This is a genomic window from Mesorhizobium sp. CNPSo 4671 (genome assembly GCF_057784245.1).
The window spans coordinates 53,256-163,209 of the sequence record NZ_JBWLUW010000009.1 but is presented as its reverse complement, the minus strand read 5'-3'; the positions used below and the strand labels follow the sequence as shown (position 1 = coordinate 163,209).

Genomic DNA, 109,954 nt, shown 5'->3' with positions numbered 1-109,954 from the left:
GCGCATGATCCAGATGACGATCGGCAGCACCATCAGCGTGTAGAGCAGGATCAGTCCGATGCGCGTGTCGAGCAGGCCGACTTCCCGGTAGAGCACCAGGAAGGGCAGAGCGAGCACGACGGGCGGCAGGATCAGCTGCGACAGGAAGAAGAAGGAAATGTCCTCGTTCTTGAACCAGGCGAACTTGTAGCGGTAGCGCGTGAGGCCATAGGCGGCGAGGCTGCCGATGACGATGGCAAGGCTCGACGCGCCGACCGAGGTGATGACCGAATTCATGAAGCGCTTGAAGAACTCATCGCGCACCGTCGAGGTCTCGAAGATCGAATCCGGCGAGAGGCCGAGCGATCGCCAGCCCTTCCAGTCCGGCTGGAAGTCGACGAAGGGGATCAGATGGCCCTGGGTGACATCGACCGCCGATTTGAACGAGGTCGTTAGCGTCCAGTAGATCGGGAACAGGCAGATGAAAGCCCAGAACACCAGCGCGCCATAGATGAAGACGCGGCTGGTGATGAAGCTGGCCGGAGAGCGGATTTCGGAAATGGTGTATTCGGTGGTTTGAACGCTCATGATTCCACCGCTCAATTGACGTTGCGCACGAAGCGGTTGGCGAATTTCAGCAGCCAGGTCACGAACACGACGATGATGACCAGATAGGCCATCGCCAGCATGGTGCCGTAGCCGACATTCGAGCGGTCGCGGTATTCGCGGTAGATGAAACTGGAGACGGAATCAGTGGCGCCACCAGGTCCGCCCGAGGTCACCGTGATGATGATGTCGGCCAGCTTCAGCTTGAAGATGATGCGCAAGATGACCGCCGTCACCGACACCGGCAGCATCAGCGGAAAGGTGACTTGCCAGAAGGTCTGCCACGCGTTGGCGCCGTCGACCCGTGCTGCTTCGAGGATCTCACGCGACATCGCCTGCAGGCCGGCGAGCAGCATGATCATCATGAACGGGATGAAGGTCCAGGCATCCAGCACCATGATCGAGATGCGGGCGATGATCGGATCCGAGAAGAAGGCCGGGTTTTCCCAGCCGAGATGGCGCGCCAGCGTCGCCGCCGGCCCGAAGCGATATTCCATCAGTGACTTGCCGACCATCCACGACACCGCGACCGGCGACAGCATCAGCGGCATCAGGAAGACGACACGGAAGAATTTACGCGCCCGGATCTGCGCGTTGAGCAGCAGCGCCAGGCCGAAGGCGATGACATATTCGACCAGCACCGCCAGCACATAGAGCACCATGTTGAACAGCGCATTGCGATAGTAGGGATCGCTCAGCATCTGCCAGAAATTGTCGAGCCCGTTGAACCTGCGGCCACTGAAGGAGGAGAGGTTCCAATCGGTCAGAGCGATGTAGAAACCGAACAGCGTCGGGAAGATCACCATGGCGATGGTGAACAGCAGCGCCGGCAGCAGGAACAGCGCGCGCTGGCCGTCCTCGCCGCGCGTCAGCACCTGGCCGACGCCGAGTGCCACGCCCCACAACACATAGGCGTAGACCACGGGACGCCATGTCTCGAAGCCGATCGTGTCGACCTCGCTCTTGTAGAGGATCTGGACAAAGATCGTTGCCAGCAAGCCGAGCGTTGCAGCGGCCATCACCGCCCAGCCCAAGCGTCTGCGGCCTGGCGGTATCAGGTCGGATGGGACGGCGTTTGCCGGCCAATCCTTGGTGGGCAAAATCTGGTCAGCCACGCGTCTCGTCCGTTTGCAGAAGGCACTTCGCGACCGGCGGCGCCGGTCAAGGCAGGGTCCGGCGGCTTTCGTCGCCGGACCCCAGATTCACACGATCAGGCCAGGCCGAGCGAGGCCTTGTAGAGCTTGATCTGCTTTTCGCGCCCGATCTGGTCAGTGAGCTTTTCCCAGGCGGCGGCGATGGCATCGGCGCCTTCCTGCGCCTTCATCTTGCCGGCGAAGGTGTTGGCCAGAATGTCCTCGGCGGCGGAATAGTACTGGAAGATGCCGGGGATGCGTGGCTCGATCGCCGCGTTCGGATGGTTGTAGCTGTCGCCTTCCGACTTGAGGTAGGAGGTGATGAAGGCCTCGTCGTAGCCGGCCGCCACCCACTCCGGAATATCGAAATGCGAGTTGCGGTAGGGCTGGAAGCCGGACGGATACATCGCCGTCCAGATCGACAGGTCCTTGCCGCCGAGATGGGCGGCCGCGGACCAGGCCGCCTTTTTCTTCTTCTCGTCCTTGTCGACGCGGGCCATGACATAGACGCCCCAGCCGAGATAGGCGCAGTTCGGCGAATAGTTCGGCCCGCTGGCGAGCTTTTCCCACTTGCCGGTCTTGGAATTGTAGACATCGTCCGAACCCGGCAGGATCGAGAAGCCGGTGACGTCGCCGATGACCGAGGAATCGTTGGTCTTGACGTTGGAGCCGATGTCGCCCCACCAGGGGATCATCGAACCGGTGCCGGCCAGGAACTGCTGGAAGCCGGTGGTGTTCGGGTCGGCGTTGATCTGGTCGGCCGGTTCGGAGGGCAGCGCGTCGATCACGTCCTGAATGGCGCGCACCCAGGCCGGATTGTTGATGCGCGGTTTCATCGTGTCGGCGTCGAACAGCCATGCCTTGTCATCGGGATGCTTGGCATAGGCGGTGGCGCGGCTGCCGAGGAAGTAGAAGCCGAAACCGCCCCAGGGCTTGGGCGCATCGAGATAGCCATAGACGTCCTGGCCCTTGAATTTCTTGCCCTTGAGGAACTTGGTCACGGCCTGCACCTGCTGCCAGGTCTTGGGCACGCCCCATTCTCCGGCCCCGCCGCCGTCCTTCCACTGCTTGGCGAGGTCGGCATCGGCGAACACGTCGGTGCGGTAGTTGAAGTTGTGCGTGTCGCCGTCGATGGTGACGCGATACTGCTTGCCGTCCCAGGTGCCGACCGGCGGCTTCAGATAGTTGACCAGATCGTCGAAATCGATCTGCTTCTTGACCCAGTCGGGCATTTCGGAGGTCAAGCCCTTGCCGCAGACATCGCCTTCGAAGGGCGCGCCCATCTCGATGATGTCGAAGTCGACCGTGCCGGTGGCGATCGACTGCTGCAGGCGGGCATTGTAGTCGGCCTGCGCCAGGTCGATCCAGCTGATCTTGGCGCCGGTATAGGCCTCCCACGGCTTCAGGAAGCCGCGGAACAGCACATTGTGCAGGTTCTGGTTGTTGAGGCCCATGAAGGTCAGTTCAACGCCGGCGAATTCGCCTTCCTTGACATTGGCCTTAGTCGCCTCGAGGCAGAGCTCGCCGACCTTCTGGAAATCGGCATCGGTCGGCTGGCCTTTGCCAACGCCCGGAATCTGCAGGATCTTCGAGCGCAGTTCGCTTGCGGCGGAAGCCGGGCGCGTGAAGGCGCCGAGCCCGGCGCCGGATGCCGCCGCGATCGCGGCCATGCTGGCCGCACCCTTCAAGACGTCGCGCCGCGTGGCGCCGGCACGGACCAGTTTATCGTAAAGACCTGTTCTCATCGACTATTCCTCCCAGAATCAGTGTGAATGGATGTGACCGCCTGTCGGACGCTGAAGCACAACGATGCTCCCGGCTCGGATACGAATTAGGCAGGACCCCACCCTGCGTCGATTAAAGTCCCGATTGCGGATCGGTGCCGACATTTGGACCAGCGCCTGCCACTATTCTCACAACCAAACGCCGTGTCAACGAGGCCGGGTTTTTATCTATAAGAGACCGACTTGCCCTGACAGGTCGCGTTGGTTAGCTTCTGCGCCTACGGCCAGTTGGAGCCGATGGGGGAGATATGGCTCAAGTCGCAATCAGCAAGGTGGCCAAAGCGTTTGGGACCGTCAAGGTTCTGCACGAAGTCAGCGTCGACATCGCTGACGGACAGTTCGTGGTGCTGGTCGGCCCCTCGGGTTGCGGCAAGTCCACGCTGCTCAGAATGGTGGCCGGGCTGGAGACCGTTTCCGGTGGCACGATCGCCATCGGCGACCGCATCGTCAACCATTTGCCGCCGGCAAAACGCGACATCGCCATGGTGTTCCAGAACTACGCGCTCTACCCGCACAAAACGGTCGAGCAGAACATGGCCTTTGCCCTCAAACTGCGCAAAACCGACCCGGCCGTGGTCGCCGAGCGGGTCAAGCGCGCCGCCGACATCCTCGACCTCAGCCCTTATTTGAAGCGCTATCCCCGGCAGCTCTCCGGCGGCCAGCGCCAGCGCGTGGCCATGGGGCGCGCCATCGTGCGCAACCCGCAGGTGTTCCTGTTCGACGAGCCGCTCTCGAACCTCGATGCCAAGCTGCGCGTGCAGATGCGCACGGAGATCAAGGAACTGCATCAGCGGCTGAAGACCACCACGATCTACGTCACCCACGACCAGATCGAGGCCATGACCATGGCTGACAAGATCGTCGTCATGCGCGACGGCCGCATCGAGCAGGTCGGCGCGCCGCTGGAGCTGTTCGACCGGCCGGCCAATCTGTTCGTCGCCGGCTTTATCGGCTCGCCGTCGATGAACCTGCTCAAGGGCGTCATGCGCAAGGGCGGCAAGCCCGGCGTCGAGTTTGCGGGCACCTTGTTTCCGATTGGCGACAATGCCGCGCAGGACGGACAGGCCGTCGTCTATGGCGTGCGCCCGGAGCATCTGGAAATCCATCCCGATGGCGTGCCGGCGAAGATTTCGGTGGTCGAGCCGACCGGCTCGGAAACGCTGGTGTTCCTGCGCTTCGGCGACGGCGAGATGGTGGCGCTGTTCCGTGAACGCCACGACTTCAAGCCTGGCGATACGCTGACGCTGAAGCCGAGGCTCGACCAGATCCATCTTTTCGACGCCGAGACCGGCCAGCGTCTCTGATCTCAACGACTCTGATCTCAAACGCACTTCACGAGGACTATCATGCTCAAAGGCATCAATCCGCTGCTCAATGCCGACGTGCTGCAGGCATTGCGGGCGATGGGCCACGGCGACGATCTGATCATCGCCGACACCAATTTCCCTTCTGATTCGGTGGCGAAGCAGACCGTGCACGGCAAGCTCTTGCGCATCGATGCGCCGGCGGCGCAGGTGGTAAAGGCCGTGCTGTCGCTCTATCCGCTGGACACGTTCGTCGATGATTCCGCCGCGCGCATGGAAATCGTCGGCAAGCCGGACGAGATCCCAGCGGTGCAGAAGGAAGTGCAAAAGGAGATCGATAAGGCTGAAGGCAAGGCCTGGCCGATGATTTCCGTCGAGCGCTACGCCTTCTACGAGCGTGCAAAAAAAGCCTATTGCGTCATCCAGACCGGCGAGCGCCGCTTCTATGGCTGCTTCGCCTTCCGCAAGGGCGTCATCCCGCCGGATGCGGAGTAGCAGCATGGCCTCCGGCAAGCCTGTCGTCATATTGGGCGTCTTCGTCGCCGACACCGCCTATCGCGCCGACCGCCAGCCGCGCATGGGCGAGACGATCCTCGGCAACTCTTTCAAGCTCGGGCCGGGCGGCAAGGGATCGAACCAGGCCGTGGCCGCCGGCAAGCTCGGCGCCGACACCACATTCCTGACCCGGCTTGGCGTCGATGCCTTCGCCGACATGGCCAAGCGGACCTGGCAGGACGCCGGCGTGAAAAGCGCCGTCATCGACACGCCGGACAGCTATACGGGTGCGGCCTACATCTTCGTCGAGGAGGGCAGCGGCAACAACGCCATCATCGTCAGCCCGGGTGCGGCCATGCTTATCTCGCCAGCCGATATCGAGGCCAATGCCGCCCTGATTCGTGGCGCCGGCGTCTTCGTCACACAGCTCGAACAGCCGATCGATGCCGCGATGCGGGCGCTGGAGATCGCGCGCGGGGCAGGGGTGACAACCATCCTCAATCCCGCTCCCGCGGCAAAGCTTCCCGATCGCATCTACGCGCTCTGCGACTATCTCACGCCGAACGAGACCGAAACGGAGGAATTGACCGGACTGAAAGTCTCCTCGGTCGATGAGGCGCGGGCCGCCGCGGGCAAGCTGCTCGAAAAGGGCGTCGGCACGGTCATCGTCACGCTCGGCGACAAGGGTGCGCTGCTGCACACCAAGAATCGCTCCGAGCATGTCCCCGCCATCAGCGCCGGACCAGTGGTCGAAACCACCGGCGCGGGAGACGCCTTCAACGGCGGCTTCGCCGCAGCCCTGTCGCGAGGCGTGGAGCCGCTGCAAGCGGTGCGCTTTGCCTGCGCGGTGGCTGGTATCTCGGTGACGCGCCCGGGTACTGCGCCGTCGATGCCGACGCTGCAGGAGGTCGAGGCGCTGCTGGCCAGGGGTTGAGCGCGACAGCATCCCTTATGGCTTCACCAGTCTCGGTTGTTGTCGAGCCAATATGGCATCACGGCAACCGATTTGGCGTGGGATGCCGAGCCGCGTTTAGCGTCGAATGCCATTTCTGAACGAGTCCACCGTGAGTTGCCCTCGGTCGCGCTGGGCACGATGGTGTGCCCATCTGCGATCAACTGCAGCCGCATTTCCTCGAAGTGCCTTTTGAAACCATTCTCTATGCGACTTTGCAGGTAGCGCCGTCCATGCAGGCATTCCTGGCCCAGAATGCCAGAATACATCTGTGCGCTGATCATTCTGAGCGCGTCTTCGGAGATCTGCCTATCGGTGTCGTTAGACCCGCATCGGCCTGCCGACGCTTCCAGCGTCGCGGACAACAACTCTGCCAAAAACCTCGCCACCGCTGGTCCTTCTGGGTGGCACATTAGCAACAGATAATGTTAATCGGCAATCCGGCCTTGCGCAATTGGCGAAGGTGTCCCGTAATGGGTCATTGCATTTGGCGCGGCAATTGCATTGCCAGCAATGCCGCGGTCAACCATCAACTCGGCAATCGGGGGGCAAATTGGGGGCCCCGCCGCTCCGTTCGCGGAGCGGCGGGTCTTTAACGGCCGAAAATCGCCAAACCGTCAAAACGTGGTGCTACGCATATGTATTTTCCGCAATTTTTGGTGGGCATGTTCGCGGCGTCGTTCACCGTGGCGATCTGGGCTGAGATAGAAACCGGCTCCATCTGGAAAGCGCTCGGTTGGGCTATTCTTGCGCTCATCATTCTTCAGGTGGGATACATCGGCCTGGTCCTCGGCCAGATCTTCAGACGGGGATCTAAGGGCGCAGCGGCGGACCTGGCATCGGCAAATTCCACGCGACCGCTCCGTGGCGAGTTGGGAAAAGTTCGGCAGGGATGGAATCGAGCGCGTCCGCGATAGTCGGTTCGAGCTCGCGCCGCAACGTGCCGGCCGGGGTACACCTGCCCCGCACATGCCAGAAGTGATTTTTGACATTCAACGTCGACATTTCTCCGAAGCCAAGGGTTTGAAACCCTTGAGAGAAATGGCGCGAGTGACGGGGCTCGAACCCGCGACCTCCGGCGTGACAGGCCGGCACTCTAACCAACTGAGCTACACCCGCGCATTGACGAGCACGTGTCAGCCGTGTTCGTCGTTGGGCCGCTGGATAAGGGGTTCGCCACCGGGTGTCAAGCGCACCAAACCATCATAACAGCAAACTGGAGAAGGTTTTTTGACAGCCGGCGTTTTGTGCACAAATCCGGCCGGCGAACAGGGCGTCGCCTGTTCATTTGGCCTTGCGAAGCCGGTCCCGACCGCTTAAAGGTCCGCGCCGGAGCGGGCGATTAGCTCAGTTGGTAGAGCGCTTCGTTTACACCGAAGATGTCGGCGGTTCGAGTCCGTCATCGCCCACCATTCCAGCGTCGTCTTGAAAATGCGATTGGCCGTTCCGGGAGGCAGGACGATGACCAGGCATCCAGGGCGCTTGCTGCTGCTGCTGCTGGTGATTGCGTTGGCAATCAGCGGTTCCGGACGCCTCGCCCATGCAGGCGATGCCAGCGACGGCGTGGACCAGCCGGCCGCCAAGGCCGCTTTGCTCAAGGCCTATCCCGGGCTGTTCACCATCTCGGGCAATGTCCTGACCTGGACCGACGGCACCACGATGGTGTGGGACGACGGCAAGACGCGCGACGCCGACGCGCTGCTGGAGAGCCCGGACATCGAGGACATGTTTCGCTACGTCTATCCCAAGGCAAGCGCCGGTGCGCTGGTCCCGGCGGAGGATTTCGATCCCGGCCGTATCCGCAACGAAGCCTTCTTCGAGAAGCTCTACGGCGCAAGTGCCGCGGAAGTCGGCAAGCACATCGCCAACGTCAAATGGCTGCCGAAACTCGGCAAGAAGACTGCGCAGGTCACCAGGGTTTTCGGCATCGACGACCGGCTGAGCAAGGTCTCTGACGCCCTGGAGGCGATGCCCGCGGATTTGACCCGCTACGGACTGAAGCTTGGAGGCGGCTTCGTCTGGCGACCCATCGCCGGCACGGACCGGTTGAGCGTCCACTCTTTCGGCGCAGCCTTCGATATCAATGTCGGCTTCTCCGATTACTGGTACAACAACAGAAACAAAGCCAACCCCAAGGCACACATTCCCTTCAAGAATCGCATTCCGCTGTCGATCGTCGAACTGTTCGAGAAAAACGGCTTCATCTGGGGCGGCCGCTGGTATCACTATGACACCATGCATTTCGAATACCGGCCGGAATTGCTGTTGTACAAGACATCTGGCTGATCGGCGTCGGCGGCCGCCAGCCGTGAGGCGCGTTTGGTCGGCCGAACATGCCGAAATTCGCGATGCCGTGCTATGAGCGTCAATAACCAAGCCCCAGATCTGTGGTGCCTTGCTGGCCGCTAGCCGTCGCCGCACTACAAACCCTGCGAAGGTCGGCCCGGATGTTTTCGGAGTTCAACAACTCGGCCGCTTCCGGATAACCCTCAGCCAGCAACGCTGCAACGATCTCGGCTGGAGACTGGTGAATACCACCCTCCGCCAAAGCATGAGCCCGCTGGTAGATATGATCGGTTCTAATTTCGTCGGCCATTCTCAGGTCCCTCCCTTGATTAGCACTTTACAAACAACCCTTGAGGGGCGTTTACGTTGCATGCAACCTATAAGGGAGTGTTTGCCGGCCGATCTGCGGAGCGCCGGATCAGCCTGTTCGTGGCCGTGAAGCAAGGATCAAGGCGGCACCATCCGGAAGTCCTTGCCCTCGGGCAGCAATTGGCCGCCATCGACGACGATGGTCGTGCCGGTGATGTAGCTCGCGTCGTCCGAGGCGAGGAACAGGAAGGCATTGGCGACGTCGCGCGGGCTGCCGAGCCGGCCGAGCGGGATTGAATCCTCCATGTTCTTGATATAGGCGGCGCCGCGATGCTGCTGGATGGCTTCGGTCAGGATGTTGCCGGGCTCGACGCCGTTGACGGTGATGCCGTAGCCGGAGAATTCAAGCGCGGCCGAACGGATGAAGCCGTTGATGCCGGCCTTGGTCGCCGAATAGTGGCCGTGGCCGGGACTTGTGACATGCGGGCCGGTGATGGAGGAGGTGTAGAGCATGCGCCCGAAGCGCTGCGCCTTCATCGGCACCAGGGCGGCGCGGGTGGCATTGAAGGTGCCGCGCAGATTGACCGCCATGACGCGGTCCCAGTCGTCGGTGCTGGTGTTTTCGATCAGCTGCCAGGGATAGATGCCGGCATTCTGCACGATGATGTCGAGGCGGCCGTGATGCTTCAGCGCCAGTGCCACCGCGGCCTCCGCGTCGCGCATTTGCGAGATGTCGGTGCCGATGAAGGGGACGCCGAGTTCGTCGGCGGTCGCTTGCCCGGCCTCGGTATCGGTGTCGGCGAGCACCAGCCTTGCGCCTTCTTCGGCGAAGCGCAGAGCGGTGCCTTTGCCGATGCCGCTTGCGCTGCCGATGATCAGCGCGACCTTGTCGTTCAGCCTGTCGGTCATGCCTGCCGTCCTGTCATGCGAGTCTTTGGCGAATGGTTTGCTTGAATGCGTCGAGCAGCACCGCGGCCAGCACCAGCAGGCCGTGGATGACCTGGGTGAAGTTGGCGGGCAGGCCCATCAGATTGATCGCCGTGTTGATGGCCGAGAGCAGAAGCACGCCGGCATAGACGCCGGGCAGGGTGCCGACGCCGCCCTTCAGGCTGACGCCGCCGATGACGACCGCGGCAAAGGCATTGAACAGCAGGCCGACGCCGAGATTGGCGGTGGCGCCGGAGGTGCGGATCGCCAGCAGCCAGCCGGCGAGGCCAGCGATGGCGCCGGCAAGCACGAAGGCGATGATGAGGTTGCGGTTGACCCGGATACCGGCGCGGAAGGTCGCGGTCTCGTTGCCGCCGATCATCACTAGGTGCCGGCCAAACGGCGTCTTGGCCATGATCAGCGAGAAGACGACGAAACAGGCGATGGCGATCCAGGCGGTGAGCGGCAGGCCGATCAGCCGCTGGATGCCGAACCAGCGGATCGCTGGCGCCAGATCCTGCGCCGAGCGGCCGCCCGAAATCACCAGCACCAGGCCGCGCACCCAGATGTAGGACGCCAGCGTGATGATGAAGGCGCTCATCTTGACCTTGACGACCAGGAACCCGTTGAAGGCGCCGATGAGGCCGCCGACGGCCAGCGCCAGCAGTAGCGACACTGGAACCATCAGCCATTCCGGATGCAATTGCAGGCCGAGGCCGATGCCCGACGAGCAGAACAGGATGCCGACCGCCATGGCGCTGAGCGCCGCCACCGATTCGACCGACAGGTCCATGTGGCCGGCGATGATGACCAGCGCCAGGCCGATCGACATGACGCCGAGCACGCTCGACGCCTCGATGATGTTGGCGAAGATGCCGAGCTGGAAATAGTTGGGGATGAAGATGGAAAAGACCACCAGCACAAAGACCAGCATGAACCAGACGAGGTTGTCGAGGACGAACTCCAGGGCTTGGCGGGTGCGGGGGGTCATGAGCTGATCCGGCTGGCGCATGCCCCGGCGAAGGGTTCTCGCAGGGATCAAGCGCGGATTGGAATTGCGGAGGATCGGCTCCGGGCCGAGAAGGCCCGGAGCGTTTCAGGCGACGTGCCTATTCGACGGATTTGACGGTATCCGTCGGTGCCTTCTGGTTGCCCCAGAAGGCCGGATTGTCGACGTTTTCCTTGGTGATGGCCGCACCCGGGATCTTGATGTTCGGACCCCAGGCTTCCTTGGTCACGGTCGATTTCAGACCAAGCACGTCATAGTCGCCGGGTTTGATCTCCTGCTTCTTGACGATCTTGTCCATGAACATGGCGACGGCCGCGGCCTGTGCGTAGAGCGGCTGCTCGACTTCGACATTGAGCCAGCCCTTGCGGATCAGGTCGAGGCCGACCGGCGCGCCGTTCGAGCTCATCAGCATGACGTCGCCCGGCTTCTTGCCGGCGGCCTCGAGCGAGGCGACGGCGGCGACTGAGAGGTGCGCGGCATGGCTGAAGATCAGGTCGATGTCGGGGTTGGCCAGCATCTGGTCGGCAACGATGGTGCCGGCATTGCTCGCTTCCCACTGCATGGCCGGAAGCGAGATGATCTTGACGTCCGGGAACGCCTTCATCTTCTCCTCAAAACCCTTCTGGATGTCGAGCGTGTAAGGGTCGCCGGGATCGCCGAGCACCTGCAGCACCTTGCCCTTCACCGAGCCGTTCTTGGCTTTCAGCAGCTTCTCCGCCTGGTCGGCGGCGATGTGGCCGATCTCGACGGTGCCAGCGACCGAGGTGAAGTCGGAAGGTGTCGAGGTGATCTGGCGGTCGAACTCGACCACCGGAATGCCTGCAGCGCGCGCGGCCTCGATCGACGGCTTCAGTGCATTGAAGTCGACCGCCGCCAGGATGATCGCCGCCGGCTTCAGCGCGATGACGTCGTTCATCTGCGACTGCTGGGCATCGGTCTTGTTGTCGGCGTTCAGCGTCTTTATGTCGTAGCCGACCTGCTTCAGGAACAGCTCCAGTGCGGTCACCGAGCCGGTCTGGAACTCGTCCAGTAGTGTCGGCACCATATAGTAGACGGTCCCCTTGGACTGGGCGAATGCCGGCGTGAGCGTGGCAAAGGCCAGTGCAAGGATACCGAAGACAGCAAGAAGTATTCGCTTCATGTCGTTGGCTCCCTGTTAAGCCGGACCCCTCTTGTCCCTCAACCCGCCGGTCCGGCACCGGCAAGCGTCTCCCCGGTGATCATGTTGATCACCGCATCGGGACTTGTTTTGTTGCGCGCGACATCACCCGCCACCACGCCTTGCCGGATCACCACGATCCGGTCGGCGACCTGAAAGGCCTGCTGCATGATGTGGGTGATGATGACGACGCCGATGCCCTGGCTCGCCACCTGGCGGATCATATCGAGACCGCGCCGCGTCTGCTCGACGCCAAGTGCGGCGAACGGCTCGTCGAGCAGCACCAGCTTGCCGCCCCAGTGCACGAAGCGGTTGAGTTCGATGGCTTGCCGCTGGCCGCCCGAGAGATGCTCGACATTGGTGCGCAGTGACGGAATGCGAGTGCCGGCGCTGGCCAGCGCTTTCTCGACGACGGCCTCCATGGCGCGCTCGTCGAGCACCGGAATGCCGAGCACCTTCCTGGTGATCTCGCGCCCCATGAAGAAATTGGCGACCACGTCGACATTGGTGCAGAGCGACAGGTCCTGGTAGACGGTTTCGATGCCCGCCGCCTTGGCCTCGGCCGGCGACCTCGCCAGAAACTCCTTGCCCTCGAACAGCATACGACCCGAAGTCGGCTCCAGCCCGCCGGCGATGATCTTGACCAGCGTGGATTTGCCGGCGCCGTTGTCGCCCAGCAATGCCACGACCTCGCCCTTGCCGATGGAAAAACTGATCCCTTTCAGCGCTTCGATCGCGCCATAGTTCTTGGTGACGTTTTCCAGCACCAGCAGCGGTTCGCTCATGCCGCAATCTCCTTGGCTGTCAGAAGATCGCGGCCGCGTTCGCGCTCGGCGGCGAACATCTGGCCGAAACGCGGCGACAGCACGCCCGAAACCGCAAGGGCGGCGGCGCCGCGCAACACCGAATGTTGCCCGCCGCGCGCGACCAGGACCCGGGGCGTCGTTCGATCCTTGCGCGCCGAGACGGAGTTGTGCAGGCCGCCGGTCGAACCGGCCAGCCGTTCGAGCAGGTCGGTGGACGCCAGCCCGCCGAGGATGACCGTTTCAGGGTCGAACAGGTTTTCGATGACGGCGATGGCATTGTGAAAGATCGGCGCGACTTCCGCGACCCAATCGGCCTCTGTGCCGTTCCAGCGCCGGAGCGCCTCGAGCGAGAGATATCTTTCGAGGCATCCTCTGTTGCCGCAGGGACAGGCCTCGCCGCCGGGGACGACAGGGATGTGCCCGACCTCGCCGGCATTGCCCCAGGCGCCGCGCTGCACGCTGCCGTCATGAACCATGACGCCGCCGAGGCCGACGCCGAAATAGAGATAGTAATATTCGGAGAATTGAGCGCCGAGGCCGTAGAGCCGCTCGCCCATGGCCGCTGCCGCCATGTCGGTCTCGAAGAAGGCCGGCAATCCGGTCGAGGCCGCCAGCCGCTCGCGAAGCGCCACATCCTTCCAGCCGGTCATGGTGGTCGGGCCGACGAAACTCATGGATTCGACACCGAACGGCCCGGGCAGGGCCAAGCCAACCCCGAGAACCCGCCCGCCGGCCCGCAATCCGGTCAATTCAGACACCATGGCCCCGATCACGTCGAAGGCGTGGTCGGGCGTTGCGTTCGGGGCCTCACGGTAAGTGCTCTCGATCACGTCGCCGCTCAAATTGATCAGGGCGGCATTGATGCCGAGCGGGGTGATGTGGATGCCGACGGCATAGCCGCCCGCGGGATTGATGCGCAGCGTCGCCGGCGGCAGGCCGCGGCCCTTGGGCTCTTCGCGCACGGAGAGGATGTAGCCCTGTTCCTCCAGTTCGCGAACGATGGTCGATACGGTCTGGACGGTGAGGCCGACGCGGCTGGCGATCTCGCCGCGGGCGATCGGCCCATGCAGGCGGATGGACTCAAGCACGATGCGCCGGTTGTACGGCCGCCCGAACTCCTGATTGGTCCCCCGCAATGCCATGCCTTGCGCCCCCAGTTGACGCAAGGTTCGCATCAAAGATTTATTCAGTCAAATGGAATTCAAAAATAAAATCGAACGCGGCACCCCAGTCCAGAAAGGCCGAGCTATTCGGCTTAGGACCTGCTCACGTGCCGGCCTTGGCCGATTGCCGCCATGGCGAAACCGCTTCAATGGTGGCAAGCCTCGCAACCGTTGAACCAAGCATGGAGCAAAGATGATCGAATTGCCGTTTGCCCGCGACGAGTACCAGCAGCGGCTTGCCAAGATCCGCGCCGAGATGGCGAAGTGCGGTCTCGAACTCCTTGTCGTCAACGACGTTGCCAACCAGCACTACATCACCGGCTATGATGGCTGGTCCTTCTATACGCCGCAGGTGGTGCTGGTGCCCCTGGAGGAGGTCGAGCCGGTCTGGATCGGCCGCGCCATGGATGCCGCCGGCGGTCTGCTGACAGCCTGGATGAAGCCTGAGAACGTCGTTGGCTTCCCGGAAGATCACGTTCAGCGTGCCGATCGTCACCCCATGGACTGGATCGCGAGCTGGATCGTCGCCAAGGGATGGGGGAACAGGCATATCGGCATCGAGCTCGAAGCCTATTACTTCTCGCCGAAGGCTCACGCCCGGCTCGTCGCCGGACTCCCCAACGCGAAATGGCATGACGCCGATCTGCTGGTGAATTGGATCCGCGCGGTCAAATCGGCGCCCGAGATCGCCTATCTGCGCAAGGCGTCGACCTTGGCCGAAGCGGCGGTGACACGGGCCTTCGAGGTGATCGCGCCCGGCGTGCGCGAGTGCGATGCGATTGCCGCGATCCAGGCGACACAGATCGCCGGCAGCCCGGATTTCGCCGGTGACATCACGGCGCTCCCGCCGACCATCCTCGGCGGTGAGAATGCGTCGGCCCCGCACATCATGTGGAGCGACCGGCGGTTCGGAGACAACGAAACGATTGCACTGGAACTCGCCGGTGTCTGCCGCCGCTATGCCGCCGGACTGGCCAGGACGATGCAGCTCGGCAAGACGCCGACGCGGGTCGCGGACACGGCAAAGGCAGTGATCGAGGGCATGGACGCGGTGCTCGACGCGGTCAGGCCGGGAACGACTGCCGAAGCCGTTGAAGCTGCATGGCGCAAGGTCATCCAGCGTTATGGGCTGAAGAAGGAGTCGCGCATCGGCTATTCCATTGGCGTCGCCTATCCGCCGGATTGGGGCGAACACACGATCAGCCTGCGGCCGGGTGACAAGACGGTGCTCCAGCCCGGCAACGTCGTTCATTCCATCCTCGGCATGTGGATGGACGGCTGGGGCATCGAGATCAGCGAGACCATTTTGGTTACCGAAACCGGTAACGAGACCCTGACGAAGTTCCCGCGAGAGATCCATGTCAAATCCTGAGGGGGCGGCCATGGCAGGCGGTGCTGAGGTTTCCGACACGGTCAACATCGACGCCGGAATTCTCAACCAGATGATCGAGATACGCCGCCATCTGCACCGCAATCCGGAATTGTCGAACAGCGAAGCCAACACGCAGCGCTATCTCACGCAGATGCTGGCCGGCGAGGGAATCTCGGATATTCGTGACGTCGCGGGCTTTGGCCTGGCCGTCGATATTGCCGGCACCGGCAAGCCGTCAAATCGAAAGATTGCCATTCGCGCCGACATCGATGCCTTGCCCATCGAAGAAGAGTCCGGCGTCGACTATGCTTCGACCAATCCCGGCGTCATGCATGCCTGCGGTCACGACGCCCACGCATCGATGGGCTTCGCGGTTGCCGCGCATCTGCACAGATCAAGGGCCGATTTTGGCGGGACGGTCCGACTTATCTTCCAGCCGGCCGAAGAGGACTCGCCCTCAGGCGGCAAACGTGTGGTGGAAGAGGGGCTGCTCGACGATGTCGACGCCGCGATCTGCCTTCATGTCGATCCGTACACGCCATCCGGCAAGATCGCGGTCAGTTCAGGTCCCTATACGCTGGCGTGCGATACGTTCGATGCAATTGTCATTGGTGAGGCGGCGCACGCGGCCAAGCCCTACGAAGGCGTCGATGCGATTGCCGTGGCCTGCTCCATGGTCGGCGAGTTGCAGAAGATCGTGTCGCGCGAAATCGACCCCTACGATCCCCTGGTCATCTCCGTCACCGGCATCAATGGCGGCAGCGCCTACAATGTCATTGCCGGCAAGGTCACCTTGAAAGGCACCATCCGCAGCGGTAGCGACGCAACCCGCGAGCGGGCCTGGCGGCGCGTTCGTGAAATCCTGGAGGGCATGGCGGCCAGCCACGGCGCCAATGTGGAGCTCGCCATCCACAAGGGCGAGCCGGGGGTCGTCAACGATGGCGAGATGGCGGAGCTGATTGCCGCCAGCGGTAGAGCCTGCATCGGCGCCGACAATGTGCTCAACACACCCGGATGGACCATTGCCGACGACTTTGGCTACTACAGCGAGAAGCGCCCATCGGTCTATTTCCGGCTCGGAATCCGCAACGAGGCGGTCGGCTCGGTCTATCCGCTTCATCATCCCAAATTTCGCGTCGATGAGGCCGCCTTGAAAATTGGCGCGGCCACCCTGGTTGCGGCGGCGACCAGATTTCTGTCCGCGCAGCCGGAAAAGGCCGACTGATCAAAGCGATGCAAAGCCCGGCTCGTGCAAGCTTGCACGAGCCGGCGAAATGCCTGTTCAGTATTTGATGACCCGGCGCTCGACCAGCACCACGGCACAGAACAGAACGATCGACAGGCAAGACGACAGTACGATCGCCGCGTAGAGCCGGTCCGATTGGTAGTTGAAGCTCGCCTGGATGATCAGCGCGCCGAGCCCCTTGTCCGAGCCGATCCATTCGCCGACGATGGCGCCGATCACCGCCGTCGCCGAGGCGATGCGGAGAGAGGAGAACAGCATCGGCAGCGCGCGCGGCAGCCGCAGGCTCCAGAAAATCTCGGAACGCGTCGCCGACAGCACGCGGAACAGTTCGTGCTCGTTGTCGCTGGCCGAGTCCAGGCCGCGGATCATGTTCACCAGCGTCGGGAAGAAGCAGATCACCGCCGCGATGACGATCTTCGGCGTCATGCCGAGCCCGAAGATCAGGATGATGATCGGCGACAGCGCCAGGATCGGAATGGTATTGAAGAACAGCACGATCGGAAAATAGGCGGCCTGCAGGATGCGGTTGTGCACGAACAGGACCGCCAGCAGCACGGCGGCCAGATTGCCGATGACGAACCCGGCCAGCGCCTCGATCAGCGTTGGCCTCAAATTGTCCATGAGCAGCGCGAAATTCTTCTGGAAGACGCCCGATATGGCGGTCGGGGTCGGCACGATATAGGCCGGCACGCCGAGCAGGGGCAGCAGATACTGCCAGGCAAGCACCAGCGACGCCGCGCCGAGAACGGGCAGGGCGATGGATAATTGCGGCGAGAGCGGCGCCGGCCTCATGATGCCTGCTCCAGCGCGGTTCGCAGCTCGGCCATGGCCGCGACGATCGCCGGGTCTTCGCGCGAACAGCGGTTGCCGTCCTGTTTGAGCGGCCGCATGTGCAAATCCTTGACCAGCCGCCCCGGATTGGCGGCGAGAACGATCACCCGCTCGCCGAGATAGGCGGCTTCGGCGATCGAATGGGTGACGAACAGGATCGTCGTGCCCGTGCGCCGCCACAGATTGAGAAGTTCGTCGTTGAGGCGATCGCGGGTGATTTCGTCGAGCGCCCCGAACGGTTCGTCCATCAAAAGCAGCTTGGGCTGGCCAAGCAAGGCGCGGGCGATCGCCACACGCTGGCGCTGGCCGCCGGACAGCTGGTGCGGCAGGCGTTCGCCGAAGCCGGCCAACCCCATCAGCTCCAGCAGCTCCTCGCTGCGGTCTTCGATCTTGCGTGTCAGGCTGCCTTGCCCGACGCCAAGCGGCAAGCGGACATTGTCGCGCACCGTGCGCCAGGGCAGCAGGGTCGAATCCTGGAAGACGAAGCCGACATCCCTGCGCGAGCGCACCGCATGCGGCGTGTCGCCGAGCACGCTGATCGTGCCGCCGAGAGGGTCGAGCAGGTCGGCAACCACGCGCAGCAAGGTCGACTTGCCGCAGCCGGACGGCCCGAGGATCGACAGGAAGGATCCGGCCTCGACGCTGAGGTCGAGGCCGGAAAGCACCTTGACGGCCGCCTGGCGGCCGCCATAGCCGACATCCAGCCTGCTGGCTTCGATCGCGTTCGCCATCAAGCGGCGGGCGCGTCGAGCTTCGGCCGGTCGGCAGCCGAGAGTTCGAGGATCTTGGTGGTGTAGACGTCGGCCGCCTTGGGCCGGCCGTTCGGGTATTGGCCGACCTTGTCGAGCAGCGCCAGCTGTTCTTCGATCGAGGCGGGATCGAACGTGCCCCAGCCGTCCTTGGCCGTCGCGCCGTCGAAGGAGAGTTTCAACACGAGGTTGACGGTCTTCTCTTCCCAGCCGAGGTCCATTTCGGGATAGGCGGCGACCATCTTCTTCACCGCTTCCTGCGGGTTGGCATGCACCCAGCCCCAGCCCTTGGCGACCGCACCGATGAATTTGGCCAGCGTGTCCGGGTCCTTTTCGATCGCCGCGTCGGTGGCGAAATAGACATCGGCGTAGGAATTCAAGCCGAGGTCGCGCACCAGAAGGTCGATACGGTCGTCGCCGACGACGCTCAGCGCCTGCGTGTTGGTGATCCAGCCGCCAATGGCATCGACATCGCCGCGCACCAGCGGTCCCTTGTCGAAGCCGACATTGATGACGGTGAGGTCGGACGCGCTCATGCCGTTCTTGGCCAGGATCTCGTCCATGACGAAACGCGCCGTCGGCTGGATGCCGATCTTCTTGCCCTTCAGGTCGGCCACGCCCTTGATCGGGTTAGAGGCCTTCGAAGTGAGTGCATAGGGGCCGGTGCGGAAGCCGCAGGCGATGATCTTCACCGGCACGCCGCTGGCGCGCGCCGAAAACAGCTGCGGCGTTTCGGAGAATTGGCCAAGTTGTGCCGCGCCCGAGATCACCGGCGGCACGGTCGAGGCGTTCGGGCCGCCCGGGCTGAATTCCACCTCGAGCCCGGCATCCTTGAAGTAGCCGTTGGCGACGGCGGCGATATCGCCCATCTGGCCGTTGGACATCAGCCAGTCATACTGGATGACGACCTTTCCGGCGGCCTTCGCGCCAGGGGTCAAAACCAGTTGCATGCCGCCCGATGCCGCGGCAATAGCCGCCAGGCCGGACTTCATGAAGCCGCGGCGGTTCATGTCGTAATTCCCATTCATTTTTCGCTCCTGTTGCAAGACTGTCTCGTCTCTTCATTGCGCGCCGTTCCCTTGGCGCGGGTGGTCTACGGCTGTTCGTCGTGATAGTCGCCGGGGCCGCCGTCGAGCCAGGCGTAGAGTTCCCAAAGCGTGTCGTCCGGGTCGGTGAAATAGGCGCAGCGCGCGTTCCAGACATAGTTCTCCGGCGGGCCATAGAACGGCACGCCCTTCGCCGTCAGCTCGGCATGCAGCCGGTCGATTTCGCCGGGCGCGTCGAGCTGGACGGCGACGCAGACCTTGTGCGCATGGCGCGGCGAGCGCAGTTTCGAGACGCCGGTATGCTGGCTGATATGGTCGATCTCCCAAGCGGCCAGCGTCACGCCCTCGCCATGGAAATCGGCGAAACCCTCGGCGCGGCGGCGCAGGCGAAAGCCGAGCTTGTCGACATAGAACTCTACTGTCCGCTCAATATTCTCGACCAGGAGGCAGACATCGGAGATGCGGGTAATGCTGGCGACAGCCATGCTCATTTCCCTCCTCCCGTGCGTTCGCCGCGCGCGGACGGCAGCTTGACGCCGACACGGTTGGCCGCGCCGATGATGTGCGCGCGCATCGCGGCCTCGGCTTTTGCCGGGTCGCCGGCGACCAGCGCCTCATAGATGCGCACATGTTCGCCGACATTGACCTCCACCAGATCGTGCAAAGGATTGGTCTGCCGCGCGTAATAGATCGAACGGCGGATCTGTTCGCAGACGAAGGAAATGAAGGTGTGGATGTAGCTGTTGCCGGTCGCCCGGGCGATCTCGCGATGGAACAAAAGATCAGCGTCGATGCTGCCGTCCTCCCAGCGCTCCTCGCCGCTCATCCGGTCGAGCGCGGCCTTGATGGCGTCGAGATGCTCTTGCTCGCGCCGTTCGGCGGCGAGGGCCGCGGATTCCGCCTCGAGGATGCAGCGCAGCTCGAACAGCCGCTCCATGTTCTGCCCCTCTTTCAGCGTCTCGCGGTCGATGCGGATCGCCGCGCGCTGTTCCGGCGCCAGGACGAAGGAGCCGATGCCTTGCCGCGCCTCGACCATGCCGTCGGCACGCAATTGCGCGATCGCCTCGCGCACCACATTGCGGCTGACGCCGAATTTTTCGGAGAGCTGTTGTTCCGTCGGCAGCAGGGCGCCCGGGTTGAGATCGCCGGACTCGATCTCGCGGCTGAGAAACGCCGCGACCCGATGCGGCAGCGCCTCGACAGTGCCGATGGCAGCCAGTCTTTGTTTCATGAAAAAGTCTCCGTCGCGGGAAAGAGGCAGCCGGGGTTCATGCGTCGGTCCGGATCGAGCGCATCTTTGAGCGTGCTGACGAGCCGGCGGTGGACAGCGGACATTCCCGCCCAGTAGACGCTTTGGCGGGTGCGCCCGATGCCATGCTCGGCGCTGATCGAGCCGCCGAGGGCGTTGGTGATCTCGTACAGCCCGGCGGTGATGGCGGTGCCCCTGGAGCGGGCGTCGGACTCGGCAAGGTCGGGCGGCGGCAGGACGTTGAAATGGATGTTGCCGTCTCCAGCGTGCCCATAGGCCTGTGAAATCCAGCCCGGATGCTCCAGCGCGATAAAATCGCGAGCCTGGGCGATGAGGGTGGGGATGTCGGAGATACGCACCGAAAGATCGGTGCGCACGTGGTAGCCGCGCTTGGCCTGGCCCTCGACCAGCCCCTCGCGAATGGCCCAGAACGTTTTGGTCTGTGCACCGCTCTCGGCCAGAACGGCATCGGTGACCAGTTCTTCTTCCATCGTGCCGGCAAGGAAATTCACCAGCAGGCTGCGCAAATCGATCGCGGCACTCGATGACAATTCGATCAGCACATGGACAGGGGCCGCGACCGGCGCGACGATGCCCGGGTCGACGAGACGCGCCAGTTCCATGCATTCCGCGCCGATGATCTCGAAGGCGGATATCAGGTCGGAGCATCCGCGTCGGGCTTGCCTGAACAGAGTGATTGCCGCTTCGAATGAAGGGAGCCCCAGATAAGCCGTTTCGACACGGCCGGGTTTCGGAAACAGTTTGACCTCGACGCCGGTGATGATGCCCAGCGTGCCCTCGGCGCCGATGAAAAGCTGCTTCAGGTCGTAACCACGGTTGTCCTTGCGCAAGCCGGAAAAGCCGTTCCACAACTCGCCGTCCGGCAGCACCACCTCCAGGCCGACAACGAGGTCGCGGGCCATGCCGTAGCGCAACACGTTGACGCCGCCGGCATTGCTGGCGGCATTGCCGCCGATCTGGCAGCTGCCTTGCGCGCCAAGCGCCAGCGGAAACAGGCAGTCCTGTTCCTCTGCCGCATCCTTGATGTGCTGCAGGATGCAGCCGGCGTCGGCTTGCACGATGAAATTGTCGGCGTCGACGAGGCGGATATTGTTCAGCCGCTCCAGGCTTATGATCACCGTGCCGCGGGCCGTGCCGATGTCGATCGCACCTGCCACAAGCCCGGTGTTGCCGCCTTGTGGGATCATCGCCAGCCCAAGCCTGCCGCACAGCCGAACCGCGGCCTGGACCTCGGCGACCGACGCCGGTTTCAGCACGGCAAGCGCTGCGCCATGATGATCGCCGGACCAGTCCACGAGGTATTTCGCCATATTGGCCGGATCGGCAGCCACGCCGCCTTGTCCCAGGAGATGCTCCAGGGCGGCGAGAACGTCAGTCGAAATGCCGTGAATGGTCATTATTGGAGTGGCGCTGGTGTTGTGGCGTATGGTTATACATATCATCCTACAACTGGAATTGTGTCAACACCGGCAGGCCGAACGGCCGTGGACAAGTCGCTTGCCAGCGCGTTGGGATGAGGTGCCGGCCAGGTCGCTGTTCAGGCAAGAACCGAAACCACCGGTGGGCAGTCGAGGCCGGCACGGACAGCGTCACCCAGATCCGGATTGCTTACAAAGCGGGACAGATTTGGTTTGAGAGGTATTGAGTGCCAATCAGGTCAGTGCCGGCGCAGCTCAGAGATACTGGGCGACCTTCTTGCCGACGGTGAGGAAGCGCAAGGGATCGATGGCTTCGCCATTGTGGCGCACTTCATAATGCAGATGCGGGCCGGTCGAGCGGCCGCTGCTGCCGGTCTTGCCGATGACGGCGCCGGCGTCCAGCTTCTCGCCCACGGTCACGTCGATTTCGCTGAGATGTCCGTAACGGGTAGCAAAGCCGTTGCCGTGGTCGACTTCCACCATGCGGCCATAGCCGCCATTCCAGCCGGCCTTGGTGACGATTCCGGGCGCCGTGACTTTTGCGTCCATGCCGATGGGCGCCCTGAAATCCATGCCCGAATGCAGCGCGGCGGTGCCGAGGATAGGATCGGTGCGCACGCCGAACGGACTGGTGACGGAGTGGCCGGGGGCAGGGTTCGCCAGCGGCAGCTGGCGCGCTTCCTTCTTCAACTGGTCGAGCGTGTCCAGAGCCTCGTCCAACTCCTTGACCTTGCTGTCGAACATCAAAGAACTGTTGAGCGGGATCAGCGGGCCGCCGACATCGCTTTCGTTCTTGCCAAAATCGCTGTCGACCGGCAGTCCGGCCGCCTGCAGCGCCTGCTGGATGGCATCGGCGCTCTTATAGGCATTGTCCGCGAGCGTGCTGATGCGGGTGAGTTGTTCGTTCTCGATGGATTTCAGCGACTGGTTGATCGAGACGAACAGCCTGTCGGCACGATCTGCGGCAGAGTCGCTAGGCAGCGGATCGGTGCGGGTCGACCACAAGGAGAATGGCCTTGTGTCGGCAGCACCCAGATCGGTGCCCAGGCTGGCGACCGCGTAGTTCTGTGCGGGCTGGCTGATACTGCCGGTCACCTCTGCGTGCTTGTCAGGCTTGGCAGCCGCCGGATCCTCGGCGGGGGCTGCTCCGACCCCGTTCTCGGCGCGCTCGAGCAGCGGTCCGAGACGGCCGTGCCGCTGGCTGAGCTGCGTCTGGCGTTCAATCAGTTCGCTGACCTTGTTTTCCATCAATTGCTGGTCGAGCAACTGGCGGCTGGTGATGCGGTCGACCTGGGCGCGAAGCGCCGAGATGCGGTCTTCGTAGGCCTGCTGCATGCGCGCCTGGCGCGCGGTGGTGGCGCCGATCAGGTCGTCGCGCAAAACGAGATAGGACGTGGCCAGGAGGTAGCCGATGGCAATGGCGGCGAGCGCTGAACCGATGAATGCCGCGAGCCAGGGCCGGATCGTGAAGTGCCTGATCTCATTGCCTCGGGCGATGATGACCGTGTGGGGTTCCTTACGCCTGCCGAAGACTGCGGACTGACCGGTTGCGTTCACGGGACCAAGCTTTCGTTTACGACACCACGACAGCTTGATTACACATTATTAGGGTTAACAAAGGCTTTCTGGGCCGATTGCGCGGGCGTGGAATGCACGCGGCGCGGACAAGGGGTTGCATGAAAACCGCCAAGGGAGCGGCCTTCATGGCCGCTAAGCCATTGGCGAAAAGCACCAATCTGCTGCCCGCCATACGGCCGGTCGCTCGCGGATCGAGGTCTAGAGTTCCTTAACTGTCTTCGATTGCATTTACTTGACGGTTTTCGAGTAAAAGCGTGATGGGTTTGGGATTCTATCGAAGATGGCGGTCCAAGGGATGCTGAGCGATCTGGTTGGCAAGATCCTCGACAAGGTGTCGGGCACCAGTCTGCTGGCGACCGGGCTCTTGCTGCTGACGGCCCTTGTCAGCGCGCTCGTAGCCTATTGGCGCACGGTCGAGGAGAAGAGCTGGAAGGAGTTCTTTGAGTTCGTCGTCCCCCATGAGGTCATCGCCCACCCCTCGGCGAAGGCCGACCTGATGTTCTGGGTCACGAAGAAGGCCTTGATGCCCTTCCTGATGCTGCCCGCCGGAATTGTCTTCGTTTCGGCGGTGGGCTACGCGACCAACTGGCTGTTTTCGACACTGTTCCAGTTCCAGCCGCCGCTGATCGAGGGACCGGCAGGCCCGGTGACGGTGCTGATCTTCACCATCACCATGCTGCTCGCCTACGACATTTCCTATTATCTCTATCACGTCGCCCAGCATCGCTACCCCGTGCTTTGGGAATTGCACAAGGTGCATCACTCGGCCGAGGTGATGGTCGGGATCACCAAGGACCGGGTCCATCCGCTCGACGAGCTGATGAACCGGGCCTGGGACGGCGTCATCGTCGGCGTCTGCTTCGGCATCTGGTCGCTGATTTCGCTGAACCTCGTCGAGCTGACCGTCTTTGGCGTCAACGTCTATGTCATGCGCAACATCCTGATGATGGATTTCGTCAGGCACACGCATTTCAAGATCTCGTTCGGGCCGCTCAACAATGTGATCCTGTGTCCTCATTGGCACCAGCTGCATCACAGCACCGATCCACGCCACTATGACAAGAATTTCGGCCTGCTCTTCTCGTTCTGGGACCGGCTCTTCGGAACATTGTGCGTGCCGAGGCCCGACGAGGACTTCAAGTTCGGATTGGTCGATCGCGATGTGCGCGACTACCAGTCGCTCGCCGGCCTCTATGTCATGCCGCTTAAGCGGATGTGGGGACATATCGCCAGGCGCATCCGGCGTGCAAAGCCACGGACCACGCAATCATCGGAAGAAGGGACACGGCCATGAACGCCCCCTTCGTGCTCGCGATCCCGCGGACACGCACCTTTGAAGTCGTCACATCGGTGGAACGCCTGGCCGAGATCGCACCGGCCTGGAGCGCGCTCTGGCAGCGGGCCGGCGGGCTTGTCTTCCAGCACCCGGACTGGATCGCGGCCTGGTGGCGCACCACTCCACACCAGGAGCGGCGCACGCTCAGGATCGGGCTTGCCTGGAACGGCGACCGGCTCGATGGCGTGATAGCGCTCGCTACTTTCAAGCGCTCCGGCATCCGCATACTCGAATGGGCGGCGAAGGATCACAGTGACTATGGCGACGCGCTGTTTGCCCCCGACAGCGATCCGCAGGCGATCGCCCGCCTCTGGCAGCATGTTTTTGACCAGGGCGGCTTTGACCTGATTTATCTCAATCGTCTTCTGCCGGATGCCAGTGTTCGTGGCCTGCTGGACCCGGCCTCGCGCCATGACAAGGCGCTTCGGCCCAACCACCGCACTGAAATCAGCTACCGTGTCGCGGGTCCCTGGCAAAGTGGTGCGGAATGGTTCGAGACGCTGTCCAAGAAGGCCCGGCAGAACTACCGTCGTGGCCGCAAGTTCATGGAGGAAGGCGGTGCGTTGCGTTTCCGCCTGATGGATGCGGACGAACCGCGTGAGCCGGTGCTCGGTCGGGTCGCGGCGCTGAAGCGCCTCTGGCTCGTCCGGCATGGCCGCGTTTCGGACCTGTTCGACAAGGACTCGCCCGTTCTCACCGCGCTTATTTCCGTGCTGGCCGAGCTCGGCCTGTTGCGCATCTTCGTGCTGGAGCTTGACGACACGATCGTCGCCGTCTCGATCAATTTCGAGCAGCACGGCACGATGATGGCTTTCATCACCACCTATGATCCCGAATATGAGCGCGCCTCACCGGGCATGGTGCTGATGATGGACTATATCCAGTGGTCGCTCGACCGTGGCCTTGCCAAGGTCGATTTTCTCTGTGGTGGCGAGGATTTCAAGCGGCGCTTCGCCACGCAATCAGTCACGCTGTCGTCGATGATCGGCGCGCGTGGCTTGCTCGGCCACCTCGCCGCGCTGGCCGATCACGTGAACCATGTTGCGAAAACTTGGCGGGCGCCGCGGTCGCCGAAGGCGGAAACATCAGACGAGTAAGGGCGCCTCATTTCGGCACGATCAAAATAGGCGATTGCATTCGTGGGCCTTCGCCGGGCTCAGAGCGCGCGAACGGCCTCCAACACCTCTTCGGCATGGCCCTTGACCCGGACCTTGCGCCAAATCCTGACGATCCGTCCGTCGCGGCCGATCAGGAACGTCGCGCGTTCGACGCCCATATATTTGCGGCCATACATCGATTTCTCGACCCACAGATGATAGGCCTCGATCACCTTGCGCTCCTCGTCGGCGGCGAGGTCGATGGTGAGATTGTACTTTGATTTGAACTTGTCGTGCTTTTTGACGTTGTCGGGTGACAGACCGATCACGACGGCGCCTGCCTTCGCGAATTCAGGTTTCAGCTGCGAAAAACTGATTGCCTCTTGCGTACAACTCGTCGTGTCGTCCTGCGGATAGAAATAGAGGACGACGGGTTTACCGGACGAGGCCGAAAGGCTTAGAGACCCGCCGCCATCCCGCGGCAGGTCGAATTGCGGCGCAAGATCGCCCACGTCGAGGTCAGCCATATCGATGCCCTTGTTTGAGGTTACGCGCGAAGCCACACCGATATAGTGTCGACCGGGGATTCGTCCACGAGCGAATTTGTACAACGGAAGATTGCGTGGATCAGGAGCAACCGCAGCACGAAAAGATCAGGTTCAGGCGTGACGAGATCACCGACCTGGGGGCTTTGCCGTCCGCGTGCCGCGTTCCGCCGCTTGGTCAGGCGTCGATCGGCCGCGGCTTCCGCATCCTGTCGCGCGTGTTTGCCGGCGTGGTCGCGCTCATGCTGCTGGCGGCGATGGCCGTCTATCTCATCGGCCTTTCCGGTATCGGGTCGGACCGGCTGCGCATCGAGGCGGAAACCGCCATCGAGAAACTCGCCGGCGTCGATGTCCATGTCGCGGTCGGCCCGGTGCGCATCACGCTGGACAGTTCGAGCTTCGTCGCGCTCCAGGTGAGCGATGTCAGTCTGGAGACCAGCGACGGCAAGCCCATGGCCGATGCCGGCCGTGTGCGCTTCGGCGTCCGCCTGATACCTCTGCTTTGGGGGGAGGTGCGGCTGACCAGCGCCAGGATCTCCGACGCCCACATCGTCACAGCGGCGATGCCATCCGGCGGCGACTGGACAGCGCAATTGCGCAATGAGGACGGCCTCGTCGATCCGGAGAAACTGTCCGCCGCAGTGTTCGGCAACATTCATCGCGCGCTCGACGCCGTGCGGGAAGATTCGCTGCGCCGGATCGATCTCAGCAATGTCGAGTTCGTGCTGCCCGAAACCGGAGCCATCAAACGGATCAAGATCGCCGACGCCAGCGTCGTACAGTCGGGGCCGGGCGGCATGGCGTTTTCCTCCGAGGCGGATGTCGATGGCAGAAAGGTCACCCTTGCCGCTTCCGCGACCCGCGATATCGCGGCGCACCGCGTGACGGCGCTGAAGGCAAGCGTCGACCTGGTGGCTGCCGACGAAACCGCGGCCGGCGCTGGGAAGCTTGGTGCGGTCGCATTGAAGCTGACAGGATCGGAAGGAGCCGGCACCACGGCGTCGCGGCTGACGGCCGCCCTGTCGTCGACGGGTTCCGTCCTTGATCTTGGCACGCGCGGCCTGCTGCCAGCCGACGTTGATGTCGATGCGACGCTTGTCGACGGCAGCAACAAGATCCAGGTGGACAGGCTGCTGCTGAAAACCGGCCGGTCTTCTTTCGATTTCGGCGGCTCGATAGGGCCAAAGCCCGCGACCGGGGCGGCGGGCGACGAACCCTCCTACCGTTATGACCTGACCAGCGACGGTTCGACGCTGGCGCCGTCGGAATCGCCCGAGCCCGCGCTGACCTTTCTCGCCCGCATTGCCGGCGTCTATCAGACCAAAAGCCATAAATTGGTGGCCGAGCAGATCGCGGTTCGGTCCGCCTCTTCCGGCGAGGTGCTTGGCACCGCGGCCGTCACGTTCGTTGACGGCAAGGCCCCCGGCATCAATCTGGCGCTCAACGTCCATGACATGCCGGTCTCGCACGTCAAGCAGTTGTGGCCGTGGTTTTCGGCCCGCAATGCGCGGCTCTGGGTTCTCGACAATCTGTTCGGCGGCCGCGTTGTCGACGCCAACCTGCAATTCCAGGTCGTGCCGGATCGCCTCGGCAACGGCGTGCCTCTTTCGGCCGACGAGGTGTTCGGCCGCTTTCAGATCGAAGGGTCGCGTTTTGACACCGCCGGCCGCATTCCGCCGATACGCGACGCGGTCGGCGTCGTCGCTTTCCACGGCAATGACGTCGATGTTTCGCTCTCCTCGGGCACCGTCTTCATGCCCAGTGGCCGCACCGTAGCGGCCAGCAACGGCACACTGACGGTCGAGGCGGCAAACCGCCCGCCGGTCATCGGCGCACTCGACATCGACGTGGAAGGGGAGGCGCCGGCTGTCGCCGAACTCGCCTCCTACGAACCGATCAATGCCATGCGCCATGTCGGCTTCCTGCCGGAGGAACTGTCCGGCAACGTTACCGGCCATGTCAGGGCTGACATTCCCTTGCAGTCCGGCGTCGACACCTCCAAGCTCGACTGGCTGGTGTCGCTCGACTACACCGGCCTGTCGCTGGCCAAGCCATTCGATGGACAGACCGTGACCGACGCCGACGGTTCGATCACCGTCGATCCCGAAAAGGCGGTGATTTCGGCCAAGGCATCGCTGAACGGCATTCCGGCCGAACTCGACCTTGTCGAACCGCTGGCGGATGACGGGCCGGCGCCCAGCCGCAAGGTGGCCCTGGTGCTCGACGACAAGATCCGTGCGGCCGCCATGCCCGGCCTGACGCCGTTGCTGGGCGGAACGGTGAAGGTCGCGATCGACAAGAGCGGCGGCGGCAACCAGAAAGTCTCGGCCGACCTGACCAATGCCAGGCTGGACATTCCCTGGGCCGGCTGGAGCAAGGGGGCAGGGGTTCCCGCCAGCGTCACCTTCGTCATGACCAAGTCCGGCGACACCACGACGCTGTCCGACTTCAACCTCGACGGCAAAACCTTCTCCATCGACGGCAGCATCGTGCTGGTCAACGGCTCCCTGTCGTCGGCCAAGTTCAGCAAGGTCACCCTGAACCGGGGGGACGATGTCGCGATTTCGGTGAAGCGCTCGGGCAAGGGTTACTCCGTCGACATCAATGGCAACGCGCTCGACGCTCGCTCGCTCATCAAGCAGTTCACGTCCGATGTGGACACCGCAACCAAGACGACCGGAACAGACAACATTTCCCTCAGCGCCGACGTCGAGCAGCTCACCGGCTTTCACGACGAGCAACTGTCCAACCTGAAGCTCGATTACAGCGCTGCCGGTTCACGGGTGAACGGACTGAAGGTCAGTGCCACGGCAAGTTCGGGCGCGGCCATCACCATCAGCAACACCACCGGCGGTGGCCAGCGTTCGCTCAACGTCCAGTCGGCGGATGCCGGCGCGATCCTGAGGTTCCTCAACGTTTACGAGCATATGGAAGGCGGGTCGATCACGCTGGCGCTGACCGGGGCCGGCGACGGGCCGATGAAGGGCAAGGTCGACACCAGCAACTTCTTCATCGTCAACGAACCGAAACTCGCCTCCATCGTCTCGACCACGCCGGCCGGCGACAACCGCAGCCTCAACCAGGCGGTCAAGGGCAATCTCGACACGTCGCGGGTGAAGTTCGAGCGCGGCTATGCCGAGATCGAGAAAGGCAGCGGCTACCTGAAGCTGGCCAATGGTGTGCTGCGCGGCCCGCGCATCGGCACGACGTTCCAGGGCATCCTCTACGACCAGAACAACAATATGGATATGACCGGCACCTTCATGCCGGTCTATGGCCTCAACCGTATCTTCGGCGAACTGCCCATCGTCGGCGCGCTTCTTGGCAACGGCCGCGACCGCGGCCTGATCGGCGTCACCTATCGGCTCAGAGGCAATGCCAACAAGCCGGTGCTCGACGTCAACCCGCTGTCGGTGATCGCACCGGGCATATTCCGGTCGATCTTCGAGTACCGATGAACCGCCTCAGGCCGGCCGCACCAGAACGTGTTTTTTCTTGCCCAGTGAAAGCTTTACGACGTTTTTCGGACTCAGATCCTGAAGCGTGACCATGCGGCGGTCGTCATTGACCAACTGGTCGTTGATACGCACCGCGCCGCCCTGGATGTGCCGCCGTGCCTCGCCATTGGACGAGGCCAGCCCGGCCGTGACCAGCAGCGACAGAATGCCGACGCCGGCTTCGAGTGCTGCCTTGTCGGCCCCGACAGTCGGCAATGTATCGGCGAGCGCGCCTTCCTCGAAGGTCTTGCGCGCGGTTTCCTCGGCCTGGTTTGCCGCTTCACGGCCATGGACGATCGCCGTCGTCTCCGTGGCCAGGATCTTCTTGGCTTCGTTGATCTCGGAGCCGCCGAGTGCGGACAGCCGCGCGATCTCATCGAGGGGCAGGCGGGTGAATATCTTCAGGAAGCGCTCGACATCGGCGTCCTCGGTGTTGCGCCAGTACTGCCAGAAATCATAGGGCGAGAAGAGGTCGCCGTTGAGCCACACCGCACCCTTTGCCGATTTACCCATCTTGGCGCCGGACGATGTCGTCAGCAGCGGCGTGGTCAGGGCGTAAAGCTGCTGCGTGCCCATGCGATGGCCGAGATCGACGCCATTGATGATGTTGCCCCACTGGTCCGACCCGCCCATCTGCAGGCGGCAGTTCTGGCGTCGGGCAAGTTCGACGAAATCATAGCCCTGCAGGATCATGTAGTTGAATTCGAGGAACGACAGCGACTGCTCGCGGTCGAGCCTGAGTTTGACGCTGTCGAAGGTCAGCATGCGGTTGACGGAGAAATGCCGGCCGACATCGCGCAGGAACTCGACATAGTTGAGCTTCATCAGCCAGTCGGCATTGTTGACCATGATGGCGTCGCTCGGGCCGTCGCCGAAACGCAGGATGCGGCCGAAGATGCGCTTGATGCCTTCGATGTTGGTGGCGATCGCTTCGGGCGTCAAAAGGCTGCGCTGGTCGTCGCGGAAGGACGGGTCGCCGATCATCGACGTGCCGCCGCCCATCAGCGCGATCGGCCGGTGTCCGGTTTCCTGCAGCCAGTAAAGCATGGTCGCGGAGATCAAATTGCCGATATGCAGGCTGGTGGCGGTGGCGTCGTAGCCGACATAGGCGGTGACCGTTTCCTTGGCGAAAAGCTGGTCGAGGCCGGTCTCATCCGAAATCTGGTGGATGAAGCCGCGCTCGCTCATCGTGCGCAGGAAATCGGATTTGAAGGCAGGCATATTCTGTTTCCCGAAAGCGTCCAGCCGGTCTGATGCGGCCTATGTGAAGGCGCGCGTTTAGCATCCAAGCGCGATCAGCAAAAGTGGAATCCGGTTTTGCGGCAGATCGCGCTTCAATCAGCAACTCGCGATCAACAAAAGTGGTTTCCGGTTTTGCGTCGGGTTGTCATGCGCCAAGGGTCACAAGATATCAGGGTGATCACCCGTTGTTGAAACGGTGCGACGAGCCGTCCGGCACGAATGCTTGCTTCATCGTTTCGGCTGGCGTAATGAGGCGCCGCGCCAAAGGTTCTTGCAGCCCACGACCTCGAGCGGCACCGCACGGCATCCATTAATGCCATATCCGACGACAGAGCCCCGACGCGACATGCCGGACGCATTGATATCCATCGTCATTCCTTGCAGGAACGAGGCGGCAAACCTGCCGCTGCTGATCGACGAAATCGAGGCGGCGATGGCCGGGCGCGACTTCGAACTGATCATCGTCAATGACGGCTCGACCGACGAGACCGCGACCGTCCTGGCCGAGCAGACGGCACTTCGCCCGTTTCCGGTGCGGGAATTGCGGCATCAGAAATCCGCCGGTCAGAGCCTTTCTGTGCGCTCTGGCGCCTGGGCAGCACGCGGCAGCATCGTCGCCACGATCGACGGCGACGGCCAGAACGATCCGCAATATATTCCTGTGCTGGTCGACGCCTTGCGGCAGGCCGGGCCCGATTTCGGCGCCGCCCAGGGGCAGCGCCTCAAGCGCCGTGACAGCAAGGTCAAGCAACTGGCGTCGCGCTTCGCCAACTGGCTGAGAAACGCCATCCTGCACGACGAGACTCGTGATACCGGCTGCGGCCTGAAGGCGGTCCACACCGACATCCTGCGCAAACTGCCGTTCTTCGACGGCACCCACCGCTTCGTCCCGGCCCTGGTCATGCAGGAAGGCTATCGCGTCGTGCATTGCGACGTCGTCGACCGCTCGCGCCGGCACGGCAAGTCGAACTACGGCATTTTCGACCGCGGCCTGCAGGGCGCGCTCGATCTCGGTGGTGTCTGGTGGCTGCGCCGCCGGCGCCGCAGAATGCCAAAAGTAGAGGAAATCAAGCGTGTTTAACGTGCTTCAGGAACTGGGAACCTGGCTTCATCAGGTCTTCATCAAGCAATTCGATGCGTGGATCCTGCTCGGCTTCGTTGCGCAGTTCTTCTTCACCATGCGCTTTGTCGTGCAGTGGCTCGCCTCGGAAAAGGCCAAGCGCAGCGTCGTGCCGGTGGCCTTCTGGTTCTTCTCGCTGTTCGGCGGTGGCCTGCTTCTGATCTACGCCATCCAGCGCCAGGATCCGGTGTTTATCGCCGGCCAGGCCATGGGCATGTTCATCTACATCAGGAATCTCTGGCTGATCGCCAATGAGCGCAAGGCGGCGATGACCAAGGTCGATTGAACGGCCTGTCGAATGATCTTTTGCATGTCGTCTTCCCAAAACCGCGGCACACTTTTGGGCGACATGCCGGTGAGAATGATTACAGAGGCTAATGCATGGCGTTGAACAGGAACTACATTCTTCTCTTCCTGTTCAGCCTGGTGATGACGGTTTCGGGGCTGGCATCGCTGCCGCCGATCGACCGCGACGAGTCGCGCTTCGTCCAGGCAACCAAGCAGATGGCCGAGAGCGGCGACTATGTCGACATCCGCTTCCAGGACGCCTCGCGCTACCAGAAGCCGGTCGGCATCTACTGGCTGCAATCGGCGGCCGTGACGCTGAGCGGCAAGGGCGCCGAAGCGCCGATCTGGGTCTACCGCACGATCTCGGCGCTGGGCATTGCCATTGCGGTGCTGGCGATCGCCTGGACGGGAACCAATCTTTTCGGCGCCAATGCCGGCATCGCCGCCGGTCTGGTGATGGCAGCGATCTTCGCCACCGCCTTCGAGGGCCGCGACGCCAAGACCGATGCGATGCTGCTGGCCTGCTGCGTGGCGGCGCAAGGCGCGCTGGCGCAGATCTATCTGGCGTCGCGCCGCAACGAACCGATCGCCGGCCATCTCTGGTGGATTTTCTGGATCGCGCAAGGCGCGGCGATCCTGATCAAGGGGCCGATCGCGCCGCTGCTGTCGGCGTTGACCATCGCGGTGCTGTTCGCCTTCGAGCGCGACGGGCGCTGGCTGTCGAAGCTCAGGGTTGGGCGCGGCCTGCTGCTGGTCGTGGTGATTGCACTACCCTGGCTTGCCGCGATCACCTGGAAGAGCCACGGCGCCTTTCTGCAGCAGGCGGTCGGCAAGGACATGCTTGGCAAGGTCGCGTCGGGCGAGGAATCGCACGGCCTGCCGCCTGGCTTCTACATGCTGACCTATTCGCTGTTCATGTGGCCGTTCGGGCTGATCGCGGTCGGCGCCGGTCTCCAGGCCCTCAACCGGCTGCGCGACGATGTCAGGCTGCGCTTCTGCCTCGCCTGGTATATCCCGTTCTGGCTGGTGTTCGAGCTCATCCCGACCAAGCTGCCGCATTATGTCCTGCCGGCCTATCCCGGCATGGCGCTGCTGATCGGCTGGCTGCTGACGTTGCAGCCGGAGGATGCCAATGCGCCGCTGAAGCGTTGGCAGCAATGGCTATGGTGGTCGACCGCATTCGGCCTGGTCGTGGTCAGCCTTGGCCTGGCGGCGGTCTGCATCGGAGCGCCGATCTACCTCACCCACACTTTCTCCTGGTGGAGCATTCCGGCCGCCGCCGCCGCACTCGGGACGGGCTACTTCGCTTTTTCGCGGCAGTTGCAGGTACCGCTGCCTCGCATCGGCGCCACCGCCGCCTGTGCCGGCATCACCTATGCCTTGCTGTTCGGCGTCATCGCGCCGTCGCTGAAGCCGATCTGGCTGAGCCCGGCGATCAAGCAGGCGGTGCTTGCCAACAAGCCTTGCGACACGACGGTGCTGGCTTCGGCACGGTATCAGGAGCCGAGCCTCGTCTTTTTGGTCGGCACCAAAACGGTGCTGACCGATGTCGGCGGCGTGGCGCAACATCTGCTCGCCGATCCCGCCTGTGCCTTGGGCCTGGTGCCGATCGAGGATGAGCAGAAGCTGAACGGCATGCTGTCGGTGCGTGGCAAATCGGCGAACCGTGTCGCCGAGATCGACGGCCTCAACTATTCGTCGGGAGACAAACTATCGCTCGGCCTCTATCGTGTGGCCCCGTGACGGCTCGTCCATGACAGGGTCGAATTCCCAATGCTCGTGAAATCGCGCCCTTCTGTTTCCAGTCGGCTCCTTAGGGTAGGGCGCCGATCCCTGAGCAATTTTGGCGACACAATGCAGATCGTCAGAAGGCGCTTCGCCGTTCGTCCCGCGCGTTACCCCAACATCGCATGGCCGGTTTGGCTCGTCGTTTGGGTGTTGCTGACTGCGGTGGCATTTGTTCGCCTCGACACACCGGCAGGGTTGCTGCATGGCCAATGGTCGGGAGCCAGGCTTGCCGAATTCCTGACCCAGTTCGCTCTCGGCGGCTGGTACCTGATCCCGTCGGCGCTTTTGCTCGTCGCGGCCAATCTGATCGATTGGCGCAGCCTTTCACGGCGGCGGCTGATGCTTGCCTACAACTGGACTTGCCTGGCTTTCCTGGTGCTGAGTTCCGTCGGCCTGTCAGGCCTGCTGGTCAATGTCCTGAAATACGCGATCGGCCGGGCCCGCCCGCTCTACTTCCAGGATTTCGGCGTGCTCGCCCTGCATCCCCTTGCCTTTGACGCGCGCTTTGCCGGTTTTCCGTCCGGCCATGCCACGACGATGGGGGCGGTGTTCGGCGTTCTCCTGCTTCTGTTTCCGAGGCGTTGGTACATCGCCCTGGTGATCACCGCCTTTCTCGCCTCGACCAGGGTCTTCGTCGGCGCGCATTATCCGAGCGATACGGTGGCCGGATTCGGCCTCGGCTGCGTCTTCGCGCTGGCTTGCGGGCTGGTGTTTGCGCGTCTCGGCTTCATCTTCCGTCCGACGCCGTCAGGATTGCCGATCCGCAAGGCATCGTTCCGGCTGATTGCTCGAAAAGATAGCTTAATGCTGGATTAATTGCCGTCCAGGCCGCCGTAGGATCTCACCAGGCGCGCCATGTCGGATGCGTTGGCGACTTCGTTTTCAAGGCCCTGGGCGACGCCGGCACGGTCGGCGACCGGACGATTCTGGCTGACCTTCCACTTGCCGTGGATCTCGCTGATTTCGATCTCCAGGCCGATGATGCCCTTGATCTGTGACTGGATGAAGGGTGGCGGCGCATCGGTCACCGCCCAGGGCGCCTCACGCGCACCTTCCTGGGAGGCGGTCAGATCGGCGATCTGCTGCGCCAGCCAGTCCTGGTCGTCGATCACTTTGGCCGTGCCGCGCACCTGCACGATGGCATAGTTCCAGGTCGGCACCACCTTGCCGGTCTCGCGCTTGGTCTCGTACCAGGACGGCGTCACGTAGGCATCGGTGCCCTGGAAGACAATTAGCACGGGCGACACAGGATTGTCGGCGATGAGACGCCAGTGCGGGTTGGCCTTGGCCACGTGAGCCCGCAGCTTGCCGTTCGGCGCTGCTTCCGCGTCGAGCAGGAAGGGAATGGCGTTGGCGACCGGGCCGTCAGGCCCGTTCGAGATCAGCATTCCGAGCGGGTGCGCCCTGATCAGTCCGTGCAGGACATCGGGCCGCGTTTCCTGGAAATGGGGAGGCTCGTACATCGGCGCTGGCGCCCTTCTTCGCTTATCTCAGCCGCTTCGGCCGCGGATCGGACAATTCGCCCGCCAGTCGGCGGTCAAGATAGTCGGCGCATTCCTCGATCAGCAGGTCGGCGTCGTTGGCGAAAAAGTGGTTGGCGCCGGGCAAGGTCTTCTGCGTGATGGTGATGCCCTTTTGCGTATGCAGCTTGTCGACCAGGCCCTGCACATCCTTCGGCGGCGCCACCTTGTCGGCATCGCCATGGATGATCAGGCCCGATGACGGGCAGGGCGCCAGGAAAGAGAAATCATAGGTGTTGGGCTGCGGCGCGATCGAGATGAAGCCCTCGATCTCGGGCCGGCGCATCAGCAGCTGCATGCCGATCCACGAGCCGAAGGAATAGCCGGCGACCCAGCAGCTCTTGGAATCCGGGTGCAGCGACTGCACCCAGTCGAGGGCAGCGGCGGCATCCGACAATTCACCGGTGCCGTGATCGAATTCGCCCTGGCTGCGGCCGATGCCGCGGAAATTGAAGCGCAGCGTGGTGAAATCGCGCTTCTGGAACATGTAGAAGAGGTCGTAGACGATCTTATTGTTCATCGTGCCGCCGAACTGCGGGTGCGGATGCAAGACGATGGCAATTGGCGCGCTCTTTTCCTTGGAGGGCTGGTAGCGTCCCTCCAGGCGACCGGCCGGACCGGTGAAAATGACCTCAGGCATGAAATACTCCACTTGGGTAATACGAATGCGCGGCGCCCGGAACGTGTCTTCCTCTGGCCTTGACGCAGCGCGAGCGTCTTCTTAGAAGCTAGTTTAGAACTGTTCAAAACTGAGTGGTCAGACGTCGAGCCCGGCCACCCGCGCCGCAAGCCGCGTAAATAGGACGGCTCGCCTTGGAATTTCAAGGAAATAACGCCATACGACAACCGAATGGCGTCTGACGGGACCAACTGGACGAAAATGGCCGCAAAACGCGCCTATCTCGACTACAATGCCAGTGCGCCGCTGCTCCCAGCGGCACGCGAGGCTATGGTCGCGGCGCTCGACGTGACCGCCAACCCGTCTTCGGTCCATGCCGAAGGTCGCGCCGCGCGGCGCCTGATCGAGACCGCAAGGCGCGAGGTCGCGGCTCTGGTGAATGCAAGGCCCGAACATGTCGTCTTCACCTCCGGTGCGACGGAGGCCGCCTCGACGCTGCTCTCCCCCGATTGGCAGATGGGGCGCGGCTGCGTGCGCATGAGCCGGCTCTACGTCAGCGAGGCCGATCATCCTTGTCTGTTGAATGGCGGCCGCTTCCCGGCGGCGCAGGTGACGCGCATCGGCGTTGACGCCAATGGCATTGCCGACCTCGACGCCTTGGCTGCGGCACTTGGCGATCATGACAAGGCCGATGGCCTGCCGCTGGTGGCGATCCATGCCGCCAACAACGAGACCGGCGTCATCCAGCCGATCGATCGGATCGCGCCGATCGTCAAGGCCGCGGGCGGTATCCTTGTCGTCGATGCGGTTCAGGCCGCGGGCCGCGTTTCCATCGACATGTCAGCGGGTTACGCCGACTATTTGATTCTGTCTTCGCACAAGATCGGTGGCCCCAAGGGCGTCGGTGCCATCGTTGCTGCTGCCGATCTGATGATGCCGAAGCCGCTGATCAATGGCGGCGGCCAGGAAAAGGGCCATCGCGGCGGCACCGAAAACCTCGCCGCCATTGCGGGCTTTGGGGCTGCCGCACGCGAAGCGCTGGCCGGGCTGCCGGCAATCGATGCGGTGCGCAAGCGCCGCGACGAGATCGAGACAATCGTGAAAATGCTGGTCCCGGACGCGGAAATCTTTGGAACCGGCGCGCCAAGGCTTGCCAACACGACATTCTTCGCTATTGCGGGCGTCAAGGCCGAAACCGCGCAGATCGCCTTTGATCTCGCCGGTGTGGCCCTGTCGGCCGGCTCTGCCTGTTCGTCGGGTAAGGTCGGACCGAGCCACGTGCTGAAAGCCATGGGCTACGGCGACAGTCTCGGCGCCTTGCGTGTGTCGATCGGTCCGGCGACGGGTGCCGAGGACATAGAACTGTTCCGCACCGCGCTGGCGGGCATTGCCGCACGGCAAGCCGCCAGGGAAAAGGCGGATAGAGAAGAAGCCGCGTAGCGGTTGGACGATTTTGGGCCTTTTGGCCTGGTAGAGCCGTGCGTTTGATGCTGGCCGGGTGAATTTCCGGTCGAGGCGCACTATATGGAACTTACGCTGCCGCGAGCGCTTCTTCGGCGTTCATTTCGGCGGTGCCATAGTTTGAAAACTGTCGGGCCTTGACCCCGGCGTGGATGGAGAACGCATATGCCTGCTGTGCAGGACACGATCGATCGGGTCCGAAAGATCGACGTCGACCAATACAAATACGGATTCCAGACGGAAATCGCTGTCGACAAGGCCCCCAAGGGTCTGAGCGAAGACATCATCCGTTTCATTTCGGCCAAGAAGGACGAACCGTCCTGGATGCTCGAATGGCGCCTGGAAGCCTATCGGCGCTGGCTGACGCTGGAAGAGCCGACCTGGGCGCGCGTCCACTATCCGAAGATCGACTTCCAGGACATCTATTATTACGCGGCGCCCAAGAGCACGCCTGGCCCGTCCTCGCTCAGCGATGTCGATCCCGAACTCTTGAAGGTCTACGAGAAGCTCGGCATTCCGCTGCGCGAGCAGGAGATCCTCGCCGGCGTGCAGAAGACGGATGCGTCCGATCTCGAGGAGCCTAGCGACAATGTCTACAAATCGGGCCGTGTAGCCGTCGACGCGGTGTTCGATTCCGTCTCCGTCGTCACCACCTTCAAGAAGGAGCTGGCGCAGGCCGGCGTCATCTTCTGCTCGATCTCGGAAGCCATCCGCGAGCATCCGGAACTGGTGCAGAAATATCTCGGCTCGGTCGTGCCGACCTCGGACAATTTCTACGCCACGCTGAATTCGGCTGTCTTCACCGACGGCTCGTTCGTCTTCGTGCCCAAGGGCGTGCGTTGCCCGATGGAGCTGTCGACCTATTTCCGCATGAACGAGAAGAACACCGGCCAGTTCGAGCGCACGCTGATCATCGCCGAGGAAGGGGCTTACGTCTCCTATCTCGAGGGCTGCACGGCGCCGCAGCGCGACGAGAACCAGCTGCATGCCGCGGTCGTCGAACTGGTGGCGCTCGACGATGCCGAGATCAAATATTCGACGGTGCAGAACTGGTACCCCGGCGACGCCGAGGGCAAGGGCGGCATCTACAATTTCGTCACCAAGCGTGGCGACTGCCGTGGCGACCGTTCGAAGATCTCGTGGACGCAGGTCGAAACCGGCTCGGCGATCACTTGGAAGTACCCAAGCTGCATCCTGCGTGGCGACGACTCTTCCGGCGAGTTCTATTCGATCGCCGTCTCGAACGGCTATCAGCAGGTCGACTCGGGCACCAAGATGATCCATCTCGGCAAGAACACGTCGAGCCGCATCATCTCCAAGGGCATCGCCGCCGGTTTCTCGCAGAATACCTATCGCGGCCAGGTCTCGGCGCACCGCAAGGCGACCAACGCCCGCAACTTCACCAACTGTGACTCGCTGCTGATCGGCGACCAGTGCGGCGCACACACCGTGCCCTACATGGAAGCCAAGAACTCGACGGCGCAGTTCGAGCACGAGGCGACGACGTCCAAGATTTCCGAAGATCAGAAATTCTACGTCATGCAGCGTGGCATTCCCGAGGAGGAAGCGATCGCGCTGATCGTCAATGGCTTCGTCAAGGATGTCATCCAGCAGCTGCCGATGGAGTTCGCCGTCGAAGCGCAGAAGCTGATTGGCATCAGCCTCGAGGGAAGCGTGGGGTGACAGAGGCGCGCAAACGCGAACCCGCAGAAAAACATGTCTACCTGCGGGATCGAGTGGATAACTGGGAAGCGGGCCTGGGCCTCGCATTCTGGCTGTGCGCGATAGGAATAGCGCTGCTCGCCGCGGCCTACTCGCCGGATGCCTTTTGGCAGGGGCTTTTGGAAGCCTTGAAGCAGTTGATGAATCGAGTTTAGCCAGGCAGACGGCTACTGATAGGACGAATGGAAATGCTTGAAATCAGAAACCTCCATGCCCGCATCGTCGATGACGGCACCGAAATCATCCGCGGCTTGAACCTGACGGTGAAAGCCGGCGAGGTTGCCGCGATCATGGGTCCGAACGGCTCCGGCAAATCGACGCTGTCCTACATCCTCGCAGGCCGCGAGGACTATGAGGTCACCGAGGGCGACATCCTCTACAACGGCCAGTCGATCCTCGAAATGGATCCGGCCGAGCGCGCTACTTCCGGCATTTTCCTCGCTTTTCAGTATCCGATGGAGATACCCGGCGTCGCGACGATGGAATTCCTGAAAGTGGCGATGAACGAGCAGCGCAAGGCGCGCGGCGAGGAGCCGCTGAAGATCCCGGAATTCCTGAAGCGGGTGAAGGAAGCCGCGGCGTCACTCAGCATGGACATGGCGATGCTGAAGCGGCCGCTCAATGTCGGCTTCTCCGGCGGCGAGAAGAAGCGCGCCGAGATCCTGCAGATGAAGCTCTTGGAGCCGAAATTGTGCGTGCTCGACGAGACCGATTCCGGCCTCGACATCGATGCGCTGAAGATCGTTTCCGACGGCGTCAACGCCCTGCGCGCGCCGGACCGGGCCTTCCTGGTCATCACCCACTACCAGCGCCTGCTCGAACACATCGTGCCCGATAGCGTGCACGTGCTCTACAAGGGCCAGGTCATCAAATCCGGCGACAAGTCGCTGGCGCTCGACCTCGAAGCCAATGGCTATGCCGGCGTGATCGGCGAAGCCGCGTGAGATGCCAGAAGGCAAGGTCAAACTGATGAATATGCACACACAACCGCAGCGGACACCGGCCGAAACGGCGTTGATCGACGCGTTCGGCGACCGGCTGTCGCTGCTGCCGGGCGACGGCGCTGTGATGCTGAAGCGCGACGACGCTATCGAGGCGATCAAGCACGGCCTGCCGACGCGGCGCATCGAATCCTGGCACTACACCGACCTGCGCCGGCTGTTGAACGTGGTGCCGGACTTCGATCCGGCTGCAGCGGCCAAGGCCGTTGCGCCGATCGTCGAGGGCTCCGCTGTTCTGTCGATCCTGAATGGCACGTCGGGTGCGAAGACGCCTGCTGTTGAAGGCGTTACCGTGCAGCGCCTGTCGGAGAAGCTGATCGACGGCAGCATCGCGCCGGGCCTTGATCCCTATGGCAGCGATGATGCTATCGGCGCGCTGAACGCGGCTTTCGTCGCTGATGGTTACTTTGTCGACATCGCCGATGGCACGGAACTCGAAAAGCCGATCGAGCTGCAGAATGTGCAGGCCGGCGGCCAGACCCATGTACGCCTGCCGGTGCGCGTCGGCGTGGGCGCCAAGGCCGTCATCGTCGAGCGTCAGGCAGGTGATGGCGCTGCTCTGGTCAGCTCGGTCAGCCAGCTCGTGCTCGGCGAGGGCGCCGAGGTGACGTGGCTGATCGTCCAGGAGCAGCCGGAGACGGCGACGCATCTGGCGCAGTTCAAGGCCCATATCGGCAAGAACGCGAAACTGACGCTGTTCGTCATGAACGCCGGCGGCAAGCTGGTGCGCCAGGAGATCATGGTCAGGACGACGGGCGAAGGCGCCGACTTCAAGCTGCGCGGCATCAATCTTCTGGCCGGCGACACCCACTCCGACGTGACCATGGTGCTCGACCACGCCGTGCCGCACACGACCTCGACCGAGATCATCCGCAACGTGGTGACGGGCAAGGCGCGCGGCGTTTTCCAGGGCCGCATCAACGTCCACCAATATGCGCAGAAGACCAACGCCAAGATGGCCTGCAATACGCTGCTGTTGTCGGACGATGGCGAGTTCTCGACCAAGCCGGAGCTCGAAATCTTCGCAGACGACGTCGTTTGCGGCCACGGCGCGACGGTGACCGAGATCGACCACGACCATCTGTTCTACCTGATGGCGCGCGGTGTCGACGAGAAGAGCGCGCGGGGGTTGCTCGTCAAGGCGTTCGTCGCCGAGGTGATCGAGGAACTGGACGACGAGACGATTGTCGAGGCGCTGGAAGCGCGGCTCGACGAATGGTTTGTGACGCACGGGTGAAAGCGGTCGAGGCTTTGCCTCGACCGTACCCCTCATCCGGCCGCTTCGCGGCCACCTTCTCCCACAAGGGGAGAAGGTCTGGCGCTCTTCCTTCTCCCCTTGTGGGAGAAGGTGGATTGGCGCAGAGCGCCAAGACGGATGAGGGGTGGGTGACGGAATGAGGCTTTGAATTTGTGATGGACCAGAAACTCGAAACCACCCCCTACGACGTCGAGGCGATCCGCCGCGACTTTCCGATCCTGTCGCGCGAAGTCTACGGCAAGCCGTTGGTCTATCTCGACAATGGCGCCTCGGCACAGAAACCGCAGGTGGTGCTGGATACGATCCAGCACGCCTATTCCCAGGAATATGCCAACGTCCATCGCGGCCTGCATTTCCTGTCCAACGCCGCGACCGACGCCTATGAAAAGGCGCGTGAGACGGTGCGCCGTTTCCTCAATGCGCCGAGCACCGACAACATCGTCTTCACCTCCAACACCACCTCGGCGATCAACACGGTCGCCTATGGCTACGGCATGCCGCGGATCGGCGAGGGCGACGAGATCGTGCTGTCGATCATGGAGCACCACTCCAACATCGTGCCCTGGCATTTCATCCGCGAGCGGCAGGGCGCCAAACTTGTCTGGGTGCCGGTCGACGATCTCGGCGTCTTCCATATCGAGGAATTCGAGAAGCGGCTGACCGAGCGCACCAAGCTTGTCGCCATCACCCAGATGTCGAATGCGCTCGGCACGGTGACGCCGATCAAGGAGATCGTGCGCATCGCACATGCGCGTGGCATTCCCGTGCTGGTCGACGGCAGCCAGAGCGCCGTGCACATGCCGATCGACGTCCAGGATCTCGACTGCGACTTCTTCGTCTTCACCGGCCACAAGGTTTACGGGCCTTCGGGCATCGGCGTGCTCTACGGCAAGAAGGACATTCTCCAGGGCATGCGCCCCTTCATGGGTGGCGGCGAGATGATCGAGGAGGTGACGGAAGACATCGTCACCTACAACGAGCCGCCGCATCGTTTTGAAGCCGGCACGCCGCCGATCGTCCAGGCGATCGGGCTGGGTGCTGCGCTCGACTATATGGAAAAGATCGGCCGCGACCGCATCGCCGCGCATGAGGAAGACCTCAAGACCTACGCGCATGAACGGCTGCGGGCCATCAACTCGCTGCGCATCTTCGGCGCTGCGCCGGGCAAGGGCGCCATCATCTCCTTCGAACTGCAAGGCATTCATGCCCATGACGTGTCGATGGTGATAGACAGGCAGGGCGTGGCAGTGCGGGCCGGCACCCATTGTGCCCAGCCGCTGTTGAAACGCTTTGGCGTAACCTCCACATGCAGGGCATCGTTCGGCATGTATAATACCAGGGCCGAAGTCGACGCTTTGGCCGAGGCGCTTGAAAAAGCGCGCAAATTCTTCGGGTGAAGATTTTTTTGGGTGACGACCATGGATGATGCGAGCATCGCTGCCGAGACCGCTCCGGAACCCGCCGCCAACAGCGTCGTTTCCGCTTCGGCCATTCCCGCCGACGAACTGGCGCGGCTGACCGACGACATCGTCTCGGCGCTGAAGACTGTCTACGACCCGGAAATTCCGGCCGACATCTACGAGCTTGGCCTCGTGTACAAGATCGACATCGAGGACGACCGCTCGGTCAAGATCGACATGACGCTGACTGCGCCGGGCTGTCCGGTGGCCGGCGAAATGCCTGGCTGGGTGGAAAACGCCGTCGGCGCCGTTGAAGGCGTTTCCGGCGTCGAGGTCAACATGACCTTCGACCCGCCCTGGTCGCCCGACCGCATGTCGGAAGAGGCGCAGGTGGCGGTGGGCTGGTACTAGGCAGGCAAAGGCTGGCGCACTTGCGCCAAGGGTAAAACTTCACCATTTTAGGTGAGGAATCATTCGGCAGGCCTTGAACCTGCATGGAATGGAGAAGGAAAAAGAATGGGACGCTTCGCCGTCATCACGATGACCGAAAAGGCCGCCGACCGGGTGCGCGAGATCGTTGCCACCCGCGACAACGCGCACGGCATCCGCCTCGGCATAAAGAAGGGCGGTTGCGCCGGCATGGAATACACGGTCGACCTGGTGACCGAGCCCAACACCAAGGATGACCATATCGAGCGCGACGGCGCCCATGTCTATGTCGCGCCTGAGGCCGCGCTTTTCCTGTTCGGCACCGAGATGGATTTCGAGCAGACGACGCTGCGCACCGGCTTCACCTTCCACAACCCGAACCAGAGTTCGGCCTGCGGTTGCGGTGAATCCGTCGAACTGAAGCCGGCCGACCTCAAGGCGCTGGCAGAGGCACGCGCCTCGGCCTGATCTTTCCTTCGCCCTGCTTACAGGGCGAAGAACACTACTCCACCCACATACCCGTCCGCCTGTGCCAGTCGGCGATCGACTCTTCCGGATAGACATCGAACACCTTGTCGCGCTTGCCGATCACGGGTTCGATCCAGTTCGCCTTGTATTTCAGCATCAGATGCACCTTTTCCGGCGGCTTCGGCAGGTCGCTGTCTATCGCCGAGGCGAAGGGATGCACCAGCTCCGGCCAGGTCGGGTCGTAGAGCCAGAGCGCCGACCCGCATTTGCGGCAGAAATTGCGCTCGCCGGTCGAGACCTCGCAATGGGGATGTTCATCGTCCTCGATCTCGGCACGGTAGACGCCAAGGCTCCTCTTGCCCCTGATGTTCAGCGTTTCGTAGTCGGCGCCGAGATTGATGGCGAAACCGCCGCCGCCCTGCTGCTTGCGGCAGATCGAGCAGTAACACAGCATGAATGGCACCGGCGTGTGGCTTTCCACCTCGAAACGCACGGCGTTGCAGCGGCAGGATCCCTTGAGCAGAAGCGGCATGACAAAAACTCCGACGGAATGGTCTCAACCTGTCAGCATGATCTTGGTTGCGCGATGACAATGTCAAATGCCGGTGACATGATCGCGGCATGGACAATGAGCGCATCGCCGAACTGTTCGCCGGCCTCGGCCCGGTCAGCATCCGCAGGCTGTTCGGCGGCAAGGGCATCTATTTCGACGGCGTCATCGTCGCCATCGTGCTGCGCGGCGAATTGCTGCTGAAGGCCGACGAGCAAAGCGCCCCCGACTTCGAAGCCGCGGGCTGCAAGCAATGGGCCTATACCGGCTCGCGCCACGGCAAGCTGGTCGCCATGCCCTATTGGAGCATTCCCGACAGCGCCTTCGACGATCCCGACGAGATGACGGTCTGGGCACGCCGGGCGTATGAGGCGGGGCGAAGGGCTGGGAAGTGACTGGCCGCTACCGAGGGGGCACGTCGAGGCCGCCCCCCATCCGGCCGCTTCTCGGCCACCTTCTCCCCAAGGGGAGAAGAGGAAGCGTCGGCGTTGCAAGCTCCTCTCCCCCGGGGAGAGGTCGGATTGCCCCGAATTGCTCTAGGCAATTCGGTCTTGGCAATCGGGGTGAGGGGGCCTTTGCCGCGTGAACCTACAGCGCCTTCGCAACCTCTGCCGCCAGCCGCGCATTGTTTTCGACAAGCGCAATGTTGGTCTTGAGACTCCGGCCGCCGGTCAGCTCCAGGATTTTTCCCAGCAGGAATGGCGTCACCGCCTTGCCGGTCACGTTGAGCGCCTCGGCAGCCTTTTGCGCCGCTTCGATGTAGCCCGCCATCTCCTCGGCCGGGATTTCGTGGTTTTCCGGCACCGGATTGGCGACCAGTACACCGCCGCCGAGACCCAGCGCTTGCCGTGTCTGGTAGAAATGCGCGATCTCTTCAGGCTTATGCAATGTGAGCGGCGCGCGGAACGGCGACTGCCGCGACCAGAAGGCCGGCATGGTCTCGCAGCCATGGCCGATCACCGGCACGCCGCGCGTTTCCAGAACCTCCAGCGTCTTTTCGATGTCGAGGATCGCCTTGGCGCCGGCCGAGACGACGATGACTGGCGTGCGCGCCAGTTCGTCGAGGTCGGCCGATATGTCAAAGCTCTTTTCGGCGCCTTTGTGCACGCCGCCAATGCCGCCGGTGGCGAACACTTTTATTCCGACCATATGCGCAGCGATCATCGTGGCGGCGACCGTGGTGCCGCCGGTGCGGCCTTGCGCCACGGCGAATCCAAGGTCGGCACGCGACAGCTTCATGGCGTCGCCGGTCATCGCCAGCGACTCCCGCTCGCCGTCGGACAGACCGATCTTGATGCGGCCGCCGACCACGGCGATCGTCGCCGGTACGGCGCCGCCATCGCTGATGATCTTCTCGACATTGGCCGCCATGGCGCCATTGTCGGGGTAGGGCATGCCATGGGTGATGATGGTGCTTTCCAGCGCCACCACCGCCCGCCCGGCGGCTAGCGCCTGCGCCACCGGCGCGTGGATGTCGATGAAGGGGCGGGCGGTCTCAGGGGTCATCTCGAATCTCCAATCCGCAGTGTGTCGCATCCACAAGGACACGTAGCCTGCACTGCGGCGTTATGAATTTGCCGGTCTCATGCCACTTCCCGGGCTTCCGGCACAAGAGCCAGAGCATCCGCAAAGGCCGCAGCGGTGAAGTCGGGAACTGCGTCGGCGCTTTCTATGGCCAGCGTCGCCGCGGCAACGCCTTCGCGCAAGGCCTGGCGCAATGGCAGGCCGCGCAGCAGCGCTGCGATCGTCGCGCCCGCCAGCGCGTCGCCGGCGCCGGTGACATCAGCGACTCTTCTCGGAGCAGGCGGCAGGATCGTAAAGGCGCCTGTGTCATCGAAGCCCAGCACCGGCGCGCTGCCCGCCGTCACCACGCCGCTGGCAAGGCCGCTGCATCGCAAACCGTCGATGACATCCCGCTCGGCGGCATTTGCGTTGACGCCGGCCAGCACGACGGCCTCGCGCCGGTTCATGAAGACCAGTGCCAGCGCGCCGAGCACCGGTATCAGCCGCACCACCTTGGCCGGCGAAATGGCAATGGCATACACCGGCTTGTCGGCGGCAAGCGAAACCAGCCGTTCCAATGCCGAGGACGGCAGATTGGCGTCGCACAGGACGGCATCGGCGGCGGCGATCGCTTCGCGGACCTTGGATCGCCTCATCTGCTTGGGGAACGCCAGATCGTACAGCGCCATGTCGGCGAAGCCGACGATCAACTCGCCCTCGCGGTCGATCAACGCCGTATAGCTCGGTGTCGTGCGATCGAGGAACACCGCCGACAGATCGGCGATCCCTGACTCGGCGATAGCGCGTGAAACGGTATCGCCGGCCGCATCGCCGCCCCGCATCGAAAGCAGTGAAGCCGAGACGCCGCGCCGCACTGTGCTGCGCAGCGCGTTGAAGACGCCGCCGCCGACATCCTCGCGCATCGTGCCGGGATTGGACGCGGCCGGCACGTAAGCGCCGGACACCTGGCCGCGCCGGTCGATATGGGCGCCGCCCACGGCCAGTATCTCTATGGATTTCACCATGCCAGCGATATGCCCTTTGTTATTGCAACTGCACAAGCGCTAGACTGCGTCGTAGACCTTCGCCAGCAAGATGGCGATTCGGCGGATCGATACAATCGAGCAGTCTGGCCCAATGCGGGGTGCATTCCTGTTCGATCTCTTGGTACGAAAAAAGAACAAATCCGGATATGACTTGTTTTTCAGATATTTGATCCCTCTTGCCAAACGAGAACAAAAAAGGTACAAAATGGCAGGGATTACGGATTGTCCGGCCTTCATTGACGACCAAGGGGTGATGTATCATGGCTCAGAATTCTTTGCGGCTTGTAGAGGATAAGGCAGTGGACAAATCAAAGGCTCTGGATGCGGCGCTGTCGCAAATCGAGCGGGCTTTCGGCAAGGGCTCGATCATGCGGCTCGGCGCGAACGAGCAGGTCGTCGAGATCGAAACGGTGCCGACCGGCTCGCTCGGCCTCGACATCGCGCTTGGCGTCGGCGGCCTGCCGCGCGGCCGCATCATCGAGATCTACGGGCCGGAAAGCTCGGGCAAGACGACGCTGGCGCTGCACACGGTGGCCGAAGCCCAGAAGAAGGGCGGCATCTGCGCCTTCGTCGACGCCGAACACGCGCTCGATCCGGTCTATGCCCGCAAACTTGGCGTCGATCTTGAAAACCTGCTGATCTCGCAGCCCGACACCGGCGAGCAGGCGCTGGAGATCTGCGATACGCTGGTGCGTTCCGGCGCCATCGACGTGCTGGTGGTCGATTCGGTCGCGGCACTGACGCCGCGCGCCGAAATCGAGGGTGAGATGGGCGATTCACTGCCGGGTCTTCAAGCTCGTTTGATGAGCCAGGCGCTGCGCAAGCTCACCGCCTCGATCTCGCGTTCCAACACCATGGTCATCTTCATCAACCAGATCCGCATGAAGATCGGCGTCATGTTCGGCTCGCCCGAGACCACGACCGGTGGCAACGCGCTGAAATTCTACGCGTCGGTGCGTCTCGACATCCGCCGCATCGGCTCGGTCAAGGACCGTGACGAGGTCGTCGGCAACCAGACCCGCGTCAAGGTGGTCAAGAACAAGCTGGCGCCGCCCTTCAAGGTGGTCGAATTCGACATCATGTATGGCGAGGGCGTGTCCAAGACCGGCGAGCTGGTCGACCTCGGCGTCAAGGCCGGCGTGGTCGAGAAGTCGGGCGCCTGGTTCTCCTATAATTCGCAGCGTCTTGGCCAGGGCCGCGAAAACGCCAAGCTGTTCCTGCGCGACAATCCCGATACCGCACGCGAGATCGAATTGGCGCTGAGGCAGAATGCCGGGCTGATCGCCGAGAAATTCCTCGAGAATGGTGGCTCTGAGGGCAATGGCGACGACGGTTTTGAGGACGAAGCCGGCGCGATGTAGGCGACGGCCAGAGTTCGGCCATAAAGTCGGCCTATGACCTGATGCTTAAGTAACCGAGTTCTTTAGTACCGCGTCCAAACCGCCGGCCTTCGAGCCGGCGGTTTTGTTTTTGGGCAGCGTCGAGCCAGCCTGGCAGCTCCTTGATTGGCCCAATTCCGTGTTTCTGGACAGGCTGGGGCGTGCCCGCTAAAAGGCCAAATCTATTTCTGCAAAGCAGAGACCAGTTTCCGCCGGCCGCGCCGGCGGTTTTCGCGAAAAGGCAGCAGTCATGAGTGGCGTGAACGAGATCCGGTCGACCTTTCTCGACTATTTCCGCAAGGAGGGCCACGAGGTCGTGGCCTCGAGCCCGCTCGTGCCGCGCAACGATCCGACATTGATGTTCACCAATGCCGGCATGGTGCAGTTCAAGAACGTCTTCACCGGTCTGGAGAAGCGGTCCTATTCGCGCGCCACCACTGCGCAGAAGAGCGTACGCGCCGGCGGCAAGCACAACGACCTCGACAATGTCGGCTACACCGCGCGCCATTTGACCTTCTTCGAGATGCTCGGCAATTTCTCCTTCGGCGATTATTTCAAGGAGCGTGCCATCGAGCTTGCCTGGAACCTGATCACCAAGGAGTTCGGGCTGAAGAAGGACAAGCTGCTGGTCACCGTCTACCACACGGACGACGAGGCGGCCGGCTTCTGGAAGAAGATCGCGGGTTTCTCGGACGATCGCATCATCCGCATCGCGACCTCGGACAATTTCTGGGCAATGGGCGACACCGGTCCTTGCGGGCCGTGCTCGGAAATCTTCATCGATCGCGGCGAGCACATCTGGGGCGGTCCTCCCGGCAGCCCCGAGGAGGATGGCGACCGCTTCCTCGAATTCTGGAACCTGGTGTTCATGCAGTATGAACAGGTGACGAAGGAGGAGCGCATCGACTTGCCGCGCCCGTCGATCGACACCGGCATGGGCCTGGAGCGCATGGCCTCCATCCTGCAAGGCGTGGAAAGCGTCTTCGAGACCGACCTGTTCCGGCACCTGATCGATGCGGCGTCTTCCGCGCTCGGCCGCGCTCCCGATACGGAAACGGTGGCGTCCTACCGCGTCATTGCCGATCATCTGCGCTCGTCCTCCTTCCTGGTCGCCGACGGCGTGCTGCCGTCGAACGAGGGCCGCGGCTACGTGCTGCGCCGCATCATGCGCCGCGCCATGCGCCACGCGCAGCTGCTTGGCGCAAACGAGCCGCTGATGTGGAAGCTGGTGCCGGCGTTGGTGCGCGAGATGGGCCAGGCCTATCCCGAACTGCTGCGCGGCGAACAGTTGATCACCGAGACGCTGAAGCTCGAGGAAACGCGCTTCCGCAAGACGCTGGTGCGCGGCCTCGGCCTGCTCTCCGAGGCAACAGAAACGCTTCATGCCGGCGACATGCTGGATGGCGAGACGGCGTTCAAGCTCTACGACACCTACGGCTTCCCGCTCGACCTGACGCAGGACGCGCTGCGTCAGCGCAACATCTCGGTCGATCTGGCCGGCTTCACCAATGCGATGGAGCAGCAGAAGGCCGAGGCGCGCAAACATTGGACCGGGTCCGGCGAGGCCGCCACCGAGACGGTGTGGTTCTCCGTGCGCGAAAAGACCGGCGCCACCGAGTTCCTCGGTTACGAGACTGAAGCTGCGGAAGGCCTCATTCAGGCGCTGGTCAAGGACGGTAAGAACGTCGACAGCGCCAACAAGGGCGATGCCATTGCGGTGGTCGTCAACCAGACGCCGTTCTATGGCGAGTCCGGTGGCCAGATGGGCGATACCGGCATCATCTCGGGCGAAGGATTCTCGATCGAGATTTCCGACACGCAGAAAAAGGCCGACGGGCTGTTCGTGCATCTTGGCAAGGTGGCGAGCGGCACCGTCAAGACGGGCGCTGCCGTCGAGCTCAAGGTGGACCATGCGCGCCGCACCAGGCTGCGTGCCAACCACTCCGCCACGCACCTGATCCACGAGGCGCTGCGCGAGGTGCTGGGCACCCATGTCGCGCAGAAGGGCTCGCTGGTCGCGCCGGAGCGGCTGCGCTTCGACATCTCGCACAACAAACCGATCTCGGCCGAAGAGCTCGAAGAGGTCGAGCGCATGGCCAACGAAATCGTCGTGCAGAACAGCCCGGTGACGACGCGCCTGATGTCGGTCGACGACGCCATCGCCGAGGGCGCCATGGCGCTGTTCGGCGAGAAGTATGGCGATGAGGTGCGCGTCGTGTCGATGGGCACGGGGCTGCACGGCGCCAAGGCCAACCGGCCCTATTCGGTCGAACTCTGCGGCGGCACACATGTCAGGGCGACCGGCGATATCGGCCTGGTCCGCGTCGTCTCCGACAGTGCGGTCGCTGCCGGCGTGCGCCGTATCGAGGCGCTGACCGGCGAGGCGGCCAGAAAACATCTCGACGAACAGGACAGGCGCCTGAAGGCGGCGGCAGCCGTGCTGAAGATCTCGCCTGCCGACGTGCCGGCGCGTGTCGAGACGCTGCTCGAAGAGCGCAAGAAGCTCGAGAAGGAACTGAGCGAAGCGCGCAAGAAGCTGGCGCTGGGCGGCGGTGCCGCGTCGGGTGGGCCCTCGGAGAATGAGACGGTTGCGGGCGTCGGCTTCCTCGGCAAGGCGGTCTCCGGCGTGTCGCCCAAGGATCTGAAGCCGCTCGCCGATGCCGGCAAGACCTCGCTTGGCTCTGGCGTCGTCGTCTTCGTCGGTGCCGGTGAGGACAACAAGGCCAGCGTCGTCGTCGCCGTCACCGACGACCTCGTCGGCCGCTTCAGCGCCGTCGACCTGGTGCGCGTGGCCTCCGCCGCACTCGGCGGGCAGGGCGGCGGCGGACGGCCCGACATGGCCCAGGCCGGTGGTCCGGATGCCTCGAAGGCCAATGATGCGATCGCGGCTGTGAGGGCGGCACTCGAAGCCGCCTGAAAGCCGCGACATGAAAATTCTCGTCCTCGGCGGCTATGGGTTGATCGGGGACGCCGTCATCGGCCGCTTGCTTCGCGACGGTCATCAGGTGACCGGCCTCGGCCGCGATATTCGGGATGCCGGGCGCCGCCGGCCGTCGGTTCGCTGGATCGCGGCGGACATGTCGAAATTGCTTGCCGCTGAAGACTGGCTGCCGGTGGTCGCAGGCATGGACGCGGTGGTCAATGCGGCAGGCGCTTTGCAGGACGGCCCGCGCGACCGCCTCGACGCCGTTCACCGGGGCTCGGTGGTGGCACTCGTCACGGCCTGCGAAAGGGCCGGCGTGCGGTGCTTTGCACAGATCTCCGCGATCGGCGCCGATCTCTCCTCGGCAAATCCTTTCTTCCGCACCAAGGCGCAAGGCGACAAGGCCGTCGCAAGCTCCTCGCTGGAATGGACGATCCTGCGGCCCGGCCTGGTGATCTCGCCTGCCGCCTATGGCGGCACAGCACTTCTGCGCGCCCTTGCGGCATTTCCCGGTTTTGTCCCGGCCGTCATGCCACGCCAATTGATCCAGACCGTTTCGGTCACCGACGTTGCCGAAGCGGTGTCATTGGCAGTCGCCGGATCGCTGCCGCCCAGACTTGCCGTCGATCTCGTCGAAGGCAATGCCAGACCGCTCGCCGATGTCTTGCTGACCCTGCGTGCGTGGCTTGGTCTGCCGCCGGCGAGGGTGGTGCCGATGCCGGCGATTCTCGGCCGACTTGCGGGCGCCGTTGCCGATATGCTTGGCATGTTTGGCTGGCGGTCTCCATTGCGCAGTGCAGCCCTTGCCGCGGTGGCGCGCGGCGTGACAGGCGATGCCACGGCCTGGAACCAGGCCTCCGACCGTCCGCTTCAGCCGCTGGAAGCAACGCTGGCCGACATGCCCACAAATGTCCAGGAACGATGGTTTGCCCGGCTCTGGCTGGCGAAGCCTGTCATCTTCGCTGGTCTGTCCCTGTTCTGGCTCGTTTCGGGCATCATCGGCCTGATCCGGCAAGAGGCAGCGTCGGATATCCTTGTTTCGCACGGCGTGTCGGCGAGCCTCGCCCATCTGTCGGTTCTTGGCGGAGGTGTGGCGGATATCCTGGTCGGCGCGGCTGTCGTGGTCCGATCCCTGGCCCGGCGCGCGCTGCTGGCGATGATGGCGATCACGCTGTCCTATCTAGCTGCGGCGACGCTTCTTGTCCCCGGTCTATGGCTTGATCCGCTGGGACCGCTGGTCAAGACGATCCCCGAGCTTTGCCTGGTGCTGGTGGCGCTCGCGGTGCTCGACGAGCGATGAGCCTCTGGGCTGACATATTGCGCTGGGCGCATGTCATCGGCGCCACGGTTCTGTTCGGCACCGGCGCCGGCATTGCCTTCTTCATGCTGATGGCGCAGCGCACCGGCCGCGCCGATATCGTCGCCCATGTCGCCGGCACGGTCGTCGTCGCCGACACGATTTTTACGGCGACCGCCGTCATCGTCCAGCCGATCACGGGCGTGTTGCTGGCGCGGGCGGTGGGCTGGCCGCTCTCCGAAGGCTGGATCGTGCTGTCTTTGCTGCTCTATATCCTGACTGGTCTGTTCTGGCTGCCGGTGGTGTGGATTCAGATTCGGATCCGGAATCTGGCGCGGCAGGCGGTCCTCGAAAACGCGCCGCTACCCACTGAGGAGAAGCGCCTGTTTCGCATCTGGTTTGCTTGCGGCTTCCCGGCCTTTGGCGCGGTGCTTGCGATCCTCTGGCTGATGGTGACCCGGCCAGAAATCAGTTTCTAATGCGCTGGTGCCGCCCGGATATTCAAAGGCCGATCGGGAGAAAGATGTGCCAACACTGATCATGTATCAGGCCGATGCTTTCGCCGATCGGGTTTTTCAGGGCAACCCGGCGGCCGTCCTCATTCTGGAGGACTGGCTTCCGGAAGAGGTCATGCAGGCCGTTGCCAATGAGAACAATTTGGCTGAGACCGCCTTCGCGCGACCGAACGGCGCGGGTTGGGATTTGCGCTGGTTCACGCCGGTGCATGAGGCCGAGTTCTGCGGCCACGCGACGCTCGCCACGGCGCATGTACTTGCTGAAGCTTACAACGTATCGGGCGACATGGCCTTTGCGACGCGAGTCGGCGAGATCAGGGTTTCGCAACATGACGGTGCCTATCAACTTGACCTGCCATGCTTCCCGCCACAGCCGCTCGATGTCGAATTAACGCACGCGCTTCAGGACAGCGTCTCGGCCCGGCCGGTCGCGTGCTTTCGCAATTTCGAGAACCTGTTCGTCGAGCTTGCCGATGAAGCCGCCGTGCGATTTTTCGTTCCCGATCTATTCAAGATCGCGGCCTTCGACCCGCTCGGTGTCGTTGTCACCGCGCGGGGCGGCGGCCATGATTTCGTGTCGCGCTACTTCGCTCCGGCAGCGGGCATTCCCGAGGACCCAGTGACCGGTTCGATCCATGCGACGCTGGTGCCGTACTGGGCTGAAAAGCTTGGCAAGACCCATCTGTCGGCGTTCCAATGCTCGCAGCGCGGCGGCCATTTGCTGTGCGAGCTTGCGGATGACCGCGTGCTGATCAGCGGTCGCGCCAAAACCTTCATGAAGGCGGAAATCTATCTTCCCGATTGATGCGCTATTCGGCTTTCTCGGTGCGGGCAAAGCTCGCACGAGCGGCAATGCGGGTATACCAGCCTTGTATGTCGGCGAACTGCGCCAGCAGCTTTTGGCCTTCGGCAACCTTGACGAAATAGCCGACGATCGGAGCCGCATGCAGGTCGGCGAGCGTCAACTGGTCACCCAGCAACCACGGCCCCGGCGCCTTGAGTGAGGTGAGCACCCTGAGCACCGTCTCCGCCTGCCGCAGCCCGCCGGCGATCAGGACCTCATTCGGCTGCGCCTTTTCCAGCCGTTCGACGGCAACGTCCCAGACCATGGCGCGGTAGCCATAGGCGTCGAGCATGCCAATGATTTGGCTCATCCTGGCGCGGCCGCGCGCATCGGCGGGCTGCAGCGCCGGGCCGTCGAAGGCCTCGTCGACATAGCGCGCGATCGCATTGGTCTCGAACAGCCGGAATCCGTCATGCTCGAAGGCCGGGATGCGGCCGAACGGGTGATGCTCCAGATACCAGGCCGGGATGCCTTCGGCGGCAAAGATATCGAGCGGCACCAACTCGTAGTCGATGCTCTTTTCCTCCAGCGCCATCCGCGCGATCCGCACGTAAACGCTGTAGTCCGCGCCGTAGAGGATCGGCTTGGTCATGCTGTCAGCCCTTCGCCTTCGCTGGCCCAAAAAACGAAGGCTCCTTTCGGAGCCTTCGGCATGTGGAAATTTGGGTTCTTACGCCATCGCCTTCTGCAAATTCTCGTCGATCTTGTCGAGGAAGCCGGTGGTCGACAGCCAGGGCTGGTCGGGACCGATCAGCAGCGACAGGTCCTTGGTCATGAAGCCGCTCTCGACCGTCTGGATGCAGACCTTTTCCAGTGTCTCGGCGAACCGCTTCAGCTCGGCATTGTCGTCGAGCTTGGCGCGGTGGGCGAGGCCGCGCGTCCAGGCGAAGATCGAGGCGATGGAATTAGTCGAGGTTTCCTCGCCCTTCTGGTGCTGGCGGTAATGGCGGGTGACGGTGCCGTGCGCGGCTTCCGCTTCCACCGTCTTGCCGTCCGGCGTCATCAGCACCGAGGTCATCAGGCCGAGCGAGCCAAAGCCCTGAGCCACAGTGTCGGACTGCACGTCGCCGTCATAGTTCTTGCAGGCCCAGACATAGCCGCCCGACCATTTCAGGCTCGACGCCACCATGTCGTCGATCAGGCGGTGCTCGTACCACAGCTTCTTCGCCTTGAACTCCGCCTCGAATTCAGCCTCGTAGACTTCCTGGAAAATGTCCTTGAAGCGTCCGTCATAGGCCTTGAGGATGGTGTTCTTGGTCGACAGATAGACCGGGTAGTTGCGCAGCAGGCCGTAGTTCAGCGAGGCGCGGGCGAATTCGCGGATCGACTCGTCGAGATTGTACATGGCCATGGCGACACCGGCGCCGGGCGCATCGAACACGTCATGCTCGATTACCTGGCCATCTTCGCCGACGAACTTGATGGTCAGCTTGCCTTTGCCCGGAAAGCGGAAGTCGGTGGCGCGGTACTGGTCGCCGAAGGCGTGGCGGCCGACGATGATCGGCTTGGTCCAGCCGGGCACCAGGCGCGGCACGTTCTTCATGATGATCGGCTCGCGAAAGATGGTGCCGCCGAGGATGTTGCGGATGGTGCCGTTCGGCGACTTCCACATCTTCTTCAGCTTGAACTCCTCGACGCGCTGCTCGTCGGGGGTGATCGTCGCGCATTTCACGCCAACGCCGTATTTCTTGATGGCGTTGGCCGAATCGATCGTCACCTGGTCGTTGGTTGCGTCGCGATGCTCGATGCCGAGGTCGTAATATTCGAGCTTCAGGTCGAGATAAGGATGGATCAGCTTGTCCTTGATGAACTGCCAGATGATGCGGGTCATCTCGTCGCCGTCGAGTTCGACGACCGGGTTCGCCACCTTGATCTTCGCCATGAAAGAATGCCTCGTTGCTGGGATATGGGACGGCCTTGCCCGCGTGGCGTTCGGCCGGGAGATGCCGCCCGTATATCAAAGCGTTTTTGGCCGCGCAAACGGCGATCGGTCACGAATGCGGGCTGTCGACGCAATCATTTGCGAATGCTTCATTTTCGCGGCCGAATATGGCAGGGGACGCTGAAATGCCGCAAACAGCAGTTCTTTGACAATCATGCCCGTCACCAAAGATCCCGATAACGCTCCAGCCGCTGGTCCGGCCATCATTCTCGTCGAGCCGCAGCTCGGCGAAAACATCGGCATGGTCGCCCGCGCCATGGCCAATTTCGGTCTGTCGGAGTTGCGCCTGGTCAACCCGCGCGACGGCTGGCCGAGCGAGAAAGCGCGCGCCGCCGCCAGCCGTGCCGACCATGTCATCGACGCCGTGAAGGTGTTTGACGACCTGACCTCGGCGCTTGCCGACCTGAACTTCGTCTTCGCCACCACCGCCAGGCAGCGCGACGGCTTCAAGGCCGTGCGCGGTCCGGTGGAAGCGGGCAGGGTGCTGCGCGCCCGTCATGGCATGGGGCAGCGCACCGGCATCCTGTTCGGCCGCGAGCGCTTCGGTCTCTACAATGACGAGGTCGGGCTTGCCGACGAGATTGTCACTTTTCCCGTCGATCCTGATTTCTCCTCGCTCAACATCGCCCAGGCGGCCTTGCTGATGTCCTATGAGTGGATGAAGTCGGGCCTGGAGGACGAGACCAAGACCAACTTCACCGGGCCGGAGATGAAACCGGCAAGCAAGGAAGAATTGCACGGCTTGTTCGCCTATCTCGAAGGCGCGTTGGAAGCGCGCGGCTATTTCCGGCCGGCGCCGAAGAAGCCGAAAATGGTCGACAATCTGCGTGCCGTGCTGACGCGTGCCGGCTTTGCCGAGCCGGAGCTCAAGGTGCTGCGCGGCATCATCTCGTCCCTCGACAGGTTCTCGCCGGCAATGCCGCGTGGCGATGGCTCGCCGGGCGATGATCCAAGGCGGCTTCCGGCCGCCGCGCGCGCCGGCAAGGCAGAATCCGATCGCCCGGCGCACCGGCCTGCCGGTGACGATGAGGACGCACCGCCGCTGGGCGGCAAGGGAACCGACAATGACTGACCAGCCGATCCTGATGTTCGATTCCGGCGTCGGCGGGTTGACCGTTTTGCGCGAGGCGCGCGTGCTGATGCCGGACCGGCGCTTCATCTATGTCGCGGACGATGCCGCCTTTCCGTTTGGCGCCTGGGAGGAACCTGCGCTGCGGACACACATATTGGAACTGTTCGCCAAGCTGCTTGACAGGTTCACGCCGGCGATTTCCGTCATCGCCTGCAACACCGCCTCGACGCTGGTGATCGATGCGCTGCGCGACAGATTTCCGGGCCATCCCTTCGTTGGCACCGTGCCGGCGGTCAAGCCGGCGGCGGAGCGCACCCGCTCGGGTCTGGTCTCGGTGCTGGCGACGCCGGGCACGGTGAAGCGGCAATATACGCGCGACCTGATCAGCAAATGGGCGCAGAAATGCCATGTCCGCCTGGTTGGCAGCGACAGGCTGGCGGGGCTTGCCGAAGTCTATATGCGCGAGGGTTTTGTCGACGAGGAAGCCGTGCGCGCGGAGATCTCGCCCTGCTTCATGGAGCATGAGGGGCTCAGGACCGACATCGTCGTGCTGGCCTGCACGCACTATCCCTTCCTGGTCAACCGCATGCGCAAGACCGCACCCTGGCCGGTCGACTGGATCGATCCGGCCGAAGCGATCGCCCGGCGGGCGCTCTCACTGCTGCCGCCCGTCGATGGGCCGCTACCACAAGGCGAGCCCGATATCGCGGTCTTCACGTCAGGCAAGGCGGATTTCGCCGTCAGCCGGCTGATGCAGGGCTTTGGATTGGTAGCGGAAACGTCTGCCGCCTAAACGGGTTCGAAGGCGATGCTACGTTGATCCGCATCGGCCAACACCAGCCTTAGTGTCACGCCGTCACCCTGTCTGAATCCGGTGGCCTTCACGGTGGCAACGACAGGCATGTCGGCAAGCTGAACGCGCACGCCATGGTCGACGAAGTCGGTGACGACGGCTTTGAACGTTTCCCCCACTCGTCCCCTGAGCATGACCGCCTCGGCAAGGTCGATGGCCGCATGGTTGATCTGCGAGGCGCGGGCATCCGCACGTCCCATCACCTTCGGCAATCCAGCGAACGCATCGCTGACGGCCTGCGGCACGGGCTGACCGTTGGCGATTGCCAGCGCGCAGCGCACGACGTAGCGGTCGGCCAGCCGCCTGAGCGGTGCGGTGGCGTGGGCATAGGTGGCGGCCATCGCTTCATGCCAGGGGACAACGCCCTCCACATAGGGCTGGTAGGACGCGCCGTTGCCTGCACGGCGGATTTCCAGCATCAACGCCGCCTGTTTCGGGTCGGCCGGGTCAAGCGTGCGCTGGTAGTCGCGCAGGCCGGTAGAGGCCGGCCAGGACAGACCGAGGGCCTGTGCGGCGTTGCGCAGTCTTTGCACCTTGGAAGCGTCCGGCCCGGACATGACCCTGAACAGCCCGGTCTTGTGCGCCAGCATGGCGTCGGCAATCGCCATATTGGCGGCCAGCGAAAGTGCTGCATTGTCCTGCTCGGATTGCAGGAGCGGTCTGAAGGCAAGCCGGAAGGTGCCGTCGGCGAGCCTTTCCACCTCCTGCTCGGGCGGGTCGACGCGGGAAGCGCCGCGACGCTCTTCGTTTGCCGCAATGCGCCGCGCCAATTCGGCGAAGTCGGACGGAACGTCGGAGGCCCTCACGCTGTCATAGGCGAGCTTCGCGCGGCTTTGAATGATTGCCCGTTCCACACCGTCCAGCTTCACCGCGCCGTCTTCGGCGACCCGAACCGTGAAGATGACAGCCGGACGCGGTCCATCCGGCAACAAGCTCGCCGCAGCCTCGGCAAGCACCGGGGGATAGAGCCCGGCCTTGCTGTCCGGCAGGTAAAGCGTTTGGCCCCGGTTCCAGGCTTCGACATCCACCGCGTCGCCGTCCTCGACGAACCAGGCCACGTCGGCAATGGCATAATGCAGCAGAAGATCACGGCTGCTCGCCTCGATCGAGAACGCCTGGTCAAGATCGGTGGAGGCCGCCGGATCGAGCGTGACGAAGGGCATATCAGTTCGATCGGCATGCTGGTTCGGCACACGTCTGGCCGCCGCTTCCGCGGCTGCCACGACGTCTGCCGGAAATCCATCCGGCACGTGGAATTCGGTGCGGATTTTCGCCAGGCCGGTGGAGAGAGCTTGTGAGGGGTCTGTCAGCGACTTCATTCAGCCGTCCTACACCAGGGCTTTGGAGACGGGAAGGCTGCCGGCGAATCGCCAAAGCCGGCCGCCTGATGGGCTGGCACAGCCGGCCGAGGAACCGGACAGCTGGCGCTGGAACCGCCGCCACAACGCGGCGTTTCTCCTGACAGCAAAGGAGAAACCGCCATGCCAGCCACTTCGAAAGCCCAGCAGAAAGCCGCAGGCGCCGCGCTCTCCGCCAAGCGCGGCGAGACGAAAAAGAGCGAGCTCAAAGGCGCTTCCAAGGGAATGTACGAATCCATGAGCGAAAAGCAGCTCGAGGAATTCGCCGAGACCAAGCGCAAGGGGCTGCCGGAAAGGAAGTCGAAAGACTGAGTATCGCTCGCGAAACATTGACCAAACACACAAGGCCCGCAGCGGAACTGCGGGCCTTGCTTCTTCAAGCAAAATCTCTGGAAATGTTTGCCTTACCAGCGGTGGCAGCGCCTTACCTTTGTCACGATCACCTTGCGATGGCCGTGCCGCCACACCACCCTCTTCTTGACGATGACGCGGCACACTTGTTTGTGGCCGTGCCAATGTCGCGCCATGGCCGGTTCCGGCGCCACCGCCATCGAACCTGCAAGCACCGCTGCTCCTGCCAAGGTAAGGAAGAACTTCTTCATGTTAATTGGACTCCTCAAGCTCCAGATCCCTTCCTGGTGCCGTTGGCGCAAAACCTCCCGCCACATCCGGCATCGCATAACGCCTCGAACGCTAGAGGGTTGCGTTGCGCCGTTCCACTCACAAGCTTGACACCGGTTAACTCTCGGTTTAATCAGCCGCCAACGCCGGGCAGCGATGTCCGGTGTTTGTTTTGTATGCGCAAGACCGGTTGCCTTGGTTTCTGGTTTTGTTTGAACTGACGTGTCCCGTGGGTTTTCCGCCGCGTTGCGTGGGAAAACCCTGTCAGGTCTCGAAAACGGAGGCCAGAGGAGGGCGCGTTTCCTTCACCCGGACCATGAGGTGCCGGGTGTGTTGTTTTGAAAAGGGAATGCGATGAGCAAGCGCGAATCCGCGAAATACAAGATCGACCGCCGTCTCGGCGAAAACATCTGGGGCCGCCCGAAGTCCCCGGTCAACAAGCGCGAATACGGCCCCGGCCAACACGGCCAGCGCCGCAAGGGCAAGCTTTCCGATTTCGGCCTGCAGCTGCGCGCCAAGCAGAAGCTGAAGGGTCACTATGGCGACGTTTCGGAAAAGCAGTTCCGCAAGGTCTATGAAGAGGCCGATCGCCGCAAGGGCGACACCTCGGAGAACCTGATCGGCCTGCTCGAGTCGCGTCTCGACGCGGTCGTCTACCGCGCCAAGTTCGTGCCGACCATTTTCGCCGCCCGTCAGTTCGTCAACCACGGCCACGTCAACGTCAACGGCAAGCGCGTCAACATTGGCTCGTACCGCTGCAAGCCGGGCGACGTCGTCGAAGTGCGCGAAAAGTCGAAGCAGCTGGTCATCGTGCTGGAATCGGTCGGCCTCGCCGAGCGCGACGTGCCGGACTATATCGAAGCCGATCACAACAAGATGGTCGCGACCTTCTCGCGCATCCCCGGCCTGGCGGACGTTCCGTTCGCCGTCCAGATGGAACCGAACCTGGTCGTCGAATTCTACTCGCGCTGAGCGAACGCATTTCCGCGATACCGAAAGGCCGCCCTCGAGGCGGCCTTTTTGTTTTGGCACATCCGCTTTGCGGTTTCGATTCTCCGGCCGATGCGCTAATCCGGGCGGACGTCACATCCGGGGCCGCCGCGCCATGAACATGCAACCAGACATAGAGACGCTTGAACCGGCCGCCGAAGGCGGCTCCCATCCGCTGTTCGCCGATGTGCCGTCCTCGGTCGAGTTCAACAAATTGCGCAAGCGGCTGCTGCGGCTGACCCGCCAGGCGATCGAGGATTTCTCGATGGTGGAGCCGGGCCAGCGCTGGCTGGTCGCGCTGTCGGGCGGCAAGGATTCCTACGGCTTGCTTGCCACGCTGCTCGACCTCAAATGGCGCGGGCTGCTACCGGTCGAATTGCTAGCCTGCAATCTCGATCAGGGCCAGCCGAATTTCCCCAAGCACATTCTGCCCGATTACCTCGACACCAACGGCATTGCCCACCGCATCGAGTACCAGGACACCTATTCGGTGGTCACCGACAAGCTGCCTGAGGGCAGCACCTATTGCTCGCTCTGCTCGCGGCTGCGGCGCGGTCATCTCTATCGCATCGCGCGCGAGGAGGGGTGTTCGGCGCTGGTGCTCGGCCATCACCGCGAGGACATTCTCGAAACCTTCTTCATGAACCTGTTCCATGGCGGCCGTCTTGCCGCAATGCCGCCAAAGCTGCTCAACGACGAAGGCGACGTCATGGTGCTGCGGCCGCTGAGCTATTGCGCAGAAATCGACCTCGAGAAATTCGCCGCGGCGATGCGGTTCCCGATCATCCCTTGCGACCTCTGCGGCAGCCAGGAAGGCCTCCAGCGCAACGCCATGAAGGCGATGCTGGAGGACATTGAAAAGCGCATGCCCGGCCGCAAGGACACGATGATCCGCGCGCTGTCCAACACCAGGCCCTCGCATCTGCTCGACCGGAAACTGTTCGATTTCGCCGCTCTGAACCAGACCCTCATCACAGGACAAGACGCTTCCGATGACATTTGACGACAATGCGATCGACTGGCTGGCCAGCCTGCTGGCCGAGGCCGCCGACACCGAAATCATGCCTCGTTTTCGCCGGCTGGGCGATGGCGACGTCAGGCAGAAGACCTCCGCCGCCGATCTGGTGACGGAAGCCGATGTCAACGCCGAGCGGCTGATCACCGCCAAGCTGCGCCAGCGCTATCCTTCGGCCATGGTTGTCGGCGAGGAAGCCTGTTCCGACGATCCGGCGCTGCTCGATGGTCTGGGCGACGCCGATCTGGCCTTCGTCATCGACCCGGTCGACGGCACCTTCAATTTCGCCTCCGGCGTGCCGCTGTTCGGCGTCATGCTTGGCGTCGTGGTCAAGGGTGAGACGGTCGCCGGCATCATCCACGATCCGGTCGGCAAGGACTGGCTGATCGGCGCCAAGGGTGCCGGCAGCCATATCCGCCACGCGCATGGCAGCCTGGAGACAGTGCGGGTTGCCGCAAGCGCGCCGATCTCAGGGATGACCGGGGCGGTCTCCTGGCAATATATGGCCGAGCCCGACCGCACGCGGCTGGCCTGCAACCAGACCAAGACGCTGTCGCAGTTCAATTACCGCTGCGCCGCCCACGAATACCGCTTGCTGGCCAGTGGCCATGGCCATTTCGTCGTCTATAACAAGCTGATGCCCTGGGACCATCTCGCCGGCGTGCTGATCCACGCAGAGGCCGGCGGCCATGCCGCGCGCTTCGACGGCACAGCCTACCTGCCGTCGCATGTCGGCGGCGGCCTGCTGGTCGCGCCCGACCGGGAAAGCTGGCAGGAGTTGCGCCGCGAACTGTGGGCTGGGTAGGATCAATTCCTGCGGCCAGCGGTTTGCGCGGCCGAAGAATTGGTGCTTCGCTGGGGGCTCTTGAATGAAATCTCGGTTCGCAATGTTTGCGGCGGCTCTCGTCTTGTCTGCCAACGCCAATGCGGCAATCGCGCAAGAGCGCCCCTGCCACAGTCCCGATCCCGTCGACACCCTCAAGGAGATGTCGGACGCCATCTACGCCTGTTGGAGGCCGCCGGCGGGAACCGCGGGCATGTCGCTGACGCTGCAGTTCTCGCTTCGCCGCAACGGCACGCTGATCGGCAAGCCCCGCGCCACCTATTCGGATCTCGGGACCGATCCGCAACTCAGCCGGGCCTTCGTCGCATCAATCCTCAAGGCACTCGACGAGGCTCTGCCCTTGCCCTTTTCGGACAGTATGGGCGGAGCAATCGCAGGGCGTTTGCTTGCGCCTCGCTTCACGGCGGCGATTCAAGGTGCATCCTGAGGTGCCTCACCTAGAGCAATTCCAGGAAAAGTGTGGGCGCTTTCCCTTGGGAATTGCGTTAAAACAAGGAGTTAGAGCGGTTCGCCGTTTCCGCGAAACGGTGAACCGTTCTAATGCAGGTCGGTGATATGCCCTGAAACGGGCGGGTTGTGCGGCTGGAACATCTTGCCGCGCTCGGCGATGAGGATCATCAGCAGCGCCGCGACCGAGACGCTGCAGAAGCCAGCGGCAAGCGGCGTCACCGTGCCGTTGAAGGCCTGGCCGATCAGCGTGCCGAGAATGCCGCCGAGAAACGTCTGCATGAAACCCAGGATGGACGACGCCGTGCCGGCCAGTTGGCCGAGCGGCTCCATGGCCAATGCGTTGAAATTGGCGCCAAGCGCGCCGAAGGGAAGCATGGCGCTGGCAAAGAAGGTGACGAACAGCCAGAGCGGCATCTTGATTTCCAGCGAAACGACCAGCCAGGCCAGGCTGATGACCAGAAACAGCAGCAGCGCGCTCTGCGACAGCCGGCGCATGCCGATGCGGCCGACGAGGCGTGAATTCAGAAAATTGGAGAAGGCGAGAACGCCTGCGACCCCGGCGAAGATGACGGGGAACATCTCGCCGACATTGAAGATGTCGACATAGATCTGCTGCGCCGAGGCGATGAAGCCGAACATGGCGGCAAAGACGAAGGTGCTGGCAAAGGCGTAGCAGAGCGCGATGCGGTTGGTGAGCACGATGCGGAATCCACCGACGACGGAGGAGACCGTCAGGGACCGGCGATATTCGGGGCGCAGCGTCTCAGGCAGGCGCAGCAGCGACCACGCCGATACGATCAGGGCGCCGACGGCCATGGTGACGAAGATGTAGTGCCAGGTCGCGAACAGCATGATGAACTGGCCGATGCCGGGCGCGATGACCGGTATCGCCATAAACACCATGAAGATCAGCGACATGACCTCGGCCATGCGCCGGCCTTCGAACGTATCGCGTACGATCGAGACCGCGATGACGCGTGTGGCGGCCGCCCCAATGCCTTGCACGGCGCGGCATATCAGCAGCGTTTCAAAGCTTGGCGCGATGGCTGCTGCGGCCGCTGCCGCCACATAGATGATCAGACCCGCGACAAGCGGTGAGCGGCGGCCGAAACGGTCCGAGATCGGCCCGAAGAACAGCTGGCCGCCGCCAAAACCCAGAATATAGGCGGTGACCACATATTGCCGGTGGTTTTCATTTTCGACGCCGAGCGAGGCACCGATCTGCTGCAGTGCCGGCAGCATGATGTCGATGGCCAGCGAATTCAGCGCCATCAGCGCCGCGCACAGCGCAATGAACTCCCAGCGCGCAATAGGCAGTTTGCTTGCCGATTGCGGCGCTGATGATTGCTGGTCCACGGCAAGTCCGATCTCTCAAACGAAAATGCGCCGGCGGGCCGGCGCATTGGCTCGTCTTGGTCCCGATATCGGGACATAATAAATTGCCGAGGTTGGGCTGCCCCGGCGTTCAGTGCAGTCGCTACGACCTGCCCGAAACCGAATCAGGCAGTGGCTTTGACGCTCACGCCCTTCTCGACGAGGAACGTCTGCAACTCGCCCGCCTGGAACATCTCGCGGATGATGTCGCAGCCGCCGACGAACTCGCCCTTGACGTAGAGCTGGGGGATCGTCGGCCAGTTGGAATAGTCCTTGATGCCCTGGCGCAGCTCTGCAGAGTCCAGGACATTCACGCCTTTATAATCGGCGCCGATATAGTCGAGGATCTGGACGACCTGGCCGGAAAAACCGCACTGCGGGAACCCGGGCGTGCCCTTCATGAAAAGCACGACGTCGTTGCCCTTCACTTCATTGTCGATGTAGTCGTTGATACCGCTCATGGAATATCCTTTCACGCCTGTGGGAGACAGGCTCGAAGCATGTCCTTCAAATAAACCCATAGGTTGCCCGAAACAAGACATTAGCCGCGCCTGGGCCGAAATGGCGCAAAGGATGGGCGGGTTTGGGCCAAGCGGGTTGGTGGGAACTGCCTCAGTCGGGAACACTGGTCTGCAGCGCCAGTGCGTGCAGCACGCCGCCCATATTGCCCTTCAGCGCGTCATAGACCATCTGGTGCTGCTGGACGCGGCTCTTGCCCCGAAAGCTCTCGGCGACGACTTCCGCTGCATAGTGGTCGCCGTCGCCGGCGAGGTCGCGGATCGTCACCTTGGCGTCCGGAATGCCGTCCTTGATCAGTTTTTCGATGTCGTGGGCATCCATTGCCATGGCACAATTCCTGTTTCGGGCGGACGGCAACGTTGCCGCCCGTGCGATGAGAGTCGGATAAACCTAAAGCCTTTCCGGCCGCGATTGAAGCCGTTCCGTCCTGCACCAGCGCGATTGTCGCCTAGGACGCATTCCTGTCCGGATGGACCGCATCGGTCGCAAGGTCGTCTTCGCGCATCGAGAAGGCGCGACCAAGGCTGAAGACCAGCACATAGAGCGGGATGTTGACCGCCAGATCGGCGATCGGCAGGTAGCTGGTCATTTGCCAGGCTGGCGAGAAGAACGGCTGGCCGTAACCATCGCAGACAAGCGAAGAGCCATATTCCCACAATGCGCCCAGGACGGCTGCGACAGCGAAAAGCTTGATGCAGGTGACGACCCGGCTTGCCCTCGCGGGTTCCGGCAAAAGCCGGCTCCAAAGCACGAGGCAGATGATCGGAACCGCATAGATGAGGTTCTGCAGCACCAGCATGGGCAGCGTGCCATTGGCCGAAGCCAGGAACTGCTCGCGCCTTTCCAGCAGCGGACAAACCTCGCTCGAGGTCGTCGACAGCAGGAAGAAGACGAACGGCCCGAGGAACCAGAAGAAGAACAGCGACGGCCAGAAGACGACTGCAAGCAGCGCCCGGACGGCCAGTGTGCTCAACTGGCCTGGTCCATGAAGCGGGGGAACCAGCCTTCATGCGCGGCCTTCAAGTCGCTGACCGGGATCGCCCTGGCGTCACCGAGCTTCAGCGTGTTGCCGCCGGTCGAGCCGATCCACGGCGCGAAAATGCCGAGCTCGCCCTGCTGCTTGCGGATGGCGTCCCATTCGTCGCCATGCGGATCGATCGACAGTGTCAGCAGATAGCGGCCCTGATCCTCCCCGAACCAGACCGGGATCGGATCGGTGCCGACAAGCCCGGGAACCGTCGCGCCGATGCCCGACGCCATCGCCATTTCGGCCAGCGCCACCGCGATGCCGCCATCGGAAACATCATGCGCAGCGGTGACGATGCCTGACGCGATCAGCGAACGCACATGGTCGCCGACGCGCTTCTCATGCGCGAGGTCCACCGGCGGCGGCGGGCCGTCCGTGCGGCCATGGATGTCTCTGAAATAGACGGACTGGCCAAGATGCGTACCCCAGGAGGGGGGCGCACCGACCAGCAGGATCATCTGGCCCTCAGCGGCAAAGCCGGCGCGCACCATCTTCGACCAGTCGGCGATGAGGCCGACGCCGCCGATGGTCGGTGTCGGCAGGATGCCCTGGCCGTTGGTCTCGTTGTAGAGCGAGACGTTGCCCGACACGATCGGGAAGCCGAGCGCGCGGCAGGCATCGCCGATGCCTTTCACCGCACCGACCAGCTGGCCCATCATCTCAGGCCGTTCCGGATTGCCGAAATTGAGGTTGTCGGTGGCGGCCAGCGGCAGCGCGCCGGTGGCGGTGAGGTTGCGCCAGCATTCGGCCACGGCCTGCTTGCCGCCTTCATAGGGATCGGCCTCGCAATAGCGCGGCGTCACGTCGGACGAGAAGGCGAGCGCCTTGGTCGCATGGCCTTCCACCCGCACCACACCGGCATCGCCGCCGGGAAGCTGCAGCGAATTGCCCTGGATCAGCGTATCGTACTGCTCCCACACCCAGCGGCGCGAGGACAGGTCCGGTCCGCCGAGCAGCTTCAGCAGCGCGTCCGCGACATCGGCCTGCGGGATGTCATTGGCGGCGAGCGGCGCCGGCTTTTTCGGCTCGACCCAGGGGCGGTCATATTCCGGCGCCTTGTCGCCGAGGTCCTTGATCGGCAGATCAGCGACCTGGTCGCCCTGGTGCAGCACGCGAAAACGCAGATCGTCGGTGGTCTTGCCGACAATGGCGAAGTCGAGACCCCATTTGTGGAAGATCGCCTCGGCTTCCTTTTCCTTCTCGGGGCGCAGCACCATCAGCATGCGCTCCTGGCTTTCCGACAGCATCATCTCATAGGCGCTCATGCGCTCCTCGCGCACCGGCACCTTGTCGAGGTCGAGCTCGATGCCGAGATCGCCCTTGGCGCCCATCTCGACCGCCGAACAGGTGAGGCCGGCCGCACCCATGTCCTGGATGGCGATGACGGCGCCCGAGGCCATCAGTTCGAGGCAGGCCTCGAGCAGGCATTTTTCGGTGAAGGGATCGCCGACCTGCACGGTCGGACGCTTCTCGTCGATCTTGTCGTCGAACTCGGCCGACGCCATGGTGGCGCCGCCGACCCCGTCGCGGCCGGTCTTGGCACCGAGATAGACGACCGGCAGGCCGACGCCCTTGGCTTCCGACAGGAAGATGGCATTGGTCTTCGCGAGGCCCGCGGCAAAAGCGTTGACCAGGATGTTGCCGTTATAGCGGGCGTCGAAATTGACCTCGCCGCCGACCGTCGGCACGCCGAAGGAATTGCCGTAGCCGCCAACGCCCGACACCACACCCGCGACGAGATGCCTGGTCTTGGGGTGATCGGGAGCGCCAAAGCGCAGCGCGTTCATCGCCGCGATCGGCCGCGCGCCCATGGTGAACACGTCGCGCAAAATGCCGCCGACGCCGGTCGCCGCACCCTGGTAGGGCTCGATGAAGGAAGGGTGGTTGTGGCTTTCCATCTTGAAGACGACGCAGTCACCGTCACCGATGTCGACGACGCCGGCATTCTCGCCTGGTCCCTGGATGACCTGCGGCCCGGTGGTGGGCAGCGTGCGCAGCCACTTCTTCGAGGATTTGTAGGAACAGTGCTCGTTCCACATCGCCGAGAAGATGCCGAGCTCAGTGAAGCTCGGCTCGCGGCCGACGAGATCGAGGATGCGCTGATACTCGTCTGGCTTCAGCCCATGCGCGGCAATGAGCTCGGGGGTGATCGGCACGGAATTGGAAATGGTCATGGGCGGCGATGTATGTCCATGGAGCGGGGATTTTGAGTCCCCTCTTATCGCAAGCTTTGCGGCCGATACACCCGTCGATGAACGAAAAAAGACAGAAAGCAACAAGGTGATGCCCGGGGCAGGCCCGCACCGGGGCTTGCAGGCGCCCGAGATCACTGTGAGGGATGCAAAGCCGAATGGGGAACGCTATGGCGTCCCGGCCGTTGGGTCTGCGACCATTCAGGAGACCGGACCATGGCTAGCAAGCAAGGCAAGAAAGACAATCGCCTCTCCGACAAGGAGGCCATGCATATTGCCGAGACCACCGACGTTTCGCCCGGGCAGGCCAAGGAACTGGCCGAAAAGCACGGCAAGGACAAGGCCAAGGAGGAAGCCAGAAACTTCAAGGCTGAGGGTTGATCCATTCAGCTCTCTCAGGAGAAGCTGTCATAGCCGGCGCGGCCTTCGTCGAGGAGGCGCCGGATGACGGCAACGCCGTTGGCGACATCGCCGCGCTGTCTCGGCTGCGAGGTGCCGAAGCGGACGCCGTGAAAGACCTGTTCGGATCGGCCGGCCTTGAACTCGTCCTCGTCGTCGATCAGCACGCCGTGTTCCAGACAGGCATTCTTGAAGGTGCCGGAAAGCCAGGGATCGGGCAAAGTCAGCCAGACGAAGGGCACCTTGTCGTGTGACTTGAACGCGACGCCGGCCAGCGTCTCGCGCACGATCGCGATGCGGGCGCTGATTTCGGCGATGCAGCGCTTACGGATATCGCTGGCCTGACCGGAAAGCACCAGCCTTGTATTCACCTCCGCCAGCAGGAAGGGCATGCCGCCGGTCATCATCTTGTGGGCGACACGGATCCGGTGGCGATAGGCAGGAGGGCAGGAGAGCCAGCCGCCGCGGATTCCGGCCGCCACCGATTTCGACAGGCCGCCGGCGACGATGGTTCTTTCCGGGGCATATTCGGCAAGCAACGGTGTCGGATCGTCGGTCAGGTGGCCGTAGAGGTCATCCTCGATCAGGATGACGTTGTATTCGCGCGCGACACGCGCGATCGCCACGCGCCGCGCAGCGGACAATGTCGTCAGGGTCGGATTCTGCGCCGTCGGCATCAGGAAGATCATCCTCGGATGCTTTTGCGCGCAGACGCGCTCGAAATCGGCCGGGTCGAGACCTTCGTCGTCGGACGCCACCAGCGCGGTGCGCCGGCCAATCAGCCCGGCACTACGGGATATCTGCGAATAGGTGAGGTGTTCGAAGGCGACATAATCGCCGGGCGTGGTGAGTGCGGCGATCGCCGCCATCACCGCGGCATGGGTGCCGAGCGTTGGAACAATGCTGTCGGCGGTCGGGCGGAAGGAGTTTCTCGCCAGCCAGCGGGCGCCAGCTTCGTACCAGCGGCCTGGAAAATCGCGCGTATAGCTCGAGATTTCATGGGGATGATCCTGCGCCGTGCGCGACAGCACATCTGCGACGTCAGTGCCCTGGCCGACATCGGGCGCCGCCGTGCTGTCGAAACGCAGCTTGCCCTGCGGCGCATCGACGGTGCGCGTGCCTTCCACTGTGACGTCGGGCGCCTCCGGTTTCACGCCGTCGGCGCGCCGGCCAAGCACATAGGTTCCACGCCCCACTTCGCCGCTCACGAGCCCGCGCTCGCGCAGCAATTGATAGGCCCGGCCGACCGTACCGACGGTGGTGCCGATGTCATAGGCGAGGTCGCGCTGCGGCGGCAGTTTTGTTCCAGCACCGATCACGCCCTGGTCGATGCCCGCTTCAACGGACTCGGCAAGGCGTTGATAGAGCGGCCCGGTGCCGGAGGTCAGATCTGGGAGCCAATTTGTCATGGTGACAATTTTCTATATTGCACCGGAATATGAGTCAATACATATCAATCACGCACAAAAAAGGGTGCAATTGAGAGTTTTGGCAGAAAGAAAATGGATACAATCGCGACAATCCGTCATTCAAGAGCCGCGTTTCCGAGCGAGTCGCTGCAGCCATCCGGCCAGCGAGGCTTTGTCGGCCGTCTGGTGCGCGTGGTCATGTCGCTGGCACGATGGATCGACCATTTGCTGGAGCGCCGGCGCGGCCGGCTGGCATTGCTGGAGATGACCGACGATCAGCTCAAGGACATCGGTATCTCCCGTTGTGATGCTCACCGCGAGGGCATCAGGCGTTTCTGGGATTAGAGGCCAAGCTTAGCGGACCCGTTTGGCTCCGCGATGGCCGATGCCGCGATCGATAAAAACGGCGACGACGCAGATCACCAGGAACAGCGCGGTGATGGCCAATGCCGCCATGGCGACACTGGCTGCGCCGTTCTTGGCGACATCAAGGAAGGGGTAGGGCACCTCGGCGGCAAACGGCGCCCGCGCCAGCGCATAGGCCAGATAGGCGATGGGATAGAGTACCCACCAGGAAATGTCGCTCCATCTTGTCCTGCCGTCGGCGCCCGCGATCAGCCACCACAGCACGAACAGCACCGGCGTTACGTAGTGCAGCAGCACATCGCAGAGCAGGAACAGTCCTTGCGGCTGCCAGAGCCGCGCCAGGACCGTGGCATAGACGATGAAGACCAGGGTGATCGAAACCGCGACGCCCGCCCGCATTCGTGACCCGGCGAAGGCCGGCAGCCAGGCATAGCCGGTGGATGACAGCAAGGACGTGTGCACCAGCACGGCGCCGATGTTGGTCAGGATGGTGAAGAAGCTGAACAGGAAGACGATCGAGCCGAGCAGGCTGCGCCCGGCGTCCATCGACGCTGGAATGCTGATGCAGAACTGCAGGACGAGGCTAGCCAGACCAATGGCCAGACCCGTCACCTGCAGGAAGCGGCCCATGATCAGGCCGTTGCGGCGCAAGCCGGATTACCGGCCTGCCAGCGGGCAATGTCAGAGCCGATGCGCGCGCCGAGCGGATCGTTCATCAGCGGTCCGAACGCGTCGACGCGGCTCGAATTGCCTTGCGCCTGCACGACCAGCAACGGTTTGCCGCCGTAGTGCTTGGCCGGCACCAGAAGGAAGCGCGGCGTGCCGCTGAACGAGTTCAACTCATTGGCCATCTGATATTGCTTGAAGGCCGGGTCCTTGCTGGCGATCCAGCATTTGTGGGCAGCGATCGCAACCTGTTCCATGGCCAGCAGCGCCGCGCTCTTGCCTGAGGGCACAGGCGTGCTCTTCGGGGTCGATTGGCACGACGCCAGGGCAAAGCCTGCCGCGGCGACGAGAACGATCGTCTTGCTCCTGATCAAGCGGCACCCATCTCGAGTTCGGACAGAAAGATCTTCAGGCCGTCGGTCATCTCGCCCCAGACCCGCGACAAGGCCGGATGCTGCGAGGCGATCTGTTCGTAGGCATCGAATTTGGGATAGGCGTCGAGCAAGGCGTGGCGGCCCGTCATGGCGCGGAAATTGTTGAAGATGAACCGCGTCGGCGTCAGCCAGGCGTCGGCGAAGCTGATGTCGTTGCCGAGTGCGAAGGGGCCTTGCACCATGCGCGCCTCGATCACCGCCAGCCCGTGATGCAGGCGGGCGAATTGGGCGTCGATCTCGGCATTGTTGCGCTTCGGTACGAAATGCAGCTCGAAAAGCTTCATTGTCGGCGTCAGCACGTCGAGATCGGTGATGCGGGCGAACATGCGCACCAGCGCGCGATCCTTGGAATCGGGTGGCAGCAGCGCCGGTTCCGGAAACCGCTCCTCGAGATATTCGGCGATGACCACCGATTCGACGATGGTTTCGCCCGAGCCGGTGATCAGCACTGGAATCCGGTTCATCGGCGAGACGGCGCGAAACTCCTCGGGGATCGGAAAACCCGGCGGTGGCGCGATGATCTTGAGCGGCACGTCCTTGATATAGGCCAGCGCCCGCACGATCGACGAGTAGGGCGACAACGGCCGCGAATAGAGTTTCATGACCGTCTCTCTCCCCTCAAAGCGGACTTGCCCAATGGATGGACTGAACTGTCCGGCTGTTTTTCAAGGCATTTTGCCTTGTTGATGTCACGCGGCGATGCCGAGCGCGCCTTCGAAAAGGGCACGGCCGTCGCTGCCGCCATGGGCGGCTTCGATCAGGTTTTCGGGATGCGGCATCAGGCCGAGCACATTGCCTTGTTCGTTGATGATGCCGGCAATGTCATTGATCGAGCCATTGGGGTTGGTACCCTCGGCATAGCGGAACACGACCTGGCCTTCACCTTCGAGGCGGGCAAGAGTTTCGGCGTCGGCGAAGTAATTGCCGTCGTGGTGCGCCACCGGCGAGCGGATGATCTGGCCCGGCTGATAGCGGCGGGTGAACATGGTGTTGGCGTTGGTGATTTCGAGCTTGACCTGCCGGCAGACGAACTTCAGCGACGTGTTGCGCATGAGCGCCCCCGGAAGCAGGCCGGCCTCGACCAGGATCTGAAAACCGTTGCAGACGCCGATGACTGTGACGCCCTTGGCGGCCTTTTCGGCAACCGCCCGCATCACCGGCATGCGCGCCGCGATCGCGCCGCAACGCAAATAGTCGCCGAAAGAGAAGCCGCCTGGGATGGCGATCAGGTCGACATCCGGGATTTCGGTGTCGGTCTGCCAGACGGTAGTCGGCGCATGTCCGGAAATCTTGGTCAGCGCTGCGATCATGTCGCGGTCGCGGTTGAGGCCAGGCAGAAGGACGACGGCGGATTTCATGGCAATTCCCGTTCGAGCATCTGAGTGAGATACCGGGGTGGAACGTGGTTGGTCAACCAGACACCGTTATCGGAGAGAAAGAATGACACCCCATCCTTGGTCATGGCTGCCGAGTCGACTTGCAGGATAACACTTTTTCCGGCGCGGCGCCGAGCGACGATCAGAGCCGTTTCGACATCTTTTGACAAGTGAACATGCTGGCGTGACTGGCTGGTCAGGCCCTCACGCAAAATGGCGGGTAGAAACTCTTCCTTGGTGCCGTGGAAGAGGACATCGGGCGGAACCGACGGCGGCAGGCCGAGATCGACATCGACACTGTGACCCTGCACGGCACGGATGCGATCGCCGTCGACGGCAAAGCGCTTTTTCGGATTTTCTTCGACGATGCGCAAAACATCGGCGGCCGATGCGCCGAATTTTGTCTGGATGACCGCGCAAAGCGCGCCGAAATCAGCCCAGCCGTTCTCGCCGAGCGATAATCCCGCGTCCTGCGGCGCGTGCCGCAGGACCAGGCTCATGAATTTCGAGATTTGCGTGTCGTTTGGCATTTAAGAAGCGGTCGCGCCACTGTGCTTGGGCGGCTTTATTTCAGTCCGTTCATTTGAGATATCGCGTGCCGGTCTAGCGAGTGGGAGCCCGCCGGTCAAACCGCCCATACCAAGATTTCTTGCTGAAGAGCGTCCACGAAGGTTTCAGGCGGTTACTGTTGATTAAGTCTACGCCCACGTCTGTGGGCTTCGAGAGACCTTATCGAGGATTTTCTACAGTACGAATCCCGAAATTAACATCTCTACTCGCAAGATGAATTTGCATACGAATGACTGAGGCTCGAGTGGACAGCGACAAGATCAAAGAGCGCGAAAATGTTCGACGCAGCATGTGGGTCTCGGCAACGATCATAGCATCGCTTTGCGCGTTTGCGTTCATGCTTGTGTGGGATGCTAGCCCCTCTACCGGAACGCTTTTTTCAACCTGGCTTTCCCTCGATACGGACCTGGGAGCATGCGCTGTCTCGTTCACGCGCCTGCTGCTGGCGACCACGATCATTTCGGTCGGCCTGGGCGTGATGTCCGCGGGGCTGGTCGTCTCGGATCTGATTGATGTCTTCAGCTACAAGAGAAGCTTTCGCGTTTACCGCAGGCTTTTCCTAGTCGGGACGGTCCTTACGGCATTGTTGCTGCTGCCGCTCATTTCGAAAGACGGTGGGTGGTACGCGGGCGGCCGTCACGGCATGTCGCGGATCGACCTCGCGAATGCCTGTATCGCCAGCCACTACACCACTTTCTATAGACTATACTGGAGCCTTCTCGTCGTCGTCATCCTGAGCTGGGCCAGCATGATGGTGTTGACGATCCTGCGGCGCGCAATCATTGACGGGCGTGATCCGAACGAGCTTTCCGACGATCCGCAAGTGAGGGAAATCCAGCTGCGAGCCCTGAAATGGTCTCAGCGCCGCATGGCAATTGGACGAATCACGTTCAAGCTCGCGGCGACCATTCTGGCAGCGGCGCTTTTTTTTGTTGGCGCGTCGTCCATGAAGCCCGCCATTGCCCGGTTCATTCATACATTCACCTGGGAACGGCAAAAAGTGAATGTGGTCGAGACCGGCATGCAATGTGTGCTGGAGGTCAAAGTCAGGCGCGAATGGGTGGAGCAGTCCCGTGCCGATTGCTCTCCTGACGCCGACATGATCCCGTCAACGCCGACGCCGGGCACCGGTGTCTGGCGCATCACGAAAGTCCCGACCGCAAAGCTTGCCTATCGTTCTCCGGACGGTGGCCAATACTCGTTCGACGTGGTCGGAGATTTTTATGTGAATTTCCCGACATCGGTTGGCGCCGAGATCGAGGTGCTGCGCAATCCGGCCAGCCCGGAGGGGATCGACAAGGTGTTCGATAATGGCGACATCCAGCGAATGGCCTACAAGCTGCTCATGATCGTCATCGGCGCCGTTGCGATCTACTTTTTGTGGATTCGCAGACAACAGAACCAGCGCCCCGTCTAAAGCAGATTATTGCTTGTGGGCAGGGGTTGGCCGTTGTTTCCAGCCCCGGCGAGGGCCAACTCGCAATCCATTAGCGGGAAGGCAGCTTCAGCCCAGCGTCACGCTATAATTCTCGATCACCGTATTCGCCAGCAGCTTGTCGCACATGGCTTTCAGATCGGCCTCGGCCTTGGCCTTGTCGCTTTCCGCCAGTTCGACGTCGAACACCTTGCCTTGCCGTACCGCGCCGACGCCATCAAAACCCAGGCCGGACAAAGCGTGTTCGATCGCCTTACCCTGGGGGTCGAGAACGCCGTTCTTGAGGGTGACGGTAATGCGGGCCTTAATCACGCTGGACATGCTCCTGTTCTAATATCGGTCTTGGTTCAGTGCGGCTTGCCTTTGAGGCCGTCGGTCGACGCGACAAGCACCGGACCGGTCGGGCGCGGTGGCTCATTCTCGTTCATGATGCCGAGGCGGCGGGCGACTTCCTGGTAGGCTTCGACGAGTCCGCCCATGTCGCGGCGGAAACGGTCCTTGTCGAGCTTGTCCTGCGTCGCCACGTCCCACAGGCGGCAGGAGTCGGGCGAAATCTCGTCGGCAACGACGATGCGCATCATGTCGCCTTCGAACAGTCGACCACACTCGATCTTGAAGTCGACGAGCTGGATGCCGACGCCCATGAACAGGCCGGAGAGGAAATCGTTGACGCGGATGGCCAGCGCCATGACGTCGTCGATCTCCTGCGGGCTTGCCCAGCCGAAGGCGGTGATGTGCTCTTCCGACACCATCGGATCATCGAGCGCGTCTGCCTTGTAATAGAATTCGATGATCGAGCGCGGCAAAACGGTGCCTTCCTCGATGCCGAGGCGCTTCGACAGCGAGCCGGCGGCGACATTGCGCACCACCACTTCGAGCGGAATGATCTCGACTTCCTTGATCAACTGCTCGCGCATGTTGAGCCGGCGGATGAAGTGGGTGGGAATGCCCATGCGGTTCAGATGGTTGAAGATGTACTCGGAAATACGGTTGTTGAGCACGCCCTTGCCGTCGATGACCTCGTGTTTCTTCTTGTTGAACGCGGTTGCATCGTCCTTGAAGAACTGGATCAGCGTGCCCGGTTCCGGTCCCTCATAGAGGATCTTGGCCTTGCCTTCATAAATGCGGCGGCGATTTTTCATCTGATTTTTTCTCTGGATTTGCGGGCAGGCGGCAAGCGACCAGTTCCTGTCCGTCTGCCTAAATTAGTGTGGCGACGGTTGGGTTCAATGCCGGGTCTATCCCAATCACATCGTTTGCTCAATCGGCAAATCCGTCCAACCAACCGCTTTCGGGACTGAAATGCCGCAGCGCAGCATATGACGAAGCGTATTGACCGGCCCGCGACCTTTTGGTTTGTGCTTTGGCAACACACATATCACTTGCCAACGAATCGGATTTGACCCGGAGGGACGCCATGAGCAGCATGAAAGACCGCGAAGAGGGCTTCGAGCGCAAATTTGCATTCGACGAGGAGCTTCGGTTCAAGGCCTCGGCACGCCGCAACAAGGCGCTCGGCCTGTGGGCCGCCGAAAAGCTCGGAAAATCGGGCACTGATGCCGATGCCTACGCCAAGGAAGTCGTTGTTTCCGACATCGAGGAAGCCGGCGATCACGACGTGTTCCGCAAGATCCGCAAGGATTTCGACGCCGCCGGCGTCGAGCAGTCGGACCATCAGATCCGCCGCACCATGGACGAACTGATGGCGCAGGCGATCGAGCAGATCAAGAACACCTGATACCCGGCCGGAGCAGGTTCCGCAAAAGTGTCCCACGGTTTTTGCGACGGGATCTGCGGCGAAAAGGATGACTGGACCAATCGACCGCCCGGCCAAGCCGGGCGGTTTTTCTTTGCCTTTGCCGCGGTTTCCGGCTGAAACTGTGATCCTTAACAAGGAAAGAGATAGATGTCCCTGAAGTCCCGTCTTGCCGCCGATGAAACGCTGGTCACCGCCTGGTCGGGCGTGCCGGACGCCTTGACCGTCGAGATTCTTGCCAAACAGGGCTTCGATGCCATCACGCTCGACATGCAGCATGGCGGTCATCACGAGGACAGCGTGCTGCGCGGTCTCATGCCCGTGCTTGCCGCCAACAAGCCGGCGCTGGTGCGCATTCCCGTTGGTCGTTTCGACATGGCAAGCCGGGCGCTCGATTTCGGCGCCGAGGCGGTCATCGCGCCGATGGTGAACTCGGTGGCCGACGCAAAGCTGTTCGCAGCGGCGATGAAATATCCGCCGCTCGGCGAGCGCTCGTGGGGCCCGACCTATGCCTTCCCGCGCCATGGCAAGGGCGACTATGCCGAATGGCTGCGCGACACCAACCAGCGCACGATCGCTTTTGCCATGGTCGAGACGCGCGCCGCGCTCGATGCGCTCGACGGCATTCTCGACACGCCGGGCATCGACGGCATTTTCCTCGGGCCATCGGATTTCTCGATCGCCTGGAGCAACGGTACGATCGTCAATTCGACGCTGGAAAGCATGATGGAGACGATAGCATCGGTCGCCGAACGCACCCGCAAGGCCGGAAAACATGCGGCGATCTATGTCGTCGAACCGGCAATTGCCGGCCGTGTCGTGTCGATGGGCTACCGCTTGCTCGCCACGGGATCCGAGCATGCGCTGATTTCGCTGGGGGCAAAGACCCTGCTCAAGGGCATCAAGGATTCGATTGACGCCTGATCCGCCTCGTCAAAGTCGGCGGGTTATCAGCCGACCGGTCGGGATGAGACATGAGCAGCATCGCGCGCTGTGGCCATCGCGCTACGGTGGCGGAACCTACTGAACAGGCTGGCGATTAGAGCAACCCACCAATTGTTGAATGCCATCAGCGGTAGCGCCGCCACGATTGAACCCAGCATGGCCACGGCTGCGCCCAGCGCAACCGAACCGCTGGCCAGGGCTACCCATGATCCAAGCGAGCCGATAACAGGAATATGCACCAGATAGAGTGGAAAAGATAAGTCGCCGAGGAAACGCGCCGCTTTGCCAGTCAACCATAGCGGCGGCTTTTCCAAGGTCAGCACGGCATAGACGAGCATGAGACTGCCCAGCGTAGCGACATAGGCCTGTCGTCTATATTCGGAGAGCCCGTCGATCTCCAGCACGGCCAAGGGTCGGTAAATACCGACGCCATTCCCCGCATAGCCCAGCATCACGAGTGAGACCGCGATGATCGCGATCCTTGACCATGTGGTCGGACGAAATTTCCAGCCGAGCAGGAGATAGAGCGAGAGGCCGATTGGAAAGGCGATAAAAATGAAGTTCACCAGCAATGCTATGAAAACGCCGGAGAGTAGGACGAACCAGGAAAGCAGTGGTATGCGGTCTTGGAAGGAGAAAATGGCCGGCGCAAGGGCAAACACCATGAGGCTGCCCCAGAACTCGTACCACATGGTCCATAGGCTGCCGTCATAATAATAGTCGCCAAGGATGAATGTCCGCCACGCGCCCTGATTAAAGGCATCCAGAAAGCTGGCTGCATCGGGTGACAACACTTTTGAGGCAGAGGCGAAACTCGTCAGCCAGGGCGACCCTGACAACGCGCCTGCATCAAGGAAAAAATAAAGATCGAGCTTGAAGAGGAGGCAGGAGAAAAGAACCGTGACGAGTACCGGGCCGGCCAGTCGCGGCAACCGTTTGAGTGCTCCAACCAGCAGGTCTCGCGGCTCGCGGCTGGTATAATAGCGCTTCACCAGCACGAAGGATGAAAGCACGAAGAACAGAAACACGGCTGATTTGCCATTCAACACGACGAAGAGGAGGCTCGTCTGCAAGGAATCGGCAGGGCCATTTGCAAAGATGCCGCTTTGCGACGGCGCAAAGGCAAGCATCACGTGCCAGAACATCACCACAATTGAAGCGACGCCCCGCACGAATTCCAGTGACTCATCCTTGTTCAAGTCTGTGCCTTTGCCTCACAACAGCCCGGGCCTGCGCGACACGTTGCCTGCTGCGAAGCCGGGCTGCTGGCCAGTGTTGCGGCAGCTATAGCCGCAAAACACTGCATTCCGGTGAATGCTTGATTGGCTAAAGGTCCGTCAGGAACTTGGCGAAGGTCATGGATCCCTCAGGCCAGGGGCCGAAGCCCGAATCCTGGTTGAGATGGCCGGTCTCGCCGGCATCGATGAACAGCGAGCCCCAGGCACCGGCAATGTCCTCGGCGACATTGAAGGCGCAGAACGGGTCATTGCGGCTGGCAATCACGATCGACGGAAAAGGCAGCGGTTCGCGCGGGTAGGGGCCGAAGGTCATCAGGTGCTTCGGCTTGATCTTGGGATTGGCGACATCGGGCGGCGCCACGAAGAAGGCGCCGGCGACCGGCTTGACGAAGTGCGGGATGGCTTGCACCGCCGCCGCGACGCCAAGCGAATGGGCGACGATGACGACCGGCCGCTCGGCCTCGTTGACGGCTTTGGCCACGCTCGCCGTCCAGTCCTCGCGCACCGGTTTCGACCACTCCGCCTGATCGACGCGCCGCGCCGTCGACAGTTTCGACTGCCAGCGGGTCTGCCAATGCTCAGGTCCGGAATTGGTGTAGCCCGGAACGATCAGGATATCTGCATCTTTGACTTTCATGGCGCTGAGATAGCGAGCGCGATTGTCTCATGCAACCGTCGATGGACAAGCTCTCGATCACAATGGTGAACACCATGTTCGCTTTTCGCGGTCTTGTGTGAACGATCACGATAGACGATCTCTCATCAGGAGAGAAACAGCCGTGAAGGACCGGATTTTGGCGCTGACACGACGTACAATGATCGGCGGCGCCGGGTTCCTGGCTTTGGGAGCTTCATCAAGCGTGGCCGCAACGGAGACAATGATGAGCGAACTGCCATTTGCCGCCACCACGCCGGTGAGCGTTGCCCGCGTCGGGCTGAAGGCGCGCGATGCCGAAAACCTCGCTGCCTATTACCGCCGGGTTGTCGGCCTGCAGGAGTTGAGCCGTGCCGATGGCGCGATCACGCTCGGCGCCGGCAGCCGTCCGTTGCTGGTGCTCGAGCCGGATGCCTCCGCCAAGCCGGACGATCCGCGCAGCGCCGGCCTGTTCCACACGGCCTTCCTGTTGCCCAGCCGCGCCGATCTCGGCCGCTGGATCAACCACGCCATATCAGACAAGATCGCCATCGAGGGTGCTTCGGACCATCTGGTCAGCGAAGCGCTGTACCTGACCGACCCCGAAGGCAACGGCATCGAGATCTATGCCGACCGCCGCCCCCAGGACTGGAAATGGAACGGCGACAAGATCGCCATGGCGACCGAGCGGCTGAATATTCCGTCCATTGTCGCCGAAGTCCCGGCAGGCGATGCCGGCTGGCAAGGCGCGCCGGAAAACAGCATTGTCGGCCATGTCCATCTGCGTGTCGGCAGGCCGGAAGAGGCCGAAGCCTGGTGGAACCAGGAATTCGGCTTCGACACGGTGGCCAAATATGGCGGCCAGGCCGTGTTCCTGTCGTCAGGGCATTACCACCATCATATCGGCGCCAATGCCTGGCAGAGCTCAGGCGCCGGCCGCCGCGACGCGTCGCGCTCAGGCCTCGCCTGGGTCGAGATGCGGTCCGACAATGTGGCCAGCGAAACGACCCGCGAGGATCCCTGGGGCACGGTGATCAGGACTGTTCCTGGAAAGGCTTGAGCGGCGTCGCGACAGCCTCTTTCTCCCCGTTTACGGGGAGAAAGAAAGCTCAGGCTTCCCCAAACACCCGCCTGAAAATCGTGTCGACGTGCTTGGTGTGGTAGCCGAGGTCGAATTTCTCGCGGATTTCCGCCTCGGGGAGCGCGGCGGTGACTTCCTTGTCGGCCAGAAGTTCCTCAAGAAAATCAGCGCCTTGCTCCCATACCTTCATGGCGTTGCGCTGCACCAGCCGGTAGGAGTCCTCGCGCGACAGGCCGGCCTGCGTCAGGGCCAGCATGACGCGCTGCGAATGCACCAGGCCGCGGAACTTGTTCATGTTCTTCAGCATGTTCTCGGGATAGACGACCAGCTTGTCGACGACGCCGGTCAGCCGCGACAGCGCGAAATCGAGCGTCACCGTGGCGTCCGGACCGATCATGCGCTCGACTGAGGAGTGCGAGATATCGCGCTCGTGCCAGAGCGCCACATCCTCCATCGCCGGCAGCGCCATGGAGCGCACCATGCGGGCGAGGCCGGTGAGGTTTTCCGTCAGCACCGGATTGCGCTTGTGCGGCATGGCCGACGAGCCTTTCTGGCCTGGCGAAAAATATTCTTCCGCTTCCAGCACCTCGGTGCGCTGCAGATGCCTGATCTCCGTCGCCAGCCGTTCCATCGACGAGGCGATGACGCCGAGCGTGGCAAAGAACATGGCATGGCGGTCGCGCGGGATCACTTGCGTCGAAACCGGCTCCGGCTTCAGCCCGAGCTTTGCCGCGACATGTTCCTCGACATAAGGTTCGATGTTGGCGAAGGTGCCGACCGCCCCGGAAATGGCGCAGGTGGCGATGTCCTCCCGCGCATGCACCAGCCGCTCGCGGCAGCGCGAGAACTCGGCATAGGCCTGGGCCAGCTTGATGCCGAAAGTTGTCGGTTCGGCGTGGATGCCGTGGCTGCGGCCGATGGTGACGGTGTCCTTGTGCTCGAAGGCGCGGCGCTTGAGCGCGGCAAGCAGGCCGTCAATGTCGGCGAGCAGAATGTCGCTGGCGCGGGTAAGCTGGACGGCAAAGCAGGTGTCGAGAACATCCGAGGAGGTCATGCCCTGGTGGATGAAGCGCGCGTCCGGCCCGACGAATTCGGCGAGATGGGTCAGGAAGGCGATGACGTCATGCTTGGTGACGCGCTCGATCTCGTCGATCTTCTCGACATCGAATTTCGCGGCACCGCCCTTTTCCCAGATGGTTTTCGCCGCTTCCTTCGGGATGACGCCGAGTTCGGCCAGCGCGTCGCAGGCATGGGCCTCGATTTCGAACCAGATGCGAAACCGGGTTTCGGGCGACCAGATGGCGACCATTTCCGGCCGGGAATAGCGAGGGATCATCGGTCAGTCCTGATGTGTCTAGAGCAATTCCAGGAAAAGTGTGCAGCGGTTTTCCGTCCGGAATTGCGAAAAGAAGGAGTTAGAGCAGGTCGGCGGTTTTACCAAACGCTAAACCGCTCTGGGTTCGCCCGCGTCCTAACAGAGGCGGACACAATGCTCAACGCCGCTGCCGTGCAAACCAGAGGCTCACGGCAAACAAGGCGACGAAACCCAGTGGAAAATAGAGCCTGATGCCCAGCACCACGAACTGGTAGGACGCCACCGCCATCGTGAAGGCGAGTTGAAAGCCCCAGGTGAGTGTGAAGGCGGGCGCATGCCATTCGGCATAGTAGGACCGGTACTGCAAGGCATAGAGCCCGGCGGCCAGCCCGATCGTCGCGGCGGCAAGGCACACCATTGCCGCTGCGAAGGCGACCTCCCGGCCTCTTCCCAGCGAGACCAGCCGTGCCGCGAACAGGCCAAGCGGAAAGGCCAGCGCGCCGCCGCCCGCAAACAGCAGCGACACGGTACGGATTTTCTCCGGCGTCACCCAATTGTCCAGCAGCAGGTTGATCAGCGCGCTGGCGCCCATGGTCGCGCCCCACAAGAGCGAGCCGAAAAGCGTCGCGCGCCAGCCGGGCAGTGCGCGGCGGACGTGGTTCACATTGCGGCTGAGTGTGGCGGCGTGCTGTATCACAGGCGGCCGGTCACGGCGATCCAGCGGAAGTCCGGTCCCTCGAAGCCATACTGGCGCACCGTGATCAGCACTGCATAGGCGCTGAGGCTGTCCATGGAGAATGTCTGGACCGCGCCGATGCGGTAGCCGTTCGGGCAGCCGCGGCTCTTGGGGATCGATTTGTCCTCATGCAGCACTTTGGTGGTACCGCCATCCTGCGCCTCGATGCGCAGCAGCCGGAAGCCATTGATCTCGCCCTGGCTATCACAGCCTTCGGTGTTGTTCATGCCGATCTCGTCCAGCCGGAACTCGAGCGGTTGGTCGACCGGAGAGAAGATCGGCCGTGGATTGACCACTATCCGATGCGGATCGGCCGAAAGCTCGGTCACCGGGTTGAAACCCGCGGTGATGCCGCGATTGGCGCTCAACTTGGCCTGGCTGACAATGGCCTCGCCCTTTTGCCGGGCCTGAAGGCGCGCTGTGTCGAGCGCGGCATTCTCGTCGTCGAGCCGGACCCGGATCGGCGTGCCCTTGAGAAAGCTGTCATTGCTCGTGTCGATGTAATAGCGGTTGGCATAGGGAAAGCCCGACCCGTCCTGGACACCGTATTCCTCGAAGGCGAACACGCTGCCGTCCTTGGTGAAGCCAAGGATCTCAAGCTCGGCGACATCGCCAGCACGGGCGATTGACGCCGCAAACTGTATGGCCAGGGAAACGGCAAACAAAATAAGCATTCGCATCGGTTCTTCCCCCAGCAGTCTCGATCCAAGCAATCCCTAGCACGGCCGAATCAAAACGTCGTGCGGCTGGAAAGCCGATGCATCCAATCGGCTCGTCGTTTGTTATTGTCGGCAGTCCCAATGGAGAACCACCATGACCGACACCAGCAAAATTCGTGAGCATATGGAAGTCGTCGGCGCCGATGGCGTGCATGTCGGCACTGTCGACAAGGTCGACGGCCAGCGCATCAAGCTGACCAAGGCCGACAGCGGCGAGGGCGCTCACAAGGGTCATCACCACTACATTCCTCTGGCCCTGGTTGCCGAGGTCGACGGCAAGAAGGTGTGGCTGTCGGCGAACTCCGATGTCGCGGTAACGTTCGAGGAAGAAAAATCCGATCCGGTCTGATCGACCGATTCAGCCCAAACGCGATGACCAGACGGGAAACAGGTCGTTGTCGGCCGGCGTCGCGGCAAACACGCCGCGGCTGATGGCGCGCGCCATGGTGGCGCCGGCCGCGGCATAGAGGTCGATTGCCGCATCGGCTTCGAGCACAATACCGCTCGTTCCCGTCGCCAGTGCGAACACCAGATCGCCATCCGCCGGCGTGTGCGTCGGCCAGATGGCGCGCACGAAGCCATCATGCGCCGACATCGCCAGGCGTTTTGCTGCGGCCTTGGTGAGGGCCGCATCCGTGGCAATGACGGCGATGGTGGTGTTGCCGCCCGTTTCCATCTGCCTGCCTGCCTGCCTGTCGCGGTATTTCAGCAGGATGCGCTTGGCGTCGTCGGGCATCGGCGAGGGATAACCGAGCCCGCCGAATTCATCGCTGATTTCAAACGGTGCCGCCCAAAAATGGCGGGTGCGGCTGACGGTCACCGAGCCGGTCGGGTTGACGGCGGCCAGCGCACCGATGGTGACGCCATTGTCCAGCAGCGTCGAGGCGGAACCCAGGCCGCCCTTCAGCCCCGCGGTCAGCGCACCGGTCCCGGCACCCGCCGTGCCAAGCTGGAAATCGCTGGCGGCGGATTGCGCTGCCTCATAGCCGAGGTCGCGGTAGGGTGGATAACGCCCCCAGTCCTTGTCGCCGCCATTGCGCAGGTCGAACAGGATCGCCGCCGGCACGATCGGCACGCGAAAGCCGCCCACTTCGAAGCCGATGCCGCGTTCGCGCAGCGCCGCCTGTACGCCGGACGCGGCGTCGAGGCCGAAAGCCGAACCGCCCGACAGCACCACCGCATGCACCGCCTCGACCGAATTGTGCGGTTCGAGCAGATCCGTCTCGCGCGTGCCCGGCGCGCCGCCGAGGATCTGGACACCGGCCACCGCCGGTTCGTCGCACAGCACGGTCGTCACGCCGGACTTCAGCTTGGCGTCGGCAGCGTTGCCGACGCGCAGCCCGGCAACGTCGGTGATCAGATTGCGCGGACCGGTGCGGAACATCAGTTGCTTTCCAAGGGCACGAAGCGCGTGCCGTCGAAGCGGAAGACACGGTAAGGGCTCTGGCTGAGGTCGCCCTTGGCATCGAAGCGGATCGGCCCGATCGCCGTGATGAAGTCATGCCCGGTCAGTGCGTCGGCCAGCGGCTTGTCCGAGGACAAGGCCGACGCCGCCTTGGCGATCTCGACCGCCGCATAGGCCGGCAGCGTGTAGCCGTCCGGCACGATTTTCTGCGCGGAGAAGCTTTCCAGCACCTTTGGGTCGGCGACATCGGCCCATTCGGGCGGCGCGATCATCAGCGTGCCCGTCGCATAAGGCACGTCGCCGGGCGGTGCGCGCAGGTTTTCGCCGCCGGCAAAGACGATGCCGGCCTGGAGCTGTGCTGTATCGCGGCCCATTATGGCAATGTCGTCGCCGTCACCGCCGGCAAAGACATGCGTGGCGCCGGCTTTCTTCAGCCGCCCGACCAGGCCGATCTGGTTGTCGAGCTGCGGCCGGAACGTGTCGACAAACACCGGCTTCAGCGCCGCTTGCTCGGCCGCCGCGCGAAATGTCTCGGCCATCTCGCGGCCATAGATGGTGCCGTCATCGATGATGGCGAACAGCTCGTTCTGCCACAGGCGGGTGAGGGTGGAGGCAACGGCGTTGCGCTCATCGTCGCCGCGCGGCCCGAGGCGATAGACCGGCCAGCTAGTCTTGGCGCGGCGATCGGTCAGGCTTTCGGTGCGCACGCCGACAGTGATGACCGGAATGTTGGCGTCCTTGAGGATCGGCATCGCCGCCTCGATCGCATCGGTGCAGAGGAAGCCGACCACGACACTGACCTTGGCGGCTGCAAAATCCCTGGCCGCGGCTGCACCGCCATCGGCGGTGCAGGCATCGTCCACGGTCTTGAGTTCGATACCGTTTGCTAGCGCTGCCAACCCGGCCCCGGCCTCGATCTGCTTGCCGAGGATGGCCGACGGTCCCGACAGGGGCGCGGCGACGCCGATCGTGAGCGTCTGGGCGCTGGCGGCGCCGGCCAGGAACAGCCAGGCCAGCGCGGCGGATATCGTTGCCCCGGGTCGCATCCTGCCGAAGAGTTCCTCCCAAGCCCGCGACAACAGCGCAGGCGCCAATTCCCGCCAAGACCTAAAGGCTGCCCGGCCCTGGTGCAACACGCGAATTTGGGGATATGGGCCAAGCACTTCGCTTGTGGCGTGTCCTGTCTGGCCATATATGTCAGGACGATACTGGCCATGGAATATTCCCGGTGCTGAAGAAGAACGATATTGGGCCGCAGGCCTATCGCGACGCGATGAGCCATTTTGCTGGCCACGTCCATGTGGTTACAACAGACGGGCCCGCCGGAAAGCGCGGCACGACGGTGATTGCCGCCTGTTCGGTATCGGACACGCCGCCGACCATCCTGGTCTGTCTCAACCGCGAAAATGCCAAGAATGAGCTGTTCGTGAAAAACGGCCGGTTTGCCCTGAACACGCTGGCCTCGCACCAGGAGCCGCTGTCGGTTGGCTTTTCCGGCATCACCGGCCTGCCGGTCGAGGAGCGTTTCGCGCTCGGTGAGTGGGATGTGATCTCCACCGGCGCGCCGACGCTGAAGGGCGCACTCGCCGTGTTCGATTGTGAACTGATCGACACCAAGGACCTTGCCACCCATCGTGTGCTTTTTGGCAAGGTGACAGGCCTGCGCATGGGCGATAATTTGCGGCCGCTGATCTATCACGCCCGCGGCTACCATGTCCTGGATAGCGGAGCGGCGGCGTTCACGGAGAAAGAATGACCGAACTGAAACCGCGCCCCGTACCGCGGACGATCGACGAGACGCTCGATCTCCTGACCGGCGCGGATTATGTGGCCGACCGGTCGCTGGCGACCGTGCTTTTCCTGTCGTTGCGCATGAACCGGCCCTTGTTCCTCGAGGGCGAGGCCGGCGTCGGCAAGACAGAGATCGCCAAGGTGTTGGCCGGCGCGCTCGGCCGCAGGCTGATCCGCTTGCAGTGCTATGAGGGGCTCGACGTCTCCTCGGCCGTCTACGAGTGGAATTACGCCGCGCAGATGATCGAAATCCGCATGGAGGAGGCGGCCGGCAAGGTCGACCGCTCCGCCATGGAGCGCAACGTCTTCTCCGAAAAATACCTGATCCGCCGCCCCGTGCTCGATGCGCTGACCGGCAAGACGGGGGCGGCCCCGGTTTTCCTGATCGACGAACTCGACCGCACCGACGAAGCCTTCGAAGCGTTCCTGCTCGAAATCCTGTCCGACTACCAGGTGACGGTGCCCGAACTCGGCACCATCAAGGCCGAAGAGCCGCCGATCGTCATCATCACCACCAACCGTACCCGCGAGATTCACGACGCGCTGAAGCGGCGGTGCCTTTACCACTGGGTCGATTATCCCAATGCCGAGCGCGAATTGGAGATCGTGCGCCGCAAGGTGCCGCGAGCCAACCAGCGGCTTTCGGCGGAGGTGGTCTCCTTCATCCAGAAGCTGCGCCGGATCGAGCTGTTCAAAGTGCCGGGCGTTGCCGAAACCATTGACTGGGCCGGCGCGCTGACCGAACTCGACAAGGTGGCGCTCGACCCGGAGACGGTGTCCGACACGATCGGCGTGCTGTTGAAATACCAGGACGACATTGCCCGCATCGGCGCGGGCGAGGGCCGGCGCATCCTCGACGAGGTCAAGGCCGAGCTCGCGGCGGCGGAGTAGCGCGATGACGGCATCGCGTCCCGACCCCAGACAGGCGACGGCGGACGGACGCATCGCTGACAACATCGTCTATTTCGCCCGCACCTTGCGCAAGGCAGGCATGCGGGTCGGGCCGGCCTCCGTCAAGGATGCCATCGAGGCGGTGCTGGCCGCCGGCATCGGCTCGCGCGATGATTTCTACTGGACGCTGCATGCGGTGCTGGTGTCCAGGCACGAGGATCACCCGGTCTTCGACGAAGCCTTTAGACTCTTCTGGAAATCGCGCGAACTGATCGAGAAACTGCTGGCGATGTTTTCGCCGGTGGCGCCTGATGTCCGGGAGAAGCAGAAGCCGCGCGCGGCCGAGAACCGCGTCAGCCAGGCGATGTTCGAAGGCCATCAGAAGAATCAGCCACCGCAGGAAGTCCCCGAGATCGAAGTCGATGCCCGCTTCACCTTCTCCGGCAACGAGGTGTTGCGCGGCAAGGACTTTGCCCAGATGAATGCAACCGAAATGGCGGACGCGAAGAAAGCTATCGCCGAGCTGCGGCTGCCCTTCGACCTGGTGCGGACCCGGCGTTTCAAGGCCGATGCGCATGGCCGCCGCATCGACCCGCGCGCCATGATGCGCTCTGCCGCGCGCACTGGCGGCGAATTGATCCTGCCGAAATTCCGCTCGGCCCGCGAAGTCCATCCGCCGCTGGTGGTGCTGGCCGATATTTCCGGTTCGATGAGCCAGTACACCCGCATCTTCCTGCATTTCCTGCATGCATTGACGGAAAAGCGCCGCCGCGTTCACACCTTCGTCTTCGGCACGCGGCTGACCAACCTGACCCGGCAGATGCGCCACCGCGATCCCGATGCGGCCCTGGCCGACTGCTCGGCGGCGGTCAAGGACTGGTCGGGCGGCACGCGCATCGGCGATACGCTGGCCGAGTTCAACCTGATCTGGTCGCGGCGTGTGTTGGGGCAGGGCGCGGTCGTGCTTCTGATCACCGACGGGCTGGAGCGCGACGATGTCGCCGGCCTCTCGCAGGAGATGGAGCGCCTGCACAAATCCTGCCGGCGGCTGATCTGGCTCAATCCGCTGCTGCGCTTCGACGGCTTTCAGGCTCGCGCCCGCGGTGTCAAGGCGATGCTGCCGCATGTCGACGAATTCCGTTCGGTGCACAATCTCGATGCGCTCGCTGACCTCTGCGCCTCGCTCGACAAGAAGTCGGCACAGTCCGTCGACCCGCGGCGATGGATGGATGCTGGCGCGAAGCACGCCGCGTAGCCATATGTTTAGCCACCGGAAAAACAGACTCTGAGAGAAGCGATCATGGACGACAGCATCTATCTCGATGAGGCCCGCGACCCGCTGATCATCGCGGAAGGCTGGATGAAGGACGGCAAGGATGTCGCCATTGCCACAGTGGTCGAGACCTGGGGTTCGGCGCCGAGGCCGGTCGGTAGCCATCTGGTCATCGATGCCGAAGGCAATTTCCACGGCTCGGTCTCGGGCGGCTGCGTCGAAGGGGCGGTGGTGAGCGAGGCGATCGACGTCATTGGCTCAGGGAAAGCCAAGATGCTCGAATTCGGCGTCGCCGATGAAACGGCCTGGCAGGTCGGCCTGTCCTGCGGCGGCCGTATCAAGGTTTATGTTGAGAGACTAGGCTGATCCAATGGATCCTTATGCGCTGAAAACGCTCAACGCCGAACGACGCGCCCGCCGCGCGGCGATCCTGGTCACCGATCTCGGTGATGGCCGCGACCGCATCGTGCGTGAGGGCGACCAGGTTGCCGGTGATCTCGGAGCCGCGATCGCCAAGGCATTTCGGTCGGGCAATTCCGGTTCCGTCGAGGCGGAAGGGCGAACCTTCTTTCTCAACGCGCATCTGCCGCAGCCGCGCCTCGTGGTGATTGGCGCCGTCCATATCAGCCAGGCGCTGGCGCCGATGGCCAGGATATCAGGCTATCCCCTGGAAATCATCGATCCGCGCACCGCCTTTGCCACGCCGGACCGCTTTCCCGATGTCGCCTTGTATGCCGAATGGCCGGAAGATGTGCTGAAGCGCCAGCCGCTCGACAGCTACACCGCACTTGCGGCCGTCACCCATGACCCGAAGATCGACGATTTTGCGCTGAAGGCAGCCCTTGACGCCAACTGCTTCTATGTCGGCGCGCTCGGCAGCCGCAAGACGCATGCCAAGCGTGTCGAACGCCTGCTGGCGCTGGGCGCGAGTGCCGACCAGATCGCCCGCATCCATGCGCCGATCGGGCTCGACATCGGCGCGGCCAGCCCAGCTGAGATCGCCGTGGCGGTGCTGGCGCAGGCCATCCACGCCTTCCGCTCGCGCGGCCTAGACGCCAAGGATGCCGTGGCGTGAAATTTGGTCCCGTTGCCATTGAAGAGGCCGAAGGCGCGGTGCTGGCGCATGCCACCACTGCTGGCGAAAAGCGCTTTCGCAAGGCGCACAGGCTGAGCGCCGAAGACGTCTCCATACTCAAGCGGGCAGGGGTCTCGCAGGTCGTTGCGGCCGTGCTGGCCCCGGATGATCTCGGCGAGGACGCCGCGGCGCAAAGAATTGCCGAGAGCATGAGGTTCAGCGGCATCGAAGTGAGGCCTGCCGCCACCGGCCGGGTCAATCTCCACGCCGAGGCATCAGGCATCTTCACGGTAGATGCTGCCATGATCGACGCCATCAATGCCGTCGATCCCGCCATCACCATTGCGACGCTGGCGCAGCATGCTCCGGTCGAGAAGGGTCAGATGGTGGCGACGGTGAAGATCATTCCTTTCGCGGTCGCCTCCACCCTGGTCGATACTGTTACGAAAATCTGTGCCGACGGCGAGATCTTTGCCGTCAACGCCTATCAGCCGGTGCGCGTCGGTGTCATCCAGACGGTTCTGCCGGGCATCAAGCCCAGCGTGCTGGACAAGACATTGCGCGTCACCGAAGCGCGGCTGGCGCGCTCGGGCGGCAGGCTGACGGCGGAACGCCGCACGCCGCACGAGATCGCTCCGGTAGCACAAGCCGCCGCCTCGCTGGCGCGCGACAACGACATGGTGGTGATCTTCGGCGCCTCCGCTATGAGCGATTTCGCCGACGTCGTTCCGGCGGCGATCGAAATGGCGGGTGGAACAGTTATCCGCGCCGGCATGCCGGTCGATCCCGGCAATCTGCTTGTGCTCGGAACGCTTGCCGGCAAGCGGGTCATCGGTGCGCCCGGCTGCGCCCGCAGTCCCAAGGAAAACGGCTTCGACTGGGTGCTGGACCGTCTGGTTGCCGGCCTCGATGTCACCGCGAAGGACATCGCCGGCATGGGGGTCGGCGGGCTGTTGATGGAAATCCCGACGCGGCCGCAGCCGCGCGAACCGCTGCTGGCCAGGAACCGGCTCAAGGTCGCCATCGTGCTGCTGGCGGCTGGCCGGTCGAGCCGCATGGGCGGACCGAACAAGCTCATGGCGCTGTTCGACGGCAAGCCGCTGGTGCACCGCACCGCCGAGCGCGCGCTCGGCTCGAAGGCGTCGGGCACGATCGTCGTCATCGGCCATCAGCGCGAACGGGTGCGCGCGGCGCTGGCGGGGCTGAATGTGACCTTCGCCGACAATCCCGATTTCGCCGATGGCCTGTCCACCTCGCTGAAGGCCGGCATTGCCTATCTGCCCGAAGACATCGCCGGCGCGATGATCGTTCTGGCCGACATGCCTGGCGTTGTGTCAGACGATCTCGACCGGCTAATCGATGCCTTCCGCAAGGCCGGAGGCAATTCCGTGGTCCGAGCCTCGCATCAGGGCAAACGCGGCAACCCGGTGCTTTTGCCACGCTTGCTGTTTCCGGCCATCGCCCATCTCGAAGGCGACACCGGTGCGCGCCACCTGGTCGAGGTCGAAGGGCTCGATGTCATCGATGTCGAGATCGGCGAGGGCGCGTCTGTCGATGTCGACACCCGCGAGGCGCTCGAAGGCGCCGGCGGCGTGCTGCAGGATTGACAAACCTAGGCCGAATTACGCAAGCCTGCGATATGTTTTTCAATTCACCAGCGTTTGCGCCTCTACCCCCCTCTGGCCTGCCGGCCATCTCCCCCTCAAGGGGGGGAATCAGCAGTTTCGATGGCGGCTCCCACCTTTCAGCCATGGAGGTTGGCGAAAGCCGAATGCGCATCCAATCTCCCCCCTTGAGGGGGAGATGGCCGGCAGGCCAGAGGGGGGCGGCCACGCTCCAAGCCCTTCTGATTTCGCTGTTTTTCCTGTTTTCTGCCGGCCAAGCCAATGCGCTCGAGCTAAAGCCCTTCAAGGACGATCTCTTCGCCTACCCGGCCACGCTCTCGTCCGACAGCAACGGCGCCTACATGGTCATCGACTATCGCGAGATGCGCGACATCAACCAGCGCGACGAGGTGCCGGAAAAGCGCGTGCACCCGCAATACACCGACACCAGCGTGCGCAAGGTGCAGCAGGATCTGATGCTGAAGACGGACGCCGGCGATGTCCGGCATGTCGCCGTCGGCAAGACGCAAGGGGCCGGCATCATCGTGCTTTACCTGCACGGGCAGGGCGGCAGCCGCAAACAGGGCGTCGACGACTTCACCTTCGGCGGCAATTTCAACCGCATCAAGAATTTAATGGCCGGCAATAGCGGGCTCTATCTGTCTCCGGATTTTCCCGATTTCGGCGACAAGGGCGCCGCGCAGGTCGCGGCCTTGATCGATCACTACGCCGAACAGTCGCCGGGCGCGAAAATCTTCGTCGCCTGCGGCTCGATGGGCGGCGCGCTGTGCTGGAAGCTTGCCGCCCGCAACGACACCGGCCGGCGCATCAACGGGCTGCTGCTGCTCGGATCTTTGTGGGACGATAGTTTTCTCGCCAGTCCCGCCTTCAGGCGTCATATCCCGGTCTTCTTCGGCCAGGGCAGCCATGACGTGGTCTTTCCCATTGCGAACCAGGAAGCCTTCTTTCGTTCCATCATCGCCAGCTCGAAAGCCTATCCCTATCCGACCCGCTTCGTTCGCTTCGAGACCGGTACGCATGGCACGCCGATCCGCATGGTCGACTGGCGTGGCACGCTGAACTGGATGCTGTCGAAGGCGCCTTGACCGGCGCTGTCTGGAAGCCCCAGTGCTCAAGGCGCGGTGTTGTAGTCGACCACCGTCTGTGGGTTTTCCTCGCCATCATAGGACGCATCGACGTCATACTGGACCAGCGAGAAATTGCCATTGCGAAACAGATAGGTACCCGAGTCCGAGGCATCGCCGACACCGCGCCACTTGTTGAAGGTGGTGATCGTATGGGCGTCCGGGTCATAGTCGGAATTGACGGCCCAACCGGTCGTCTCGAAGCCGACGATGCTCATGCCCAACAGCTTACCGTCGCTGTCATTGTTCTCGTAGCGGATGTCCATCTTGGGTTCGGCGAACTGCAATTGCTGTACTTCGGACAACTCGTCGCTCATGTAGTAGATCGAACTTTCATTGTAGGCCGCGGCCGAACAGGAGAAATGGAACAGCCGTGTTTCCTTGTCGGGATCGCCGGGCTGCGCATTCTTGTCCTTGTACTTGATCGAAAAGACTTCCGGCTCAGTAGCCAGTAGGTCCTTGTCGCACTGGTCGCCATAGGTCGCCAGAAAGGCCTTCTTGGCCTGTTCCAGCACGGTATCCTTCTTCGGCGGCGGCGGTCCGTCGCCACAGCTTGGCGGCACAGCCTTCTCGAAATCGGCCGTCGAAGGTTTGAGCGCGCCTTTTTCTATGTGGATCGGATCGAAGGGCGGCGCTGCCTGGGCCTGCGCATTCACCTGGCGCAGCGTATAGCAGCCGGCAAAGACCTTTTCGCCGCCGCTCTTGTCGGTGGCACGGATGGCGACCGGGACATTGTAGAAGATGCTGCCGGCGGCACCCTCGTCTGAAATGGCGCCCGTCGCGACCTCAACCTTGTCTGTACCGTCATAACCCTTAACGAAACTGTCGAAGTCTTTAGCCGGCTTTGCATCGCCATAATAACCCCAGGCCCGGGCGAATTCATGCCGATTGATGGCGCTGTAGAGCGAGCGGATGACCGCCTCGGCGCTCGAACGGTCATCGACATAGGGCGCTTCAGGGGTGTCGTCGGCGGCGACCGCCGCTTGGCCAGATATGGCAAGGGAGAAAAGGGCAGTCGCTGCGAGAAGGACGCGTCTCATCGGGAATCTCCGCTCGATAACGGAAATTCTACCATAGCGATTGCGGCGCCGTGGTGACGCGGAGCCCACGGCGCTTGAAGAATCGTGTGGGGAGGCGCTACGTCCCCTGCGCCGGCGTTCCGACCGGACAGGAGATCTGACGTGACCATATCGATGTATGAGGCATCCGTGCCCGTGTTTTCAGCCAGGCTGAAAGCACTTTCCAGTGTACTGGCGGCCGCCGAACAAAATGCGCTTGACCGCAAGATCGACCCGCAGGTGTTTTTGACGGCGCGGCTTGCGCCGGACATGTTCGCCTTGACCCGGCAGGTGCAGATCGCCACCGATCATGCCAAGGGCGCACCCTCGCGGTTGGCCGGCCGCGAAGTGCCGAAATACGAGGACAATGAGGCAAGCTTTGCCGATCTGGAAGCACGGATCGCCAAGACGCTGGCGCTTCTGGCGACGTTCTCGGCCGCCGATATAGACGGTTCCGACGACAAGGTGATCGAGTTGAAGCTCGGTGGGCGCGAAACGACGTTGGGTGGCATGCAGTATCTGCTGCATGTGGCCATGCCCAATTTCTACTTCCACCTCACCACCGCTTACGACATCCTGCGCCACAATGGCGTGCCGCTGGGCAAGGCGACATTCCTGGGATCGCGTTGAGCGGCTGACGTTTCGAGATGTCCCGGATCGGTCCGGGACATCTCGCGAGATGCATTCAGCGGATGGACATTTCGCGGGCGATGCGCGGAAAATCGGCGGGCTTGATGCCGATATCGGCGCGATCGGCACTGCTCATCGAATGAAGCAGCGCGAGCGCCGCGCGGTATCTCAGATGTTCCTGCGGGCGCGGCCGGGCGAACATTTCCGTGAAGAAACCCATGATTCAGGCTCCTGGTTGGTCCTCCACGCCAGCCAATATAGGTGAATCGTGACAATTGTGCAGTGCAGCATTTGCATGCCTGCTATGTCCGGATGATTTTCATAAGACTTTTTTTGCGGCCTACTGAAACTTCCGCGCCGCACGAACCGTAGGCTTCGACGCTGGCACATGGCCAGTTTTTCCTCGCCACTCCTGGCGAATTTCCGGACTGCATGAAAATGCAGTCCGGCTTTTTGTTTGCGGGCGGGACGCGATCCCTCGAAAAAACTAAATTCATTACGATCGGAGGTATGTATTTTTAACGAGCCGGTTCTATGGTCTGGAAACCTGACAGTCAGGCAAGCGGGAGGCTGACATCGCTACCAGCGCCAAGCGGGATTTCGCTTCGCTGCTCGACGACCTCTTCGTCGCCTCCGACAAGGGCGACGGCATAGAGGGCGACGAGGCCGGCGCGCGTCCGTCCATTCCGTTCGACTATCTCTCGGTCGCCGATGAACTCCATTCCGGACGCATCAAGGTATCCGCTGCCGAATACCGTGAGGCCGGTGCCGATCTGGCGAGCGAATTCGCCGCTCTGCTCGAACACGCCAAGCTGGCCCTTGCTGCCGAGGACCCGAAGCCCGAGGAAAAGCTGCCGCCGATCGACCCTGAATCGATCGCGGCCGAACTGGGGTTGAACCTGCCCAAGAGTTCCGCCGATTTCAGCCGCATGCGCCGCAGCTTTGCTTTCAGCAACCATCCCGACCGCGTCGCTCCGCATCTGCGCCAGCGCGCCATGATCCGCATGCAGGTCGCCAACATGCTGATTGACGAGGCCAAGCGCCGCGCCGTGGCCGGTGTTCGCCGCTAGCCAACCTGCTGGTTCACGCAAAAGTCGGCCTGGTGAGGCTTGGAGAGCGCCGTAGCTTTCCCTATACATGCAGCCTCCCTCCCGCGCAGACTTTCCCTCCGGAGCAGAATTCCATGGACAAACGCCGTCTCGGTCGGACCGATCTTCTTGTTACCCAGATCTGCCTTGGTTCGATGACCTGGGGCCAGCAGAACACCGAGGCCGAAGGCCACGCGCAGATGGACCTGGCGTTTTCGCGCGGCGTCAATTTCATCGACACCGCCGAACTCTACCCGATCCCGCCCAAGGCGGAGACGCAGGGGCGGACGGAAAAGATCATCGGCAGCTGGATGAAGGCCAAGGGCAACCGCGACCAGGTGATCCTCGCCTCCAAGGTCGTCGGCCGCACGGCCAACGCCTGGTTTCGCGGCGACAGGCCGTCGCAACTGGTGCGCGCCGATATTTTTGACGCCGTCGACAAATCTCTGGCCAAGCTCGGCACGGACTATCTCGACCTCTATCAGATCCACTGGCCGGAGCGGGACATCCCCTGGGGCGCCAATCCGACGCGGGTCGGGGCGATGGCGCGGCGCGCCGATGCAGACGGCGCACCGGCCAACGAGACGTCGATCGCCGAGACGCTTGGCGTCTTCGACGAACTGGTCAAAGCGGGAAAGATCCGTCATTTCGGCCTGTCGAACGAGAGTTCCTGGGGCCTCATGCGTTACCTCTCAGAGGCCGAGAAAGGGATCGGCCCGCGGGTCGCGTCGATCCAGAACGCTTACAATCTCGTCAACCGCACCTTCGAGGTGAACCTTGCGGAGGTCTGCGAGCGCGAAGAAGTGTCGTTGCTGCCTTATTCGCCGCTGGCGCAGGGCTATCTCTCAGGCAAATACGACCATGGCGCGCGTCCGCAGGGCTCGCGCTCGCAACTGTTCAACCGCGGCCAGCGCTACGAGACGCCCAATGCAGCCGAAGTGCTGCTCGAATACAATGAACTGGCGCGCTCCTTTGGCCTGGAGCCGGCCTTGTTCGCCAATGCCTATGTGTCGAGCCGGCCCTTCGTGACCTCCAATATCATCGGTGCCACGACCCTCTCACAACTCGAAATGGCGCTGTCCTCGGTCGATGTCGTCTGGACAGAAGAAATGCAGAAGGCGGTGGACGCGATCCACCAGCGGGTCGGCAATCCTTGTCCTTGATCGGTCGAGGGAAATTATCAGGGAATAACAAAGGGGTGGAGACGATGGTGGATTTTCCGATCGAGGCTGTGCGTGGAAAATTTCCAGCGCTTTCGCTGGCCGACAAGGGCCGCCGCCGCATCTATCTCGACAATCCCGCCGGCACGCAGGTGCCGCAGGCCGTCGCCGACGCGGTGTCGCGTTGCCTGCTCACCACCAATGCCAATCTCGGCGGCTATTTCGAAACGACCATCGCCGCCCAGTCCGTCGTCGACGAAGCGCATCAGGCGATGGCCGATTTCCTCGGTGCGCCGAGCCCTGAAGAAATCATCATCGGCGCCAACATGACGACGCTGACCTATCACATGTCGCGCACACTCGGCCGCACGCTGAAGCCCGGCGACGAGATTATCCTCACCCGCATGGACCATGAGGGCAATGTCTCGCCCTGGCTGCAACTGGCCGAGGACCTTGGCCTCGTCGTGCGCTGGCTGCCGTTCGATGAAAAGAGCTGGCAGGTCGAAGAGGCGACGTTGGCTGGGCTGCTGTCCGACAAGACACGGCTGGTCGCGTTGAATTATGCCTCGAACCTGACCGGTTCGATCAACCGGGTTAAGGCCCTGACCGTCATCGCAAAACAGGCCGGCGCCCTGGTCTATGTCGACGCTGTCCAGTTCGCGCCGCATGGCCTGATCGATGTGCGGGAGCTCGGCTGCGATTTCCTGATCTGCTCGGCCTACAAATTCTTCGGTCCGCATATGGGCATCTTGTGGGGACGGCGCGAAATCATCGATGGCCTGAAACCCTACAAATGCCGCTGTTCGTCCAACGACCTGCCGGAACGCTTCGAGCTTGGCACGCCGCAGATCGAGTTGATGGCCGGCCTCACGGCGGCGGTCGACTATTTTGCTGACCTTGGTGCAGCGGCGGGTGAGGGCGGCTCGCGCAGGCAGAAGATCGCCAGGGCGTTTGAAGTCTCCATCGCCTATGAAAACGCGCTGGCGCAAAGGCTGATCGACGGCCTGTCCGACGTTGCGGGCCTGACCATCCACGGCATCACCGATCACAAGCGGCTTGGCGATCGCGTGCCGACTGTTTCCTTCACGGTGGATGGCATCGTTCCGGAGACGATCGTGCGGCAGATGAACGCCGAAAACATCTTCCTGTGGTCCGGCCACAACTACGCCTGGGAAATCGTCCACCAGCTCGGCATTCCAGCCGAACAGGGCGTCGTGCGCATCGGCATCGCGCACTACAACACGGCGGCTGAGATCGACGAGACGCTGGAGAGCGTGCACCGGGTCATTGCCATGCTCAGACAGCAGCGCTCCTGACTCCTGATTGAATCTCTACCTCGCCTTGCCGCCGAACCCGGTGAGGAAGGCGGTGAGATTGTCGCCGAGTTCGTCGCAGAGATAGCCGCCTTCCTGGACGATCACCGTCGGCAGGCCGAGTTTGGCGATCGCCTCGCCAATGCGCGAAAACCCCGGCGTCGTCACCGAAAGCCCGCCGAACGGATCGCCTTGGAAGGCGTCGAGGCCGAGCGCCACGACCAGCGCATCCGGCGCAAAGGACCTGATACGCTGGAACGCCACCTCGAGTGCTTCCAGAAACGTCGCGTCCGCGGATTTGCGCGGCAGTGGCAGGTTGAAATTGTAGCCGAGGCCCGGGCCTTCGCCACGCTCGGCGGCGTGACCCCAGAAAAATGGGTAGAAGCGCACTGGATCGGCATGCAGCGAAACGGTGAGCACGTCAGGCCGTGCATAGAAGATACCTTGGGTGCCGTTGCCATGATGCAGGTCGACATCGAGGATTGCCACGCGCGCCGCCTGCTTGCGCAGCACCTGCGCCGCAACGGCCGAATTGTTGATGAAGCAGAAGCCGCCGGCGACATCGGCAAAAGCGTGGTGACCGGGCGGGCGGCACAGCGCATAGGCGGCCGTCGCGCCAGCCATCACCGTTTCAGCGGCCTCGACCGCGCTCCAGGCGCTCCACAGCGCGCTTTGCCAGGTTTCGCCCGAGATCGGGCAAGCCGTATCGGCCATATGGTAGCCGGCCTGGCCGACCGCCGATGCCGGATAGGAGCCGCTGCGCGCGATCGGGTGGATGTTGGGGATCACTTCGGCCGAGGCGCCCTCGATGCGCTGCCAGCGCTCGAAAATGTGCTCGAGGAAGTCGAGATATTCGGGCGTGTGCACCGCGGAGACCGGGCCGAGGCCATGATTGCGCGGCTGTTCGATCGTGCAACCGGCGGATTTTGCGCCGGCTAACAATCTCTCGACACGCTCGGGCTTTTCCGGATTGGGCTGCGCGGCGCCGCTGGAAAGAAAGGCCTTTGGGTCGTGCCGCTTCTGCTCCTCGGCGTAAAAGGCTTTCATTCCTGCTCCTCCGGCGCGTCTGCGAAAGCGAAAAACGCCTCGCCGATGATCTTCTGCGTCTGTTCGTAACTCGACCAGGCGATGCCCAGCCTCTCGTAAAAGGCCTTGGCGCCTTCATTGTCGGTATCCACCGACAGCCTGAGATAGACGCCGCCATCCTTCCGGCAGTCTGCCGCGACACGCCGCAGCAGCCGCTCGCCGATCTTGCGGCCACGGAACCGGTCCTCGACATAGAGATCCTGCACATAGACGCCGGGCCGCCCCATCCAGGTCGAAAAGATCGGGAAATGCAGGCAAAGGCCGGCGAATTCGCCGTCGACCTCGGCGATCAGGGTCGAGAAGGCGGGCTTTTCGCCGAAGCCGTAGCGGCGCAAGTCATCTGACGTGGACGTGATCTCCTGATGCGCGCCTATATGGGTGCCGAGTTTGAGAAGCGCGGCGTGGATGGTGTCGACGTCATCGACTGTGCCGGGGCGGATGAGGGTATCGCTGGTCGCGGTCTGGTTCTTGTCTGCCATGGATCAGGCCGTGGTCTCGGCTGAGCCGGGCTTGTTCAGGAGATCGTCAAGGTCGCCGATACTGTCTTCCGAAAAGACGCGAATGCCGTTGGCTTCCAGGAGGGCGGTGGTCGTGCCGCGACCAGCTACGCGCTTGCCAGAAAAACTGCCGTCAAAGACGAAGCTGCTGCCGCAGGACGGGCTGCCATCGGTAAGAACCGCATAGCGGCATCCTGTTTCTCGGGCGAGTTCGAGCGCAAGCTGCCCGGCTTCGAGATAAAGTGCGGTCACATCGCTTCCCGTCTGCTCGACCACTCGACCCTGGCCGTTGAGCACGGCGTCGGCTGTGCCGTGAATTTCTGCGGGAGGACGCGGCGTGGAGAAGCCTGCGGCAACCTCTGGACAGATTTGCACGACCCGTCCTTCCGCCTGCCACCGTGTCAGTACGGGATGGTCGTTCAGCCTGTAGGAGCCGTTATAACGGACGTGGCTGCCGAGCAGGCAGGCGGAGACGAGAACCCTTTCCATATCAGCTCCTCCCTCGCCTCTAGAAAGCCACCCTGTCGCCACCCTTCAGCGCCAGCATGTCGCGCGCCTCGGCCGGCGTGGCAACCTCCAGTGACAGGCCATCGAGAATGCCACGGATGCGGCGCACCTGGTCGGCATTGGATTTCGCCAGCTGGCGGCCGTCATAGAGGCTGTCCTCCAGCCCGACACGGACATTGCCGCCCATCGCCGCGGCGATCGAGATCAGCGGTATCTGCTGGCGGCCGGCGGCCAGCACCGAGAACTGGTAGCTGTCGCCGAACAATTTGTCGGCGATCCGCTTCATGTGGATGAGATTGTCCGGATCGGCGCCGATCCCGCCCAGAATGCCCAGCACGAACTGGATGAACAGTGGCCCCGACACCAGGCCACGGTCGCGGAAATGCGCGAGAGAATAGAGATGGCCGACATCGTAGCATTCGAATTCGAAGCGCGTGCCGCACCCCTTGCCCAGCCTTTCAAGCACGCCTTCCATATCGGCGAAAGTGTTCTTGAAGATGGTGTCGCGGGTGGCTTCGAGCAGCTTCGGCTCCCACTCGTGCTGCCACTCGCGTGGCTTGTCGAGCATCGGGAACAGCGCGAAATTCATCGAGCCCATGTTGAGCGAGCACATTTCGGGCTCGGCGCGCAATGGGGCTGCCAGCCGCTGGTCAAGCGTCATCAGCGAGGAACCGCCGGTGGTGATGTTGATCACCGCATCGGTCGCCTGCTTGATGCGCGGCAGGAACTGCATGAAGACATCAGGATCGGCGGTCGGCCGGCCATCCCTGGGGTCCCGTGCATGCAGATGCAGGATCGAGGCGCCGGCTTCGGCCGCGGCGATGGCATCCGAAGCGATCTGGTCCGGCGCCACCGGCAGATAGGGCGACATCGATGGCGTGTGTACCGAGCCGGTGACGGCGCAGGTGATGATGACTTTGCGCGGCACCATTCTGTTAGCCCCGGCCTTCGACCGGCAGGTCGAGTTCGGCGGCCAGGACCTCCAGCGAGTCGCCAATGATGGATATGATCTCGCCGACCTGTTCGCTGGTGACGATCATCGGCGGCGCGACCATGAAATTGTCGCCGTCGACACCGCCCTTGACGCGGCGGCCATAGATGATCAGCCCGCGCTCATAGGCAAGGTCAAGCAGCCGTTGCGTGGCTTTCTTGCCTTGCTCGATCGGCCGCAGCGTCTCGGGGTCGGCAACCATCTCGGCACCGGTCAGCAGGCCCTTGCCGCGCACATCGGCGATGAAGGGAAAGCGTTTCGCCAGCCCCTTCAGCCCATCCATCAGCACGTCGCCCATGGCGGCGGCATTGGTTATCAGGTCGAGCCGGTCCATTTCGCCAAGCACCGCGAGGCCGGCGGCGCAGGCCAGCGGGTTGCCGGCATAGGTGTGGCCATGCTGGAAGCCACCGGAGGCGAGCAGCGGCTGCACCAGCCGCATCGGGGCCGCCAGCGCGCCGAGCGGCGCATAGCCGGAGCCCAGCCCCTTCGACAGCGCGACGATGTCGGGCTTGCAGTTCCAATGGTCGCCACCGAGGAATTTGCCGGTGCGCCCGGCGCCGCTCATCACTTCGTCGTGGATAAGCAGGATGCCGTAGCGGTCGCAGATTTCGCGGATGCGTGCGTAATAGCTGTCCGGCGCCACAAGCGCCGCCGTGGCAGCGCCACCGATCGGCTCCATGATGAAGGCGACGACGCTCTCTGGGCCCTCAGCCAGGATCTTCTCCTCCAGCATGTCGGCGTAGCGGACGCCGCGCTGCTCCATCGACAGATTGTCGCGGTCGCGCCAGGCGGTCGGCGCCGGCACGGTCGGCATCACCCGCATCATCGGCTCAAAGGTCTTCGACAGCGCGTCGTCGCCGGTGATCGACAGCGAACCCAGCGTGCCGCCATGATAGGAGGGAAAGCGCGTGATCACCTTCCAGCGGCTGGCCTGGCCGGTGGCAACCGCCCATTGCCGGGCCAGCTTGATGCAGGATTCGGTAGCCTCCGAGCCGCCCGAGACGAAGAAGATGCGGTCCATGCCTTCGGGCAGCTTGCCGGCTAGTTCCCGCGCTAGTTCCTCGGCCGGTTCGTTCTCGAAATGCAGGCGATAGGCGAAGGTGGCACGGTCCATCTGCCGCTTCATGGCATCCAACACATTGCGGTTGGAATGGCCGATATTGGCGACCATCGGCCCGCTCGATCCGTCGATGAAGCGGCGGCCATCCTGCGTCCACATATAGATGCCCTCGGCGCGGTCGATCAGCGGCCGGCGCAGGCTGGACAGATAGAACAGATGCGATTCTCGCCGGGCCTCGGTTGCTTGAACGGCGGTCTGGGTCTTCGACATGTCAGGACTTTCCAAGGTAGCGATCAAGGACATTGCGGGTGACGCGTTCGACCATCGGGTCTTGTCTTAGCAGGCCGGCCACCCATTCGCAGCTTCCGGCGTGGAACACCTCGCCCTTGCCGCGCGGAAAATTGACGATCATGCCGTTGCCGCGTTTGACTTTTTCCAGATTGGCGTCGCTCGCCTCGCCAAACAAAGTCTCGGCGGTGAAGCGGCCATCCTCGTCGGTGAGGAACTGGTCCTCGATCGGGATGTCGGCGCTTTCTTCGACCTGGCTGGCCATGCCGACCGCGAGAACCTGCAATCCATCCGGTGCACCGCTGTCTGATGTGGGGTAGGGCAGGCCGCCGCGTATCTCGAAGTCGAGCCCGTCGACCTCATAGCCATAGACATGGCTGTCGGCGCCGAGCAGGTCGCCATAATAGATGCCGGTGCCGGCAAAAGCCCAGTGTTCCGGCCGGTAGACCGGAAAGCCACGCACGCCACGCGGTGCGCAGCCACCCCAGCCGGCATAGACGCCACGGGTCGCGTTGAGGCCGAAGGTCGCTGAACCCGGCCGGCCGATTTCCGGCGCTTCCCACGAGTTGGTGGCACGCGTTACGTCTCCGCCGCGATAGGCCGAATCCTCAGCGCGGGCGCGGTACTTGTAGCAGACCTGGCGCCGGCCTTCGTCTTCCAGCCGTGTCTGCCACATGAAATTGCCGGCAAAGCGCGCCGCATGGCCGCCGCGCTCGACGTAAGTGTCGACCGCATCGCGCATTTCCCAGGTCCAGTATTCGTCATGGCCGACGAAGACAGCGCAGTCATAGCCGTCGAGAATGTCGGGCGAAAAATGCAGGTCGTGTTGGCTGGCGAGATCGACTTCGTAGCCTGCCCGTTCGGCGAAGCGGAAGAAGTGGCTGTCATAGCTCGCCCAGCCGGACGAGGCGTATTTCTTCGAATGGCCGGTGGCCAGCGCCCACTCCATATGCGGATAGCGCGGCACCATCTTCGGCGGCACGGCGAACTCCAGCGGCACGCGCGGCGCATCCCCGGGCAGCACGACGAAGCCGCGGCACCAGGGTCGCTGCGTCGAGACGATGGGCGAGTACTGGTTGCGGCCCGGCCCGGTGATGCCCTGATAGTGGTTGGAGCCGCCCCAGGTGTTGTAGGCGAGCCAGGTCCCCGTCGCCGCCACCTGCAGCACACGGCCTGGCTTCCTGCCTGGCTGCGGAGAGACGATGAAAAGGTGGTGGCTGTGGATCGGCTTGCCGTCGCGGCCATCGGTGGTCAGCGTGATCCGATAGGCGCCGGACGGCCAGTCGCTGCCGACACGGAATTCGAACGAGGCTTCCCAACCGCAGCCCTCGGCCGAGCACTGGTCCGGACTGTCCTGCCAGCGCGACGCAATGCCCGATTTCTCGAACACCTTGGTCTCGGCTCCTCCGTCGCGGATAATCGTCATGCCGAAGGACGGAGCCGTCGAACTGACATGCAGTGTCACTGTCTCGCCGGCGCGATAGGAAAACCGGTCGCTGTAGCACCAGATTTCGCCGCGCTCGCCGTCGATGCCTGGCCACTCGTAATAGTGGCCGCGCACCGCGTGGCGGCGCTGCTCGGCCGTCAGTCCGAAATCGGGGAATTCCGTGGGCAATTTGGTCATCATCGTACTCAGGCGGAAAGATATTTCTTGAGGAAGCCGCGGGTACGCTCTTTCTGCGGCGCGCGAAACATGTCGGCGGGCGGGCCTTCCTCGACAACCACGCCGCCATCCATGAACAGCACCCTGTCGGCCACCTCGCCGGCAAAGCGCATTTCATGCGTTACGATGAGCATGGTCATGTGTTCGGCGGCAAGCTGTTTCATGACGGCGTTGACCTCGTCGACCAGTTCCGGGTCGAGCGCCGAGGTGGCCTCGTCGAACAGCATCACCTTGGGCTGCATGGCCAGCGCACGCGCAATCGCCACGCGTTGCTTCTGGCCGCCCGAAAGCCGCGAGGGATAAGCGCCGATCTTGTCGGCAAGCCCGACCTTGGACAAGAGGCCATGTGCCAAAGCCCGCGCCTCGGCCTTCGCCATGCCCTTGAGGATCACCGGCCCCATGGTGATGTTCTCGATCACGGTGAGATGCGGGAACAGGTTGAAGTGTTGGAACACCATGCCCATCTGCTGGCGCACCTTGTTGATGTGCCGCTCGAAGGCCTGGCCGTGCAGTTTCTGGTTGACCTGCACACCATCCAGCCAGACCTCACCACCGTTCAAATTTTCAAGATGGTTGATCGAGCGCAGCAGCGTGCTCTTGCCCGAGCCGCTCGGCCCGATGATCGCCACGATCTGCCCACGCTCGACCGACAGATCTATGCTCTTCAGGACCTCGACGGCACCGAAGGATTTGCGTGCGCCGCGGACCTCGACCATTGGCCGCTGCGTGCTCATCGGGAAACCTCCACATGTCTTTCAAACCGATGCAAGGCCGCTTCGAGCACGAGGTTCAAGAGGTAATAGAGCGCGGCGGCTGTGATGTAGAATTCGAAGGGGCGGAAGGTTTCGCTGATCGCCAGCTGCGCCGAATGAACCAGCTCGGCGATGCCGATGACCGAGACGATGGAGGATTCCTTCAACAGCGCGATCAGGTTGCTGCCGATCGGCGGTGCGGTGTTGCGGATAGCCTGCGGTATCACGACGTAGCGCAGCGTCTGCCATTTGCCGAAACCGATACTGCGCGCGCCTTCCGTCTGGCCGGCATCGACCGCCACGATGCCCGCACGGATGACATCGGCATTGTAGACGGCAAAGTGCAGGCCAAGCCCGATGATGCCGGCGGCAAGGGCTGGGATGTCGATGCCGATCTGCACCAGGCCGAAATAGATCAGGAACAGCTGCAGCAAGAGCGGCGTGCCCATGAACAGCCACATGAAGGCGCGCACGGGATAGGCGAGGATCGCCGGCGCATAGAGCACGATGACGGCAAACAGGATGCCGCCGGCGAAGCTGAGTGCTCCTGCCGAGACGGTCAAGACGGTGGTCCACCAGGCGCCGGTCAACAGCAGATCCCAATAGGGCGCGATGACGGTGAAATCCAAACCTTGCATCGTGCTCTCCCGTCAGACGATGGCGAAGCGCTGGTCGAGCAGGTCGACGAGGCGGGCGACGGCGTAGACCATGACCATGTAGAGCAGGGCCGCGACGCCGAAGATCTCGAACGGCTTGTAGGTGGAGCCGATGAAGCGCTGGGCGGTATAGGTCAGCTCCACGACCGAAATGGTCGACACCAGTGCGGATCCCTTCAGCAAGGCGACTGTGTTGACGCCGAGCGGGCGGATCATCAGCCTGGCGGCTTGCGGCAACACGACCTTGCGCAAGGTCTGGAAACGGCTGAAGCCGATGGTGCGGGCGGCCTCCGTCTGGCCCCGGTCGACTGCAACCACGGCGCCTCGGATCGATTCTGCCATATAGGCGCCGATGTTGAGACCGAGCCCGATCACGCCGGCGGCGAACGGATCCAGATTGATGCCGATCTGCGGACCGCCGAAATACAGCACGAAGAGTTGGATCAGGCAGGGCGTGCCGCGAAACAGGCTGACATAGGCTGTGCCGACAGCGCGCGGGATCGCGGACCTCGACATCCTGGCGGTCGCGCCCAGGGCTGCCGCAGCCAGTCCCAGAACCAGGGCCAGCACTGTCAGTTCCAGCGTCACCAGCGCGGCTTCCACGAAGAAGGGGAAGACGCGGCTCATCAAGGAAAAATCCATGGGGCAGCCCAGCAGAAATGGCGTTTGGCCCCAGGCGAATTTGCGTCGCCCGAGGCCTCAGGAAATTAGCGGATGTCGCTGCCGACCCAATGCTTGGAGATCTTTTCGTAGGTGCCATCGGCCATCATGCCGTCCAGCGCCTTCTGCATGGCGGCCTTGAGCCCCGGATTGTCCTTGCGGATGGCGATGCCGATGGCGACGCTGCCGCCCTCGATATCAGGTGTGTCGAGCTTGCGCACCTTCTCGCCGGTTTCCTTGACGGCGACCATGACCGGAATGTTGTCGACGACGATGGCGTCGACACGGCCGGCCTTCAGCTCCAGCAGCAGTTCCGGCAGGCCCTTGTAGGTACGGACATCCCAGCCGCCCTGTTCACGCGCCCACTTTTCATGCGTCTCGCCGAGCGTCACGCCGAGCGTCTTGCCCTTGAGCTCGTCGAGGCTCTGCACCTTGGAATCCTGGTTCACGAAAACCGCGCGGCCGGCATGGTAGTAGGGGCCGACGAAATCGACCACTTTCTCCCGCTCGGGGGTGATCGTCATCGAACCGACCACGGTGTCGTATTTGTTGGCCAGCAGGCCAGCGATGATGCCGTCCCAGGCCGTGGTGATGATGGTGCCCTTGACGCCGATACGTTCGGCAATGGCCTTGCCGATATCGGCGTCGAAGCCGACGACTTCGTTCTGGTCGTTGACGAAGTTGAACGGCGGATACTGCCCGCTCATGGAAATCTTCAGTTCGCCCGCCGCCTTGATTTTCTCGAGATCGTCGGCCTGCGCCGAAACGGTGGTGAAGGCCGACGCGAGCAGCAGCGTCGCGACCGCAATGCTGGAAAATACTTTGTTCATCTGGATTCCTGGTCCTCTGGATGGAGCGCGAAGGCTTGTTCTTGGGAGGCGTTGGGGCGCTCTCCTGATGTCAAGGATTGCCTTTGCGCCTGCATTGCGCAAATAGATAATGGGAATAAGGAGCATAGATTTCAGGAATGGCTTTGCCGCGCCCCGAACGCCTGGTCTGGGACCTCGACTGGAACCTTCTGCGGACGTTCGTCGTCATCGCGGAAGTGAAGAGCATCACCCGTGCCGCCGAGCGCCTCAACCTCAAGCAGCCCAGCGTCAGCAACGCCTTGCGGCGCCTGGAGGACCGGGTTGGCCGGCGGCTGGTCGAACGCGACGCGACACGCTTCGAGCTCACCGAGGTCGGGCGGCTGATCTATGAGCAGAGTGTCGAAGTCTTCGGCTCGATATCGCAGCTGCCGCTCTTGATGCGGGGGATCAGCGACGACGTCACCGGCCACGTCATGATCGCCACCGCGAGCCATGTCGTCTCGCCGCTGTTCGACCGGGCGCTGGCGGAGTTTCATCGCAATTATCCGCGCGCCAGCATCACCATTTCGGTTTCGGCAAGCACCGAAGTCGCCAAGCAGGTGCGGGAACGCCGTGCCTCCTTCGGCATCTGCCTCGTCAGCCAACGCGATCCGGCGCTGGACTATGCGATGGTCTATCGCGAGTTCTTCGGCTTCTTCTGCGGCCCGCAGCACAGGCTCTACGGGAAAACCGGACTGATGCTTGCCGATCTGCGGGGCGAGCCCTCGGTATCCTTCCAGACCGACCATATTTCGGACGCGTTGCGCCCAGTGGCGTTGCTGCGCAGCGAGGCCCGCCTGAATGCCGATGTCGTCGGCGTGTCCTCCAGCCTGGAGGAGGTGAGGCGCATGATCGTCGCCGGGCTCGGCATTGGCCCGCTGCCGCTGCATGTGGCGCAGCGCGACGTGGCTGACGGCACGCTGTGGCGGCTGCCGCCCTACGACGCGCCGCCGGCCATCGATATCTTCCTGCTCACCAATCCCGACAAGGCGATGAATCGCGCCGAGAAGGCGTTGCTGTCTGGGCTGCAGGCGCTGATCGCCGAGACGCGGTTCGAGGAGCGCATCTACAACGGCTGAACAGCGGAAGCCGAACTATTCGGCGAGGTAGGCCGCCGCACGGTTTCGCATCGATTCGTCCAGCGCCACCGAGGCCCGCGCGGCAAGATCGAAGCGCACGCTGGTCGTGCGGCTCGACGCATGGACGACGCCTTCGAGCGACCCCGACATCACCTGTTCGAAGGTGAAGGAGGTGCGGCCGATCTTCACCACATGCGAGTGGATGGTCAGCAGCGAGCCGGCTCTCGTTTCATGGCGATAGTCGATTTCGGTGCGTACATCGGCCCATCCGGTTGCCGAGGCCTGGCTGCTGTCCTGCCCGGCGATATGGCCAAGAAGCTGGAAACTGGCGTCGTCGAACATCGCAGCGTAGTGGCGCACATTCATGTGACCCATCACGTCGCACATCCAAGGATGCGCGACACCGACAAAAGTGACGAGGGATTTGTTCATGGGGATTGCTCCGTCCGCGATCGCGGACAGGGAATAACGAAATGCGCGGCGGCAGGCAAACCGGCTAGCTAGGCCTGGTATTCGTTAGCCGCGCCCTTGGCCGCCTTCAGCAAAGCGACTATCTCAGGCGAGGCGGTATTTTCCGCCTGGGGAGCCAATATGCTCAGAGTGCAGAAGGTTAAGGTCGGCGACATCTACGTGCCGACGGCGCGCAAGAAGACATTGCATCCCGAGACCGTCCGCCATCTCGCCGAGGACATTCTGGAGAACGGCCTGAAGACGCCGATCCAGGTCCGCCACGACGGCAAGCGTCATATCCTCGTCGAAGGTCTGCACCGGCTGGAAGCGGCCAAGTGGCTCGGCGAGACCGAGATCGACGCCTATCTGGTGCAAGCCAAGCGCCACTGACGCGGGCTCGGCTCGCGGTCCTCCCCGCACATGGTCTCCAGATTTTTTCGCCGGCGGTGTCGGGTTGCGTTCTGTCGGCTCGTCCTTGGGACGGAAGCCAGATCAAACCCGAGGAGACCGCCTTGACCGCCAAGCTCGACGACATCGCCCCCGCCAACGACCGCGAACTGGTTGTCGCCCGCATCATCGATGCGCCGCGCGAGAAGGTCTATCGCTGCTGGACCGACACCAGGCTTTTGATGCAGTGGTTCGCTCCGAAACCGTGGACGACGCCGCGCGCCGAAATGGATGTCCGCACTGGCGGCTCGAGCCTTGTCGTCATGGCCGGCCCCGACGGCAATGAATTCCCCAACCCGGGCGTCTTCCTGGAAGTCATTCCCGGCAAGAAGATCGTCTTCACCGATGCCTACACGCGGGCATGGGAGCCATCGGGAAAGCCGTTCATGACGGCGTGCTGACCTTTGAGGACGAAGGCGAGGGCAAGACCCGCTACATAGCGCGCGTCCAGCACTGGAGCGTCGCCGACCGCGAACAGCACGAGGCGATGGGTTTTCACGCGGGCTGGGGCCAGTGCACCGACCAGCTCGAAGATCTCGCCAAGACGCTTTGAAATCGGACCGCCCTGACGACGACCGCGCCAGGTTCAGGAGGCCTTGGCGCGGCGTGGCTCACGCAAATGCTTGATGCCGCTCATCTCGACGAAATTCGTCGCTGCCTCCCAAAGATAATCGCCATAAAGAAACGGTTCGAAAGTCTCGGCGCCGCTCAGCGGCAAGGGCGCGATCTCGGCATCGACCCGCGGTTCATAGAAAAACGGGATCGAAAACCGCGCCGTCTTCGGCGCAATCACCCGGTGCCGTGTCGCCCGCACGCGTCCGCCGGTCCAGCGCTCCAGCAACTGGCCGAAATTGACCGCCAGCGTGCCGTTGGCGGGCGGCACGTCGATCCATTCGCCGGCGAGGTTTTTTGCCTGCAAGCCTTCGACGCC

At 62.9% G+C, this 109,954-nt stretch carries 117 protein-coding genes, 2 tRNA genes and 1 pseudogene (2 of these 120 only partly in view); 57 read left to right on the top strand and 63 right to left on the bottom strand.

The window, feature by feature from the left end; translation table 11 throughout:
* The 3 genes from AC04SF_RS24555 to AC04SF_RS24545 all read right to left on the bottom strand — a co-directional run.
* On the bottom strand, positions 1-567 hold the 5' portion of the coding sequence (locus AC04SF_RS24555; protein ID WP_488479876.1) for a carbohydrate ABC transporter permease. 351 nt of this gene lie to the left of the window's left edge; the window shows 567 of its 918 coding nt (coding positions 1-567); it begins with the start codon at positions 565-567; its stop codon lies beyond the left edge, outside the window.
* Between the two features lie 11 nt (positions 568-578).
* Positions 579-1,700, bottom strand: a complete 1,122-nt coding sequence (locus tag AC04SF_RS24550; RefSeq protein ID WP_488479875.1) for a carbohydrate ABC transporter permease — start codon at positions 1,698-1,700, stop codon at positions 579-581.
* A gap of 95 nt (positions 1,701-1,795) precedes the next feature.
* Positions 1,796-3,463 carry an ABC transporter substrate-binding protein gene (locus AC04SF_RS24545; RefSeq protein ID WP_202350551.1) on the bottom strand — a complete coding sequence of 556 codons (1,668 nt, stop codon included), beginning with the start codon at positions 3,461-3,463 and terminating at the stop codon, positions 1,796-1,798.
* A 287-nt stretch (positions 3,464-3,750) separates the two neighbouring features.
* Between AC04SF_RS24545 and AC04SF_RS24540 the strand changes: the two genes are divergently transcribed.
* Genes AC04SF_RS24540 through rbsK form a run of 3 tightly spaced genes read left to right on the top strand, consistent with a single transcriptional unit; the run spans position 3,751 to position 6,235 of the window.
* Positions 3,751-4,806 (top strand): ABC transporter ATP-binding protein, encoded by a 1,056-nt coding sequence (locus tag AC04SF_RS24540; protein WP_488479874.1) that lies wholly within the window; start codon positions 3,751-3,753, stop codon positions 4,804-4,806.
* Positions 4,807-4,848: 42 nt separating this feature from the next.
* Positions 4,849-5,301, top strand: coding sequence for an RbsD/FucU family protein (locus AC04SF_RS24535; RefSeq protein WP_096457152.1), 453 nt, complete (start codon positions 4,849-4,851; stop codon positions 5,299-5,301).
* Between the two features lie 4 nt (positions 5,302-5,305).
* Positions 5,306-6,235, top strand: a complete 930-nt coding sequence (gene rbsK / locus AC04SF_RS24530; protein WP_096457155.1) for a ribokinase — start codon at positions 5,306-5,308, stop codon at positions 6,233-6,235.
* A 23-nt stretch (positions 6,236-6,258) separates the two neighbouring features.
* Here rbsK and AC04SF_RS24525 read toward each other — a convergent pair whose 3' ends face one another.
* Positions 6,259-6,630, bottom strand: coding sequence for a hypothetical protein (locus tag AC04SF_RS24525; protein WP_488479873.1), 372 nt, complete (start codon positions 6,628-6,630; stop codon positions 6,259-6,261).
* A 261-nt stretch (positions 6,631-6,891) separates the two neighbouring features.
* Between AC04SF_RS24525 and AC04SF_RS24520 the strand changes: the two genes are divergently transcribed.
* Positions 6,892-7,170 carry an exopolysaccharide production repressor protein gene (locus AC04SF_RS24520; protein ID WP_488479872.1) on the top strand — a complete coding sequence of 93 codons (279 nt, stop codon included), beginning with the start codon at positions 6,892-6,894 and terminating at the stop codon, positions 7,168-7,170.
* A 125-nt stretch (positions 7,171-7,295) separates the two neighbouring features.
* Here the strand turns inward: AC04SF_RS24520 and AC04SF_RS24515 are convergent.
* Positions 7,296-7,372 (bottom strand) — tRNA-Asp (locus AC04SF_RS24515).
* 217 nt (positions 7,373-7,589) lie between these two features.
* On the opposite strand from AC04SF_RS24515, the gene AC04SF_RS24510 reads away from it, so the two are divergent.
* Both AC04SF_RS24510 and AC04SF_RS24505 read left to right on the top strand, forming a co-directional pair.
* Positions 7,590-7,665 (top strand) — tRNA-Val (locus tag AC04SF_RS24510).
* Positions 7,666-7,714: 49 nt separating this feature from the next.
* Positions 7,715-8,539, top strand: coding sequence for a M15 family metallopeptidase (locus AC04SF_RS24505; RefSeq protein ID WP_488479871.1), 825 nt, complete (start codon positions 7,715-7,717; stop codon positions 8,537-8,539).
* A 79-nt stretch (positions 8,540-8,618) separates the two neighbouring features.
* On the opposite strand, the gene AC04SF_RS24500 is transcribed toward AC04SF_RS24505, so the two are convergent.
* The 6 genes from AC04SF_RS24500 to AC04SF_RS24475 all read right to left on the bottom strand — a co-directional run bounded on the left by AC04SF_RS24500 (position 8,619) and on the right by AC04SF_RS24475 (position 13,891).
* A complete protein-coding gene (locus tag AC04SF_RS24500; protein WP_202350534.1) occupies positions 8,619-8,849 on the bottom strand; it encodes a hypothetical protein in 231 nt (76 codons plus the stop codon).
* A 137-nt stretch (positions 8,850-8,986) separates the two neighbouring features.
* Complete coding sequence (locus tag AC04SF_RS24495; RefSeq protein WP_488479870.1) at positions 8,987-9,757, bottom strand: SDR family NAD(P)-dependent oxidoreductase; 771 nt, start codon at positions 9,755-9,757, stop codon at positions 8,987-8,989.
* A gap of 13 nt (positions 9,758-9,770) precedes the next feature.
* Entirely contained in the window at positions 9,771-10,766 is a 996-nt protein-coding gene (locus AC04SF_RS24490; RefSeq protein ID WP_488479869.1) for an ABC transporter permease, read from the bottom strand.
* A gap of 118 nt (positions 10,767-10,884) precedes the next feature.
* On the bottom strand, positions 10,885-11,925 hold the full coding sequence (locus AC04SF_RS24485) for a sugar ABC transporter substrate-binding protein (RefSeq protein ID WP_027051589.1): 1,041 nt from the start codon (positions 11,923-11,925) through the stop codon (positions 10,885-10,887).
* 38 nt (positions 11,926-11,963) lie between these two features.
* Positions 11,964-12,728 carry an ATP-binding cassette domain-containing protein gene (locus AC04SF_RS24480; protein WP_488479868.1) on the bottom strand — a complete coding sequence of 255 codons (765 nt, stop codon included), beginning with the start codon at positions 12,726-12,728 and terminating at the stop codon, positions 11,964-11,966.
* The gene (locus tag AC04SF_RS24475; RefSeq protein WP_488479867.1) at positions 12,725-13,891 is read right to left on the bottom strand and encodes an ROK family transcriptional regulator; all 1,167 of its coding nucleotides are present in this window, start codon (positions 13,889-13,891) and stop codon (positions 12,725-12,727) included. The genes AC04SF_RS24480 and AC04SF_RS24475 overlap by 4 nt, the downstream gene beginning before the upstream one ends.
* A gap of 214 nt (positions 13,892-14,105) precedes the next feature.
* Here AC04SF_RS24475 and AC04SF_RS24470 point away from each other — a divergent pair, with 214 nt between their 5' ends.
* On the top strand, positions 14,106-15,284 hold the full coding sequence (locus AC04SF_RS24470) for a M24 family metallopeptidase (RefSeq protein WP_488479866.1): 1,179 nt from the start codon (positions 14,106-14,108) through the stop codon (positions 15,282-15,284).
* A gap of 10 nt (positions 15,285-15,294) precedes the next feature.
* On the top strand, positions 15,295-16,509 hold the full coding sequence (locus AC04SF_RS24465) for a M20 metallopeptidase family protein (RefSeq protein WP_488479865.1): 1,215 nt from the start codon (positions 15,295-15,297) through the stop codon (positions 16,507-16,509).
* Between the two features lie 57 nt (positions 16,510-16,566).
* Here the strand turns inward: AC04SF_RS24465 and AC04SF_RS24460 are convergent, their stop codons facing one another.
* The 7 genes from AC04SF_RS24460 to AC04SF_RS24430 form a co-directional block, all read right to left on the bottom strand.
* Positions 16,567-17,322, bottom strand: coding sequence for an ABC transporter permease (locus tag AC04SF_RS24460; RefSeq protein ID WP_488479864.1), 756 nt, complete (start codon positions 17,320-17,322; stop codon positions 16,567-16,569).
* On the bottom strand, positions 17,319-18,092 hold the full coding sequence (locus AC04SF_RS24455; protein WP_488479863.1) for an ABC transporter ATP-binding protein: 774 nt from the start codon (positions 18,090-18,092) through the stop codon (positions 17,319-17,321). Before AC04SF_RS24455 ends, AC04SF_RS24460 begins: the two co-directional genes overlap by 4 nt.
* The gene (locus AC04SF_RS24450) at positions 18,092-19,120 is read right to left on the bottom strand and encodes an ABC transporter substrate-binding protein (protein ID WP_488479969.1); all 1,029 of its coding nucleotides are present in this window, start codon (positions 19,118-19,120) and stop codon (positions 18,092-18,094) included. Before AC04SF_RS24450 ends, AC04SF_RS24455 begins: the two co-directional genes overlap by 1 nt.
* An 83-nt stretch (positions 19,121-19,203) precedes the next feature.
* A complete protein-coding gene (locus AC04SF_RS24445) occupies positions 19,204-19,647 on the bottom strand; it encodes a VOC family protein (protein ID WP_488479862.1) in 444 nt (147 codons plus the stop codon).
* A complete protein-coding gene (locus AC04SF_RS24440; protein ID WP_096457201.1) occupies positions 19,644-20,387 on the bottom strand; it encodes a FadR/GntR family transcriptional regulator in 744 nt (247 codons plus the stop codon). The genes AC04SF_RS24445 and AC04SF_RS24440 overlap by 4 nt, the downstream gene beginning before the upstream one ends.
* Positions 20,384-21,823, bottom strand: coding sequence for an FAD-binding oxidoreductase (locus AC04SF_RS24435; protein ID WP_488479861.1), 1,440 nt, complete (start codon positions 21,821-21,823; stop codon positions 20,384-20,386). The genes AC04SF_RS24440 and AC04SF_RS24435 overlap by 4 nt, the downstream gene beginning before the upstream one ends.
* Positions 21,824-22,099: 276 nt before the next feature.
* Positions 22,100-23,401 (bottom strand): M23 family metallopeptidase, encoded by a 1,302-nt coding sequence (locus AC04SF_RS24430; RefSeq protein WP_488479860.1) that lies wholly within the window; start codon positions 23,399-23,401, stop codon positions 22,100-22,102.
* A gap of 316 nt (positions 23,402-23,717) precedes the next feature.
* On the opposite strand from AC04SF_RS24430, the gene AC04SF_RS24425 reads away from it, so the two are divergent.
* A complete protein-coding gene (locus AC04SF_RS24425; RefSeq protein ID WP_488479968.1) occupies positions 23,718-24,716 on the top strand; it encodes a sterol desaturase family protein in 999 nt (332 codons plus the stop codon).
* On the top strand, positions 24,713-25,855 hold the full coding sequence (locus AC04SF_RS24420) for a GNAT family N-acetyltransferase (RefSeq protein ID WP_488479859.1): 1,143 nt from the start codon (positions 24,713-24,715) through the stop codon (positions 25,853-25,855). The genes AC04SF_RS24425 and AC04SF_RS24420 overlap by 4 nt, the downstream gene beginning before the upstream one ends.
* A 59-nt stretch (positions 25,856-25,914) precedes the next feature.
* On the opposite strand, the gene AC04SF_RS24415 is transcribed toward AC04SF_RS24420, so the two are convergent.
* Entirely contained in the window at positions 25,915-26,382 is a 468-nt protein-coding gene (locus tag AC04SF_RS24415) for a peroxiredoxin (protein ID WP_488479858.1), read from the bottom strand.
* Positions 26,383-26,477: 95 nt separating this feature from the next.
* Here AC04SF_RS24415 and AC04SF_RS24410 point away from each other — a divergent pair, with 95 nt between their 5' ends.
* Positions 26,478-29,858 (top strand): hypothetical protein, encoded by a 3,381-nt coding sequence (locus AC04SF_RS24410; RefSeq protein WP_488479857.1) that lies wholly within the window; start codon positions 26,478-26,480, stop codon positions 29,856-29,858.
* A gap of 6 nt (positions 29,859-29,864) precedes the next feature.
* On the opposite strand, the gene tyrS is transcribed toward AC04SF_RS24410, so the two are convergent.
* A complete protein-coding gene (gene tyrS / locus AC04SF_RS24405; RefSeq protein WP_488479856.1) occupies positions 29,865-31,118 on the bottom strand; it encodes a tyrosine--tRNA ligase in 1,254 nt (417 codons plus the stop codon).
* Between the two features lie 367 nt (positions 31,119-31,485).
* Here tyrS and AC04SF_RS24400 point away from each other — a divergent pair, with 367 nt between their 5' ends.
* The 4 genes from AC04SF_RS24400 (at position 31,486) to AC04SF_RS24385 (ending at position 35,151) form a co-directional block, all read left to right on the top strand.
* The gene (locus AC04SF_RS24400; RefSeq protein ID WP_488479855.1) at positions 31,486-32,220 is read left to right on the top strand and encodes a glycosyltransferase family 2 protein; all 735 of its coding nucleotides are present in this window, start codon (positions 31,486-31,488) and stop codon (positions 32,218-32,220) included.
* Positions 32,213-32,545 (top strand): lipid-A-disaccharide synthase N-terminal domain-containing protein, encoded by a 333-nt coding sequence (locus AC04SF_RS24395; RefSeq protein ID WP_010909058.1) that lies wholly within the window; start codon positions 32,213-32,215, stop codon positions 32,543-32,545. Before AC04SF_RS24400 ends, AC04SF_RS24395 begins: the two co-directional genes overlap by 8 nt.
* Positions 32,546-32,640: 95 nt before the next feature.
* Positions 32,641-34,290 carry an ArnT family glycosyltransferase gene (locus tag AC04SF_RS24390; RefSeq protein WP_488479854.1) on the top strand — a complete coding sequence of 550 codons (1,650 nt, stop codon included), beginning with the start codon at positions 32,641-32,643 and terminating at the stop codon, positions 34,288-34,290.
* A gap of 111 nt (positions 34,291-34,401) precedes the next feature.
* Positions 34,402-35,151, top strand: a complete 750-nt coding sequence (locus AC04SF_RS24385; RefSeq protein WP_488479853.1) for a phosphatase PAP2 family protein — start codon at positions 34,402-34,404, stop codon at positions 35,149-35,151.
* On the opposite strand, the gene AC04SF_RS24380 is transcribed toward AC04SF_RS24385, so the two are convergent.
* Positions 35,148-35,798 carry an FMN-binding negative transcriptional regulator gene (locus AC04SF_RS24380; protein WP_488479852.1) on the bottom strand — a complete coding sequence of 217 codons (651 nt, stop codon included), beginning with the start codon at positions 35,796-35,798 and terminating at the stop codon, positions 35,148-35,150. The genes AC04SF_RS24385 and AC04SF_RS24380 overlap by 4 nt on opposite strands.
* A gap of 22 nt (positions 35,799-35,820) precedes the next feature.
* On the bottom strand, positions 35,821-36,495 hold the full coding sequence (locus AC04SF_RS24375; protein WP_027042409.1) for an alpha/beta hydrolase: 675 nt from the start codon (positions 36,493-36,495) through the stop codon (positions 35,821-35,823).
* Between the two features lie 240 nt (positions 36,496-36,735).
* On the opposite strand from AC04SF_RS24375, the gene AC04SF_RS24370 reads away from it, so the two are divergent.
* The 8 genes from AC04SF_RS24370 (at position 36,736) to sufA (ending at position 44,213) form a co-directional block, all read left to right on the top strand.
* The gene (locus AC04SF_RS24370; protein ID WP_488479967.1) at positions 36,736-37,914 is read left to right on the top strand and encodes a cysteine desulfurase family protein; all 1,179 of its coding nucleotides are present in this window, start codon (positions 36,736-36,738) and stop codon (positions 37,912-37,914) included.
* A gap of 186 nt (positions 37,915-38,100) precedes the next feature.
* The gene (gene sufB / locus AC04SF_RS24365) at positions 38,101-39,618 is read left to right on the top strand and encodes a Fe-S cluster assembly protein SufB (RefSeq protein WP_096445255.1); all 1,518 of its coding nucleotides are present in this window, start codon (positions 38,101-38,103) and stop codon (positions 39,616-39,618) included.
* Positions 39,615-39,812: a hypothetical protein gene (locus AC04SF_RS24360; RefSeq protein ID WP_488479851.1), complete on the top strand. Its 198-nt coding sequence runs from the start codon at positions 39,615-39,617 to the stop codon at positions 39,810-39,812. Before sufB ends, AC04SF_RS24360 begins: the two co-directional genes overlap by 4 nt.
* Before the next feature lie 33 nt (positions 39,813-39,845).
* Positions 39,846-40,601, top strand: coding sequence for a Fe-S cluster assembly ATPase SufC (gene sufC, locus AC04SF_RS24355; protein WP_056562278.1), 756 nt, complete (start codon positions 39,846-39,848; stop codon positions 40,599-40,601).
* A 25-nt stretch (positions 40,602-40,626) separates the two neighbouring features.
* Entirely contained in the window at positions 40,627-41,895 is a 1,269-nt protein-coding gene (sufD, locus tag AC04SF_RS24350; protein ID WP_488479850.1) for a Fe-S cluster assembly protein SufD, read from the top strand.
* 176 nt (positions 41,896-42,071) lie between these two features.
* Entirely contained in the window at positions 42,072-43,313 is a 1,242-nt protein-coding gene (locus tag AC04SF_RS24345) for a cysteine desulfurase (RefSeq protein WP_488479849.1), read from the top strand.
* A 21-nt stretch (positions 43,314-43,334) separates the two neighbouring features.
* Positions 43,335-43,727, top strand: a complete 393-nt coding sequence (locus tag AC04SF_RS24340; RefSeq protein ID WP_488479848.1) for an SUF system Fe-S cluster assembly protein — start codon at positions 43,335-43,337, stop codon at positions 43,725-43,727.
* 105 nt (positions 43,728-43,832) lie between these two features.
* Positions 43,833-44,213, top strand: a complete 381-nt coding sequence (sufA, locus tag AC04SF_RS24335; protein ID WP_013532156.1) for a Fe-S cluster assembly scaffold SufA — start codon at positions 43,833-43,835, stop codon at positions 44,211-44,213.
* 34 nt (positions 44,214-44,247) lie between these two features.
* Here sufA and AC04SF_RS24330 read toward each other — a convergent pair whose 3' ends face one another.
* Complete coding sequence (locus tag AC04SF_RS24330; protein WP_488479847.1) at positions 44,248-44,745, bottom strand: GFA family protein; 498 nt, start codon at positions 44,743-44,745, stop codon at positions 44,248-44,250.
* An 89-nt stretch (positions 44,746-44,834) separates the two neighbouring features.
* Between AC04SF_RS24330 and AC04SF_RS24325 the strand changes: the two genes are divergently transcribed.
* Positions 44,835-45,158, top strand: coding sequence for a TfoX/Sxy family protein (locus tag AC04SF_RS24325; RefSeq protein WP_488479846.1), 324 nt, complete (start codon positions 44,835-44,837; stop codon positions 45,156-45,158).
* Between the two features lie 193 nt (positions 45,159-45,351).
* On the opposite strand, the gene AC04SF_RS24320 is transcribed toward AC04SF_RS24325, so the two are convergent.
* A complete protein-coding gene (locus tag AC04SF_RS24320; RefSeq protein ID WP_488479845.1) occupies positions 45,352-46,269 on the bottom strand; it encodes a pseudouridine-5'-phosphate glycosidase in 918 nt (305 codons plus the stop codon).
* A gap of 77 nt (positions 46,270-46,346) precedes the next feature.
* On the bottom strand, positions 46,347-47,291 hold the full coding sequence (locus AC04SF_RS24315; RefSeq protein ID WP_488479844.1) for a carbohydrate kinase family protein: 945 nt from the start codon (positions 47,289-47,291) through the stop codon (positions 46,347-46,349).
* Between the two features lie 281 nt (positions 47,292-47,572).
* On the opposite strand from AC04SF_RS24315, the gene recA reads away from it, so the two are divergent.
* From recA to AC04SF_RS24290, 5 genes are all read left to right on the top strand, one after another.
* Positions 47,573-48,673 (top strand): recombinase RecA, encoded by a 1,101-nt coding sequence (gene recA / locus AC04SF_RS24310; protein ID WP_013895892.1) that lies wholly within the window; start codon positions 47,573-47,575, stop codon positions 48,671-48,673.
* Between the two features lie 268 nt (positions 48,674-48,941).
* Positions 48,942-51,608 (top strand): alanine--tRNA ligase, encoded by a 2,667-nt coding sequence (alaS, locus tag AC04SF_RS24305; protein WP_488479843.1) that lies wholly within the window; start codon positions 48,942-48,944, stop codon positions 51,606-51,608.
* A gap of 10 nt (positions 51,609-51,618) precedes the next feature.
* Positions 51,619-52,914 carry an SDR family oxidoreductase gene (locus tag AC04SF_RS24300; protein ID WP_488479842.1) on the top strand — a complete coding sequence of 432 codons (1,296 nt, stop codon included), beginning with the start codon at positions 51,619-51,621 and terminating at the stop codon, positions 52,912-52,914.
* Positions 52,911-53,390 (top strand): DUF2269 family protein, encoded by a 480-nt coding sequence (locus AC04SF_RS24295; RefSeq protein WP_488479841.1) that lies wholly within the window; start codon positions 52,911-52,913, stop codon positions 53,388-53,390. Before AC04SF_RS24300 ends, AC04SF_RS24295 begins: the two co-directional genes overlap by 4 nt.
* Positions 53,391-53,436: 46 nt before the next feature.
* Positions 53,437-54,231 carry a PhzF family phenazine biosynthesis protein gene (locus tag AC04SF_RS24290; RefSeq protein ID WP_488479840.1) on the top strand — a complete coding sequence of 265 codons (795 nt, stop codon included), beginning with the start codon at positions 53,437-53,439 and terminating at the stop codon, positions 54,229-54,231.
* Positions 54,232-54,235: 4 nt separating this feature from the next.
* On the opposite strand, the gene AC04SF_RS24285 is transcribed toward AC04SF_RS24290, so the two are convergent.
* Both AC04SF_RS24285 and AC04SF_RS24280 read right to left on the bottom strand, forming a co-directional pair.
* Positions 54,236-54,862, bottom strand: coding sequence for a glutathione S-transferase family protein (locus AC04SF_RS24285; protein WP_488479839.1), 627 nt, complete (start codon positions 54,860-54,862; stop codon positions 54,236-54,238).
* A gap of 78 nt (positions 54,863-54,940) precedes the next feature.
* The gene (locus AC04SF_RS24280) at positions 54,941-56,152 is read right to left on the bottom strand and encodes an NADP-dependent isocitrate dehydrogenase (protein WP_096445278.1); all 1,212 of its coding nucleotides are present in this window, start codon (positions 56,150-56,152) and stop codon (positions 54,941-54,943) included.
* A 214-nt stretch (positions 56,153-56,366) separates the two neighbouring features.
* On the opposite strand from AC04SF_RS24280, the gene AC04SF_RS24275 reads away from it, so the two are divergent.
* Together AC04SF_RS24275 and murI are read left to right on the top strand one after the other, a co-directional pair.
* Entirely contained in the window at positions 56,367-57,284 is a 918-nt protein-coding gene (locus AC04SF_RS24275) for an RNA methyltransferase (protein ID WP_488479838.1), read from the top strand.
* Positions 57,277-58,077, top strand: coding sequence for a glutamate racemase (gene murI, locus AC04SF_RS24270; RefSeq protein WP_488479837.1), 801 nt, complete (start codon positions 57,277-57,279; stop codon positions 58,075-58,077). The genes AC04SF_RS24275 and murI overlap by 8 nt, the downstream gene beginning before the upstream one ends.
* On the opposite strand, the gene AC04SF_RS24265 is transcribed toward murI, so the two are convergent.
* Positions 58,074-59,456, bottom strand: a complete 1,383-nt coding sequence (locus AC04SF_RS24265; protein ID WP_488479836.1) for an RNB domain-containing ribonuclease — start codon at positions 59,454-59,456, stop codon at positions 58,074-58,076. The genes murI and AC04SF_RS24265 overlap by 4 nt on opposite strands.
* 162 nt (positions 59,457-59,618) lie before the next feature.
* Here AC04SF_RS24265 and AC04SF_RS24260 point away from each other — a divergent pair, with 162 nt between their 5' ends.
* Complete coding sequence (locus AC04SF_RS24260; protein ID WP_488479835.1) at positions 59,619-59,807, top strand: DUF3008 family protein; 189 nt, start codon at positions 59,619-59,621, stop codon at positions 59,805-59,807.
* 92 nt (positions 59,808-59,899) lie between these two features.
* Here AC04SF_RS24260 and AC04SF_RS24255 read toward each other — a convergent pair whose 3' ends face one another.
* Positions 59,900-60,097, bottom strand: a complete 198-nt coding sequence (locus tag AC04SF_RS24255; protein ID WP_027028656.1) for a hypothetical protein — start codon at positions 60,095-60,097, stop codon at positions 59,900-59,902.
* 373 nt (positions 60,098-60,470) lie between these two features.
* Here AC04SF_RS24255 and rpsD point away from each other — a divergent pair, with 373 nt between their 5' ends.
* From rpsD to AC04SF_RS24235, 4 genes are all read left to right on the top strand, one after another.
* Positions 60,471-61,088, top strand: coding sequence for a 30S ribosomal protein S4 (rpsD, locus tag AC04SF_RS24250; protein ID WP_013895883.1), 618 nt, complete (start codon positions 60,471-60,473; stop codon positions 61,086-61,088).
* A 133-nt stretch (positions 61,089-61,221) separates the two neighbouring features.
* A complete protein-coding gene (ttcA, locus tag AC04SF_RS24245; RefSeq protein WP_488479834.1) occupies positions 61,222-62,109 on the top strand; it encodes a tRNA 2-thiocytidine(32) synthetase TtcA in 888 nt (295 codons plus the stop codon).
* Positions 62,099-62,926 carry an inositol monophosphatase family protein gene (locus AC04SF_RS24240; RefSeq protein WP_488479833.1) on the top strand — a complete coding sequence of 276 codons (828 nt, stop codon included), beginning with the start codon at positions 62,099-62,101 and terminating at the stop codon, positions 62,924-62,926. The genes ttcA and AC04SF_RS24240 overlap by 11 nt, the downstream gene beginning before the upstream one ends.
* Positions 62,927-62,990: 64 nt before the next feature.
* Positions 62,991-63,392: an energy transducer TonB gene (locus AC04SF_RS24235; RefSeq protein WP_096445292.1), complete on the top strand. Its 402-nt coding sequence runs from the start codon at positions 62,991-62,993 to the stop codon at positions 63,390-63,392.
* A gap of 110 nt (positions 63,393-63,502) precedes the next feature.
* Here the strand turns inward: AC04SF_RS24235 and AC04SF_RS24230 are convergent, their stop codons facing one another.
* From AC04SF_RS24230 to purL, 5 genes are all read right to left on the bottom strand, one after another.
* A complete protein-coding gene (locus tag AC04SF_RS24230) occupies positions 63,503-64,771 on the bottom strand; it encodes a multidrug effflux MFS transporter (protein ID WP_244734140.1) in 1,269 nt (422 codons plus the stop codon).
* A 143-nt stretch (positions 64,772-64,914) separates the two neighbouring features.
* Positions 64,915-65,250, bottom strand: a complete 336-nt coding sequence (gene grxD, locus AC04SF_RS24225) for a Grx4 family monothiol glutaredoxin (protein ID WP_095201472.1) — start codon at positions 65,248-65,250, stop codon at positions 64,915-64,917.
* 151 nt (positions 65,251-65,401) lie between these two features.
* Positions 65,402-65,635 (bottom strand): BolA/IbaG family iron-sulfur metabolism protein, encoded by a 234-nt coding sequence (locus tag AC04SF_RS24220; RefSeq protein WP_010909092.1) that lies wholly within the window; start codon positions 65,633-65,635, stop codon positions 65,402-65,404.
* A 121-nt stretch (positions 65,636-65,756) separates the two neighbouring features.
* Entirely contained in the window at positions 65,757-66,281 is a 525-nt protein-coding gene (locus AC04SF_RS24215) for a hypothetical protein (protein WP_488479832.1), read from the bottom strand.
* Positions 66,278-68,509 carry a phosphoribosylformylglycinamidine synthase subunit PurL gene (purL, locus tag AC04SF_RS24210; protein ID WP_488479831.1) on the bottom strand — a complete coding sequence of 744 codons (2,232 nt, stop codon included), beginning with the start codon at positions 68,507-68,509 and terminating at the stop codon, positions 66,278-66,280. Before purL ends, AC04SF_RS24215 begins: the two co-directional genes overlap by 4 nt.
* A gap of 234 nt (positions 68,510-68,743) precedes the next feature.
* Between purL and AC04SF_RS24205 the strand changes: the two genes are divergently transcribed.
* Entirely contained in the window at positions 68,744-68,908 is a 165-nt protein-coding gene (locus AC04SF_RS24205) for a hypothetical protein (protein ID WP_202350504.1), read from the top strand.
* Positions 68,909-68,922: 14 nt separating this feature from the next.
* On the opposite strand, the gene AC04SF_RS24200 is transcribed toward AC04SF_RS24205, so the two are convergent.
* On the bottom strand, positions 68,923-70,335 hold the full coding sequence (locus AC04SF_RS24200; RefSeq protein ID WP_488479830.1) for an aminotransferase-like domain-containing protein: 1,413 nt from the start codon (positions 70,333-70,335) through the stop codon (positions 68,923-68,925).
* A gap of 93 nt (positions 70,336-70,428) precedes the next feature.
* Here AC04SF_RS24200 and AC04SF_RS24195 point away from each other — a divergent pair, with 93 nt between their 5' ends.
* Positions 70,429-70,680, top strand: a complete 252-nt coding sequence (locus AC04SF_RS24195; protein ID WP_488479829.1) for a DUF1127 domain-containing protein — start codon at positions 70,429-70,431, stop codon at positions 70,678-70,680.
* Positions 70,681-70,689: 9 nt separating this feature from the next.
* On the opposite strand, the gene AC04SF_RS24190 is transcribed toward AC04SF_RS24195, so the two are convergent.
* The 5 genes from AC04SF_RS24190 to AC04SF_RS24170 all read right to left on the bottom strand — a co-directional run bounded on the left by AC04SF_RS24190 (position 70,690) and on the right by AC04SF_RS24170 (position 73,707).
* The gene (locus AC04SF_RS24190; protein ID WP_488479966.1) at positions 70,690-71,331 is read right to left on the bottom strand and encodes a Pr6Pr family membrane protein; all 642 of its coding nucleotides are present in this window, start codon (positions 71,329-71,331) and stop codon (positions 70,690-70,692) included.
* A 2-nt stretch (positions 71,332-71,333) separates the two neighbouring features.
* A complete protein-coding gene (locus tag AC04SF_RS24185) occupies positions 71,334-71,741 on the bottom strand; it encodes a hypothetical protein (RefSeq protein ID WP_096445304.1) in 408 nt (135 codons plus the stop codon).
* Positions 71,738-72,403: a glutathione S-transferase family protein gene (locus AC04SF_RS24180; protein WP_488479828.1), complete on the bottom strand. Its 666-nt coding sequence runs from the start codon at positions 72,401-72,403 to the stop codon at positions 71,738-71,740. Before AC04SF_RS24180 ends, AC04SF_RS24185 begins: the two co-directional genes overlap by 4 nt.
* A gap of 87 nt (positions 72,404-72,490) precedes the next feature.
* Positions 72,491-73,159: a phosphoribosylformylglycinamidine synthase subunit PurQ gene (gene purQ / locus AC04SF_RS24175; protein ID WP_488479827.1), complete on the bottom strand. Its 669-nt coding sequence runs from the start codon at positions 73,157-73,159 to the stop codon at positions 72,491-72,493.
* Positions 73,156-73,707, bottom strand: coding sequence for an RNA 2'-phosphotransferase (locus AC04SF_RS24170; protein ID WP_488479826.1), 552 nt, complete (start codon positions 73,705-73,707; stop codon positions 73,156-73,158). Before AC04SF_RS24170 ends, purQ begins: the two co-directional genes overlap by 4 nt.
* A gap of 284 nt (positions 73,708-73,991) precedes the next feature.
* Between AC04SF_RS24170 and AC04SF_RS24165 the strand changes: the two genes are divergently transcribed.
* On the top strand, positions 73,992-75,164 hold the full coding sequence (locus AC04SF_RS24165; RefSeq protein WP_488479825.1) for a hypothetical protein: 1,173 nt from the start codon (positions 73,992-73,994) through the stop codon (positions 75,162-75,164).
* A gap of 87 nt (positions 75,165-75,251) precedes the next feature.
* Here the strand turns inward: AC04SF_RS24165 and purS are convergent, their stop codons facing one another.
* Positions 75,252-75,494 (bottom strand): phosphoribosylformylglycinamidine synthase subunit PurS, encoded by a 243-nt coding sequence (gene purS / locus AC04SF_RS24160; RefSeq protein ID WP_096457228.1) that lies wholly within the window; start codon positions 75,492-75,494, stop codon positions 75,252-75,254.
* A gap of 35 nt (positions 75,495-75,529) precedes the next feature.
* The gene (gene purC, locus AC04SF_RS24155) at positions 75,530-76,324 is read right to left on the bottom strand and encodes a phosphoribosylaminoimidazolesuccinocarboxamide synthase (protein WP_013532127.1); all 795 of its coding nucleotides are present in this window, start codon (positions 76,322-76,324) and stop codon (positions 75,530-75,532) included.
* Positions 76,325-76,599: 275 nt separating this feature from the next.
* On the opposite strand from purC, the gene AC04SF_RS24150 reads away from it, so the two are divergent.
* Together AC04SF_RS24150 and AC04SF_RS24145 are read left to right on the top strand one after the other, a co-directional pair.
* On the top strand, positions 76,600-76,920 hold the full coding sequence (locus AC04SF_RS24150) for a DUF1476 domain-containing protein (RefSeq protein WP_183458649.1): 321 nt from the start codon (positions 76,600-76,602) through the stop codon (positions 76,918-76,920).
* A 168-nt stretch (positions 76,921-77,088) separates the two neighbouring features.
* Entirely contained in the window at positions 77,089-77,862 is a 774-nt protein-coding gene (locus AC04SF_RS24145; protein ID WP_488479824.1) for an HpcH/HpaI aldolase family protein, read from the top strand.
* 26 nt (positions 77,863-77,888) lie between these two features.
* On the opposite strand, the gene AC04SF_RS24140 is transcribed toward AC04SF_RS24145, so the two are convergent.
* Positions 77,889-79,082: an acyltransferase family protein gene (locus AC04SF_RS24140; protein ID WP_488479823.1), complete on the bottom strand. Its 1,194-nt coding sequence runs from the start codon at positions 79,080-79,082 to the stop codon at positions 77,889-77,891.
* 127 nt (positions 79,083-79,209) lie between these two features.
* Complete coding sequence (locus AC04SF_RS24135) at positions 79,210-79,758, bottom strand: RBBP9/YdeN family alpha/beta hydrolase (RefSeq protein WP_488479822.1); 549 nt, start codon at positions 79,756-79,758, stop codon at positions 79,210-79,212.
* A 244-nt stretch (positions 79,759-80,002) separates the two neighbouring features.
* On the opposite strand from AC04SF_RS24135, the gene AC04SF_RS24130 reads away from it, so the two are divergent.
* Positions 80,003-80,815, top strand: coding sequence for a VOC family protein (locus AC04SF_RS24130; RefSeq protein ID WP_096445319.1), 813 nt, complete (start codon positions 80,003-80,005; stop codon positions 80,813-80,815).
* A gap of 49 nt (positions 80,816-80,864) precedes the next feature.
* Here AC04SF_RS24130 and purB read toward each other — a convergent pair whose 3' ends face one another.
* The 3 genes from purB to AC04SF_RS24115 form a co-directional block, all read right to left on the bottom strand.
* Complete coding sequence (purB, locus tag AC04SF_RS24125) at positions 80,865-82,172, bottom strand: adenylosuccinate lyase (RefSeq protein ID WP_038646437.1); 1,308 nt, start codon at positions 82,170-82,172, stop codon at positions 80,865-80,867.
* Between the two features lie 157 nt (positions 82,173-82,329).
* The gene (locus AC04SF_RS24120; protein WP_488479821.1) at positions 82,330-82,848 is read right to left on the bottom strand and encodes a hypothetical protein; all 519 of its coding nucleotides are present in this window, start codon (positions 82,846-82,848) and stop codon (positions 82,330-82,332) included.
* A complete protein-coding gene (locus tag AC04SF_RS24115) occupies positions 82,845-83,567 on the bottom strand; it encodes a DUF2259 domain-containing protein (RefSeq protein ID WP_488479820.1) in 723 nt (240 codons plus the stop codon). Before AC04SF_RS24115 ends, AC04SF_RS24120 begins: the two co-directional genes overlap by 4 nt.
* 133 nt (positions 83,568-83,700) lie before the next feature.
* On the opposite strand from AC04SF_RS24115, the gene AC04SF_RS24110 reads away from it, so the two are divergent.
* The gene (locus AC04SF_RS24110) at positions 83,701-83,955 is read left to right on the top strand and encodes a DUF2171 domain-containing protein (protein WP_096445325.1); all 255 of its coding nucleotides are present in this window, start codon (positions 83,701-83,703) and stop codon (positions 83,953-83,955) included.
* Positions 83,956-83,964: 9 nt separating this feature from the next.
* On the opposite strand, the gene AC04SF_RS24105 is transcribed toward AC04SF_RS24110, so the two are convergent.
* On the bottom strand, positions 83,965-84,990 hold the full coding sequence (locus tag AC04SF_RS24105) for a P1 family peptidase (RefSeq protein WP_488479819.1): 1,026 nt from the start codon (positions 84,988-84,990) through the stop codon (positions 83,965-83,967).
* Complete coding sequence (locus AC04SF_RS24100) at positions 84,990-86,057, bottom strand: branched-chain amino acid ABC transporter substrate-binding protein (RefSeq protein WP_488479818.1); 1,068 nt, start codon at positions 86,055-86,057, stop codon at positions 84,990-84,992. The genes AC04SF_RS24105 and AC04SF_RS24100 overlap by 1 nt, the downstream gene beginning before the upstream one ends.
* Positions 86,058-86,239: 182 nt before the next feature.
* Here AC04SF_RS24100 and AC04SF_RS24095 point away from each other — a divergent pair, with 182 nt between their 5' ends.
* The 7 genes from AC04SF_RS24095 to AC04SF_RS24065 all read left to right on the top strand — a co-directional run bounded on the left by AC04SF_RS24095 (position 86,240) and on the right by AC04SF_RS24065 (position 92,751).
* Positions 86,240-86,767, top strand: coding sequence for a flavin reductase (locus AC04SF_RS24095; protein WP_095791541.1), 528 nt, complete (start codon positions 86,240-86,242; stop codon positions 86,765-86,767).
* On the top strand, positions 86,764-87,693 hold the full coding sequence (locus AC04SF_RS24090; protein ID WP_488479817.1) for an AAA family ATPase: 930 nt from the start codon (positions 86,764-86,766) through the stop codon (positions 87,691-87,693). Before AC04SF_RS24095 ends, AC04SF_RS24090 begins: the two co-directional genes overlap by 4 nt.
* Positions 87,694-87,697: 4 nt before the next feature.
* A complete protein-coding gene (locus AC04SF_RS24085; protein WP_488479816.1) occupies positions 87,698-88,948 on the top strand; it encodes a vWA domain-containing protein in 1,251 nt (416 codons plus the stop codon).
* A 45-nt stretch (positions 88,949-88,993) separates the two neighbouring features.
* Positions 88,994-89,332 carry an XdhC family protein gene (locus AC04SF_RS24080; RefSeq protein ID WP_096445335.1) on the top strand — a complete coding sequence of 113 codons (339 nt, stop codon included), beginning with the start codon at positions 88,994-88,996 and terminating at the stop codon, positions 89,330-89,332.
* Positions 89,333-89,336: 4 nt separating this feature from the next.
* Positions 89,337-90,041 carry an XdhC family protein gene (locus AC04SF_RS24075; RefSeq protein WP_488479815.1) on the top strand — a complete coding sequence of 235 codons (705 nt, stop codon included), beginning with the start codon at positions 89,337-89,339 and terminating at the stop codon, positions 90,039-90,041.
* Complete coding sequence (locus tag AC04SF_RS24070; protein ID WP_488479814.1) at positions 90,038-91,648, top strand: NTP transferase domain-containing protein; 1,611 nt, start codon at positions 90,038-90,040, stop codon at positions 91,646-91,648. The genes AC04SF_RS24075 and AC04SF_RS24070 overlap by 4 nt, the downstream gene beginning before the upstream one ends.
* 164 nt (positions 91,649-91,812) lie before the next feature.
* On the top strand, positions 91,813-92,751 hold the full coding sequence (locus tag AC04SF_RS24065; RefSeq protein WP_488479813.1) for an alpha/beta hydrolase family protein: 939 nt from the start codon (positions 91,813-91,815) through the stop codon (positions 92,749-92,751).
* 26 nt (positions 92,752-92,777) lie between these two features.
* On the opposite strand, the gene AC04SF_RS24060 is transcribed toward AC04SF_RS24065, so the two are convergent.
* Positions 92,778-93,830 carry a DUF1176 domain-containing protein gene (locus AC04SF_RS24060; protein ID WP_488479812.1) on the bottom strand — a complete coding sequence of 351 codons (1,053 nt, stop codon included), beginning with the start codon at positions 93,828-93,830 and terminating at the stop codon, positions 92,778-92,780.
* A 141-nt stretch (positions 93,831-93,971) separates the two neighbouring features.
* Between AC04SF_RS24060 and AC04SF_RS24055 the strand changes: the two genes are divergently transcribed.
* Entirely contained in the window at positions 93,972-94,478 is a 507-nt protein-coding gene (locus tag AC04SF_RS24055; RefSeq protein WP_140767805.1) for a DUF1993 domain-containing protein, read from the top strand.
* A 55-nt stretch (positions 94,479-94,533) separates the two neighbouring features.
* On the opposite strand, the gene AC04SF_RS24050 is transcribed toward AC04SF_RS24055, so the two are convergent.
* Complete coding sequence (locus AC04SF_RS24050) at positions 94,534-94,698, bottom strand: hypothetical protein (RefSeq protein WP_096445344.1); 165 nt, start codon at positions 94,696-94,698, stop codon at positions 94,534-94,536.
* Between the two features lie 388 nt (positions 94,699-95,086).
* Here AC04SF_RS24050 and AC04SF_RS24045 point away from each other — a divergent pair, with 388 nt between their 5' ends.
* The 3 genes from AC04SF_RS24045 to AC04SF_RS24035 all read left to right on the top strand — a co-directional run bounded on the left by AC04SF_RS24045 (position 95,087) and on the right by AC04SF_RS24035 (position 98,042).
* Positions 95,087-95,548: a hypothetical protein gene (locus AC04SF_RS24045; RefSeq protein ID WP_488479965.1), complete on the top strand. Its 462-nt coding sequence runs from the start codon at positions 95,087-95,089 to the stop codon at positions 95,546-95,548.
* Between the two features lie 113 nt (positions 95,549-95,661).
* Positions 95,662-96,729, top strand: coding sequence for an aldo/keto reductase (locus tag AC04SF_RS24040; protein ID WP_488479811.1), 1,068 nt, complete (start codon positions 95,662-95,664; stop codon positions 96,727-96,729).
* A gap of 44 nt (positions 96,730-96,773) precedes the next feature.
* Complete coding sequence (locus AC04SF_RS24035) at positions 96,774-98,042, top strand: cysteine desulfurase-like protein (protein ID WP_488479810.1); 1,269 nt, start codon at positions 96,774-96,776, stop codon at positions 98,040-98,042.
* A gap of 15 nt (positions 98,043-98,057) precedes the next feature.
* Here AC04SF_RS24035 and AC04SF_RS24030 read toward each other — a convergent pair whose 3' ends face one another.
* From AC04SF_RS24030 to AC04SF_RS23985, 10 genes are all read right to left on the bottom strand, one after another.
* Entirely contained in the window at positions 98,058-99,086 is a 1,029-nt protein-coding gene (locus tag AC04SF_RS24030; RefSeq protein WP_488479809.1) for a histone deacetylase family protein, read from the bottom strand.
* Complete coding sequence (locus AC04SF_RS24025) at positions 99,083-99,604, bottom strand: GNAT family N-acetyltransferase (RefSeq protein WP_488479808.1); 522 nt, start codon at positions 99,602-99,604, stop codon at positions 99,083-99,085. Before AC04SF_RS24025 ends, AC04SF_RS24030 begins: the two co-directional genes overlap by 4 nt.
* A 3-nt stretch (positions 99,605-99,607) precedes the next feature.
* Positions 99,608-100,111, bottom strand: coding sequence for a 2-thiouracil desulfurase family protein (locus tag AC04SF_RS24020; protein WP_488479807.1), 504 nt, complete (start codon positions 100,109-100,111; stop codon positions 99,608-99,610).
* Positions 100,112-100,130: 19 nt separating this feature from the next.
* Positions 100,131-101,060: a 3,5-dioxohexanoate:acetyl-CoA acetone transferase gene (kce, locus tag AC04SF_RS24015; protein ID WP_488479806.1), complete on the bottom strand. Its 930-nt coding sequence runs from the start codon at positions 101,058-101,060 to the stop codon at positions 100,131-100,133.
* A 4-nt stretch (positions 101,061-101,064) separates the two neighbouring features.
* Positions 101,065-102,450, bottom strand: a complete 1,386-nt coding sequence (locus tag AC04SF_RS24010) for an aminotransferase family protein (protein ID WP_488479805.1) — start codon at positions 102,448-102,450, stop codon at positions 101,065-101,067.
* A gap of 1 nt (position 102,451) precedes the next feature.
* Positions 102,452-104,092, bottom strand: coding sequence for a N,N-dimethylformamidase beta subunit family domain-containing protein (locus tag AC04SF_RS24005; protein ID WP_488479804.1), 1,641 nt, complete (start codon positions 104,090-104,092; stop codon positions 102,452-102,454).
* 8 nt (positions 104,093-104,100) lie between these two features.
* Entirely contained in the window at positions 104,101-104,865 is a 765-nt protein-coding gene (locus AC04SF_RS24000) for an amino acid ABC transporter ATP-binding protein (protein ID WP_488479803.1), read from the bottom strand.
* Positions 104,862-105,521: an amino acid ABC transporter permease gene (locus AC04SF_RS23995; protein WP_096445364.1), complete on the bottom strand. Its 660-nt coding sequence runs from the start codon at positions 105,519-105,521 to the stop codon at positions 104,862-104,864. Before AC04SF_RS23995 ends, AC04SF_RS24000 begins: the two co-directional genes overlap by 4 nt.
* A 12-nt stretch (positions 105,522-105,533) precedes the next feature.
* The gene (locus AC04SF_RS23990; RefSeq protein ID WP_488479802.1) at positions 105,534-106,181 is read right to left on the bottom strand and encodes an amino acid ABC transporter permease; all 648 of its coding nucleotides are present in this window, start codon (positions 106,179-106,181) and stop codon (positions 105,534-105,536) included.
* 65 nt (positions 106,182-106,246) lie between these two features.
* The gene (locus AC04SF_RS23985) at positions 106,247-107,029 is read right to left on the bottom strand and encodes an ABC transporter substrate-binding protein (RefSeq protein WP_488479801.1); all 783 of its coding nucleotides are present in this window, start codon (positions 107,027-107,029) and stop codon (positions 106,247-106,249) included.
* Positions 107,030-107,166: 137 nt separating this feature from the next.
* Here AC04SF_RS23985 and AC04SF_RS23980 point away from each other — a divergent pair, with 137 nt between their 5' ends.
* Positions 107,167-108,126, top strand: a complete 960-nt coding sequence (locus tag AC04SF_RS23980; RefSeq protein ID WP_488479800.1) for a LysR family transcriptional regulator — start codon at positions 107,167-107,169, stop codon at positions 108,124-108,126.
* Positions 108,127-108,141: 15 nt separating this feature from the next.
* Here the strand turns inward: AC04SF_RS23980 and AC04SF_RS23975 are convergent, their stop codons facing one another.
* Entirely contained in the window at positions 108,142-108,558 is a 417-nt protein-coding gene (locus AC04SF_RS23975) for an acyl-CoA thioesterase (RefSeq protein ID WP_488479799.1), read from the bottom strand.
* A gap of 159 nt (positions 108,559-108,717) precedes the next feature.
* Between AC04SF_RS23975 and AC04SF_RS23970 the strand changes: the two genes are divergently transcribed.
* Together AC04SF_RS23970 and AC04SF_RS23965 are read left to right on the top strand one after the other, a co-directional pair.
* Positions 108,718-108,966, top strand: coding sequence for a ParB N-terminal domain-containing protein (locus tag AC04SF_RS23970; protein WP_096445374.1), 249 nt, complete (start codon positions 108,718-108,720; stop codon positions 108,964-108,966).
* A gap of 122 nt (positions 108,967-109,088) precedes the next feature.
* Positions 109,089-109,576: pseudogene (locus AC04SF_RS23965) on the top strand (SRPBCC family protein).
* 33 nt (positions 109,577-109,609) lie between these two features.
* On the opposite strand, the gene AC04SF_RS23960 reads toward AC04SF_RS23965, so the two are convergent.
* A protein-coding gene (locus AC04SF_RS23960) for an isopenicillin N synthase family dioxygenase (RefSeq protein WP_488479798.1) crosses the window boundary here: on the bottom strand, positions 109,610-109,954 show its 3' end. Its footprint extends 684 nt past the window's final position; 345 of the gene's 1,029 nt are visible here — the last part of the coding sequence; its start codon lies beyond the right edge, outside the window; it ends in the stop codon at positions 109,610-109,612.

Excerpts from the sequence above, each read along its gene's own strand:
- AC04SF_RS24545 (WP_202350551.1), bottom strand. The coding sequence starts at position 3,463 with ATGAGAACAGGTCTTTACGATAAACTGGTCCGTGCCGGCGCCACGCGG.
- AC04SF_RS24540 (WP_488479874.1), top strand. The coding sequence starts at position 3,751 with ATGGCTCAAGTCGCAATCAGCAAGGTGGCCAAAGCGTTTGGGACCGTC.
- AC04SF_RS24535 (WP_096457152.1), top strand. The coding sequence starts at position 4,849 with ATGCTCAAAGGCATCAATCCGCTGCTCAATGCCGACGTGCTGCAGGCA.
- rbsK (WP_096457155.1), top strand. The coding sequence starts at position 5,306 with ATGGCCTCCGGCAAGCCTGTCGTCATATTGGGCGTCTTCGTCGCCGAC.
- AC04SF_RS24520 (WP_488479872.1), top strand. The coding sequence starts at position 6,892 with ATGTATTTTCCGCAATTTTTGGTGGGCATGTTCGCGGCGTCGTTCACC.
- AC04SF_RS24505 (WP_488479871.1), top strand. The coding sequence starts at position 7,715 with ATGACCAGGCATCCAGGGCGCTTGCTGCTGCTGCTGCTGGTGATTGCG.
- AC04SF_RS24500 (WP_202350534.1), bottom strand. The coding sequence starts at position 8,849 with ATGGCCGACGAAATTAGAACCGATCATATCTACCAGCGGGCTCATGCT.
- AC04SF_RS24495 (WP_488479870.1), bottom strand. The coding sequence starts at position 9,757 with ATGACCGACAGGCTGAACGACAAGGTCGCGCTGATCATCGGCAGCGCA.
- AC04SF_RS24490 (WP_488479869.1), bottom strand. The coding sequence starts at position 10,766 with ATGACCCCCCGCACCCGCCAAGCCCTGGAGTTCGTCCTCGACAACCTC.
- AC04SF_RS24485 (WP_027051589.1), bottom strand. The coding sequence starts at position 11,925 with ATGAAGCGAATACTTCTTGCTGTCTTCGGTATCCTTGCACTGGCCTTT.
- AC04SF_RS24480 (WP_488479868.1), bottom strand. The coding sequence starts at position 12,728 with ATGAGCGAACCGCTGCTGGTGCTGGAAAACGTCACCAAGAACTATGGC.
- AC04SF_RS24475 (WP_488479867.1), bottom strand. The coding sequence starts at position 13,891 with ATGGCATTGCGGGGGACCAATCAGGAGTTCGGGCGGCCGTACAACCGG.
- AC04SF_RS24470 (WP_488479866.1), top strand. The coding sequence starts at position 14,106 with ATGATCGAATTGCCGTTTGCCCGCGACGAGTACCAGCAGCGGCTTGCC.
- AC04SF_RS24465 (WP_488479865.1), top strand. The coding sequence starts at position 15,295 with ATGGCAGGCGGTGCTGAGGTTTCCGACACGGTCAACATCGACGCCGGA.
- AC04SF_RS24460 (WP_488479864.1), bottom strand. The coding sequence starts at position 17,322 with ATGAGGCCGGCGCCGCTCTCGCCGCAATTATCCATCGCCCTGCCCGTT.
- AC04SF_RS24455 (WP_488479863.1), bottom strand. The coding sequence starts at position 18,092 with ATGGCGAACGCGATCGAAGCCAGCAGGCTGGATGTCGGCTATGGCGGC.
- AC04SF_RS24450 (WP_488479969.1), bottom strand. The coding sequence starts at position 19,120 with ATGAACCGCCGCGGCTTCATGAAGTCCGGCCTGGCGGCTATTGCCGCG.
- AC04SF_RS24445 (WP_488479862.1), bottom strand. The coding sequence starts at position 19,647 with ATGAGCATGGCTGTCGCCAGCATTACCCGCATCTCCGATGTCTGCCTC.
- AC04SF_RS24440 (WP_096457201.1), bottom strand. The coding sequence starts at position 20,387 with ATGAAACAAAGACTGGCTGCCATCGGCACTGTCGAGGCGCTGCCGCAT.
- AC04SF_RS24435 (WP_488479861.1), bottom strand. The coding sequence starts at position 21,823 with ATGACCATTCACGGCATTTCGACTGACGTTCTCGCCGCCCTGGAGCAT.
- AC04SF_RS24425 (WP_488479968.1), top strand. The coding sequence starts at position 23,718 with ATGCTGAGCGATCTGGTTGGCAAGATCCTCGACAAGGTGTCGGGCACC.
- AC04SF_RS24420 (WP_488479859.1), top strand. The coding sequence starts at position 24,713 with ATGAACGCCCCCTTCGTGCTCGCGATCCCGCGGACACGCACCTTTGAA.
- AC04SF_RS24415 (WP_488479858.1), bottom strand. The coding sequence starts at position 26,382 with ATGGCTGACCTCGACGTGGGCGATCTTGCGCCGCAATTCGACCTGCCG.
- tyrS (WP_488479856.1), bottom strand. The coding sequence starts at position 31,118 with ATGCCTGCCTTCAAATCCGATTTCCTGCGCACGATGAGCGAGCGCGGC.
- AC04SF_RS24400 (WP_488479855.1), top strand. The coding sequence starts at position 31,486 with ATGCCGGACGCATTGATATCCATCGTCATTCCTTGCAGGAACGAGGCG.
- AC04SF_RS24390 (WP_488479854.1), top strand. The coding sequence starts at position 32,641 with ATGGCGTTGAACAGGAACTACATTCTTCTCTTCCTGTTCAGCCTGGTG.
- AC04SF_RS24385 (WP_488479853.1), top strand. The coding sequence starts at position 34,402 with ATGCAGATCGTCAGAAGGCGCTTCGCCGTTCGTCCCGCGCGTTACCCC.
- AC04SF_RS24380 (WP_488479852.1), bottom strand. The coding sequence starts at position 35,798 with ATGTACGAGCCTCCCCATTTCCAGGAAACGCGGCCCGATGTCCTGCAC.
- AC04SF_RS24375 (WP_027042409.1), bottom strand. The coding sequence starts at position 36,495 with ATGCCTGAGGTCATTTTCACCGGTCCGGCCGGTCGCCTGGAGGGACGC.
- AC04SF_RS24370 (WP_488479967.1), top strand. The coding sequence starts at position 36,736 with ATGGCCGCAAAACGCGCCTATCTCGACTACAATGCCAGTGCGCCGCTG.
- sufB (WP_096445255.1), top strand. The coding sequence starts at position 38,101 with ATGCCTGCTGTGCAGGACACGATCGATCGGGTCCGAAAGATCGACGTC.
- sufC (WP_056562278.1), top strand. The coding sequence starts at position 39,846 with ATGCTTGAAATCAGAAACCTCCATGCCCGCATCGTCGATGACGGCACC.
- sufD (WP_488479850.1), top strand. The coding sequence starts at position 40,627 with ATGAATATGCACACACAACCGCAGCGGACACCGGCCGAAACGGCGTTG.
- AC04SF_RS24345 (WP_488479849.1), top strand. The coding sequence starts at position 42,072 with ATGGACCAGAAACTCGAAACCACCCCCTACGACGTCGAGGCGATCCGC.
- AC04SF_RS24340 (WP_488479848.1), top strand. The coding sequence starts at position 43,335 with ATGGATGATGCGAGCATCGCTGCCGAGACCGCTCCGGAACCCGCCGCC.
- sufA (WP_013532156.1), top strand. The coding sequence starts at position 43,833 with ATGGGACGCTTCGCCGTCATCACGATGACCGAAAAGGCCGCCGACCGG.
- AC04SF_RS24330 (WP_488479847.1), bottom strand. The coding sequence starts at position 44,745 with ATGCCGCTTCTGCTCAAGGGATCCTGCCGCTGCAACGCCGTGCGTTTC.
- AC04SF_RS24325 (WP_488479846.1), top strand. The coding sequence starts at position 44,835 with ATGGACAATGAGCGCATCGCCGAACTGTTCGCCGGCCTCGGCCCGGTC.
- AC04SF_RS24320 (WP_488479845.1), bottom strand. The coding sequence starts at position 46,269 with ATGACCCCTGAGACCGCCCGCCCCTTCATCGACATCCACGCGCCGGTG.
- AC04SF_RS24315 (WP_488479844.1), bottom strand. The coding sequence starts at position 47,291 with ATGGTGAAATCCATAGAGATACTGGCCGTGGGCGGCGCCCATATCGAC.
- recA (WP_013895892.1), top strand. The coding sequence starts at position 47,573 with ATGGCTCAGAATTCTTTGCGGCTTGTAGAGGATAAGGCAGTGGACAAA.
- alaS (WP_488479843.1), top strand. The coding sequence starts at position 48,942 with ATGAGTGGCGTGAACGAGATCCGGTCGACCTTTCTCGACTATTTCCGC.
- AC04SF_RS24300 (WP_488479842.1), top strand. The coding sequence starts at position 51,619 with ATGAAAATTCTCGTCCTCGGCGGCTATGGGTTGATCGGGGACGCCGTC.
- AC04SF_RS24295 (WP_488479841.1), top strand. The coding sequence starts at position 52,911 with ATGAGCCTCTGGGCTGACATATTGCGCTGGGCGCATGTCATCGGCGCC.
- AC04SF_RS24285 (WP_488479839.1), bottom strand. The coding sequence starts at position 54,862 with ATGACCAAGCCGATCCTCTACGGCGCGGACTACAGCGTTTACGTGCGG.
- AC04SF_RS24280 (WP_096445278.1), bottom strand. The coding sequence starts at position 56,152 with ATGGCGAAGATCAAGGTGGCGAACCCGGTCGTCGAACTCGACGGCGAC.
- AC04SF_RS24275 (WP_488479838.1), top strand. The coding sequence starts at position 56,367 with ATGCCCGTCACCAAAGATCCCGATAACGCTCCAGCCGCTGGTCCGGCC.
- murI (WP_488479837.1), top strand. The coding sequence starts at position 57,277 with ATGACTGACCAGCCGATCCTGATGTTCGATTCCGGCGTCGGCGGGTTG.
- AC04SF_RS24265 (WP_488479836.1), bottom strand. The coding sequence starts at position 59,456 with ATGAAGTCGCTGACAGACCCCTCACAAGCTCTCTCCACCGGCCTGGCG.
- AC04SF_RS24260 (WP_488479835.1), top strand. The coding sequence starts at position 59,619 with ATGCCAGCCACTTCGAAAGCCCAGCAGAAAGCCGCAGGCGCCGCGCTC.
- AC04SF_RS24255 (WP_027028656.1), bottom strand. The coding sequence starts at position 60,097 with ATGAAGAAGTTCTTCCTTACCTTGGCAGGAGCAGCGGTGCTTGCAGGT.
- rpsD (WP_013895883.1), top strand. The coding sequence starts at position 60,471 with ATGAGCAAGCGCGAATCCGCGAAATACAAGATCGACCGCCGTCTCGGC.
- ttcA (WP_488479834.1), top strand. The coding sequence starts at position 61,222 with ATGAACATGCAACCAGACATAGAGACGCTTGAACCGGCCGCCGAAGGC.
- AC04SF_RS24240 (WP_488479833.1), top strand. The coding sequence starts at position 62,099 with ATGACATTTGACGACAATGCGATCGACTGGCTGGCCAGCCTGCTGGCC.
- AC04SF_RS24235 (WP_096445292.1), top strand. The coding sequence starts at position 62,991 with ATGAAATCTCGGTTCGCAATGTTTGCGGCGGCTCTCGTCTTGTCTGCC.
- grxD (WP_095201472.1), bottom strand. The coding sequence starts at position 65,250 with ATGAGCGGTATCAACGACTACATCGACAATGAAGTGAAGGGCAACGAC.
- AC04SF_RS24220 (WP_010909092.1), bottom strand. The coding sequence starts at position 65,635 with ATGGCAATGGATGCCCACGACATCGAAAAACTGATCAAGGACGGCATT.
- purL (WP_488479831.1), bottom strand. The coding sequence starts at position 68,509 with ATGACCATTTCCAATTCCGTGCCGATCACCCCCGAGCTCATTGCCGCG.
- AC04SF_RS24205 (WP_202350504.1), top strand. The coding sequence starts at position 68,744 with ATGGCTAGCAAGCAAGGCAAGAAAGACAATCGCCTCTCCGACAAGGAG.
- AC04SF_RS24200 (WP_488479830.1), bottom strand. The coding sequence starts at position 70,335 with ATGACAAATTGGCTCCCAGATCTGACCTCCGGCACCGGGCCGCTCTAT.
- AC04SF_RS24195 (WP_488479829.1), top strand. The coding sequence starts at position 70,429 with ATGGATACAATCGCGACAATCCGTCATTCAAGAGCCGCGTTTCCGAGC.
- AC04SF_RS24190 (WP_488479966.1), bottom strand. The coding sequence starts at position 71,331 with ATGGGCCGCTTCCTGCAGGTGACGGGTCTGGCCATTGGTCTGGCTAGC.
- AC04SF_RS24180 (WP_488479828.1), bottom strand. The coding sequence starts at position 72,403 with ATGAAACTCTATTCGCGGCCGTTGTCGCCCTACTCGTCGATCGTGCGG.
- purQ (WP_488479827.1), bottom strand. The coding sequence starts at position 73,159 with ATGAAATCCGCCGTCGTCCTTCTGCCTGGCCTCAACCGCGACCGCGAC.
- AC04SF_RS24170 (WP_488479826.1), bottom strand. The coding sequence starts at position 73,707 with ATGCCAAACGACACGCAAATCTCGAAATTCATGAGCCTGGTCCTGCGG.
- purC (WP_013532127.1), bottom strand. The coding sequence starts at position 76,324 with ATGAAAAATCGCCGCCGCATTTATGAAGGCAAGGCCAAGATCCTCTAT.
- AC04SF_RS24150 (WP_183458649.1), top strand. The coding sequence starts at position 76,600 with ATGAGCAGCATGAAAGACCGCGAAGAGGGCTTCGAGCGCAAATTTGCA.
- AC04SF_RS24145 (WP_488479824.1), top strand. The coding sequence starts at position 77,089 with ATGTCCCTGAAGTCCCGTCTTGCCGCCGATGAAACGCTGGTCACCGCC.
- AC04SF_RS24135 (WP_488479822.1), bottom strand. The coding sequence starts at position 79,758 with ATGAAAGTCAAAGATGCAGATATCCTGATCGTTCCGGGCTACACCAAT.
- AC04SF_RS24130 (WP_096445319.1), top strand. The coding sequence starts at position 80,003 with ATGAGCGAACTGCCATTTGCCGCCACCACGCCGGTGAGCGTTGCCCGC.
- purB (WP_038646437.1), bottom strand. The coding sequence starts at position 82,172 with ATGATCCCTCGCTATTCCCGGCCGGAAATGGTCGCCATCTGGTCGCCC.
- AC04SF_RS24115 (WP_488479820.1), bottom strand. The coding sequence starts at position 83,567 with ATGCGAATGCTTATTTTGTTTGCCGTTTCCCTGGCCATACAGTTTGCG.
- AC04SF_RS24110 (WP_096445325.1), top strand. The coding sequence starts at position 83,701 with ATGACCGACACCAGCAAAATTCGTGAGCATATGGAAGTCGTCGGCGCC.
- AC04SF_RS24105 (WP_488479819.1), bottom strand. The coding sequence starts at position 84,990 with ATGTTCCGCACCGGTCCGCGCAATCTGATCACCGACGTTGCCGGGCTG.
- AC04SF_RS24100 (WP_488479818.1), bottom strand. The coding sequence starts at position 86,057 with ATGCGACCCGGGGCAACGATATCCGCCGCGCTGGCCTGGCTGTTCCTG.
- AC04SF_RS24090 (WP_488479817.1), top strand. The coding sequence starts at position 86,764 with ATGACCGAACTGAAACCGCGCCCCGTACCGCGGACGATCGACGAGACG.
- AC04SF_RS24085 (WP_488479816.1), top strand. The coding sequence starts at position 87,698 with ATGACGGCATCGCGTCCCGACCCCAGACAGGCGACGGCGGACGGACGC.
- AC04SF_RS24080 (WP_096445335.1), top strand. The coding sequence starts at position 88,994 with ATGGACGACAGCATCTATCTCGATGAGGCCCGCGACCCGCTGATCATC.
- AC04SF_RS24075 (WP_488479815.1), top strand. The coding sequence starts at position 89,337 with ATGGATCCTTATGCGCTGAAAACGCTCAACGCCGAACGACGCGCCCGC.
- AC04SF_RS24065 (WP_488479813.1), top strand. The coding sequence starts at position 91,813 with ATGCGCATCCAATCTCCCCCCTTGAGGGGGAGATGGCCGGCAGGCCAG.
- AC04SF_RS24060 (WP_488479812.1), bottom strand. The coding sequence starts at position 93,830 with ATGAGACGCGTCCTTCTCGCAGCGACTGCCCTTTTCTCCCTTGCCATA.
- AC04SF_RS24050 (WP_096445344.1), bottom strand. The coding sequence starts at position 94,698 with ATGGGTTTCTTCACGGAAATGTTCGCCCGGCCGCGCCCGCAGGAACAT.
- AC04SF_RS24040 (WP_488479811.1), top strand. The coding sequence starts at position 95,662 with ATGGACAAACGCCGTCTCGGTCGGACCGATCTTCTTGTTACCCAGATC.
- AC04SF_RS24035 (WP_488479810.1), top strand. The coding sequence starts at position 96,774 with ATGGTGGATTTTCCGATCGAGGCTGTGCGTGGAAAATTTCCAGCGCTT.
- AC04SF_RS24030 (WP_488479809.1), bottom strand. The coding sequence starts at position 99,086 with ATGAAAGCCTTTTACGCCGAGGAGCAGAAGCGGCACGACCCAAAGGCC.
- AC04SF_RS24025 (WP_488479808.1), bottom strand. The coding sequence starts at position 99,604 with ATGGCAGACAAGAACCAGACCGCGACCAGCGATACCCTCATCCGCCCC.
- AC04SF_RS24020 (WP_488479807.1), bottom strand. The coding sequence starts at position 100,111 with ATGGAAAGGGTTCTCGTCTCCGCCTGCCTGCTCGGCAGCCACGTCCGT.
- kce (WP_488479806.1), bottom strand. The coding sequence starts at position 101,060 with ATGGTGCCGCGCAAAGTCATCATCACCTGCGCCGTCACCGGCTCGGTA.
- AC04SF_RS24010 (WP_488479805.1), bottom strand. The coding sequence starts at position 102,450 with ATGTCGAAGACCCAGACCGCCGTTCAAGCAACCGAGGCCCGGCGAGAA.
- AC04SF_RS24005 (WP_488479804.1), bottom strand. The coding sequence starts at position 104,092 with ATGACCAAATTGCCCACGGAATTCCCCGATTTCGGACTGACGGCCGAG.
- AC04SF_RS24000 (WP_488479803.1), bottom strand. The coding sequence starts at position 104,865 with ATGAGCACGCAGCGGCCAATGGTCGAGGTCCGCGGCGCACGCAAATCC.
- AC04SF_RS23995 (WP_096445364.1), bottom strand. The coding sequence starts at position 105,521 with ATGCAAGGTTTGGATTTCACCGTCATCGCGCCCTATTGGGATCTGCTG.
- AC04SF_RS23990 (WP_488479802.1), bottom strand. The coding sequence starts at position 106,181 with ATGGATTTTTCCTTGATGAGCCGCGTCTTCCCCTTCTTCGTGGAAGCC.
- AC04SF_RS23985 (WP_488479801.1), bottom strand. The coding sequence starts at position 107,029 with ATGAACAAAGTATTTTCCAGCATTGCGGTCGCGACGCTGCTGCTCGCG.
- AC04SF_RS23980 (WP_488479800.1), top strand. The coding sequence starts at position 107,167 with ATGGCTTTGCCGCGCCCCGAACGCCTGGTCTGGGACCTCGACTGGAAC.
- AC04SF_RS23975 (WP_488479799.1), bottom strand. The coding sequence starts at position 108,558 with ATGAACAAATCCCTCGTCACTTTTGTCGGTGTCGCGCATCCTTGGATG.
- AC04SF_RS23970 (WP_096445374.1), top strand. The coding sequence starts at position 108,718 with ATGCTCAGAGTGCAGAAGGTTAAGGTCGGCGACATCTACGTGCCGACG.